Genomic DNA, 115,343 nt, shown 5'->3' on the forward strand with positions numbered 1-115,343 from the left:
TCATCGGCAGGTAGCTGATCACCTCGTCGATGAGCTGCTGGTTGGTCCACTGCCACTTCGGATGGGTCTTGGGCATGTAGTACGGCGCATACACGATGTGCTCGCCCGGCCCCTTGCCCGGATTGAGGTTGCTGTACTCGATCAGGCCCGGAATGGTGATGCGGTCGTCGCTGATGTTCATCCAGAAGTTTTCGCTGACCGGCTGCGACAGCTTCAGGATCACGCAGGCCACCGGGATGTTCTCGATCGCAGCGACCTGGGCGGCGAACGCCTTGGGCAGACCGGGCACCAGCTTGGGTACGTACTGGATGGGTGCGGTGGATACCACGGTGTCGTAGGCGGTGTGCCCACCCGGCGTGCGGATGCCGGAGACCTTGCCGGCTTCGGAGGTGACCTCATCGATGGGCTGGCCGAGCAGAATGTTGCCGCCCAGGCGCTTGACCTCGGTCGCCATGCGCTCCAGCAGCACGGACGAGCCACCTTCCAGGTAGCCCATGCTTTCGTTGAACAGATTGCGTCGTGACAGCGCCACGCGCTTGATGCGGGTGCCGATCCACGATGCCGATAGATCGTTCTGGTACTCGAAGAACTTCAGTGCGAACGCCTTCTCCCACATCACCTTGTAGGCCTTCGGGCCGATCCAGCGGGTGATCCAGTCGCGGGCGTTCTCCTTGTCCAGCGCAGTCCAGTCCTTGATGCCCTTGGTGTGCATCACGTGCAGGGCATAGCGGACCTTGTCGATCAAGCCCAGATGCGGGAAGCCGAGCAGCGCGAACGGCGTGCCCCACTTGTGCAGCTTGCCTTCGTAGTAATAGCCCATCTTGGTGTCTGTCCAATGCAGGCGATCGGACAGCTTCATCTCATCGAGCAGCTTGAACAGTGGGTAGTCGGTCTTGCAGATGAAGTGGTAGTAGCGTTCGATGCGCAGGCCGTCGAAGTCGAAATCAGCCGACATCCCGCCAATGCGATCGTCGCGCTCGTAGATGTCTACCTGGTGGCCCTGCTTGAGCAGCTCAAGGGCCGCCATGAGGCCCATGGGGCCGCTGCCGATGATGGCGAAATTGCGCATTGGAATGTTTTCCGATTGTCTGTTGGGTCAACGCTGCAGCACGATGTGGCTGTAGCGCGGATCGGTATAGCTTTCGCGGATGGCAACTTCGAATGGGGTCTGGCGAACGCCGAACACGGCCTCGGTATCGACGCCCTTGAAGTCGTCTCCGGCGCTGAGCGCCTTCAACTGATCCGCGGTGAACGGCGGCTTGTTGCTGAACAGTGAGTAGGTGCGGAGCAGGAATGCGAAGAAGCCGATCGGGATGTGGACGATCAGTGTCCGCAGGTTCTTGACCCGTTTGATGGTGCGGATGATGTCTACGTAGTCCACGCGGGTGTGGCCCACGATGTCGAACACCTGGCCGTCCGGTTCGGTCTCGATGCACTTGGCGATGCAGCGGCAGAAGTCGCGCTCGTACAACGGCTGGCGCATGAACCTGCCATCTCCGGGAATCGGGAACACCGGCGTGCGCGCCATGAAGCGCGACAGCCAGCCCAGGTGCTTGGGATCGAACCAGCCGAACATCAGCGTAGGGCGCAGCACGCAGTGACGCTGGCCGCTGGCCACCACCATTTCTTCCTGCTCACGCTTGGTATTGGTGTAATCGTCCTTGGCCACGGAGTTCACCACCGAGGAGCTGATGTGCACCATGTAAGGAACACCAGCAGCCTTGCACGCAGCCAGTACGTGGCCGGTTGCGGTCAGGTTGTTGCGCACGAACAGGTCCGTGGTCTTGCCCGTGATCTGTGCGTGCAGCTGCACGACCAGGCGCGCGCCTTCGAAGGCATGAGCCCAGTCACCGGGCTCGGCGAGGTCGGCCAGGATCGTCTGAACGTCGGGGTGCAGGCCGCGCAGGATCTCCAGGTTGTGGGCGTGCTTGTCGATCGCCACCAACCGGGTGTAGCCCTGCTGCTTCATCTCGACGATGAGGTTCTGCCCCACCAGGCCTGCGGCGCCGGTCAGGACGATCTTGTCTTTCTTGTCTGCCATGGACGGATTCGGATACTCGTGAAGGGAGTCAGCGCGGCTTGTAGGCCACAACCAGGGCCTGTTTGCCCAGGATGTGCCAAGCCAGAGGAATCTTCAGGTACAGCGAGACCAGCCAGGGCGCCTGTGGCAGGCGGCTCTTGGTGGTGTAGGGCAAGAACTTCGGAATGACGACCCGTGGCTCTAGACCTGCCATCAGCACGCCTTCGACCAGGCTGCGGTCGCTCAGCGCAGTGTGATGGTCAAAATAGTCCCAGTACTCGTCGTACAGGAAGCGGATGTTTGGCTGCAGAATGATCGCACGGCCACCCGGTCTGAGCATGCGTGCGCTCTCGCGCAGGGTCTGCAGCACCAGATCCTTGGTCGGCAGGTGTTCCAGGAAGTTGCTCATGAACACGGCATCGACGCTTGCATCGGGGATCGACGCGACGGCCGTGCAGCTCTCGTTGATGATGCGCACGTCATCAGCGGCGAACTGGCGGACATCGGGGTTCAGGTCCACTGCAATCTTGCCGGCGGCCGGAATGTTGTTGATGAATTCGCAGTAGCCGGCACCGATATCGACTACGGTGTCCGACGGATTCACGAAACGATTGAAATACTGGCCGCACAGCACCTGCCAGATCCGATTCTTGTTGGCGAGCTCTTCCTTCGGGAAGCGGTGTTGGTAGAGAACGTCTAGATCGCGATCGATATCGGGCATGCGGGAGTTCCTTTCTCTCGGTGGGTCGGTATTCGGATCAGAGTGCAATGCGGCGGAAAACGAACTCGGGAATGTTCTTGATGATCATCATGATCGCCCACCAGAACCCTGGCAGGTAGGCCACGGCCTTGCGCTTGCCGATGGCCTTGAGGATCCCGCCGGCTACCTTGTCCGGCGTCGCCCACAGGGCGCCCTTTTTGAACGCGGCGGTCATGGGAGTGTCGACGAAGCCTGGCTTGATCACCAGCACATTGACGCCCGCCGGGCGCAAGCGCTGGCCCAGGCCGCTGAGGTAGGCGGTCACCGCTGCCTTGGCGCTGCCGTACAGATAATTGCTGGCGCGGCCACGGTCGCCGGCAACCGAGGAGATGACCGCCAGGGTGGCGCCAGGCTGCAGGCGCTGCGCAAGCGCCGCTGACAGTGCGATGGTGGACGTGCCGTTGGTGGCGAACTCGCGCAGCGACAGCTCGACCGAGGCGTCACAGGCGGCCTGGTCGGGCAGGGTGCCGTGCGCGATGAGCACGGTGTCGATACCGCCCAGCGCGTTCCAGGCCGCATCGAGCAGCGCGCCGTGGGCGGTCACATCGTTGACGTCGAGCACGCCATACTCGGCGCGCTGCGCACCGCGCACCCGCAGATCGGCGGCGATGGTGTCCAATCGGCCGGCATTGCGACCGACCAGATAGATTGCAGCCGCGCGGGCGGCATACAGGCGGGCGACGGCCTCGGCGATGGCCGAGGTGGCACCGATGATCAGGATCTTCTGCATGCTTACTCCATCACCCGGCGCCAGAAGCCGGATGAGAATCGGGGGTCGATGTAGCGGGAAAAGGCTTCCCAGGCTGGGAAAGCCTGGCGGAACAGGGCGCCTGACATGCGCGCATCCTTGGCTGGATAGACTGCGCCGCCCGCCTCACTGACGATGTGGTCCAGGCGGTCGAGCATCTTCAACAGCTCCGGGCCGTCATTGGGGAAGTCCAACGCCAGGGTGGTGCCTGGGCGGGGGAAGGACAGCATGCCCGGGGAGGGGCGATCACCGAATTCCTTCAGCACCGCCAGGAACGAGCCGCGCCCGCTGCGGGCGATCTCGGCCAGCAGGGCTGCGGTCGCGTCGCGGGCATTTTCCGGAGGCAGCACGCACTGGTGCTGCAGGAAGCCGCGCGGGCCATACATGCGGTTCCAGTGGTTGATGCCGTCCAGCGGGTAGAAATAGCTCTGGTAGTGCGAGACCGCGCGCGCGCGACGTGCCGGCTGCCGCCAGTAATACAGCGTATTGAACGGGCGCAGCGTCAGTCGGTTGACCAGCGACACCGGCGGTACCACCGGCATGCTGCGGCGCGGGGCCGAGCTGGGTGTAGCGGCCTGTGCATTGCCCGGTGCATGGTCCCCGCGCAGGAAATGCCCGCGGCCCAGGTGCTTGCCACGGGCCAGGCAGTCGATCCAGGCCACGGTGTACTCGAAGCCCTCAGCGGATTCCCGCGACAGGCTGAAGAATTCATCGAGGTTGTCGAAGCGGATCGATTCGGTCTCGATCCAGGGGCCGGGGACGCGCCGCAGCTGCAGCTCGGCCCAAGTGATGAAGCCTGTCAGGCCGAGGCCGCCCACGGTCGCTTCAAACACTCCGCTGGAGTCGCCAGGTGCCAGCTCCAGTCGCGTGCCGTCACTGCGCAGCAGCTGCAGCCGGCGGACATGATGGCCGAATGTGCCAGCACGATGATGGTTCTTGCCATGCACATCGTTGCCAATCGCTCCGCCCACAGTGGCATAGCGCGTGCCGGGCGTGACCGGCAGGAACCAGCCGTTGGGCAGGGCGATGTCGATGACGTCGGCCAGGGTTACCCCGGCTTCGCAGCGGACGATGCCGGTTGTCGGGTCGAACGTCATGAAGCGATCCAGCGCCCGGCTGGCCAGCAGGGTCCCATCCGGATTCAGGCAGCTGTCGCCGTAACTGCGGCCATTGCCGTGCGGCAGCACGCTGCCGTCGTCAGGCAGCGGCAGGCCATTCTGGCGATCGAGCACGGGGACGACGCGCTGCTGTACGCGCGGATAACGCCCCCAGGATGCGCCGCTGACCAGGGTCATATCGCGATCAGGACGATCAGCACGCACAGCGCGATGACGATCTGGCTGCCACGATCCATCGCCGCGAACACGATCGGGTCGTCGTGCATGTCACCACGATGGGAAACGATCCACATGCGGCTGATCCAGTACAGCAGGATCGGGCACAGCAGCCACAGCAGCTTGGGTTTGCTGTACAGCTCCAGGCTCTCCGGGCTGTTGATGTACAGCGCGAAGACCAGCACGCCGATGTAGCCGGCGGCCGCGCCGAGCGACTGCACCAATGGCAGATCGGCCACCGAGTAGCCGCGGCCGATGGCCATTTCCTTGCCATTGGCCAGCGCCGATGCCAGTTCGGTGTAGCGCTTGAGCATGGCGAGGCTGAGGAACACGAACATGGAGAATGCCAGCAGCCAGAACGAGAGCTCCGAGCCGATCGCCGCCGCGCCACCTATGATGCGCACGGTGTACAACGCGGCCAGCATCACCACGTCGATCATCACGATGCGCTTGAGCTTGAGCGAGTAGCTCAGGGTCATCACGTAGTAGCAGATCAGCACCAGTGCGAACTCCGCACTGCACACAAAGGCCAGCGCGAAGCCTGCCAGCGTGATCAAGGGCGCCAGCAGCAGGCCGTGCAGCAGGGGCAGCGTGCCCGCCGCGAACGGACGTTTGCGCTTGCGTGGATGCATGCGGTCCGGGGTGAGGTCGAGCAGGTCGTTGAGCAGATAGACACCTGACGCACACAGGCCGAAAGCCAGGAAGGCAACGCCGGCATCGGCGATGGAGGCTGGGTCCAGGAAGCGGTGCGCGGTCAGCAGCGGCACCAGCACCAGCAGGTTCTTCAGCCACTGGTAGACGCGCAGGGCCTTGATCCAGGTGAGCAGGTTGCCATTCTGCGCGGGCAGATGGGCCAGGACCTCGGTCTGCCGGGCCGCGTCCCGGGCCAGGGATACGCCGTTGTTGACCACGATCGCCCCCCCGGCGTGCGCCCAGACCTTGAGGTCGACCCGGCCGTTGCCCATGTAGTCGAAGCCGCGCTCGCCGAACCGTTCGGCCAGCGCCTGCCCCTTGTTGCTGCCGGACAGGTTGGTATGGCCGTCACTGGCCATGACTTCCTCGAACAGCCCCAGATGATCGGCGATGGGCTGTACCAGCAGCCGGTCCGACGCCGTGCACAGCACGCGCGGGCGCTGCGTGGTGGTGCGCAGGATCTCCAGCACGCGCTCGTCGTAGGGCAGCGTCTCAGCAGGCAGCTGCACCCGCGACGCCAGCTGGCGCTTCACGTAGGCCTTGCCGCGCAGCAGCCAGAAAGGAACCAGGAACAGGTAGAGCGGGTTGTGGGCAAGCAGCGCCAACAACGATTCGTACAGAATGTCCGAGCGGAGTAGGGTGCCGTCGAGGTCGACGCAGAGGGCGCGGGATGTGGTCACGTTCTGCATGTTTCCGCTTCAGCGAATCCAGTGGTGTCCATGGCGGTGAGCTTCAGTTTTCTTCAGATCGTCGATTATAGCGGGTAGCCTTGGTGGTCCCGCCTGACGTCCAGGAAGGGGCTGGCCGACGGGCGCCTCCGCGATGAGGAATGCCCACTGGCCCGGCCGGACCTGAGGCTCATGGCTTCGCATCGGTCAGAAGGCGCTTGAGGTCGAGGGGGCACCCCGGCGTACGCCGGGGGGCCGCCGATGGGTACTCGATGATGATGCAGGGGTGGGTTGTCCCATCTGGCTTCCGGGCCTCCCAGAAGCTGATACCCCCGCCCTCCCTTATTTCAAGAGAAAGGGGGCCTGTTGTATCCGGGGGCACGTCCATGTAGGCGTATGCGTTGTCCTCGATGTCCGGAAGCGCCAGCGTAGCCACGATCGACTGGGTCCCATCCGTACGGGGCACCGTCAGTACGGCTAGACCGGGGTTGCTGCGCGCGTAAGTTGCCAGTCGCAGGCCAATCCGTCGAGGCGCCTCATGGGGGGTGTCGGGGGCGCTGGCGGTGGCGATGGCGAAGCGATCCCCCTTGGAAACCGGGGGGCTCACGGAAAGATTATCGTCTGCCTGGGCAAGGACGCCGATTCCTGCCGCTACGTCCTTGCGGACGTAGTACTGCGTGTGAGGCAGGCGAATGTAATCGCGTGCCATCGCGTCGATGACGCATCCGCCGTAGCTCGCCCAGTCGTACTTTTCCCATACCTTCCATTCATCGAGCATGACAAGCTTGGGCCGGACCTTCTCGATGTCCATGCACGGATCGATGCGTATCCCAAGTACCGGGTGGTCCAGATACTGCCGCTGCCACGGAAGATAGAAGTAGTAGCCGGAGGCGGGCAGTCGGTCCGCCGCCACGTACTGGTAGTTCTGGAAGGAGTAAGCCAGGATCCTGTCGCCCGGGTCGGTGAGCTTTCGGGCGAGCTGGGCAAATTCGGTTGTTTCCGGAATCCTGCGATCGACCAGCAACTGGTCTTCCTTGGCGCCGCCAACAACGAGTCGCGCGGCCAGGATGCAGCACAGCACGAGCAGCAGACTGCGCTGGCGGGGGAGCCCGGCCGGGATCAGGTGCAGGAGCAGCAGCGGCATGGTGAGCGCGGCGTAGATATAGCTGAGGCCATGGATATCAAGCCCACGGATGAGCATCGAGCCCATTCCCAGTGCGATCAGGATCGCACGCCACGGGAACGCTGGTTGCTTGGCTGCCGCAGCCGTAAGAGCCGCCACGATGAGGCCCAACAGAAGTATCCCCGCCAGATCCGACGTTGCGCCGTGGAACGCATTGCCAATCAGCGCGAAAAGGCCATGTCCCTTGTTGTACTGAGGAAGGAGTATTGAGTTCAGGTAAATGTGGAAGGCGAGGTACCCCTTGATGGAGCCGGACCAGGCCAGAAAGGCGATATTGAACACCATGGCCGCGCCTGTCCCGCAAAGTACTTTCCGCCAGTTGTCCTTGTGCGTGGATGCGACAAGGAATGCCACTGCGGCCGGAATGTAGGTGATGGCAAGGAACGGTGTCGAGGCAACCAGCGCACTTCCGACAAGGGTTCTGGCCGTCCCGGGCTGCAGGCTTCCTGCCAGCTGCGGGAGCAGCCATGACGAGAAGGCCACGCTCAGCATGATTCCACAGAGCACCTGGTAGGAATAGGTGTGCCCGAACCCCGCAGGGAGCACTCCGGCATAGATGGCGGCAACCAGCAGCGTGTAAGTCACGCGCACGATTGCATGTGTGTTGCGGATAAGCGGAGAGAACAGCAATGCGGCAAGGGAAACGAGCTGCAACAGGGCAATCAAAGCGCGATGCGCGGCGATTGAATGGCCGCCAGCCCATTCAACCAACATGCCGGGGAGGAACGTCAGAGGGCCATGATGGTTGAATATCTCCCGATAGAGGCTGCTGCCGGCAACCATCATCTTCGCAGCAACGATGGTCTCGGTTTCGTCCGCAAATTCGGTGTAGTTGAGCAGTCTGAACTGGTAGGCCACCAGCGCTGCCATCGCGAGAGTAAAAACAACCCATGCAGCGATGGTCGCGGGATCGGCAAAACGGCCCCGAATTGCACGAATGATCATGGCTGGCGCTCGGTCGGTGGGTTGTAGCGACCGCAGATCGCCGCTAGCAGTACGCGCATGATCTGCAGATTTCCTCTGAAACTGCTGATCTTGGTGGGAACCTCTCCCTCGGGATAGCGTCTCGTCGTGGGCAGCTCCTGACAACGAAAACCCAGGCGAGGCGCGCGGTACGAGAGATAGGCCAGCAGCTCGTAACCCTGGAAGACATCGCGGAACGGGTTGATGCGGGGATCCATGAGCAGTGCCCTGCTGTAGGCACGAAAGCCTTGTGTGGTATCTGTCCATCCGAAGCCGGAGAACAGACTCAGCAGTGGAGCATGGATCAAACGGATGGCAAAGTGGCGTGCAACCGGAGTATTCACCGCAACCCCGCCGGCGATGAAACGCGAAGCCTGTACGAAGTCGACTCCCCGCTTCAGGGAATCAATGAAGGAGGCGATGGGGGCGGGGTCATCCTTGTTGTTGCCGTCGATGGTAACGATGCCCTGGTACCCGGCGTCGAGGCAGAACGCGTAGGCGCAACGCAACTGGGCGCCGAGCTTGCCTGGACCGGTCTTGACCAGCAATGCAGTCACGCCATGGTCGCGCAGGAACTGCTCGGCCAGTGATCCGTCTGAGCTTCCGCCATCGACCACAATGACGTCCGCGATATCCGCAATGCCCATTTCATCCATGCCCGACAGCAGCGCACGGATGCGCTCTCCTTCGTTTATCACCGGAATCACGACGGCATGATCGTGGCGCTTGCTGCGCAGCAGCGTCTCCGTGAAGGTAGGCACCTGCCGGTGCTCGCTGTGTCCCGCAGGGCACGGGGGTGTGATGGGAGTGGTCATTGCGGAAGTCACTGTCGACGTTTCAGGGGGCGTGAACGGTAATCAGAACGACACCGGAGAGTATCAGTGCGATGCCTGCCACGGTGGTCCAAGGCATAGGCTCCCGGAATGCGATCACCGAAACGCAAGCGACCAGGGCAATGGCGCCTGCCGTGGAGATCGGATGGGCAACATTGAGCGGAAGGCGTGCCAATGACATGGAGTACAGCATGAAGGCGCCGCCGTAGAGGGCCAGGCCGGTCCAGAAGGGCCAGTTGCGCAGTGCCCCCATTGGGTCGGCAAGCGAGGGGAACTGCCGTGGCGCACTGACGGCAACCTTGATGAGGGCACTTGCACCCGCATTGCAGAGAATGCCGATGAACAGGATCAGCCACTTGTTCATGACAAGGCTCCGCGGTCCTGTGACCGATAGTGGCCAAGCGCGAATTCCAGAGACGCCCTGATTTCACGTTCACCGCCATCCGGGCGCAGCATCTCGATTGTCAGTGGAACATCGCCCAGATGCCGGCGTAACAGCGTGGCCATCGATGCATGATCGCTATCCCGCGTACCCAGAGGGGCCAGCCCTGGCTCGCTCAGGTGGACATGACCGATGATGTCGGCGTGCCGCCGCAGTAGTTCTGCAGGGTCTTCCTTGTTGATGAATATCGAGCCGGTGTCGAACTGCATCCTGACGTATGGGTGGCCTGTCAGGCGTACGACGTCGGCCGTGGATTCCGTGTGGGTCATGAAGTTGGCGCCATAGCATTCAGGATTGGGCTCAAGGCAGAGCGTGATGCCCTCCAGACGGGCAGATTCACCCAGGCGATGGAAGAACTCAGCACCTGCTTCATTTGCTCGCCTCAGGGGCAGGGATCCTCTGTCGCGATTGCGTGGCGAGCCAAAAACAGCGCGTGTTGCGCCCAGGCCGGATCCAATCCGGAACACGTGGCGAAGATGCTCAAGCATGTGCAGCTGGACATCGGCTGAAGCAAAGATATTCAAGCCTTCCGTGCCGAACAGCAGCGACTGCATCCCGATAATGTCGACGCCGATTGCTTCCCACGAGCGTCGGATCCTGGCAATTGCCGTGTCGCTGGCTTCTGCAGGTGCGGGAAAGTATTTGCTTGGAGCAACATCGATGTAGCGAATGCCGAGTTCGACAAGAAGTTGTCCGATCGCATCGTCCTCATCCGCGTTCCACGCAATATTGGAGATCGAGATGCTCATCAGGCGAGCCCCGAATCTGTTGGCTCAGTCTGATGATAAGCGCGGATGGCAGTCAGTACCGCGCGCCGGTCGTACTGATACCCAGGGCTTCCCCCTGCGCCAGCTGCGTGGCGACTGAGCATGTTGTAGCTTGCAGGAGCGTCGGAGATCGCGTTGTCGAACGGCAGATCGAACCCTTGCAGGGCCACTTCGCTGACACTGAGCGGGGCGCCAGTCAGATGCAGGAGATCGATGTCTTCTCGCCGAGCCGCCTGGATATCTGCATTGAGGTTGACCATCGGATAGAACTGGAACCGCCCACGGCTGTCGATGGCATGCACGTTGTTGTTGTTGTGCAGATCGAAAATGACGTTCTTGCGCAGGCCCGGGCCCACCAATCCGGGGAGACGGACGATCATCCTGGATCGAAACCGCGATTCCACGAACTCTTCAAGGCGCCGCCGGTGCAGCCCATACGGATGCAGTCCGTTGGTCGCAACCGGGGTAGATTCGTCGACGTCGGTCGGGTTGGCGAACACGTCCACTGTGCTGATCAGGACAAAGTGATCACAGACAATGGAATCGAGCGCTTTGATGAGTGCCTGGACGTTCTTCCAGTCGGCTTCCGGTTCGCGATTGGCGATCCATTTCTGCGCAGGTGCAGCCGAACAGACCACTGTGTCATAGGCCTGGGCGGCAACATCCGAGATGTTGCTTCTGTTGAACAGATGCTCGAACCGCGTCTGTCGCTTCAGGGTGGAGCCCACGAAGCCGGTGTGGCCAATGAGCGCGTGAGGCATGGAGTGCTCCTGGTGCCCGGATGACCGGACGGCTGTGCGATTCGGATGCGGTTGGCGGGAAGGGGCGAGCGGGTTGTGCTGTCCCTTGCTAGGGCGACGTATGGAAGGAAATCATATCCAGATGGCCGATTACGTCGTAGATGTTGTCAATCTTTCCGCCAAGTATCGTCGAGTACCCTGGCAGCTGGGGATATGACTCGAACAGGATCGGGCGACCATCGTCGCCTTCGTTCTTCACCAGGACCGTTTTGATTTCGAACAATGACTGCTGATACACGGCCTTCGAAATGCTCGGGAGATAGCGGGCGGCATCCCGGAGCATGTAATTGAATCGGCTTGAGCGTGCTTGGGATTCAAGCTCGGCGTAGGGATTGCGCGCCGGCGTGTCGATCCATGCCGTATGGGGCGTGTAGCGAACATGGGATAGTGTGCTGGAACGGCGCGCGGGGAAGGGCATGACGGAGAAGAACGGCCCGTCCATCACCGTGATGCCCAGCCCCTCCAGGGCGGGGGGGAGCTTGATCAACACCATCTCGGTGATTTCATGCTTGAGTGAGGCGTGGCTGTGTCCATGTGGGCCACTGATCAGGTTGAGCCCTGCATAGGTGCAGTTGAAGACCTGCCCAGCCACCATGGACGTTGTGGTTCTCCCGTCAACGCTGCGCATGCACACACGTACCGCGTCATTCTCCCTCTGCACGGCAGTCGCTTCGTGTCCCATGCTCAGGTGCACGCCGGCCCCCGCCAGTCTGGTTTCGAGCAACTGGCGAAGGCGCTCGGAGTCGAAGCTGTACTCCTGCGCGATGAAGGCTCGTTCGATCAGGTGCGGGTTGAACAACTTCGCCAGTGACGCGGGTGCCAGTTCCAGAGGTGCGTCAATCGTGCGACAGAAACGCACGAACTGGGCTGCGGTGACCTTTGAGTTGCGCCGAGCGATGGCATAAACCTTCAGGAAGTCGGAATGTACCGCCGAATCCCACTCCCGCATGAAACGGGGAAGGTTGACCCTGCTGCGATAGGCCGTGGTGAAGCTGCGCGGATAGTGGTAGCCGTTATGGACGCGCGCCTGGTTCGAAAACGAGGCGCGCTGCATCAATCGGGATTCACGTTCGATCAGAATGACCCTGGCCATCCCCCTCTCGCTGGCGAGATAGCTGGCGACCACGGCGCCATAGAAGCCTCCACCAATGACGATCGCATCGGCGTCCAGGGGCATGGTCTCAGGCACGCTTGGGCGGTCCAGCCAGGCTGGCAGCGCGTTCCACGTTCACGCGCTCAAGCCGTTCAAGGCGTGCGCTGGTGAACTCCTGGGCGACATGGAAAGACGGACCCTCGTTACTGAGGGTGGCCATGTGCAGGATGTACTCGCCCAGCACCAGCAGTACAAGGGAGATCAATAGGAACATCCCGGATTGCTGCAACGAAAGGCTGACCCAGCCCGGTTCGACGTCCGTCTTGAAGATTGCGATGGCCAGGACATAGAAGGAATAGAACAGGTTGGCCAGTGCGCCGAAGGTCGACAGCATGGTCACCAGTCGCATGGGGAGCCGGGTGCTCGACACCAGCAGGCGCATGCCTCGGTCGATGCTCTGTCCGAGCTTCTTTTCCGGGGCTGTTTTCGGCTCGTAACGGTAGGTCACGTTGGTCCGGGTAAAGCCTGCAGTAACCGGTAGCAGGCGATAGATGGCGGCTGGCCGCGGATGTTGCAGGATGTAGTTGACGACCTTCTTGCTCATCACCCTGTACGGTGGGGCCTCCGCGCCGGGGTCAACGCCATTGAGCCAACGGAACGCCCGGTTGAATACGGCATTGGCCAGCCGGTACGCGAGGCCCAGACGTGGGCGTGCCTGGTTGTTGGCGAACACCACGTCCGTCCCTGTGACTGCGGCCTCCAGCAACTTCGGGAGGACCGAAATATCGTCGGTCAGGGGGTCGAGAACGGCGATGAAATCGCCGAGCGCGCTTTCGATGCCTGCCCAGGCTGCCGTTTCCCAGGCAACGGTCTGGGTCAGTGCGTAGACCTGCAGATTGGGTAGGCCACCCTCGCGGGTGAGCTCTCGCAGCCGAGCCACACTCTCGTCGGTGGACCCATTGTCCACCACGACGAGTTCATAGTCGGTGGCCAGTGCGCCGAGGCTGGCTACGGTTTCCGTGAGCAATGACGCCATGTCTGCGCCGTGATTCCGCATCACGTACACGACGGAGATGAAGGCTGAAACGGATGCGGTCACGCCATCTCCTTGTGGGCGCAAATGTGGCTAATTGCATTGTAATTTGGCGATTATAGCCCTATCAGTGCACGCATCAGGGGGCATGCCGCTCAAGTGACAGCGGGCTTGCGCGCTTCCAGTACAACAGCCGCAACCATTCCCACCGCTACCGCCAGCCACAGGCTGGCCAGGCGTATCCCGATGGCCGCCGCCAGGGCCGTATCCAGGTCCGCACCGGATGCTGCCAGCATGAGCACGATCGCCGCTTCGGTGGTGCCCACGCCGCCGGGAACGAAGGAGAGGGCGCCAATCAGCATCGCCAGCGGGTAGATGGCCAATGCGTACTGCCAAGGCAGAACGATCCCCAGCGCGTGGCATAACCAGGCGAAGGCCGCCGAGGTGAGCAGCCAGGCCGCCAGGCCACAGGCGATGCTGGCTGCCGTCAGCCCCGGGCGCAACAACGGACGCAGCGAGGTTGTGCCATCAACCAGAAATCGCGCCAACCGGCGCAGCGGCCGGCCGGGGAGCCAAGCGACCAGCGCGATGGCTGCACGCTGCAGCGTGGCAATGCAGGCAACCATGCACAGGGCCAGCACCAGGCACAGCACGACGGTGGCGAGCACGCCAAAGAGGGGAATCAGGTGCGCCGCTCCCAAGCTCAGTGCGGTGATCACCAATAGATCCAGCGCGCGTTCGTAGATGAAGGTGGTCAGCGTGACCTGCGCGGGGACGCCCAGGCGAGAGAAATAGCGGATACGCAGCAGCTCGCCGGCCTTGCCGGGAGAGGCAGTGAATGCGAACCCGGCGAGATAGGCGAGCATGCCGGCGCGCCAGCCCGTAGGCTGGCCTTGCGATCGCAACAGCATGTGCCACCGCAGGTGGCGGAACCCATAACTGGCCAGGACCAGGGCAACGCAGCCACACAGGGGGAGTGCCAGCGCCTGCAGGCGGGTCAGGATCTGCTTGTCCCGGTCGATATACCACAGCCCCAGCAGGTAGATGCCGGCTACCAGGGTCAGCCAGGCCAGGGCCCGTCCGCGGCGGATCGGCCTGGCGGCGGTGGTGGAAAGCGTTTCGGACACGGGTGCGGCACCTTCTGCAGCGCCGGCAGGAAGGTCACGGCCGGACGGGGCGCGATCCTACCATCGCTGCTGCCAGCACCGTGCACGCTGGCAGCGGCGCCGATCTACTCGGTGTCTCCAATAACCAGATCCATGGCCTTGTAGCGGGCGATCAGCTCGGTACCCGCTTCGAAAGCGGCAACGTCGGCCTCGGGAACATTCGGGCGGGCGTAGACCAGGCCGTTGCGCGTGAGGTAGTACTCGTCCTTGCCCATGCTGGAGATCCGATCCAGCGCGCATTCCTCGAAGAACGTGCAGCCAAGAAACAGGGTATTGGCATTGCGGATGCCGAGCAGGCTCAACAGGGTGGGGGCGAAATCCAGTGAGTTCTTGTAGTCGGCGTTGATCTGGCGGTGTTCGACACCCTTCCAGTAGATCAACAGCGGAATCGGATCGATGAAGTAGCCGCCGACGTCCGGGTCGGCCTGCTGTGCCGGTGGGTCGGGAAAGGTCGAGTGATCGGCAGTGATTACCAGCACCGTGTTCTCGTGCAGGCGGCTGGCCATGAACCGCTGCAGGAAGACACCGATGTTGTGGTCGTAGGTATGGAATCGATTCAGTACCTGGTTTCGGCCATCACCGTACATCTGCTCGCCGTCCAGGAAGGCGTGCGTCTGGAAGTTGTAGGCTGCGGCGAAGAACGGCCTGTCACGGGGCTGTGCCTCCAGCTCATCCAGCATCGCGGTGAACAATTGCGGATCGGACAGGTATTTCGGGCGTTCTTCGTCGGGTGTGGTCCGCAGGTGCTTGTCGAACAGGTAGTCCCTGCCCAGCGTTGCGTCGAAGCCGAGCGTCTCGATCATGTTGTTGAGGAATGCCTGCTGCGACAGGAAGAACAGGCTGTGGTACCGATGCGAGTGCAGTACGTCGGGCAGGCTGGCGCGCGATATCGCGGTGATGTCGCGGGAGACATCACGCTGGCCAATTCCGCTGCCATCCTCATAGAAGCCATCGATTTCCTGGTGGCCGGACGTCAACTGACCGCGCAGGCCGCGGAAGGTGGCTGCCGTATGGTTGTAGTAGTTGCGCACCATCAATGACCCGCCGGCAAATCGATCCAGGTTCGGCATCAGGTCGGCGTAGGCTCCGCCATAGCTGCCCATCCAGCGTGCCGACATGCCTTCAGTGAACAGGACGATGACATTGGGGTGCTGTGGCAGACCGGCCGTCATCTCCTCGGGAAAGCCCTGATCGTAGACGGTGCGCCGGGAAAACTGCGCCCGCACAGCCGTGAGTTCGCTGCTGCTGAGTCGTGTCTGCGAGCTCATTCCCGCGTACATCATCATGGAATGAGCCAGTGAGGAGACCGGCGCTTCGCCGCGCGCAACGGCAATGCCGCGTGCCAGCGGCTGCTTGTGGATCATACCGGCGTAGGCGACAGCCAGGATGCCGACGCAGGCGAACGCGCTACGGAGGGAGTAGCGTGATCTGGTACCGCGGTATCCATAAGCGTGCGTCGCGAATGCGACGAGGTAGATGCCCAGCAAAGCGTAAATACCATTGAAGGCGATCAGGCCCGCAACCTCTCGATTGGCAAGCGCGATGGGCGGAATCAGGCCGCCAGAGATCCAGATCGAGTACATCTGGGCGATGTAGGCCGAGCCCAGCGCAACTGGAATCAATAGCGCAGCAGCCCTCGCGGCGCGTTTTCGAACATCCAGCGCAAGCTGCGTGATCAGTTCAATCAGTGCCAGCTCCAATGCGAACGTGGCCGCGATGTAGAGCAGATCCGGCAGAGCGAGAAAGGGGCGCATCCGAGCCAGGAGGACGCAGGAAAGCACAGCAGCAACGCAGGTTCCCCATGCGGGGAAACGCGGTTGGAAGGAAGAAAAAGTAACGCTCATCAGCTGTAAGGAAGAATCGCCGTGAATCCTTCCGCAGGCCTCTCTTGGAAAGGAAACGGAGACCAGGATTGCCTGCAGCGGTGATGCCCTCGGTGCTGATCAGGTATCCATGGCGGGCCGGATCATAGGGCTTTCTTCACATTATTTACACATCGATGTCCATGCGACCACGCTGCGAACAGGCGCCTGCCTGAAGCATCCCGATACACGCTGATTCGAAGCTGCGATGGTGCTTGCCGAGTCTGGCGAATGCAGTCTGAAAATGTGATCTGCTCGAGTATTCGGGAATAAAAAAGGCCGGAATCGACTGATTCCGGCCCTCTTTAATGGAACACTGTATTTCGACTTACAACGCCTTTTCCAGCTCCGGCAGGATCGCAAACAGATCCCCGACCAGGCCGATATCGGCAATTTCAAAGATCGGCGAATCCGCATCCTTGTTGATCGCCACGATCGTGCCGGCATCCTTGATGCCGGTCAGGTGCTGGATGGCGCCGCTGATGCCGACGGCCACATACAGCTCCGGCGAGATGATCTTGCCGGTCTGGCCGACCTGCAGGTCGCTCGGCACATAGCCGGCATCCACCGCAGCGCGCGAGGCACCCACGGCGGCGCCGAGCTTGTCAGCCAGCTGGAAGATCACCTTGAAGTTCTCTTCCGAACCCACGCCACGGCCACCGGAGACCACGCGCTTGGCGCTCTGCAGGTCCGGGCGGTCGCTGGCACCGGCGGCCAGGCCGACGAAGCGGGTGTGGCTCGGCAGGGCCGCATCGACGCCGGCGGCTTCAATGGCAGCGCTGCCGCTTTCGGCCGCTTCCGGCCACGATGCGGCACGCACGGTGGCGACCACGATCTGGTCGGACGGCACTTCGACGGTGATGATCGCGTTGCCGGCGTAGATCGGGCGCTTGAAGGTGTGGCTGCCTTCGACGGCCATCAGGTCGGAGACCTGGTTGACGCCGAGCAGGGCGGCCACGCACGGCATCAGGTCCTTGCCGAAGGTGGTCGACGGGCCGAACACGTGGGTGTAGCCCTTGGCCAGCTGCGCGATCTGCGGGGCCAGTACCTGGGCCAGCGCCTGCGCGTTGGCGGCATTGGCCACGGTCAGGACCTTGGCGACGCCGGCGATCTTGGCCGCTTCAGCCGCAACGGCGGTCGGGTCGGCGGCCAGCACCAGCACGTCGATGCTGGCGCCGGAAATGGCGGCGGCCGCGCTGACGGTCTTGGCGGTAGCGGCGTTGAGCTTGCCGTCGTGGTGCTCGGCGATGACGAGAATCCTGCTCATTACAGCAACCCCTTCTGCTTGAGTGCGGCAACCAGTTCGGCCGCGTCCTTGACCATCACGCCCTTGCTGCGCTTGGACGGTGCGGCGTACTGGGTGGTCTTGAAGGTGTCGGCGGCGTCCACGCCGAGGTCGGCCAGCTGCAGGGTTTCCAGCGGCTTGGCCTTGGCCTTCATGATGTCGGGCAGCTTGATGAAGCGCGGCTCGTTCAGGCGCAGGTCGGTGGTGACCACGGCCGGCAGGTCGACTTCCAGCGTTTCCAGGCCGGCATCGACTTCACGGGTTACCGTGGCCTTGCCGTCGGCAATGTCGAGCTTGCTGGCGAAGGTGGCCTGCGGACGCCCCCAGAGCGTGGCCAGCATCTGGCCGGTCTGGTTGGCGTCGTCGTCGATGGCCTGCTTGCCCAGGATCACCAGGTCCGGCTGTTCCTTCTCAACCAGCTTGAGCAGGGTGCGGGCGGCGGTCAGCGGCTGGATAGCCTGGTCGGTAACGACGTGAATGGCACGGTTTGCGCCCATGGCCAGGCCATTGCGCAGGTGCGCCTGGGCGTCGGCCGGGGCGATGGTGGCCACCACGACTTCGCTGGCGATGCCCTTGTCGCGCAGGCGCAGGGCCTCTTCCAGGGCGATTTCATCGAAGGGATTGGGAGACAGCTTGACGCCATCGGTGACCACGCCGGAGCCGTCCGGCTTGACCTGAATGCGGACGTTGTAGTCCACCACGCGCTTGTACGCGACGAGGATTTTCATCTGGTACGAGATCCTTGTAGTGCCGGTCGCTGGCCGGCTCGCATTTGCTGGAGAACGTCCGGTCCTGCAACAGCAACCGGTTCGGGGGTGGGACCCCGATTCTAGCTGGCTTGGGGCAACCATGCGAATGCGTATGGTCTACTTGTTTCCTGGTGCGATGCAGCAATCCAGTGGGCGCCAGTTCACCTGTGTGATCGCCCGCTACAGGAACTGCGTTGTATCCTTTCAAGTTGCATTGTCGGGGCCACGAGGGCCCTGTCCCGCGAATCATCATCAGGAGAACAGGTAGTGCCCACATGGCTTGTCACCGGCGGCGCCGGATTCATTGGCGGTAACTTCGTTCTCGAGGCCGTCGCACGCGGCGTCAAGGTCATCAACCTCGATGTGCTGACCTACGCCGGCAACCTGAAGACCCTGTCCAGCCTGGACGGCAATCCCAACCACGTGTTCGTCCAGGGTGACATCGGCGACAGCGCGCTGGTTTCACGCCTGCTGGCCGAGCACCAGCCCGATGCGGTGCTGAACTTCGCGGCCGAAAGCCACGTCGACCGTTCCATCGACGGCCCGGGCGCGTTCATCCAGACCAATGTCGTCGGCACTCTCGGCCTGCTCGAGGCTGTGCGCGATTACTGGAAGGCGCTGCCGGCCGATCAGGGCGTGGCCTTCCGCTTCCTGCATGTCTCCACCGACGAGGTGTACGGCACCCTGGGGGAGACCGGCAAGTTCAGCGAAACCACCCCGTATGCCCCGAACTCGCCGTACTCGGCGTCCAAGGCCGCCTCGGACCATCTGGTGCGTGCGTTCCACCATACCTACGGGCTGCCGGTGCTGACCACCAACTGCTCCAACAACTACGGTCCGTACCACTTCCCGGAGAAGCTGATCCCGCTGGTGATCGCCAAGGCGCTGGCCGGTGAGCCGCTGCCGGTGTACGGCGATGGCAAGCAGGTGCGTGATTGGCTGTTCGTGTCCGACCACTGCGAAGCGATCCGTACCGTGCTGACCAAGGGCCAGGTGGGCGAGACCTACAACGTCGGCGGCAACTCCGAAAAGCAGAACATCGAAGTGGTGCAGGCGATCTGCGCGCTGCTGGACCAGCGCCGCCCGCGTGCGGACGGCCAGCCGCGCAGCAGCCAGATCACCTACGTTGCCGACCGCCCGGGCCATGACCGCCGTTACGCGATCGATGCCTCGAAGCTGAAGAACGACCTGGGCTGGGAACCGGCCTACACCTTTGAACAGGGCATCGGCTTCACCGTCGACTGGTACCTGGACAACCAGGAATGGGTGAACGGCGTGCTCGACGGCAGCTACCGCCTGCAGCGCATCGGCACCGCGGCCTGAACCAAGGACACGACATGACCCAACGCAAGGGCATCATTCTCGCCGGCGGCTCCGGCACCCGGCTGTACCCGATCACCAAGGGCGTCAGCAAGCAGCTGCTGCCGGTGTATGACAAGCCGATGATCTATTACCCGCTCAGCGTGCTGATGCTGGCGGGCATCCGTGAAGTGCTGATCATCAATACCCCGCACGAACAGACCTTGTTCCAGCAGTTGCTGGGCGATGGCTCACAGTGGGGCATGGACATCCAGTACGCCGTGCAGCCGAGCCCTGATGGCCTGGCCCAGGCGTACCTGATCGGCCGCGATTTCGTGGCCGGCAAGCCGAGCTGCCTGGTGCTGGGTGACAACATCTTCCACGGCCATGGCCTGCGCGAGGTGCTGCGCAATGCCGATCAGCGCGACCACGGCGCGACGGTGTTCGGCTACTGGGTCAATGATCCGGAGCGTTACGGCGTTGCCGAGTTCGACAAGTCCGGAAAGGTGGTCGATCTGGTGGAGAAGCCGGAGAACCCGCGTTCCAACTATGCCGTGACCGGCCTGTATTTCTACGACGGCAATGCCAGCCACCATGCGGCCGAGCTGAAGCCGTCGCCGCGCGGCGAGCTGGAGATCACTGATCTGAACCAGCGCTACCTGCGTGAAGGCAACCTGCATCTGGAGGCGCTCGGCCGCGGCTACGCGTGGCTGGATACGGGTACCCACCAGTCGCTGCTGGAAGCGTCCAACTTCATCGAGACGATCCAGACCCGCCAGGGCCTGCAGGTCTGCTGCCCCGAGGAAATCGCCTTCGGCCAAGGCTGGATCAGCGCCGAGCAGTTGGAAGCGCTGGCTGCACCGCTGATCAAGAATGGCTACGGCCAGTACCTGCACAAGCTCGCCCTGCGTGGAGTCGTTCCGTGAAAGTGATTGAAACCAAGTTGCCCGGCTGCGTAGTGATCGAGCCGGCCGTGTTCGGCGATGCCCGTGGTTATTTCTTCGAAACCTGGAATGCCGAGCGCTTCGCAGCGCTGGGCCTGCCGGATCGCTTCGTGCAGAGCAATGTTTCCACCTCGGCGCAGGGCGTGCTGCGCGGCCTGCATTACCAGTGGCCGCGCCCGCAGGGCAAGCTGGTCAGCGTGCTGGAAGGCGAGGTCTACGACGTGGCTGTGGACATCCGCCGCGGTTCGCCGACCTTCGGTCAGTGGGAAGCGGTGGTGCTGAGCGCGGAAAACAAGAAGCAGTTCTGGATTCCGGAAGGTTTCGCGCATGGTTTCGCGGTGCTGTCCGAACGCGCGGTGTTCAGTTACCTGTGCACCGAGGTCTACCTCAAGGACTTCGATGCCGGCGTGCGCTGGAATGACGCCGATATCGGCGTGGACTGGCCGGTCAGTGCACCGACGCTGTCGGCCAAGGACGAGAACGCTCCCTTCCTGAAGGACATTGCTGAAGACCGCCTGCCGGTCTACGTGCCATGACCGTTCTGGTGTTCGGCGGCAACGGCCAGGTCGGCCAGGAGCTGCTGCGCGCGCTGGCACCGCTGGGCAAGGTGGTTGCGACCACCCGCAGCGGCGTCCTGCCCGATGGCAGCGCCTGCGAAACCGCCGATTTCGGCCAGCCTGACAGCCTGCCGGCGCTGCTTGACCGGCTGCAACCGTCGATCGTGGTCAATGCGGCCGCCTACACCGCCGTCGACCGTGCCGAACAGGAGGTCGACGCCGCCTTTGCGGCCAACGCGCAGGCGCCGGGCGTGATCGCGCGCTGGTGTGCGGCGCATGGGGTGCCGTTCGTGCATTACTCCACCGACTATGTGTTCGATGGTCAGGGCACGGCCCCGTACCGCGAGGATGAACCGACCGCGCCGCTGGGGGTCTATGGCACCAGCAAGCGTGATGGCGAAGACGCCGTGCGCGCTGCCGGCGGCCGTCATCTGATCTTCCGCACTGCATGGGTGTATGCCTCGCACGGCGCAAACTTCCTGCGCACGATGCTGCGGGTGGGCGCTGAGCGCGATCAGCTGCGTGTGGTGGCCGACCAGATCGGCACGCCGACGCCGGCGGCAATGATCGCGGATGTCACCGTGCAGGCGCTGCAGCATCCGGGCGCGCTGTCGGGAACGTGGCATCTGACGGCGTCGGGCCAGACCAGCTGGCATGGTTTTGCCGAAGCGATTTTCGCCGAAGCACTGGCGACGGGCGTGCTGGCCAAGGTGCCGGCCGTCGAGGCGATTCCCAGCTCCGAATATCCGACGCCGGCCAAGCGCCCGGCCTGGTCGGTGCTGGACAACCGTCGGTTGCAGCAGGATTTCGGCATCACGCTGCCGGCGTGGCAGGACGGCCTGTCGCGCGTGATCGGCGAGGTTGCTGCGGCCGGCGGCTGAGACAGTGCAGGCAACGGGGCGCGTCAGCGAACAGGTTTCGCGGCGCGCCTTTTTCTTTGACAGCTCCTGCAAATGGCTCCACCATCGCGCGGCGCATTCATCGACGAGAAGGAATTCATGAGCAGAGTGTCCGCTGCGCCCGCCGCAAGGAATGGACTGTCCCCGCTGGCTGTGGCCGCAGGTGTCGCAGCGATCGCGCTGCTGGTGCGCCTGCTTTACGTACAGTTCTTCAGCACCCCGATGCCCTTCTGGGACCAGTGGGATGGGGAAGGCGCCACTGCGCTGCAGCCCTGGTTGAACGGGACGCTGCAGTGGAGCACGTTGCTGACCCCGCACAACGAGCATCGCATCCTGCCGACCCGCCTGGTGGCGCTGCTGTCCTATCTGTTTACCGGACAATGGAACAACGTCTACGAAGCTCGCATCAGCGCTGTCGTGTTCTGCTTCATTCCTGCGATGCTGGTCTGGTACGCGCTGCGCGATGCTGCAACTGCCCGGGGGCGCACATTGCTGGTCGCCTTCGCGCTGCTGATGTCGATACTACCGTTCTCCTGGCAGAACTTCCTGGTCGGGTTCCAGAGCCAGTTCTACTTTCTGATCCTGTCCAGCGTCGTCGCTGTAGGACTGGTTGCGCGCCATCATCAGAGCATTCCCGCGTTGCTGGCGGCCATCGCGCTGAGTGTTTTGGCAGCCACCACTATGGCATCGGGCATGCTGACCAGTATTGCTGTCGGCATCACCTGCGTGGTCGCCTGCATGTGCCTGCCTGGCAGGCGTGCCCCCGCACTGTGCGCGACGGTGGTACTGGCCGTGCTGGCCGTCTTCGCTTACCGCGCGATCCCGGTCATCGACAGCCATGGCATGCTGCGTGCCCAGTCACTGGGAGAGCTGCTGCTGGCGGCGACCTACACGCTGGCATGGCCGGTGCGCTCGAACTGGGGAGTCGTCGTTGTCTGGTTACCCAGCGCGTTGATGATCACCCGGATGCTGCTGCGACGACAGGCGAGCAGGACCGATGTGGTGATGGCAGGCCTGTGCATCTGGACGGCACTGCAGGGTCTGGCAATTGCCTACGGCCGTGGTCACGAGACGCACGTACCCGCGTCGCGCTATACCGAATTGTTCGTTCCTGGCCTGTTTGGTACTGCTTGGTTTGCCTTGCAGTTGTGGGGCCTGTTGCCGCCATCGCGGATGCGGGCCGCCGCACGTACTGCAGTGGTGCTCTTCTCGCTGGTTGTGGTGGTTGCGCCGCTCACCCAGGTGGGCAAGGATTTTCGCAGGATCCGCACGTTCGCTGCCGATTGCCGTCTGCAGCAGGAGAATGCCATTCGCTATCTGGTTACAGGTGATCCCGCCGCGTTGGACGTAGGCGAGTTCGAACTGCCCTATCCGGATGCGGCCAAGCTGAAGGCTCAGCTGGATGATCCCAGGCTTCGCAAGATCCTGCCAGTGAAGCTCGATGCTCCAGGAACCGTCACGCATTGACGAGACAGGCGGGTCGTCGATGTCGGTCGCCCGCCGGCCTGTTCCGTGCTGTCAACTGCGCCCGTACGTATCCTCGAACCGCACGATGTCATCCTCGCCGAGGTAACTGCCGGACTGCACCTCGATCAGTTCCAGCGGCAGCTTGCCGGGGTTGCGCAGGCGATGGGTCACCCCCAGCGGGATGTAGGTGCTCTGGTTTTCGCTCAGCAGGATCACCTCGTCGCCACGGGTGACTTCGGCGGTGCCGCTGACCACGATCCAGTGCTCGGCACGGTGGTGGTGCATCTGCAGGCTCAGCGTACCGCCGGGCTTGACCGTGATCCGCTTGACCTGGAAACGCTCGCCGTTGTCGATTGAATCGTAGGCTCCCCACGGGCGGTAGACCTTGCGGTGCCAGGTCGCTTCGCTGCGGCCGTCAGCCTTCAGCTTCGCCACCACCGTCTTGACCTCCTGCATGCGGTCGGCCTTGCCGACCAGCACCGCGTCGTCGGTCTCGACCACGATCACATCATCCAGCCCGACCATCGCCACCAGGCGTTGGCCGTAGGCATAGGTGTTGCGGCAGTCGATGGCGATCACATCACCCTGGTGCGCATTGCCATCGCCGTCCTGCTGCGATACATCGCGCAGTGCGGTCCAGGAGCCGACATCGTTCCAGCCGGCATCCAACGGCACCACCACTGCATCGGCGGTCTTTTCCATCACGGCGTAATCGATCGAATCGGACGGCACGGCAGTGAATGCGTCCTTGTCCAACCGGGTGAAATCGGCATCGCGGCGTGCGCTCTGCCATGCGTCGCGGCAGGCCGACAACATGGCCGGCTGCAGGCGTTCCAGCTCCTGCAGGTAACGCGAGGCCTTGAACAGGAACATGCCGCTGTTCCAGTAGTACTGGCCGCTGGCCACGTAGCCGGTGGCGGTGTCCAGATCGGGCTTTTCGACGAAACGTTCAACCGCGCGCACGCCTTGGCCGTCGGCGGCCTTGATGTAGCCGTAGCCGGTCTCCGGGCCGGTCGGCACGATACCGAAAGTGACCAGCTTCCCGGCTTCAGCGGCGCCGGCAGCAGCCTGCACCGCAGCGCGGAACGCGGCTTCGTCGGTAATCACGTGGTCGGAGGGCAGTACCAGCAGCAGTGCATCGTTGCCATCGCGGGTCGCCTCAAGCGCGGCCACGGCAATGGCCGGGGCGGTGTTGCGGCCGACCGGCTCAAGGATGATCGCGGCCGGCTCGGCGCCGACCTGCTGCAGTTGTTCGGCTGCAACGAAGCGATGTTCCTCATTGGCAATGACCAGCGGGCCACGGCTGGCAATGGGCGCCACGCGCCGCCAGGTCGCCTGCAGCATCGTCAGCTCACCGGCCAAGGGCAGGAACTGCTTGGGATACGCTTCGCGCGAGAGCGGCCACAGACGGGTGCCGGAACCACCGGAGAGGATCACGGGCTGGACGGTGTTCATCGGAACATCTCCGCTCAGGCCTTCAACAGCGTGGCGATTTCATCGGTGCGTGCCTGCATCAGCGCCGCATCCCCACGCGATTCCACGTTCAAGCGCAGCAGCGGCTCGGTGTTGGAACTGCGCAGGTTGAAGCGCCAGTCGCCGAAGTCGGCACTGATGCCATCGGTATGGTCCAGCGCCGGCGACTGCGCGGCGAAGTGTTCCATCACGCGGGCCACGGACGCCTTCGCATCGCTGACCTTGAAGTTGATTTCGCCGCTGCACGGATAGGCGGCCATGCGGTCTTCAACCCAGTCGGCCAGCGAACGGCCGCTTTCGGAAATGAGCTGGGCGATCAGCAGCCAGGGGATCATGCCCGAGTCGGCATAGGCGAATTCGCGGAAGTAGTGATGGGCACTCATTTCGCCGCCATACACCGCGTCCTCTGCGCGCATCTTCTCCTTGATGAAGGCATGGCCGCTCTTGCACAGCACCGGCACACCACCCGCCTGTTCGACCATCTCCACGGTATTCCAGACCAGGCGTGGGTCATGCACGATCTTGCCACCCGGGTTACGGTCCAGCGCCGCCTTGGCCAGCAGGCCGACGAGGTAATAGCCCTCGATGAAGCGCCCGTTGTGGTCGAAGAAGAAGCAGCGGTCGAAATCGCCATCCCAGGCAATGCCGAAGTCGGCGCCGTGCTCGCGGACCGCCTCGGCCGTGGCAGCGCGGTTCTCCTGCAGCAGCGGATTGGGAATGCCGTTGGGGAAGCTGCCATCGGGTTCGTGGCAGATGCGGATGAACTCGAACGGCAGGTGCGGTGCGAGCAGGTCGACGATGGCGCCGGCGCCCCCATTGCCTGCGTTGACCACCAGCTTGAGGGGCTTGAGCTTGGTGCTGTCCACATAGGACAGCAGATGCTGGATGTAGGCGCTCTTGTCGTGCTCGCTGCGTTGGCCTGCGGTCGGCGGCTGCGGTATTGCGCTGTCGGCCGCCACGGCATCGGAGATCGCGAACAGGCCGGTATCGGAACTGATCGGCCGGGCGTTCTCCTTGACCAGCTTCATGCCGTTGTAGTCCATCGGGTTGTGGCTGGCGGTAACCATCACACCGCCCGCTGCACCGCGATGGTCGGTCTGGAAATAGACTTCCTCGGTGCCGCACAGGCCGATGTCGATCACTTCCCGGCCCGCGCCGCGCAGGCCGGCTGCCAGGGCATCCTGCAGCGCCGGACTGGTCAGGCGGACGTCGTGCCCCACCACCACTGGCCCGGGTGACAACTGATCGGCCAAGGCCACGCCGATCCGCCGGGCGAGGTCTTCGTTCAGTTCTTCCGGCACACGGCCGCGGATGTCATAAGCCTTGAAGGCGGGCAGGGGCATCGCTGGAATCCTTTGTCAGATCAGTTGGCTAGTGTAATCCCAGCCTTGTATGGGAATCGTTTCCATAGACCCAACGCTGCCTGACCGCCGAGTGGTCACGTGTGGGTGGCCCTGCGTCTGCCTGCCGCGCGTTTGGCCGGCGCGCCGGGCAGGGGAGACAGCAGGGCCTCAAGGTCGGCTGCGTCGAAACGTGGGCCTGTGCCGCCATTGCCCTCCAGGATCGCGTCGGCCAGGTCGGCCTTGCGCTGCTGCAGCTCGGCGATCCGTTCCTCGACGCTGCCGGCGGTGATCAGCTTGTAGACGAACACCGGCTGGTCCTGGCCGATGCGATGGGCACGGTCGGTGGCCTGGTTCTCGGCGGCCGGATTCCACCAGGGATCGAAGTGGATGACGGTGTCGGCAGCGGTCAGGTTCAGGCCCACGCCACCGGCCTTCAGGCTGATCAGGAACACGGGAACCTCGCCCTGCATGAAGCGCTGCACGGGCGTGACCCGGTCCTGGGTATCGCCGGTGAGCTGCACGTAGGGCAGGCTGAGTTCCCGCAGGGCCTGGCCGATCAACGCCAGCATGCCGGTGAACTGCGAGAACAGCAGGATGCGCCGCCCTTCCTCGACCATGGCAGGCAACATCTCGCGCAGCAAGTCCAGCTTGGCCGAACCGGCAGCGCGCGCGGGTGTCTCGCCTGGCAGCAGGCGCGGATCGCAGCAGACCTGGCGCAGCTTCAGCAACGCGTCCAGTACCACGATGTGATTGCGCGCCAGCCCGCTGCCGTTGATCGCATCGCGGACCTGCTTTTCCATCGCCACGCGCACGGCTTCGTACAGATCGCGCTGGGCGCCTTCCATTGCCACGGTGCGGGTGATGACCGTCTTCGGTGGAAGCTCGGAAGCGACCTGGTCCTTGCGCCGGCGCAGGATGAAAGGTCGCAGCCGCTGGGCCAGCAGCTGAGCACGCCGCTGGTCGCTGCCGCGTTCGATGGGATGGCGCCAGTGCTGGTTGAACTGTTTTTCGCTGCCGAGCAGGCCGGGCAGCAGGAAGTCGAACTGCGTCCACAGCTCGCCCAGATGGTTCTCCAGCGGGGTGCCGGTCAGGCACAGGCGATGACGCGCCTGCAGCGTGCGCAGCGTGGCCGCCGCGCGCGATCTGGGATTCTTCACCTGCTGTGCCTCATCCAGGATCAGCAGATGGTAGGAATGCGCCTGCAGCGCCGGTTCGTCGCGCCACAGCAGGGGATAGGTGGTGAGTATCAGATCATGGGCGGCAATGGCGTCGAACTGCGTGTCACGTGCGGGGCCGTGCAGGGTCAGTACACGCAGATCCGGGGTGAAGCGCGCCGCTTCGCTCTGCCAGTTGTGCAGCAATGAGGTTGGCACGACCACGAGCGCCGGCTTGTCCAGTCGGCCACTCTGCTTTTCAAGCAGCAGATGGGCCAAGGTCTGCAGTGTCTTGCCCAGGCCCATGTCATCAGCCAGCACGCCGCCCAGGCCCTGCTGGCGCAGGTACTGCAGCCATGACAGGCCTTCAAGCTGGTAGCTGCGCAGCGTCGCGCGCAACCCCTGGGGCGCTGGGACAGCGCTCATCGCCGGGGCGTCCAGCAGGCGCTGCACGCGTGCACGGGTATCGTTGCTGCTGTGCAGCCGTAACTGCGCAGCGTCCTGCAGGGCCTGCAGGCGTCCGCGATCATGCGCCTGCAGGCGCAGCGGTTGCCCACGGTCGCCGAACAGGTCCGCAAGCAGCGCGATCACCGGCTTCAGCCGCGCTGCCCGCAGGGCCAGACGTTCATTGTCTGCCGTCGTCAGCAATACGTTCTCGTCATCGCCAATCGCGTCCAGCTGGCCGCGCAGCCAGCGCGGATCGGACTGCAGTACGCCCTGCAGCAGCGGAACCAGCGCAATGCTGCGGCCATCGACATCGATGGTCAGGGCCAGGTCGAGCTCGTTGCCGTCGGCGGACACCGACCGGACATCCAGGTCGATGTCCTCCACCCGGGTGATGCGGTGGCGGAAGGCGTCGTCAGTCTCGATCTTCCAGCCCAGCGCTTCCAGCCGCAGCACGTCCTCCAGCAGGAAGCGGGTCCAGTCGAAACTGCGCAGCTCGAACAACGGGCCGCCGCCGTCCAGCACGATGCGCGGTTGCCGCTCGCGGTGCAGGTGGACGCTGTGCAGTTCAGCCTCGCGCCGAGCCTCCCCGGCCAGGTCACGTGGCAGCAGGTAGAGCTGGCCCTCGGCGTCGTGCACGAACAGCGAGGGGTCGTCGAGAAAACGCACGTGTTCGTCGTACTCGAACGCGACGGTGGCGACGTCGAGCCATTGCGAGGGGTCACGTTCGGTGAGCCAGGCAGGTCGGTATTCCATGCTGTGCAGATGCAGGATCGGTGTCATCGCCTGGATCTGCAGGGTAGGCAGTATCGGATCGGCGGCCGCACGCAGCGAACCCGGTTCACCCTCCAGTGAGTTCTGCAGTGCGGCCAGCAACACCGCGGCGACATGCTCGCAGTGCGTGCCAGCCGGGCAGGTGCAGCGACTCTGCAGGGGGCTGTGCGGGGTGCGGGCGCTGGCATCCAGGTCGATCGCCACCTGCCAGCCCTCGACCTGGGCGGTCAGCAGCGGTGACCGGTAGCGCAGCTCGCGCACTGCCGACACCTGGTGGTTGCCCTTTTCCAGCGTCCCGGCATCCAGCCAGCGGGACAGTTCCCCTCCGGTGAATACTTCGGCCATGCGTCGTCCTGTCCTCTCCATCTACAGCACGCGTTGCCAAGGGCACCGCAAGCGGGAAAGGGAACATTCTACGGATTGGCAGCCCGGCATGCCGGTTCATGCTGCGGCGCATCCCAGCCGGTAACGGGTGTGCCGCTAGAATGGCGGCATTCTCACCGGGTAGGGCAGTAGAGATGCAGCAATCAACTTCCAGCGGCACGCGCAGCAAGCGTTTCGCCTCTGCGGCGCAGGCCCTGCAGGGTGTGGTCGCCGATGGCCAGACCCTGGCCGTGGGGGGCTTCGGCCTGTGCGGCATTCCCGAGGCACTGATCGCCGCGTTGCGCGACAGTGGCGCCAAGGGCCTGACCGTGATCTCCAACAACGCCGGCGTCGATGGCTTCGGCCTGGGCCAGCTGCTGGAAACCCGGCAGATCAGCAAAATGATTTCGTCGTACGTGGGCGAGAACAAGGAATTCGAACGGCAGTTCCTGGCCGGCGAGCTGGAGCTGGAATTCAATCCGCAGGGCACCCTGGCCGAGCGCCTGCGTGCCGGCGGTGCGGGTATCCCGGCGTTCTTCACCGCCACCGGTTACGGCACCGTGGTCGCCGAGGGCAAGGAAACCCGCGAGTTCGATGGCAAGCACTATGTGATGGAAACCGCGCTGCGCGCCGACGTTGCCCTGGTCAAGGCCTGGAAGGCCGACGAGGCCGGCAACCTGGTGTTCCGCAAGACCGCGCGCAACTTCAACCCGGCCTGTGCAATGGCCGGCAAGGTCTGCATCGTGGAAGTGGAGGAGGTGGTGCCGGTCGGCAGCATCGATCCGGACCAGGTGCACCTGCCGGGCATCTACGTGCACCGCATCGTGCACAACCCCACCCCTGAAAAACGTATCGAACAGCGCACCATCCGTGCGGAGGGCAACTGACATGGCATGGACCCGCGATGAGATGGCCGCGCGCGCTGCGCGTGAACTGACCGATGGCGCCTACGTGAACCTGGGCATCGGCCTGCCGACGCTGGTGGCCAACCACATTCCCGAAGGCGTGGACGTGTGGCTGCAGTCGGAAAACGGCCTGCTGGGCATCGGTCCGTTCCCCACCGAGGCCGAGGTGGACGCAGACCTGATCAATGCCGGCAAGCAGACCGTCACCGCACGTGCGGGCGCCAGCTACTTCGGCAGCCATGACAGCTTTGCGATGATCCGCGGTGGCCACGTCAACCTCGCCATCCTCGGTGCGATGCAGGTGACCGACAAGGGCGACCTGGCCAACTGGATGGTGCCCGGAAAGATGGTCAAGGGCATGGGCGGTGCGATGGACCTGGTGGCCGGCGTGCAGCGCGTGGTGGTGCTGATGGAGCACACCGCCAGGAACGGCGAACACAAGATCCTGGCCGAATGCACGCTGCCGCTGACCGGTGTGGGCGTGGTCGACCGCATCATCACCGACCTGGCGGTATTCGATGTGACCGATGACGGCCTGGTGCTGGTGGAGACTGCAGCGGGTGTGGGTGATGATGAGTTGAAGGAAAAGACCGGCGTCGCGTTCGTGCGCGCCTGAGTCGTATCGTTCTCAGCGCCTACGGGCGAAGGGGTATTCCGTAGGCGCTGGAACGACCGCCGCCCCTGCCACCTGGGAGGTGTCACCGATTCGATATCCGGCCGCGATGACCACCGAGCCTGTGGCGCGCTCAATGGCATGTGCCAACGTGCCATCGATCTGACCGGCCTCGGGTTCGAAGGCGCTCGGCAGCAGGTGCGCGTCCAGCAGCGGGCGCAGCGCTTCCAGCCGGGCCCAGAACATGCTGCCGGAGGCGAACTGCGCGTCTGCCTTCAGACTGTCCAGCCCCAACTGCGCCCATAGGCGCTCCATTCTTGCGCTGTTGCCGCCCAGGTAGTCCGCCACCGGCAGCAGGTGGCCTGCAGGTGCCAGCAGTCCGATATCCGGATGGCCCTGCAGGTGGGCGAGATTCGCTGCAGCGCGTGAGGGACCAAGGAGGGCTTCCACCATGTCACGACGCCATTGGTCGCCGTTGTCACGGTGGGTCGAACGTTTGGTGTGCAGTTTCAGTACCAGCGATTCGTTCTCCTGCAGCAGGCGATCTGCCGCATGCAGGAACGGCAGGATGTCGCGACCTTGGTTGTCATGGCACCACACCTCCGCCTCCACCCCGTTGGCCAGGGCGATTGCCTGGACCTCCTGGTTCCGTTCGTGGCTGGTGGTGATGACAACACGTGCCTGCAACCGGCTGTCGAGCACCGCCTGCAGCAATTCCTGCAGCGTCTCCACATACCAGGCATGGATGACGATGCAGGGGCGTGCAGGTGGCGCGACCGGCGGCTGCAGGGCGCGACGGGTGGCATGTAGCCAGGCGTGTCCCAGTCGAGCATCGGGTTCCAGTACTGCGCTCTCGGCCCATTCGTTCCATGCGTTCACGAAGACCAGGCGCTGTGCGAGCGGCGTCTCGCGCAATCGTTCATGCACGGTGTCCCGCAGCCAGTCACCGTAGCCACGCGGCGAGGCATGCAGCAGTACGCGCCCTCGGCCTGGGCGCCGGGCTTCATTGTCCCAGCCCGGATTGACGCCCGGATACAACGGATACGCCGGCAGCGGCGCGCGACGCATCTGCGCGGCCAGTTCGCGCCAGTCGCGCACATCGCCTTCGTAACCGGGATTGAGCAGGAACTGCGTCGTGTTCAATTGTCGTGGTGCCGCGATGTTCGGCGGAAACTCGACCGCGGCGTCAAAGCCGATGTCGCGTGGGTCAGGCCGTTCGAAGCTCTGCACATAGGCCAGGTGAATCTCGCCGATGCCGTTGTCTCGGCACCACCTGCGCCAGCGCGTCGCAGTGGCCTTCGGGTCCGGCAGCAACTGCGGGCGATACAGCAGCAGGACAGGTCGCCCATCGACCTTCAATGCACGGGCATCGCGAAGGTAATCGGCAACATGGGCGATGAAGGCGAGGTCGTCTTCTTCGCTGTGCTGTTGGCCTATCAGCACGTCCTGGTTGCGCCCATCCCAGCGCCGGGTCCAGTTCTCGTTGGCCCAGCAGAGGCAGAATGGAAGGCTGATCGTGCTGTCAGCCAACCACTGACGCAATGGCTGCTCCATCAGTGTGCGGCCACTGAACCAGTAGAAATAGAAGCAGAACGCACCAATGCCATGGTCGGCGGCCAAGCGTGCCTGCGATCGCATGACGTCAGGCACGCGCAGGTCGTAGAAACCCAGATCGCCAGGCAGGCGAGGCTGGACGTGGCCTTCGAACTGGGGCAACGCACGACAGACGTTGCGCCATTCGGTGAAGCCCTTGCCCCACCAGGTATCGTTCTCGGTGAACGGATGGAACTGCGGCAGGTAGAAGGCGACCAGGGTTGCCGGCAACGTTGCGGGCAAAGGGGCATCCTGGGCTGGTACGTAGCCGATCGCGCGTTCATCGGCACGCTGCAGTGCGCGAGCGCCGTCGGTGGGTGCGCCAGTACGGCCACGCGGTGGCGCCGGACTCCAGCTGCCGATACTGTCTAGCCCTTTGTTGCGCAGGCGGTCACGCAGCGAAGCGGGCAACGGTACCGCGCGGAACAGGGCGCGCAAAACCGAAAAAGTCAGTTGCCGGGCACCGGATGCGGCATTGCTCATGGAAGAGACCTGGGACAGTGGGCGCAGAGCATCATTCGGGACCAGCAACGGGATGAGGGCCATTTTCCGGTAATCGGAGCTGCAACGGCAAATCGATCGGATGCTACCGTGACGCCATGCTGTTTTCCCCCGACCTGCCCGATGCGGACGTGCGCCACCTGCCGGGCTGGTTGCCGGCGGCTGCGGCTGATGCCCTGCAGCAAGCGCTGCAAGCCGAAATCCCCTGGGAAACCCACCGCATCCGCATGTTCGGCAACTGGGTGGATTCACCGCGGTTGAGCTGCTGGATCGGTGATCCGCAGGCGCGTTACCGCTATTCAGGCGCCGAGTTCATCCCGCATCCGTGGCCACCGTTGCTGCAGGAACTGCGCATCCGTCTGCAAGAACAGAGCGTCGGTCGATTCAACAGCGTACTGCTCAACCGCTATCGCGGCGGCACCGACTACATGGGCTGGCACAGCGATGACGAGCCCGAGCTGGGGCCGGCGCCGCTGATCGCTTCGTTGAGCCTCGGCGCAGCGCGGCGGTTCCTGCTGCGCGGCCGCGATGACACCACGCGCAAGGCGGAATTCCTGCTCGGTCATGGCGACCTGCTGCTGATGGGCGGCGCCACCCAGCGCCACTACCAGCACGCGCTGCCGAAGATGGCGCGGGTGCAGGGCGAACGCATCAACCTGACGTTCCGCTGGATCCATCCGCGTTGACCGGGGTTCGCCGGGCATGGCCCGGCGCTACCAGGAACAGGTGGCGGTAGCGCCGGGCCATGCCCGGCGTGCGAAACGGGCAACCTCAGCGCTTCAGCGCCTGCTTGTCATTCTGCCCGCTGGTCAGCGTCCAGCCCACCACGTCCTGCGCTACCTGCTGCAGGCCACGCTCGAACGCCGCTGCCACTGACGACACATCGGTGCTGCCCACCGGCTGCAACTGGCGGAAGGTGCGGTCGGCGACCACGCGCTGGTTGGTGACGTCGATCAGCTTGGCGTTGATCTCGATGACGACCGTCGGCGTTGCCTGGCCCTGGTAATCCGATTCGAAGCGACGGATGTCGGTGGACAGCTTGTAGTCGGCGCGGATGCCGGCGGCAACGCGGGCCACGCCGTGGATGCGGCCGGAATCCTCGAAGCCGCGCAGCAGGGTGTCTTCGATCATGTCGGTGGCCGGCTGCGCCCAGCTGGCGCCCTTGTAGATCTCCAGCTCCGAGGGCGTCGGCCGCACGTTGATGCGCGGGCTGTCGACCATGCGCGCGGCGCTGGGCTTGGCCAGCACCAGCTGCCAGTCGGCCTGCGGCCAGCTGGGGTCGACCTTGACCTGCACAGCCGGCGAATACAGGGTGACGGGATTTTTGTCGCCGCTGCCGAGGATCGAGCAGCCACCCAGCAGGGTGGCCAGCGACGCTGCCAGCAACAGGCGCGGAAGGGTGGTCGGGCTCATTTGGGTTCGAACTCCTTCGGGGCGTCGCGGCCGAGCAGGTACCGCGCGGGGTTGTTCTCGAGGCGGTCGCTGACCCGGCGCAGGTCGCGGATCAGGCCACGCAGTTCACCCAGGGTCGGGCCGAGCTGGCCCAGGCCGTCATTGGCGAAGCTGTTGATGGCGGCGCGGTTCTCGCCAAGGATCGAATCGGCATTGCCGGCCGCCGAATCAAGCTTGGCCAAGGTGGCGTCGAGCTTGTCGATGATGCCCGGCAGCTGCTGCACCAGGTTCTTGTCCAGGCGCTCGATGGTGCCGTTGGTGGTCTTCAGGGTGGCGTCCAGGCTGCGCGCGGCATCGCGCGCGCTGAGCAGCAGCGACTGCGTGCCCTGGTCGCGGTCGGCCAGGCCGCCACTGATGGTTTCCAGGTTGGCCAGGGTGGCGTTGATCGAGGCGACGTTGCGGTCGCTGAGGATCTGGTCCATGCGCTCGACGATGCGGTTGGCCACGTCGGTGATGTTCTGCAGCGCCGACGGCGTGGTCGGGATGATCGGTGCCGGATCCTTGTTGACCGTGGTCAGCGCCGGCGACTGCGGCGTGCCGCCGCTGAGCTGGATGATCGACGGGCCGGTCAGGCTGGTGATCGCCAGCTTGGCGCGGGTATCGGTCTTGACCGGCGTGGTCGAGTTCAGGCGGATGCGTGCGACCACCTGGCGCGGGTCATCCGGTACCAGGTTCAGTTCGGTGATCGAGCCCACCGCGATGCCGTTGTACTGCACCGGGCTGCCGACCGACAGGCCGGTCACCGCTTCGCGGAACACCACCCGGTATTCCTGCCAGGTGCGGTCGGAGGAGTACTTGGCGGCCCACAGGCCGAAGGCCAGCAGGGCAAGGCCGGTGATCAGGGTGAACGCGCCGATCAGCACGTAGTTGGCTTTTGTTTCCATGGCTCAGGCACTCTCGATCTGTTCGCCACGCGCAGCGCGCGCGCGGGGTCCGTGGAAGTATTCCTGGATCCACGGATGATCCAGTCTCTCGATTTCCGGCAGCGGCGCATTGGCCACCACCTTGCGGTCGGCGATGACCGCCACCCGGTCGCAGATCGCATACAGCGTGTCCAGGTCGTGGGTGATCAGGAACACGGTCAGCCCCAGCGCTTCCTGCAGGGTCTTGATCAGGCGGTCGAACGCCGCCGCACCGATCGGGTCCAGGCCGGCGGTGGGCTCATCCAGGAACAGCAGGGGTGGATCCAGCGCCAGCGCACGTGCCAGGCCGGCGCGCTTGCGCATGCCGCCGGACAGCTGCGAGGGCAGCTTGTTGATGGCATCGGCGGGCAGGCCGGCCAGTTTCACCTTCAGCAGTGCCAGCTCGTAATGCCAGCGCTCGGGCAGTTCGCGGTGGTGTTCCTTCAGTGGCACCTGCACGTTCTCGCCGACGGTCAGCGACGAGAACAGGGCGCCGTCCTGGAACAGCACGCCGGTGTTGCGCTCGATATGCAGGCGGCTCTCGGGATCGTCGGCGCGCGCATCGCGGCCGAGCACCTCGATCTGCCCTTCATCCGGCACGCGCAGCCCGAGGATCGAGCGCATCAGCACCGATTTGCCGGTACCCGAGCCGCCCACCACGCCAAGGATCTCGCCACGGCGCACGTCCAGGTCCAGCCCTTCATGCACGGTCTGGCTGCCAAAGCGGTTGACCAGCCCGCGCACGCGTATGGCCAGGTCGTGGCCGTCGTCGTCCTGCATGGGCACGTCTTCGTGGGTCGGATGCGTAGTCATGTCACCAGTCCATGTGCATGAACCACAACGCCGCGAAGGCGTCGATGATGATCACCAGCGAGATCGTCTGCACCACGCTGGAGGTGGTGCGTTCGCCGACCGACTGCGCGGTGCCTTCCACCTTCAGGCCTTCCAGGCAGCCGATCAGGCCGATCACCAGCGCGAACACCGGCGCCTTGGACAGGCCCACCAGCATGTGCCGCACTTCCATCGTTTCGTGCATGCGCGCGATGTACATCTGCGGCGGGATGTCCAGGTCGAACGCGCCGACGGTGATGCCGCCGGCCAGGCCAGCGACCATCGCGATGAAGGTCAGCAGCGGCAGGGTCAACAGCAGCGCGACCAGGCGCGGCAGTACCAGCAGGTCGATGGGATCGAGGCCCAGGGTGCGCATCGCATCGATTTCCTCGCGTGCCTTCATCGCACCGATCTGCGCGGTGAAGGCACTGGCGGTGCGGCCGGCCAGCACGATCGCGGTCAGCAGCACGGCGAATTCGCGCAGGAAGGCGATGTTCACCAGTTCGACCACATAGATCTCCGCACCGAAGTCGCGCAGGATGGTCGAACCGAGGAAGGCGATCACCGCGCCGACCAGATAGGACAGCAGCGCCACCAGCGGCACCGCATCCAACCCGACCTGTTCCATCTGGTGCACGGTCGCGGTCAGGCGGAAACGTCGAGGTTCCTTGACCAGGCGCGCACCCTTGACCAGGTTCTCGCCGAGGAAGCTGCACAGTGCCTTGATGTTGTGGCCGGTGGCATGGACGCTGACACCCAGCCGCTCCAGTGCCGCCAGTACGCCGAAGTCACGCTTCGGCTTCGGGCGGTCGTCGGCTACTTCCTCAATGGTGCACACCAGCGCCTGGTGGTCCGGGCGGAACTGCAACGCGTCTTCGCTGAGGTCAGCGCGATGGGCGACGCGCAGCACCTGCAGCACGCCGGCCGAGTCGAGCAGCTCGATGCCGGTGGCGTCGATGCCGGTCAGCTTGTCCGGAACGCCACGCAGCACTTCGGCCGCGGCCAGCGCGGTCTTCAGGGTCCAGTGGCCGGACAGCCGGATCAATCCCGGGTCCTGAGCGTCCTGTTCGAGCTGGGGGGCGTGGGTCGGGGTCATGGGGGCCATTCGGGTCGCAGCATAACCGTTCTGAATTGCACGTCGCGTCGAACCAGGATGAATTTCTCCAGCAGAGCCTGACGTAGGTAATACTACGGCGCATGTCCGCAGACGCTCACACGATCCCCACGCCCCAGGCCACCTACGCGCAGCGCGTGGCCTTCGTTTCCGAGATCGCCGGCCGCCTGCACAGCTACGGCACAACCGCCCAGCGCCTGGAAGCGGCGGTGGTTGCCTTGGCCCGGCAGCTCGATCTGGATTGTGAACCGTGGTCGAACCCCACCGGCATCATCCTCAGTTTCAGCGATCCGGCGCAGGCCATCGGCTCCAGCGACATCACCCGGGTGATCCGGCTGGCGCCCGGCGAGAACGACCTGCACAAGCTCAGCGTGGCTGACGGGATCGCCGAAGAAGTGGCCAATGGCCGCATGAGCATTGCCCAGGGCCACACCGCGCTGCGCCAGCTGGACAAGGATCCGGGCCGGCGCGGCAAGCTGCGCACCATCCTGTCCTTCACCCTCGGTGCGGCCGGCGTGGCGGGCATGTGGAAGCTGCCGTGGCTGGACATCGCCACCGCCGGCGTCATCGGCCTGTTGATCGGCCTGCTCGGCATGGTCACCGACAAGCGCCCGGCCAGCCGGGAAGCGGCCGAAGCGCTGGCGGCGCTGCTGGCCGGCCTGGTCGCCACCGTGGTTGCCACGTTCGTGGGTGCCCTGAATCTCAACACGGTGATCATCGCCTCGCTGGTGGTGCTGCTGCCGGGCATGTCACTGACCAATGCGGTCAATGAACTGGCCAGCCAGCACTGGGTGTCCGGCACCGCGCGCTTTGCCGGCGCGTTGACCACGATCATGAAGCTCAGTGTCGGCGCGATGATCGCGGTGACCCTGGCCGATGTGCTGGGGCTGGACCCGATGATCCGTGCCTCGCGGCCACAGGGGCCGTGGGTGGAGTGGGGCTCGCTGCTGACGGCGGCGTTCGCCTTCGCGATGTTGTTCAAGGCCAACCGCCGCGACTATCCGTGGGTGATCGCCGCCTCGGTGGCCGGCTACGCGATCTCCAAATTTGGTGGTCATGCCTGGGGTACGCCGGCCGGCATCTTCCTGTCGGCGATGCTGCTGACCGCCGGCGGCAACCTGTTCGGGCGCGTGGTCGGCCGCCCCGGTGCGATCATCCGCCTGCCGGGCATCATCATGATGGTGCCCGGCAGCACCAGCCTGCGCGGCGTGCTGACCCTGGTCCAGCAACAGGACGTGGGCGCCGGCCAGAGCGTGTTCCTGACCGTGTTGAACGTGGTGATGGCGCTGGTCGCCGGCCTGCTGTTCGGCAACCTGCTGATGCCGGCGCGCAAGACGCTGTGACCAGGCAGTAGCGCCGGGCCATGCCCGGCGGATCGGGAAACCAACCGCTGCGCTCGCCGGGCATGGCCCGGCGCTACCCCAAAAAAAACGCCGGCTTGTGCCGGCGTTTTTTATTCCTGCTGCAGACGGCCTCAGGCCTTCTTGATCAGGAAATCTTCCGGCTTCTTGCTGCCCTTGGCGGTCAGCTCGGCCATCCAGCGCGGCTGCTTGCCACGACCGGTCCAGGTTTCCTTCGGGTTGGCCGGGTTGCGGTACTTCGGCGCAACCTTGCCCAGCTTGCGGCCGGCAGCCTTGGACGGGGCCTTGGTGGTCTTGGCGACCTTGCGCGCGCGCGGTGCGGGTTCACCACCGAACAGTTCCTCGATGGTGTAACCCTCGGTCTTGGCCAGCTTGCTCAGCTGGGCACGAACCTTGGTGATCGGGCGACGCTTGGCGACGATGGTCTGCTGCTTCTTGGCTGTGCGGATCAATGCGCCCAGCTCACGTGCAGACAGGCCGGTCAGGTCGATGCTCATCAACGATTACTCCAGAAACTAATTTAGGGACAGGGACGAGCCGGTCCGTGGCGTCGCAGGACAGAGTAATGATGAATTAATCCCAGCACAAACAGTTGCGGTCACCGTCTGTCGGCTGGCTGGCCCGGTTGCGACCATTTTGACCGGATTATGTCCGTTGCGGTTTTCCCGGGTCGGCCAGCCGCTAAAAAAAGACCGGGGTATACCCCGGTCTTTTCCGATCAGCCCTGCAGGCGCTGCAGCAGGGTGGCCTTGTCCAGGCTCTCCGCTTCGGCCGCCCGACGCGAGCGGTACTCGAAGGTGCCTGCGGCCAGGCCGCGCTCGCTGACCACCACGCGGTGCGGGATGCCGATCAGTTCCATGTCGGCAAACATCGCGCCCGGGCGCAGGCCGCGGTCGTCCAGTGCGGCATCCAGGCCGGCATCACGCAGCTCCTGCAGCAGAGCTGCAGCTGCATCGGCCACGCCTGCGTCGCCCTTCGGATTGATCACGCAGACCACCACCTGCCACGGCGCCATCGCGTCGGGCCAGATGATGCCGGCGTCATCGTGGTTCTGCTCGATGGCTGCGGCGACCACACGCGAAATACCGATGCCGTAGCAGCCCATCGTCATTACCGCGGCCTTGCCATTCTCGTCCAGCACGGTGGCATCGAGCGCCTTCGCATAGGTGCGGCCCAGCTGGAACACGTGGCCGACTTCGATGCCGCGGGCGATTTTCAGTTCGCCGCCGTCCAGCGCACGATCACCGGCGCGCACGTTGCGGATATCGGCCACTTCCGGTTCGGCCAGGTCGCGGCCCCAGTTGACGCCGGCCAGATGGAAACCGGCCTCATTGGCACCGACGACGAAGTCGGACATCGCCGCCACTTCGCGATCGGCGACCACGCGGATCGGCTTGGCCGGGGCGACCGGACCAAGGAAGCCCGGCACGCTGCCGAGGTATTCGGCGATCTCTGCTTCGCTGGCAAAACGCTGCTCGTCCAGGCCAGCAACCTTGCCCAGTTTGATTTCGTTGACCTCGTGGTCGCCACGCACCAGCGCCAGCACGAACTGCTGTGCCTCGCCTTCGCCGGCGATCAGCGCCACCGACTTCACCGTACGCTGCAGATCGATGCCCAGCAGCGCGGCGACGTCTTCGCAGGTCTTCTGGGTCGGGGTCTCGACCTTGCGCAGCGCTTCGCTGGCCGCAGCACGCGCGGCCGGATCGGCGGCGATGGCCGCTTCCATGTTGGCCGCGTAGTCCGAACCGGTGGAGAACACCAGCGCGTCCTCACCGGAGTCGGCGATCACGTGGAATTCCTGCGAGGCGTCACCGCCGATCGCGCCGGAATCGGCCTGCACCATGCGGAAGTCCAGGCCCAGGCGGGTGAAGATGCGGCTGTAGGCCACCTTCATGTTTTCGTACTCACGCACGAGGTCTTCGTCGTGCAGGTGGAACGAGTAGGCGTCCTTCATCAGGAACTCGCGCGCGCGCATGACACCGAAGCGCGGACGGATCTCGTCGCGGAACTTGGTCTGGATCTGGTAGAAGTTCACCGGCAGCTGCTTGTAGCTGGACAGTTCGCTGCGCGCGAAATCGCAGGCCGCTTCTTCGGCGGTGGGGCTGTAGCAGAAGGTCTGTTCCTTGCGGTCCTTGATCTTCAGCAGCTGCGGGCCGAATTTCTGCCAGCGGCCGGTCTGCTCCCACAGTTCCTTCGGCTGGATGGTCGGGATCTGGAATTCCACGGCACCGGCGCGGTCCATTTCCTCGCGGACGATGCGTTCGACCTTGCGCAGCACGCGCAGGCCCAGCGGCGACCAGGTGTACAGGCCGGATGCGAGCTTGCGGATCATGCCCGCGCGCAGCATCAGCCGGTGGCTGGTCAGCTCGGCGTCGCTGGGGGTTTCCTTGGTGGTGTGCAGGTGGAACTGGGAGAGGCGCATCGTCGGCTTCGGATTACGGCAGAGATACCTATTCTGCCAGCCCGGCCGGGGGAGGGGTATCGGCCGGGCGGCGCCCGGCACCCGCAGAGGCAACGGCTGGAGCAACGGCAACGGCAACAGCGGGGTTGCTGTGGGATGGCGGGGTGGGTCCGGTTGCGGGGGACGCCGTAAACCCATCCGTGGGGGCTTGGCCGCGGCATCCATGCCGCGGACACCCCCGCAACCGGACCCACCCCGCCTTCGACAGATCTCCGCAATCTGTCGGGATGGCATGGCCTGCTCTTGGTGGGTGTCGACCTTGGTCGACAGTAGATCCACGCCATGCGTGGATGTTTTTCGTCCCGATTTCGAAATATTCGATTTCGATGGAGATGCATCCACGCATGGCGTGGATCAACCTACCGTCACCGGGAAACTGTCGAAGGCGGGGCGGTGTGGGTGGGCAGGACCGTTGGCGCCATGGATGGCGCCATCGAGCCCCCAGGGATGGGTTTACGGCGTGTCCTGCCCACCCACACCGCCCCGCCAAATCAAAGGAAAACCCAGGGCCGGCTGTTGCCGTTGCAGTTGAGGTTGCCGGCCAGCGGCCGGCACTACCGCGGGTGCCGGGCGCCGCCCGGCCGATCCCCCCTCATCCCGCCGGAGGGCAGTACGCCTTGATCGCCGCCTCGGCCAGGCCTTTCTGGGTGCCGCGTTGTTCGGCGGTGAGCGCGGCATCGGCCTTGCCGTCGCCATCGGTGTCCTGCATCACCGGGCCGCCACCCTCAAGCAGCGCCAGGTTGGCCCGAGCGGTAGTGCACTCCTTGGGCACCGGCACTGCACTGGCCGCCTCCACTTCTTCCGCCATCGGCGTCCTGGCCTGGGCACGGGTCTCATACTTTGCCCCGGCCGGCGGCGTTTCCGAATACTGGGTCACGCCCTTGGCATCCTTCCACTTGTAGACAGGGCCGGCCAGCGCAGTGGTACTGGCCAACAGCAGCAGGCAACCCAGGCAGGACAGGGCACGCATGGCAAACTCCGCAGAATGGGCGTAGAACGCCGATTGCAGCATTGGCGCCGAGCGCTGGCAAGTCGATTAAACTGGATTCCATGGACCCGATCACACCGCCGCCGCGCTCGCGCACGATTTACCTGCTGCCCAACCTGTTCACCACGGCTGGGCTGTTCTCTGGCTTCTACGCCATCATCGCCGCGGCCAACGGGGATTTCGTCAACGCCAGCATCGCCGTGTTCGTGGCGGCGGTGATGGATGGCCTCGATGGCCGTGTCGCGCGCCTGACCGGCACCAGCAGCGAGTTCGGCGTGCAGTACGACTCGCTGGCCGATCTGGTCAGCTTCGGCATGGCACCGGCCCTGGTGATGTATCACTGGTCCCTGTCGGAACTGAAATACGACGGTGAGCTGGTCGGTCGCCTGGGCTGGGCGGTGGCGTTCCTGTACGCCGCCTGCGCGGCGCTGCGCCTGGCGCGCTTCAATACCCAAGTGGCCGTTGTCGACAAGCGCTGGTTCGTTGGCCTGGCCAGCCCGGCTGCCGCCGGCCTGATGATGTCCTTCGTCTGGGCCTTCGCCGATGGCACGCTGGGCTGGAACGGCAACGAGCTGCGCTTCGTGGCGTTGGCGGTGACCCTGGTCGCCGCACTGTTGATGGTCAGCCGCATCCGCTTCTGGAGCTTCAAGGGCGGCGCGGCCAAGCAGGGCGCGCGCTCGGACCGTGTCCCGTTCCTGGTGCTGGCACTGGTGCCGATCGCCATCGCCATCGCGGTGATCGACCTGCCCCGCGTGCTGTTCGTCGTCGGCATCCTGTACGCCCTGTCAGGCCCGGTGATGTGGGGCGTGCAGCGCCTGCGCAAGAAGCCCGAGGCGGCGTGAGCCAGGACCTGCCCGTGTTGTGGTCCCCGGCCCAGCAGGCGTGGCTGCAGGCCATGGGCTACACCGTCTATCACGACGGCCAGTTGGCCGCCGAAATGGACGCGGCACTGCAGCTGAGCGTGGCTGAAGCCGCAGCATCGGCACCCGTGCCGGTCGAGGCGACGCGCACGGCTCCACCTTCGATGCAGCACGCACCCAGCCAGCGCGGCGCGGCGCCGGAACCTCGGCCCGAGCGCGCGCCACCACGCACTGCCGTGCCGGTGGCGGCGCCGGACACCGTACCGGCTGCGGCCCGTCCGCTGCCCACCGGCAACGCGCGCCAGCCGCTGGTGCGCCTGCCTGACCGCCTGCAGATCGCGCTGTTGCGTGCCTCGGGCTGCAATCCCAACGACCCCGCCACGCAGACGCTGATGGACAGCTGGCCGCTGGAGCAACTGCGTCGCGACCCCGCAGCCAAGCGCGCGTTGTGGCCGCAGCTGCGCGCGCTGCGCAAGGGCGGAACCGCATGAGCGCGGTCAGCCAGCCCGGACCGGTGGCGTTGCGTGCGCTGCGCGAGAGCGATCTCAACGCGGTGATGGCCATCGAAGTGCGTGGCTACCCCTATCCCTGGACCCGCGGCATTTTCCTGGATTGCCTGCGTGCCGGTTACCCCGGCCTGGCCATGGAGCGCGATGGCCTGTTGATCGGCTATGGCGTGCTCAGCCTCGCTGCCGATGAAGCCCATGTGCTGAACATCTGCATCGATCCGCTGGTGCAGTCGCGTGGGCTCGGCCGCCAGTTGCTGCGTGCGCTGGTCCGCCTGGCCGGTGATCGAGGCGCGCAGCGGGTGTTCCTGGAAGTGCGTCCGTCCAACGCCCCGGCGCTGGCGCTGTATCACAGCGAAGGCTTCAACGAGATCGGCCGGCGCCCTCGCTACTACCCTGCTGCGCAGGGGCGCGAAGATGCGCTGGTGATGGCGATCGAGCTGGTGGACGGCGAGCTGGAGACAATGCCGCCGCTGTAATGGGCGTCGCGTGGCCGCTGCGCTCGCCCGGCATGGCCCGGCGCTACCGATGCGTTGTTTACGCCAGCCGCAGCGCCAGCACGCCAGCCACGATCAATGCTGCCGCCACCCAGCGTGCACGCGGTACCCGCTCGCGCAGCAGGAACACCGAGATCAGCAGCGCGAACAGGATCGACGATTCGCGCAGCGCCGACACCATTGCCACCGGCACCTGGGTCATCGCCCACAGCGCCATCGCATACGAGGCAGTGGTACCGATGCCGCCGGCCACGCCCAGCGGCCAGTGCCGGCGCGCATACGCCAGCAGCTTGCCGCGCTGCCGATGCAGCGCCCACAACGGCAACGGAATGCCCGACAGCAGGAACAGCCACAACGTGTAGCTCAGCGCATTGCCGGACAGTCGCGCGCCCTGCGCATCGACCAGGGTGTAGGTGGCGATCATCGCCGCCGTCAGCAACGGCAGCCGCAGCTGGCCGCCACGTGCGCCGCGGGCCATGCACAGGATGCCGCCACTCACCAGGAGGACACCGAGCCAGGCCGACGGCGGCAGGCGTTCGCCGAGCACGGCGCCGGCCAGCGCAACGAGGATGGGCGCGCAACCACGCATCATCGGATACGCCAGGCTCATGTCGACCTGTTGGTAGCAGCGTGCGACCAATGCGTAGTAGGTCACCTGCAGCAGCGCCGAGACGGCCAGCCACGGCCAGCTTGCGGCGGTGGGCATGGGCAGCAGGGGCAGGGCGATGGCCGACAGCAGTGCAGCGCTGCCGGTGACCAGCACCGTGCCGAGAAACTTGTCCGGCCCGCGTTTGACGATCGCGTTCCAGCTGGCGTGCAGTGCGGCGGCGGCGAGGACCAGCAGGAAGATGGAAAGCGGCATCAAGCGATGATGCCACGCGTGGCAAAAGGAAACGCCGGGCATTGCCCGGCGTCGACCTCGAGAATGTGCCAACCAGGGTTGGTGCTTTGGTAGGTGCCAACCTTGGTTGGCACATCACAGCGGTGCGGACCAAGGTCCGCACCCACCCGGGAGGCGTTACAGCTTCGCGCGCTGTTCGCGCAGGCCGGCCAGCTGGTTGTTCCAGTCGACCAGGCGCACGCGTTCCTGCTCGATCACCGCCGGCGGAACCTTGTCGGAGAACTTGGCCAGCTTGGTCTCGCTCTTCTCCTGTTCGCCTTCCACGCGCTTGATCTCCTTGTCCAGGCGCGCGCGCTCGGCATCGAGATCAACCAGGCCTTCCAGCGGCACCAGCAGCTTCAGCTCACCGACGATCGCGGCGGCGGCCGGCGGCGCACTCTGTGCATCGGCCAGCCACTGGATGCTGTCCAGCTTCAGCAGGAACGACAGCGAGGCACTGAAGCGCTCGATGCGCGCGCGATCCTGGCTCTGCCCGGCATGTTCCTGGCCGGCCAGCAGGCGCAGCGGCACCAGCCTGGACGGGGCGACGTTCAGCTCGCTGCGCACGCGGCGCACCGCACTGATCGCCGCCTTCAACCATTCCACGTCGGCCTCGGCCTGGGTGAAATCGCCCTCGAATTCGGCGGCGGTCGGGTACGGCCGCAGCGACAGCGTGGTTTCGGCCAGGCCCAGGCGCGGTGCCAGCTGCTGCCACAGCTGTTCGGTGATGAACGGAGTAAGCGGGTGCAGCAGGCGCAGCAGCGCTTCCAGCACGTACAGCAGGGTGTGGCGGGTGCTGTCGGCGTCGGCGGCATCGGCGCCGTTCAATGCCGGCTTGCTCAGCTCCAGGAACCAGTCGCAGAACGCGTTCCACGCGAACTCGTACAGGCACTGCGCCAGCAGGTCGAAGCGATAGGCGGCGAAATGGCCCTGCGCCTCGGCGGTGGTAGCGGCCAGGCGCGAGAGGATCCAGCGCTCGGCATCGGTCCGCGGCGTCGGCGCACCGGTGAACGCTGCACCTTCGGTGTTCATCAGGGTGAAGCGGCTGGCATTCCACAGCTTGTTGCAGAAATTCTTGTAGCCCTCGGCGCGGTTCATGTCGAACTTGATGTCGCGGCCATGGGTGGCCAGCGCGGCGATGGTGAAACGCAGCGCATCGGCACCATGGGCGGCGATGCCGTCCGGGAACTCCTTGCGCGTGGCCTTCTCGATCTTCTCGACCATGCGCGGCTGCATCAGCCCGCCGGTGCGCTTGGCCACCAGGTCATCGATGGTGATGCCGTCGATGATGTCCAGCGGGTCGAGCACGTTGCCCTTGCTCTTGGACATCTTCTGGCCCTGGCCGTCGCGGATCAGGCCGGTGAAGTAGACGTCCTTGAACGGGATCTTCCCGGTCAGGTTGTCGGTGGCCATGATCATGCGCGCCACCCAGAAGAAGATGATGTCGAAGCCGGTGATGAGCACCGACGACGGCAGGTAGCGGTCGAAACCGCGCTCGGCCATCGCTTGCTCGTTCGGCCAGCCCAGGGTGGAGAACGGCCACAGCTGCGAGGAGAACCAGGTCTCAAGCACGTCGCTTTCCTGGCTCAGCACGACGTCGCTGCCGAGATTGTTTTTCGCCCGCACTTCGTCTTCGCTGCGGCCCACGTAGCAGCTGCCGGTGGCGGCGTCGAACCACGCCGGAATGCGGTGGCCCCACCACAGCTGGCGGCTGATGCACCAATCCTGGATGTTGGTCATCCAGTGGCGGTAGGTGTTGATCCAGTTCGGCGGCACGAAGGAGATGCTGCCCGGCTTTCCATCGGTACCTTCGACCAGCTCCAGGCCACGCTTGGCCAGTTCGTCCATCTTCACGAACCACTGGTCGGTCAGGTACGGCTCGATCACCTGGCCGGTACGGTCGCCGCGCGGCACCTGCAGCTTGTGTGCCTTGGTCTCGACCAGGATGCCCAGGTCTTCCAGTTCAGCCAGCACGGCCTTGCGCGCGTCGTAACGGTCCAGCCCCTGGAAACGTTCCGGCGCGTTGTCGTTGATCGCGGCCACCGGCGTGAACAGGTTGATCATCGGCAGGCTGTGGCGCACGCCCACCTGGTAATCGTTGAAGTCATGCGCCGGGGTGACCTTGACCACGCCGGTACCGAACGCACGGTCCACGTAGTCATCAGCGATCACCGGCACGCGGCGGCCGGTCAGCGGCAGCACCACGCTCTTGCCGATCAGGTGCAGGTAACGCTCGTCTTCCGGATGCACCATCACCGCGGTGTCGCCCAGCAGGGTTTCCGGGCGGGTGGTGGCGACCACCAGGTAATCGCGGGTTTCGCGCAGGGTTTCGACGCCGTCGGCATCGCGCTCGACGTGCTCGTAGCTCAGGCCTTCATCCAGCTGGTAGGCGATCGACCACAGGAAGCCATCTTCCTCGGCGCTCTCCACTTCCAGGTCCGAGATCGCCGTCTTCAGCACCGGATCCCAGTTGACCAGGCGCTGGCCGCGGTAGATCAGGCCCTGTTCGTGCCAGCGCACGAAGGCTTCGATCACCGCTTCGGACGGCTGCGGGTCCATGGTGAAGGTGCTGCGCGACCAGTCGGCCGAGGTGCCCAGGCGGCGCATCTGCCGTTCGATGATGTCACCGGACTGCTGCTTCCACTCCCACACCTTGCCGATGAAGCCCTCGCGGCCCAGCGAATCGCGGGTCTCGCCGTTGCCTTCCAGCGCAAGGTTGCGGCTGACCACCATCTCGGTGGCGATGCCGGCGTGGTCGGTACCGACCTGCCACAACGTGTCGTAGCCGCGCATGCGGTGGTAGCGCACCAGCGCATCCATCAGGGTCTGCTGGAAGGCATGGCCCATGTGCAGGGTGCCGGTCACGTTCGGCGGCGGCAGCAGGATGGTGTACGGCTCGCCCTTGCCGGACGGCTTGAAATGGCCGGCCTTCTCCCAGGCCTCGTAGAGGTCGGTCTCGAAGGACTTCGGGTCGTAGCTGGAGGCGAGTTGGGTCATGCGGGGGAACCAGTCATCAAGGCGGGAAGGGAGATCAGCGCGACCCGAGGGTGCGCCGGATCTTCTGGTCGGTGTGGTACTGGCTGACCGAATAGGCAGCCCAGATCGCGGCGGGCAGCCAGCCGATCAGGGTGATCTGCAGGATCAGGCAGACGATGCCGGCAAACGGCCGGCCGATGGTGAAAAAGGACAGCCAGGGAAGAATCAGGGCGATCAGCAGGCGCATCAAGGGGTCCTCGCAGGGCTTACATGTCGTGCTTGTTCAGGTCGTAGCCGGCGGTCTTGTACTGGCGCCAGCGCTCGCGCAGTGGTTCGCGCGCTTCCGGATCGGCCGGGACCACTTCCAGCACGCGCTCGCACTGGCCCAGCCAGGGTTCGTCGCGCAGGTTGATCACCAGCGGCCGCACGGGGGCCTCGCCACCGGGCGGGGCGATCAGTACCAGGGCTTCTTCCTCGTCCACGTCCTCACCCACGATCTGGTGCGGAATGTAGGCATCGTCGTCGAATGACCAGAGAAGTTCGTCAAGTTCTTCGGCCTGGGCCTGGTCGCGGGCGAGGACCAGGGTGAACAACCCGGCGTCGTTGGCCTTGCGCGCCAGCTCGCAGACCAGGCGCAACGGCTCGGTCAGGAAACGGGGCTTGGCGATCAGGTAGAAGTCGGCGCGGGGCATGGCGGCATCCAGGTGAGGCAGGTGCCGATCCATGCCGGGTGGCGGCTGGACCGGCGAGGCCCCGGCCGGCGGTTGCCGGCCAGGGTCAGGTACAGCGTCAGGCGCGGGCGACCTGGTCCAGCAACCACTGGCTCAGCAGGCCGACCGGACGGCCGGTGGCCATGCCACGCTTGCCTTCATCGCTGGCCACGCCGGCGATGTCCAGATGGGCCCAGCGCTGGCCTTCGGCGAAGCGCGACAGGAAGCAGCCGGCGGTAATGGCACCGGCCCAGCGGCCGCCGATGTTGTAGACGTCGGCGAAGCTGGAATCCAGCATCGGCTGGTACTCGTCCCACAGCGGCAGGCGCCAGGCGCGGTCGAAGACCTGCTCGCCAGCGGCCAGCAGCTCGTTGGCCAGGTCGTCGTGCTTGCTCATCAGGCCTGCGGTCTGGTGGCCGAGGGCGACCATGCAGGCACCGGTCAGGGTGGCCACATCGACCAGCGCCTGCGGTTCGAAGCGCTGCGCGTAGGTCAGTGCGTCGCACAGGATCAGGCGGCCTTCGGCGTCGGTGTTGCCCACTTCGATGGTCTTGCCCGACATCGAGGTGATGACGTCGGACGGACGGTAGGCATTGCCGTCGATGGCGTTTTCCACCGCCGGGACCACCACCACAAGATTCAACGGCAGCTTGGCCTTGACCGCAGCGACGAAGGTGCCGATGACGTTGGCGCCACCGCACATGTCGTACTTCATCTCTTCGATGCCGCCCTGGGTCTTCAGGTTGACGCCACCGGTATCGAAGGTGATGCCCTTGCCGACCAGCACGTAGGGCTTGGCGGCGCCGCCATTGCTCCACTTCAGCACGACCAGGCGCGGGCGGTTGGCCGAGCCACGGGCCACGGCCAGCAGCGAGCCCATGCCCAGCGCTTCCATCTGGGTCTCGTCGAGGATCTCGGCTTCGGCACCGTCATGCTCGCCGGCGAATTTCACGCCCACTTCAGCCAGATAGGCCGGGGTGCAGTAGTTCGGCGGCAGGTTGCCCAGCTCGCGGGCGAACTCGACACCGGCGGCGATGGCCTGGCCCTGGGCCAGGGCCTGCGCGTCATCACCGGCGATGGCCAGCTGGGCCAGGCCGGCATCGTCGGCCTTCTTCTTGCCCAGGGTGGCGGTGTAGCGGTAGGCAGCGTGGTCGGCGGCGATCACTGCCTGGCGGATCGCCCAGGCCGCGTCGCGGTCCTTCACTGCCACTTCGGACAGGGTGAACAGTGCGCTGCGGGCAGCGCCGGCCTTCAGCGCGCGCACGGCATCGCCGACCGCCTTCAGGTACTGCGGCACGCCGAAGCGGGCGGCATCGCCGAGGCCGACCACCAGCACGCGCGGGGCGGTCACGCCCGGCAGGTCGTGCAGCAGGGTGGTGGCGCCGGTCTTGCCGGACAGGTCGCCGCGCTGGGCCAGGGCGGCCAGGCGGCCACCGCTTGCAGCATCCAGTGCCTGCGCGGACGCAGTCAGGGTATGGTCGGCATAGGCGCCGACGACGAGGCAGTCAACGGCGGCCGAAGCCGCAGCGAGGTGGTTCAGGGTGAATTCGAGAGCCATTGAGCAGATTCCATTGGCAAGTCCGTACAATCGCGGACCGTTTACGCCCAGACGCTAGACTGGGCGGCACCGCGAACGAACCTGAGAGTTTAAACCACCGCCCCATGTTGAAGCTCGACCGCTATCTATTGGGCGATTTCGTCCAGAGTTTCCTGGCTACCCTGATCGTCCTGCTGGTGGTCAGCGTGGGCGGCGTGCTGGTGGACATCCTCGGCAACATCGCCGACGGGCGGCTGCCGGCCAAGCTGCTGTTCTCGCAGCTGGGCCTGCAGTTCATCGTCTACATGCCGCTGATCCTGCCGCTGGCACTGATGCTGGGCCTGCTGCTGGCCATTGCCCGCCTCTACCGCGACTCGGAAATGGCGGTCATCACCGCCATCGGTGTCGGCCCCCGGCGCCTGCTCAAGCCCCTGCTGATGCTGGTGCTGCCGGTGATCGCGGTGGTCGGTGCCTGTTCGCTGTGGCTCGGCCCCTGGGCCGGGCGCACCGCCGAACAGATGGTCCAGGACGCCAACCGCAGCGTGCTGATGGCCGGCCTGGAGCCGGGCCGGTTCACCCCGCTGCCCAATGGCGGGGTGGTCTATGTCGCCTCGATCTCGCCCGATGGCAGCCAGCTGGGCCGGGTGTTCCTGCAGCGGCAGAAGGAGGATCGCCTTGAAGTGGTGTCCGCCGCCAGCGGCCGCATGTACTTCGAAGGCGCCCGCCAGCGTTTCCTCGAGCTGGATGATGGCCACCAGCTGGAAGGGCCGGCGGCTGGCGCACTGGACTACCGCCTGGCGACCTTCGCCCGCAACGACGTGGCGCTGCCCGACGGCAGTGAGGCCCGCAAGAGTGATGACCCCGAACTGATGCCGACCACCGCGCTGTTCGGTGACAAGCGCCCCGAGGCCCAGGCACAGCTGCACCGTCGCCTGGCGCCGCCGCTGATCGCACTGGCCTTTGCCCTGCTGACCGTGCCGCTGGGACGCAGTTCGCCGCGCCAGCAGCGCTATGGGCGGATGATGCTGGCCCTGATGGCCTACATGGTCGGTACCAACCTGATGTTCATCGGCAGTGGCTGGATCGCCAATGGCCAGATTCCGCCGGCGCTTGGCCTGTGGTGGCTGACCCTGCCGCTGCTGGCACTGGCGATCTGGATGTACGCGCGTGACGGCCGCATGGCCCGCCCGAAGGGAGCCCGCGCATGATGCTGCGACCGATGCGTTTCGATCTGTACCTGGGCCGGGCAGTGCTGGGTACCGTGCTGTTGACCTGGGCGGTGCTGGTGGGCCTGGACGTGCTGATGGCCTTCTCCGGTGAGTTCAAGGACATCGGCAAGAACGGCTATTCGTTGGGCCACGCTGCCGCCTGGGTGCTGTACACCGTGCCGCGCCGGGCCTACACGATGTTCCCGACCGCGGCGGTGATCGGCGCGCTGATGGGCCTGGGCCAGCTGGCCGCGACCTCGGAGCTGACGGCGCTGCGCGCGCTGGGCCTGTCGCGCAAGCGCCTGAGCGTGTCGGTGGCGATCGCCCTGTCGCTGCTGACCGGGCTGATGGTGATCAGCGCCGAGACCCTGGGGCCGTGGGGCCAGAACCGCGCCGATTCGCTGAAGATGAGTGCCAAGTGGGGCACCGACATGGCGGTGGCGCGTTACTCCGGCCTGTGGGCGCGTGAGGGTGACACCTTCCTCAACGCACAGAGTGGCGAGGAGCAGCTGGTCGGCGACAAGGGCACCCGGCTGATTCTGCGTGACGTGCGCCTGTACAAGATCGACGAAGAGGGTCGGATCGGTACGCTGACCCATGCGGCCACCGCCGAGCATGACAAGGATGGCTGGGTGTTGACCGGCGTGCGCCGTGACACCTTCGGCGAGCGCTCGGCAACGCGCCAGGAAGCGGCCCGTGAGCCGTGGAATTCCAAGCTGGATGCCGGCGCCCTGGCCACCGGCATCGCCAAGCCGCGCAACCTCAGCGTGTCCGAGCTGAGCACCAGCATCGCCTACCGCGAGCGCAACGGGCTGGATGCACGCGACTACGAGGATGTGTACTGGAGCCGCTGGTTCTATCCGTTGAATGTGCTGGCGCTGTGCCTGGCGGCGGTGCCGTTCGCGTTCGGTTCGCTGCGCAGTGGCGGCATGGGCAAGCGCTTGTTCCTGGGCATCCTGTTCGCGCTGGCGTTCTGGCTGCTGCAGCTGTTCTTCGGCCGCATGGCCGGTGCGCTCAAGTTCGACTACCGCATTGCCTATGCGCTGCCGCCGATCGTGATGCTGGCGGTGTCCGGGTTGTTGTTCCGGCGCAAATCGGGCTGATTCCGGTAGCGCCGGGCCATGCCCGGCGAAGGTGTGCGATATCCCGCGTCCGCCGGGCATGGCCCGGCGCTGCCAGGACAGGTCAGCGCTTCGGCATCCGCAGCAGCTGCGTGGCACTCGCGCGGTCGTGCCAGGTCAGCCGCTGGCGATCCACCAAGGCCCACCAGAAGCCCAATCCGCCCAGCAGCAACGACAGCGTGGCCACCGCGAAGCGCAGCCACAGCTGGCCGCGTCGCAACGGCGTGCCATCGCGTGATTCCAGCTTCAAGCGCCACGGGCGCATGCCCAGCGTCTGCCCACCGCGCCGCCAGCTGGCGGTGGCATACCACCCGGTCATGGCCCAGCACACCGCCCACAACAGCCATTGCCAGGCACTGAAAGGCGCGATGTTGTCGCGCTGCGCATGGCCGCTGAACGTATAGGCCAGGGTGAAGGCCGTGCCGGCCAGCATCCACAAGGCCAGCACCGGCAGCGCGTCATAGATCATCGCCAGCAGGCGCCACAGCAGCAGCGCGCGCGGGCGGGGCGTATCAGCGGCGACGTGGGCCGCATCGGTGGCGGGGCTCGACATGTGCCGAGCATACGCAATGCTGGCCGTGCCCGCAGTTGGCCTCGTATCCTGCGTGCATGGCCGTCACTTCCACCCCCGCCGAACGTCGTCAGCTGGTCCAGCAATTGCCCGAGCTGCGCGGCGAGGACAGCCAGCGCATCCAGCGTTTCCTCGATGCGATCTGGGCCGAGCACGGTCTGGCCCGCGCCACCCTGGACAGCTATCGCCGCGACCTTGAAGGCCTAGCGCGCTGGTGTGACGGGCGCGACGGTGGTCTGGCCGGTGTTGAACGCGCCGGTCTGTTCGATTACCTGGCCTGGCGCACCCGCCACAACTGGTCGCCGCGCAGCAACGCGCGGTTGCTGTCGGCGCTGCGCGCGTTCTTTGCCGATGCCGTGCGGCGTGGCGAACGCAGCGAGGATCCCAGCGCACTGCTGGACCCGCCGAAGCTGCCACGGCTGCTGCCCAAGGCACTGGCAGAGAGCCAGATCGACGCGCTGCTGGCGGCACCGGATATCGACAGTCCGCTCGGCCTGCGCGACCGCGCCATGCTGGAGCTGATGTATGCCGCCGGGCTGCGGGTGAGCGAGCTGGTGCTGTTGCCCGGCACGGCGGTGAACCTGCGCCAGGGCGTGCTGCGGGTGACCGGCAAGGGCAGCAAGGAACGCCTGGTGCCGCTGGGCGAGGAGTCGCAGTACTGGCTGGAACGCTACCTGCAGCAGTCGCGACCGCAGCTGGTGGGGAAGGGCAAGGTGCAGGCGCTGGCCGACGGGCAGACGCCGCTGTTCATCGAACCGGCGCTGCATGGCTTGACCCGCCAGGCGTTCTGGCACCTGGTCAAGCGCTATGCGGCGGTGGCCGGTATCGACCCGGCGCGGATCAGTCCGCATGGCCTGCGGCACAGTTTCGCCACCCACCTGCTGAACCGTGGCGCCGACCTGCGCGCGCTGCAGATGCTGCTGGGCCACAGCTCGCTGTCCACCACGCAGATCTACACGCTGGTCGCACGCGAACACCTGCAGAAACTGCACGCCCGCCATCATCCACGCGGCTGAACCCCTGCCGGGCCTGTGCGCGGCATCGCGGACCGCTCAGGATGGCTGTGTCAGAATCCGGGGTCTTCTTTCTGCTGCGGACTGCTCCATGCTCCGATTCGCCATCGCCGCCGTGTTCGGCGCGCTCAGCCTGAGTGCCTGCGCCCAGCCCGCCCCGTCCGCCGCAAAGGCCCCTGCTGCAGCGGCAGCCAAGGCCGGCCCTGCCGCCACGGCCAATGCTCCGGCCGAGCAGGCCGTGCGCAAGGCGCTGACCGAGCTCAACCCCGGCTTCCAGGTGGACTACATCGGTGCCGCGCCCTTCCCGGGCTTCCGTGAAGTGGTGGTCTCCGGCCAGCTGCTGTACGTCTCCGACGACGGCCGCTACCTGTTCCAGTCGCAGCCCTACGACACCCGCGCCAAGAGCCCGGCCAACAGCGAAGGCCTGCTGGGCTACCGTCGCGACCTGCTGGCCAAGGCCAACCATGGTGACCGCATCGTGTTCGCCGCGCCGAACGCGAAGTACACCATCAGCGTGTTCACCGACATCGAATGCGGCTACTGCCGCAAGCTGCACCAGGACATCGCCGAGCTCAACCGCAACGGCATCACCGTCGAATACCTGGCCTTCCCGCGCATGGGGCTGGGCAGCAAGGATTACACCGACATGATCTCGGTCTGGTGCGCGGCCGATCGCCGCCAGGCGCTGACCAATGCCAAGCGTGGTGGCACGGTGGCAGCGAAGAACTGCACCAACCCGGTGGCGATGCAGTACGCCCTGGGCCAGCAGTTGGGCGTGAATGGCACGCCGGCGATCTTCGCGCCCGATGGCACCCAGCTCGGCGGCTACCTGCCGCCGGCGCAGTTGCGTGCTGCGCTGGAGAAGCTGTCGGCCAAGCGCTGATTGAAACGCCGCCGGGCATGGCCCGGCGCTACCGTGGATGGGCGGGTAGCGACGGGCCATGCCCGGCGGATGCATCAGACAGAAAGCCGGGGACGCAGTGCGGCCCCGGCTCTTTTTTTTACTTCAACCCATCACTGACCGCCTTGGTCAGCGTGCCCTGCGCATCGTCGCCGCTGAACTCCCAGACGAACGCACCGCCCAGTCCCTGAGTCTTCACGTAGCCCATCTTGCGGGTGATGTTGGCCGGGGTATCGAAGCTCCACAGTGTGCTGCCGTTGTAGATCCAGGTGGCACCGGCGGTGTTGTCGGTGTAGCTCGGCCACGCCAGGTTCTTCAGCACCTTCCAGTCTTCAATGCCAGCCTCGTAGGTACCCGGTGCCGCACCGGTGGCGCTCTGGTACAGGCCGTTGTTGGCGTTGGTCACCCCGGTCCAGCCGCGCCCGTAGTAACCGATGCCCAGGTTGAGCTTGGCGGCGGGAACACCACGGCTGATGAAGGCCTCGATGGCGTCGTTGCTGTTGTACAGCTTCTGGTCGCCGGTGGACGGATCATTCGGCGAATCGAACAGCGCCGACTGGTGATTGGTCTTCGCATCCCACGCGCCGTGGAAGTCGTAGGTCATCACGTTGATGTAGTCCAGGTACGGGTGGTACGCGGCCGGATCGGTGACGCGGATCTTGTCGATGCCGGCGCCGACCGCCACCGTCAGCAGCAGGCCCGGGCGCACCGCATCGAGCTGGCGGCGGAATTCGGCCATCAGCGCGGTGAAGTTGGCGTTGTCCTCGGGCGTGCCGCAGGCGATACCGCAGGCCACCGGGTATTCCCAGTCGATGTCGATGCCATCGAACACCCCCAGCGCCGCACCGGGGCCACCGGCACCATCGGTCACCGGCAGATTGCCCTTGATGTAGGCGTCGATGCACGAAGCGACGAAGGCCTGGCGGTTGGCCGGTTGCGCCGCGCTGGAGAAGCCGCGCGACCAGGTCCAGCCACCCAGCGAGATCAGCACCTTCATGCCCGGGTACTTGGCCTTGAGCTGCTTGAGCTGGTTCCAGTTGCCGCGCAGCGGCTGGTCCCAGGTATCGGCGCTGCCGCTCACGCTTTCGCCGGCACCGAAGGCCTTGGTGTAGTCGGCGAAGGCATCGCCACCGGCTCCGCTGTTCGGATCCGACGCCTGGGTGACGCCCACTTCGCAGCGGTTGTTGCGCACGTTGCCGAAGGCGTAATTGATGTGGGTCAGGCGCGCGGCCGAACCGCTGCTGTCGATGTTCTTGACCCGGTAGTTGCGGCCGTAGATGCCCCACTGGGTGAAGTAACCGATGACCCGCTTGCCGGTGGTGCCACCGTCGCCGGCCAGGGTGCTGGCGGTCACTGCCGTGCCCTGTGCCGACGCATTGCCGGCGTTGTCGCGGGCACGCACGCGATAGCTGTAGCTGGTGGACGCAGTCAGGCCGCCATCGACATAGCTGGCGCTGGACGGCGAGCCGACCAGGCTGCCATTGCGGTACACGTCGTAGCCGGCCACGCCGCTGCCACCGGTGTTGTCGGTGGAGGGGCTCCAGCTCAGGGCGATGCTGTTGGCGGTGCGGGTGCCCACGGCCAGGCCGCCGGGCACGCTGGGCGCGGTGGTATCGCCACTGGCCGCGTTGACGGTGATGGTGATGGTCGCGGTGCTGGCGGTGGCGTTGTTGTTGTCGGTGGCGACCGCGCGCAGGGTGTGGCTGCCGGCGCTGGCGTTGGCCCAGCTGGCGCTGTACGGCGCGCTGGTGTCGATGCCCAGCGAATTGCCATCGCGGAAGAACTCGACCTTGCTGACGCTGCCGTCCGCATCACTGGCGTTGGCGGTCACGTTGACCGTGCTGCCGGCGCTGAAGGTGGCGCCGTTGGCCGGCGAGGTCAGGCTGACCACCGGCGGCTGGTTGGCCCCGCCGCCGTCGCAGGCGCCGAGGTTGGTGTAGTAGGGCGCCCCGGCCGGATGGTCTGGCGGCGCATTCCAGATGTCCTGGTTCGCCCGGTAGAGGACCCCTCCCTTCTGCAGGGTGTCGCCACTGCGGTAGATCTTGGCCTGGTCCCATTCGGCCACGCCGGCACAACTGGCGGCCTGGGCCAGGCCGGGCAGGGCGACCGCCCCGGCCAGGGCCAGCAACCAGGCCAGACGGCGCGGGCGACAGCGATGAAGGGAAGGGTGGGCACTGCGTACATCGGCACTCTGCACAAGCGGGTCGTACATGGTGTGTCTCCGATCGATGGTTGGCGCGCGGGCCAAGACGGCGCCGCACGTAACGCAGGGTCCGGACGTCGCCCGGGAAGGCGACGGAGGGGGCGGACGGAGGTACCTGGTGGCCGGGGAGAGAGTCCGGCGCCAGGTGGGGACAACGTTGTCATCAATTGCGTGGTCAATCCGTGAGCGAGTGCATGGTTCGGGGATTTGGCGGAGAGTGGCGCTGGCGCGCGGTCGGCAGCCATCGGCGGAGCCCCCTCGTGGCTGGGGTTGGTCGTTTACAGCGGATTTCTGGGGGTGGGCCGGGCGGGTGGGTTGCGCAGGGGACGCCGTGAATACGTCCCTGTAGGCTCGGGCGCGCCATCCATGGCGCTTACGCCCCTGCGCAACCCACCCGCCCGGCCACGGACAATTTCCTGCGGGCGCCAGCCACGAAAGACAGAACAGAAAATCAAGATCAAACGCCGATCGCTTCGCTCTCAGGCGTTTGATTTCCGCATTTCCCTGGTGGCCGGCCAGCGGCCGGCACGACCGGGAGCATCCACGCATGGCGTGGATCTACCGTGTCGACCAAGGTCGACACCTACCAACAGCAGCAGGGAACTGTCGAAGGCGGGGTGGGTCCGGTTGCGGGGGTGTCCGCGGCATGGATGCCGCGGCCAAGCCCCCAGGGATGGGTTTACGGCGTCCCCCGCAACCGGACCCACCCCGCCATCCCACGGAATGCCAGCTTCTGCTGTTGCTGTTGAGGGTGCCGGCCAGCGGCCGGCACTACCGCTTCGGCGGGTGCCGGGCGCCGCCCGGCCGAAGCCTATCCCCGCTTCCGGTACAATGTCGGGCCCGTTTCCCAACTACGGTTCCCCGGACATGATGGTCCTCGAGGGCGCGCCCGCCCTGTCGCCGTTCCGCCGCGAACGTCTTGAATCCCGCCTGCAGTCCATCGCTCCCTCCCTGCGCATCAGCGGTGCCTGGCACGTCTACTTCGTGCAGGCCGAGGGCACTGCCGCCCCCGACGTCGATACCCTGTGCCGCATCCTGGAAGCCCGCCCGCAGTCCGAGGCGGTTGCTGACGGTGCGGTCAGCCGCATCGTGGTGCCGCGCCTGGGCACGCTGTCGCCGTGGTCGAGCAAGGCCAGCGAGCTGGTCCGCGGTGCCGGCCAGCCGGTGAGCCGGGTCGAGCGTGGCCTGCGCATCGACGTGCAGGGCTGGCCGACAGACGCTGCCGCCCAGCAGGCGCTGGTCAAGGTGCTGCACGACCCGATGACGCAGTCGGTGCTGGAGCGCGTCGATCAGGGCCAGTCCCTGTTCTCGACCCCGGCCCGTGGCGAGCTGGAGCGCGTGCCGGTGGACCAGCTGGAGGCCGCCAACCAGCGCCTCGGCCTGGCCATGGCGCAGGACGAGATCGACTACCTGCGCGAGCGCTTCACCGCGCTGGGCCGCTCGCCGTCGGACGTGGAACTGATGATGTTCGCGCAGGCCAATTCCGAGCACTGCCGGCACAAGATCTTCAACGCCAGCTGGACCATCGACGGCCAGGAGCAGGACCGCTCGCTGTTCCGGATGATCAAGAACACCCACCAGCAGACCCCGCAGCACACGCTCAGCGCGTACAGCGACAACGCAGCGGTGATCGAAGGCCATCCGGCCTCGCGCTATCGCCCGGACCCGGCCAGCGGCGAGTACCGCCGCGAACCGCAGGTGCCCAGCGCGTTCCAGATCAAGGTGGAAACGCACAATCACCCGACCGCGATCGCGCCGTTCCCGGGCGCGTCGACCGGCGCTGGTGGTGAAATCCGCGACGAAGGTGCGACTGGTCGTGGCGGCAAGCCGAAGGCCGGCCTGAGCGGATTCTCGGTCTCGCACCTGCGCATTCCCGAGCTGCCGCAGCCGTGGGAAGCGCCGCGTGCGCTGAACCCGCGCATGGCCCCGGCGCTGGAGATCATGACCGACGGCCCGCTCGGCGGCGCCGCGTTCAACAACGAATTCGGCCGCCCGGCGCTGCTCGGCTACTTCCGCAGTTTCGAACTGCCGGAAGGCGCCGACCTGGTGCGCGCCTACGACAAGCCGATCATGCTGGCCGGTGGCCTCGGCGCCATCGATCGCGTGCAGGTCGACAAGATCCTGCTGCAGGACGGCGATGCCGTGATCGTGCTCGGCGGCCCGGCGATGCTGATCGGCCTCGGCGGCGGTGCCGCCAGTTCGGTCGCTTCCGGTGAGAGCGCCGAGGACCTGGACTTCGCCAGCGTGCAGCGCGACAACCCGGAAATGGAGCGTCGCTGCCAGGAGGTCATCGACCGCTGCGTGGCGATGGGCGCTGACAATCCGATCAAGTTCTTCCATGACGTCGGTGCCGGTGGCCTGTCCAACGCCATTCCCGAACTGCTGCACGATTCCGGCGTGGGCGGCATCATCGACCTGGGCAAGGTGCCCACCGACGATCCGTCGCTGTCGCCGATGCAGCTGTGGTGCAACGAGTCGCAGGAGCGCTACGTGCTCGGCGTGGCGCAGGAGCGCCTGGCCGAATTCGCCGCGCTGTGCGCTCGTGAGCGCTGCCCGTTCGCTGCGGTCGGTGTCGCCACCGCAGCCGAACACCTGGTGGTGGCCTATGGTGCCGTGCCGGGCAACATCCCGGCCGACGCGCCCATCGACCTGCCGATGGACGTACTGTTCGGCAAGCCGCCGAAGATGCACCGCGATACCGCGCACCCGCCGGCACCGCGCTGGCCGGCATTGAAGACCGGTGGCCTGGATCTGCAGGAAGCCGGTCTGCGCGTGCTCGCACACCCGACCGTGGCCTCCAAGAACTTCCTGGTCACCATCGGCGACCGCAGCGTGGGCGGCCTGACCGCGCGCGAGCAGATGGTCGGCCCGTGGCAGCTGCCGGTGGCCGACGTGGCGATCACCCTGGCCGATTTCGACGGCGTGGCCGGCGAGGCGATGGCACTGGGCGAACGCACGCCGCTGGCGCTGCTGGACGCGGCGGCCTCGGCCCGCATGGCCGTTGGCGAAGCACTGACCAACCTGTGCGCGGCCCCGGTCGATGCGCTGGATGAAGTCAAGTTGTCGGCGAACTGGATGGCTGCTGCCGGCCACCCGGGCGAAGACGCGCTGCTGTACGACGCGGTGAAGGCGGTGGGCATGGAACTGTGCCCGCAGCTGGACATCAGCATCCCGGTGGGCAAGGACTCGCTGTCGATGCAGGCGCAGTGGCACGACCAGGGGCAGGCGCACAAGAGCGTGTCGCCGGTGTCGCTGGTCATCACCGCGTTCGCGCCGGTGTCCGATGCGCGCCAGCAGTTGACCCCGCTGCTGGACCGCGATATCGACAGCGAGCTGTGGTTGATTGGCCTCGGTGCCGGCAAGCAGCGCCTGGGCGGTTCGATCCTGGCCCAGGTGCATGCCGACCACGGCGACCTGCCGGCCTTCGCCGGTGCCGCCCCGGACCTGGACGACCCGCAGCGCCTGCGTGGCTTCTTCGAGCTGATCCGCGATGCACGCCAGGCCGGCCTGCTGCGCGCGTACCACGACCGCAGCGACGGTGGTGCGTTCGCCGCGCTGTGCGAAATGGCCTTCACCTCGCGCCTGGGCCTGGACATCACCCTCGATGCCTGGGGCGATGACCCGTTCCGCAGCCTCTTCAATGAAGAGCTGGGCGCCGTTGTGCAGATCGCCCGCGAAGACCGCGCCGCGTTCGCCGACCTGGTCGAGCGCCATGCGCTGACCGAGTGCGCACAGCGCATCGCCAAGCCGACCACTGCGCCGGTGGTGCGGGTGTCGCTGGGTGGTGATTCGCTGGCCGAATGGCGCTGGGAAGCGCTGTTCGATGCCTGGTGGTCGGTCACCCACGCCATGCAGAAGCGCCGCGACAATCCGGCCAACGCCGATGCCGAGCGCGAGATCGCCCGCGCCTTTACCGCGCCGGGCCTGAAGCCGAAGTTGAGCTTCGATCCCAATGAGGATGTTGCCGCACCGTTCGTGCAGACCGGGGCGCGTCCGCGCGTTGCGATCCTGCGCGAACAGGGCGTCAACGGCCAGATCGAAATGGCCAACGCCTTCGAACGTGCCGGCTTCCGCGCGTTCGACGTGCACATGAGCGACCTCATCGAAGGCCGCGTGGCGCTGCAGGACTTCACCGGCCTGGTTGCCTGCGGCGGCTTCAGCTACGGCGACGTGCTCGGTGCCGGCCGCGGCTGGGCGACCTCGATCCTCGAGCGTACCGCGCTGCGCGATGCCTTCGCCGCGTTCTTCGCGCGCGAGGACAGCTTCGCCCTGGGCGTGTGCAACGGCTGCCAGATGATGAGCCAGCTGAAGGACATCATCCCCGGTGCCGAACACTGGCCGCAGTTCCGCCGCAACGCCAGCGAGCAGTTCGAAGCCCGCACCGCGCTGCTGGAAGTGGTGGAGTCGCCGTCGATCCTGCTGCGTGGCATGGCCGGGTCGCGCCTGCCGGTGGCGGTGGCACATGGCGAAGGACAAGCGGTGTTCGACAACGCCGTCGACCAGGCCACAGCCCGTGTCGCACTGCGCTACATCGATGGCAACGGCAACGTCGCCAGCCAGTACCCGCTGAACCCGAACGGCTCGCCCGACGGCATCACCGGCCTGACCAGCACCGACGGCCGGGTGACCATCATGATGCCGCACCCGGAGCGCACCCCGCGCGCGCTCAACCTGAGCTGGGCCCCGTCCGAGTGGCAGGGCGATTCACCGTGGATGCGCATGTTCCGCAACGCACGGGTGTGGTGCGGTTGATCGCACGCGCATTGCGCAGCTGACGATGCCATCGCGTATGGAGAACCCGCCGGGAAACCGGCGGGTTTTTCTTTGTCCATACGGAAACTCCTGAACTGGCCATCAGTTACATGCGTTTTCATAAGTGAGGATTTCCTCACGTGCGCCTAACAAAATGCGTACATAAACAAGTGAAACAGTGAACTGCTTCACGGCAATGGGTTTTGCTGCGTCAAACTCTTGACGATCCGCAAAGATGCCGTTAACACTTGACCCCCGTTTCAAATCTGTTCATCCCGCAGTAACCGCACGGCGCATGCGCTCGGTTTTCTGTCCCTGCGCGCCGTTCGGCAATACCCGCAGTAAATCACGCGAATAAACGCCCCCAGGGGACGTTGGGCCACGAAGGCTCGGCGGTGGCGTTGCTTTGCCCAAAACCAGTCCAATCAGGAGCCGTACCGATGAATCGGATTTATCGCAAGGTCTGGAACAAAGCATTGGGTCAGTTGGTGGTGGCCTCGGAACTGGCCTCTTCCAGCTCATCAGGCGGGGTCGTCGACCAGCGTCGCGGTGCGACCGATGCCGCGCCGGCACGACTGGCTGCAGCGCTGGCCTTGGCAATGGGACTGGGCATGACCGGCATCGCTGCGGCGCAGTCGGTCGAGATTGGGGGCAGCGCGAACTGCGTGGTGCTCAACAGCAAGGTGCTGGACAAGTGCGTGGTCGATGGCAGTGCCAGCGCCAAGGGCAGCAACGCGGTGGCGATTGGTGCGGGTACCAGCGCCACCGGCGCCAACAGCGTGGCGCTGGGCGCCGGTTCCAAGGCAACGCGCGCCAACACCGTTTCTGTCGGTGATGCCGGCAAGGAACGGCAGGTGACCAATGTCGCCGCCGGTACCGCCGCCACCGATGCGGTGAACAAGGCACAGCTGGATGCACAGGCGCGCGCCACGCAGGCCGCGCTTGCGCAGGCGGCGGCCGAGGGCAGCCGCTATTTCAAGGCCGATGGCGCTGGCGATGACAGCGACGCGGCAAAGATCGAAGGCCAGGGCGCCATCGCGGTCGGTAGTGGCAGCCAGTCGCTGGCCAACGCCACCACCGCGGTCGGCACCCAGGCGATTGCCGCAGGACTTGGTGCCAGTGCTTTCGGCCAGAACGCGCTCGCCTTTGGTGATGCCAGCGTAGTGGTCGGGCAGAGTGCGGCCGCCTTCGGCCTTGGCGATACGGCGGTAGGCGCAAGTGCCGTGGCCGCCAGCGAGAACGGCGCAGCCACCGCGTTGGGTGCACTGTCCGAAGCCAGCGCCGATGGCGCTACCGCGGTCGGCGCGGGTGCCGTGGCGATGGGCCCCGGCAGCACCTCGCTGGGCCGCGGTGCGACCGCCGCCAACGAAGCGTCGATTGCCGTCGGTGCGTTCAGCACGGCGGTGGGCGAATACAGCACCGCGCTGGGTTCCAATTCGGCGGCCGTGGCTACCGGCAGCGTGGCGCTGGGCGCCGGCTCGCTGGCCGACCGCGTCGATACCGTGTCGGTGGGTGCGGTCGACTACGGCCTGACCCGGCAGATCACCAGTGTTGCCGCCGGTACCGAAGACACCGATGCGGTCAACGTCGCTCAATTGAACGACGTGGCAGCGGTAGCCGATACCACCGCCAAGCGATTCCAGGCCACCGGCAGCAACAACAGCGATGCCGGTGCGTTGGCCGAGGGAGATGACGCGCTCGCCGCTGGCGAAGCCGCCAATGCGATCGGCAACGGCACGACCGCCGTCGGTGCAGGTGCGACCGCGGTCGCGCAGAACGCCACTGCGGTCGGCAACAACGCGCTTGCATCTGGCCAGAACAGCGCGGCCTTCGGCAACAACGCGCAGGCAGTCGGCCCGGGCAGCGTCGCCGTCGGCGGTGCTGCGGTGGATGCCGATGGCAATCCGCTGATCACCAGTGGTGGCCTGCCGGTAGAGACCGGCGCCACCAGTGCCGGGGTCGGTGGTACCGCCGTCGGCGCCAGCGCCGATGCCGGTGGTTTCGCAGCGTCGGCATATGGCGTGGGAGCCTATGCGGCAGGTGCGCAGTCGTCGGCGTTCGGTGCTGTTTCCAATGCCATCGGCGACTATTCCACCGCCGTCGGTACGCAGAGCAACGCTACCGGCACCAGCAGCGTGGCCATCGGTGGCCCGGCCGATCTGATCCCGGGCCTGGGCTTCTTCGTGCAGACCCAGGCCAGTGGCGAAGCGGCCACCGCCGTCGGTGCCGGTGCCATCGCCAGCGGCGACCAGGCCGTGGCCAATGGCAGCCTGACCGAGGCCTCCGGTGCCGAGTCGGTCGCAGTGGGCTACTTCGCCTATGCACCGGGCGAGAACGCCAGTGCGCTGGGCGCGCAGACCTGGGCCAGTGGCACGCAGAGCACCGCCGTCGGCTACTACGCCACTGCGCGTGGTGCCAACAGCGTTGCACTGGGCGCCAATTCCGAAGCGGTGCGCGCCAACAGCGTGGCCGTGGGCAGTGCCGGCAACGAGCGGCAGATCACCAGCGTGGCTGCCGGCAGCGAAGCTACCGACGCCGTGAACAAGGCACAGCTGGACGCCGTGGCCAGCACCGCCGACACCACCGCGCGCTTCTTCCAGGCGCAGCCGGAAAGCGGCAGCGATGCTGGCGCCTATGCAGAGGGCGAGGGTGCGGTAGCGGCGGGTTCGGCCAGCAACGCCATCGGTGCCGGCGCGCTGGCACAGGGCGCGGGCGCTGCGGCCATCGGCGCCGACAGCGTGGCACTGGGTCGCAATACCTTCGCCGACGGTGACGGTGCGGTAGCCGTGGGTGGCCTCGGCCAGGCCTACGACGAATACAACCAGCCGCTGCTGGATGAGCAGGGCAACCCGGTGCAGATCGGCACCACCGCCTCGGCCGGTTCCACCGCCGTCGGCAATGCCGCGCAGGCGACCGGTGCCAGCAGCAGCGCCTTCGGCAATGCGGCACAGGCCACCGGCGACAACAGTTTCGCGGCAGGCGGCAAGTCGCGCGCTACCGGCGGCTATGCCGTCGCCGTCGGCGACAGCGCCTTCGCCAAGGCCGATGACAGCACCGCCGTGGGTGGCTACAGCACTGCCAGCGAGGAAGGCGCCACCGCCTTCGGTGCCGGCGCGTGGGCCACCGGCCGCAATGCCTCGGCGTTTGGTCCGGCGGCATGGGCCAGCGCCAACGGTGCCACCTCCATCGGCTACAACAGCTGGGCCAACGGCACCAGTTCCACCGCCGTCGGCCGCGGCGCCTTCAGCTACGGCGACAACAGTGTTGCGCTGGGCTTCCAGGCACTGGGCAACAGCATCAACAGCATCGCCATCGGCACCAACACGGTGGCCGGCGGTGAAAGTGCGATCGCCTTGGGCGCGGGCAGCACGGCCAGTGGTAACAACGCGGTTGCACTGGGTGCCGGTTCGGTGGCCAGCCGCGACCGCAGCGTGTCAGTGGGCAGCGCGGGCAATGAGCGGCAGATCACCAGTGTGGCGGCCGGTACCCAGGCCACCGATGCGGTGAACAAGTCGCAGCTCGACGCGGTTGCAGCCAGTGCCGCGACCACCGGCAAGTACTTCCAGGCCAGCGGCAGTGCCGACAGCGACGCCGGTGCCTACGTGGAAGGTGACAACGCGCTGGCCGCGGGTGAATCGGCCAATGCCATCGGCAACGGCGCAACCGCCCTCGGCAGTGGCGCCAATGCACTGGCCGGCAACGCACAGGCCATCGGCTTCAATGCCCTGGCCAGCGCGGCCAATGCCAGCGCCATCGGTGCCAACGCACAGGCGACCGGCGAATACGCCACTGCTCATGGTGCCGAGAGCGAAGCCAGCGGCGAACAGAGTGCGGCCTTCGGCGCGGCCGCGGTGGCCAGCGGCGCTGGCAGCACCGCCAGCGGCGTGCTGTCCGAAGCCAGCGGCGAAGAAGCCGTGGCGGTGGGCTACTTCAGCAACGCCAGCGGTGAGGCCGCCACTGCGGTCGGCAGTGAAAGCGTGGCCAGTGGCACCGCTTCGGCAGCATTCGGCATTGGTGCCGAAGCGACCGGTGGCTACAGCACCGCCATCGGCGGTTACGCCAACGCCTCGGCATTCAACGCCACTGCCTTCGGCAACTTTGCCAACGCCTCCGGTTCCAACAGCGTCGCGCTTGGTGGCGATTCGGAAGCGTCCGGTGCCTACAGCACCGCCACCGGCCAGGGCAGCCTGGCTACCGGCACCAATGCCGTGGCCGTCGGTGGATCGTTGTTCGGCCTGCTGGCGACCGAAGCATCCGGCGACTATTCCACCGCGGTCGGTGGCGGCGCCTATGCGCCGGGCATCAACAGCACCGCGCTGGGCAATGCGGCTGAATCGCGCGGTGCCAACAGCGTGGCGCTGGGTGCCGATTCGATTGCCGACCGCGACAACACCGTGTCGGTCGGTGGCGGCGGCAACACCCGCCAGATCACCAACGTGGCCGCCGGTACCCAGGGTACCGATGCGGTGAACAAGGACCAGCTGGACGCGGTGGCCGCCGAAGGCGCAAAGACCAGCAAGTACTTCCAGGCCAGCGGCAGCGCCGACAGCGATGCCGGTGCCTACGTGGAAGGTGACAGCGCGCTGGCCGCCGGTGAGGCCGCCAATGCGATCGGCACCGGCGCCACCGCACTCGGCAGTGGTGCAACAGCGGTAGCGGCAAACGCTACGGCGGTAGGCTTCAACAGCCTGGCCAGCGGCGGCAGTGCGGCTGCGGTGGGCAACAACGCACAGGCGACGGGCGAAGACAGTGCGGCGCTCGGCAGCGGCGCGGTGGCCAGCGAAACCAGCACCACCGCAACCGGTGCAGGCGCGCAGGCGACGGCGGTGTACAGCACGGCCAACGGTGCCGAGGCGGTCGCCAGCGGTGCGCAGTCGCTGGCCAGTGGCTTCCGTTCGGCAGCCTCTGCAGACGGCACCACCGCAGTCGGCGGCTACAGCGAAGCCAGCGGTCGCCTCGGCTCGGCGCTGGGCTATGGCACCGTGGCCAGTGGTGCCAACAGCACCGCTGCCGGCGTGTTCGCTGCGGCGTCGGGCGCCAGCTCGGTGGCGATGGGTGATTCCAGCGAAGCCAGCGGCGATGAGAGCGTGGCCATTGGTGGCAGCACCTTCTTCGGCCTGGTGCCATCACGTGCCAGTGGCTACGGCGCAGCGGCGTTCGGTGCCGGTGCGTGGGCCACCGAGGACTACGCCACTGCAATCGGCTGGAATTCGTGGGCCGATGGCGCCGAGTCGACGGCACTGGGTGCCAGCGCTACCGCCAACGGTGCCAACAGCGTCGCCCTGGGCGCAGGCTCCAAGGCCGACCGTGACAACACGGTGGCCGTCGGCAGCGCCGGCAGCGAACGCCAGGTGACCCACGTGGCGGCTGGCACCGAAGGCACCGATGCGGTCAACAAGAACCAGCTCGATGCTGTCGCCGCAACGGCGGACAAGACCAGCAAGTACTTCCAGGCCAGCGGCAGCGCCGACAGCGATGCCGGTGCCTATGTGGAAGGCGACAACGCACTGGCTGCCGGTGAAGCGGCCAATGCGATCGGCAATGGCGCCACCGCGCTCGGCAGTGGTGCCACGGCCGTGGCCGCCAACGCGACCGCCGTGGGCATCAACTCACTGGCCACGGGCAGCAATGCGGCTGCGGTAGGCAGCAACGCGCAGGCCACCGGTGAAGACAGTGCCGCACTCGGCAACGGCGCGGTAGCCAGTGGCATCAGCGCCACCGCTACCGGCACCGCTGCACAGGCCAGCGGCGTCTACAGCACCGCCAACGGTGCGGAGGCCGTCGCCAGCGGTGCGCAGTCGCTGGCCAGCGGTTTCCGCAGTGCCGCTTCGGCCGATGGCACCACCGCCATCGGTGGCTACAGCGAAGCCAGCGGCCGCCTCGGCACTGCACTGGGCTACGGCTCGGCGGCGACCGGTGCCAACACCACGGCTGTCGGCTTCGGAGCGGCGGCAGCAGGCAGCGGCGCCGTCGCCGTCGGTCAGTCCAGCGAAGCCAGTGGCGCAGAGAGTGTCGCCATCGGCGGCAGCACCTTCTTCGGCCTGATCCCGTCGCGTGCCAGCGGTACCGGTGCGGCGGCCTTCGGTGCCGGTGCCTGGGCGACCGATGACTACGCCACCGCGATCGGCTGGAATGCATGGGCCGATGCGGCTGACAGCACCGCCCTGGGTGCCAGCGCGACCGCCAACGGTGTCAACAGTGTCGCCCTTGGTGCGGGCTCGAAGGCCGACCGTGACAACACGGTGGCCGTCGGCAGCGCGGGCGGTGAACGCCAGGTCACCCATGTTGCCGCCGGCACCGAGGCCACCGATGCAGTGAACAAGGGCCAGCTGGATGCCGTGGCCAGTGTCGCCGACAAGACCAGCAAGCACTTCCAGGCCAGCGGCAGTGCCGACAGCGACGCCGGTGCCTACGTCGAAGGTGACAATGCGCTGGCGGCCGGTGAAGCGGCCAATGCGATCGGCAATGGCGCCAGTGCGCTCGGCAGTGGTGCCACCGCGGTCGCGGCCAACGCCACCGCCGTCGGCTTCAATGCGCTGGCCAGTGGTGAAGACGGTGTGGCGATCGGCAGCAGCGCCAGCAGCACGGCCGGTGGCGCGATTTCCATCGGCGTGGAAAGCAGCAGCGCAGGCCCGGCCAGTGTGGCCCTCGGTGCGCAGTCCCAGGCGCAGGGCATCGGTGCGGTCGCCGTCGGCGGCATCGCCCAGGCCAACGGGCTGGCCGCAACGGCCGTCGGTTATGGCGCAACCGCTGATGGTCGCGAAGCCACCGCCGTCGGCAACTTCGCGTCGGCCAACGGCTGGCAGTCCACCGCCTACGGCGCCGGTGCCACGTCCGCCTTCTTCGGCACCGCGCTGGGCAGTGGCGCGCAGGCCGCCGAAGTGTCCACAGCCGTGGGCCAGGGCACCGTCGCGCAGATCGCCGGTGCTGGTTTCGGCGTGCAGGCGCGCGCCGGCCAGTTCGGTACCGCACTGGGCAACAATGCCACCACCGGGCTCAATGGCGTGGCGGTCGGCTTCAACGCGCTGGCCGGACAGGACGCCAACAGCGTTGGCACGGGCCAGCACACCACCGCGATCGGCAGCGAGGCATGGGCCACCGAGGACGGTGCCACCGTGGTCGGCTACAACAGCTATGCGCAGGCCACCAATGCCACCGTGCTGGGCAGCAATACCTGGACCACCAAGGACGCCGACAACAGCGTGGCGCTCGGTGCAGGTTCGCTGGCCGACCGTGCCAATGCGGTATCGGTGGGTGCGGCGCAGGAGTGGGTCGATGCTGCCGGGGTCAGCCACAGCGCGATCAACCGCCAGGTGACCAACGTGGCCGCCGGTACCCAGGCCAACGATGCGGTGAACAAGGGCCAGCTGGATGCGGTGGCCTCCACCGCCGACGCCACCAGCAGGCACTTCCGTGCCAACGGCAGCGGCACCGCCACTGCCAGCGGTACCAACGCAGTGGCGGTGGGCTCCAGTGCCACTGCCAGTGGCAACCGCAGCAATGCACTGGGCAGCAACGCCAGCGCCGTCGGCAACGCATCACTGGCCGTAGGCGCCAATGCCGCCGTTACCGGCAGCAACTCAGTGGCACTCGGTGCCGGCGCGCGTGCGGTGGATGCAAACGTGGTGTCGGTCGGCGGCGGCAACGGCACGGATGGTCCTGCTACGCGCCGCATCGTCAACGTTGCCGATGGCCGCATCGCCGCCGGCAGCAGCGACGCCGTGACCGGTTCACAGCTCAACGTCACCAACCAGCGCGTGGGTGCGGTGGAAACCCGGGTCGGTGATTTCGACTCGCGCATCGCCACCGTTGAAACCAGCGCGGCCAGCTCGGTCGGCTACGACGATGCCAGCCGTGACCGCCTGACCCTGGCCGGTATCCAGGGCACCACCATCGACAACGTCGGCGCCGGCAGCATCGCCTCCGGCAGCCGCCAGGCGATCAACGGTGGGCAGCTGTTCCAGTCGCTCAGCGATGCCGCCAGCTTCCTCGGCGGCGGTGCCAGCGTCGGCATGCAGGGCGTGTTCGTCGCGCCGAACTATGTGATCCAGGGGTCCACCTACAGCAACGTCGGCGACGCGCTGGGCGCACTGGACCGAAAGGTCAGCGAGATCGATCGTCGCACCGCCAGCGGCACGCGTTCCGGCGCGGCCAGCCTGCGTTCGATGGCCGCCCCGCTGGACGCAGACGCGTCCAACGTGGCCACGGCGTCGGCTGCCACCGACGCGAGCCTGGCTGATGGCGGATCGGCAACGGCCCGTGTGCAGGGCACGCCGACCGCCGCCAGCGCAGGCAGTGCTCAGCCAGCACTGGTCGCAGGCGGTGGCGTCAACGCCGTCGCGATGGGCGATGGCGCTGTCGCCAGTGGCGCATCGTCCACCGCTGTCGGCCAGGGCGCGAGTGCAACGGCGGCCAATGCGGTGGCGCTGGGCCAGGGCTCGGTTGCCGATCGCGCCAACACCGTCTCGGTCGGCAGTGAGGGCAACGAACGCCAGGTCACCAACGTGGCGGCCGGCACCACCGCAACCGATGCGGTCAACAAGGGCCAGCTGGATCGTGGCATCACCACCGCCAACAGCTATACCGACAGCCGCGTGCAGGCAGTCACCGACAGCTTCGATGTGTTCAAGGGCGAAGTTGATGGACGCCTGCGTCACATGGATCGCCGCATCGACCGCCAGGGCGCGATGAGCGCAGCGATGCTCAACATGGCCACCAGTGCCGCCGGCATCCGCACCCAGAACCGGGTCGGCGTCGGCATCGGTTTCCAGGGAGGCGAGTCGGCCATGTCGCTGGGCTACCAGCGTGCGATCAGCGATCGCGCCACGGTCACCGTCGGTGGTGCCTTCAGCAGTGATGACAGCTCGGTCGGCGTCGGTGCCGGCTTCGGCTGGTAAGTGCGCAACAACGTGCCGATGGGCAACCCATCGGCACGTCGAGCAGTGAGCGCCAAAGGGGCGTGGCATGGCAACCCTGGTGGGCCAGCCAGGGCAGTCGCAGGGAGTGATGGCCGTAGTGAGCTCCGTCCGTGCAACGGGCGGAGAAGGAAAGCTCAACCATGACCTTGAAGAGGATTTCGAACGTGACCAAGAAGCAGACCCTTCGCATCAATGTGCTGGCTGCCGCCGTGTTGTCGCTGACTGTCGGCGTCGGTGCGGCGCATGCGGCCAAGCCGGGCGTGGCCAAGGAACCGGCGCGCGTGGCCAGCACTGCCCAGCAGAGCGTGGACGGCATCATCGTGAAGTACCGCAACGGCACCGCGGCCGCCAGCGATCGTTCGACCAAGCTCTCGGTCGTGCAGTCGGCACTGTCGCGTGCCATCGTCAGCAGCGGCACCACCAGCCGTGCTGCGGCACTTTCCCCGCTGGTGGAGCGCAAGCTCGGTACCGGTGGCGACCTGATCCGCCTGAAGTCCCGGCTGGGCTCGGCCGACATGCAGAAGGTACTGGCTGAACTGAATGCCGATCCGTCGGTGCAGTACGCGGTGGCCAACGTGCGCCTGCAGCGCTCGGACCTGCGTGCCACCAATGCGCAGCCGGCACTGGTGCCCAACGATCCCAACTACGCGCAGTACCAGTGGAACTTCTTCAACGCCACCGGTGGTGTGAATGCACCGGCCGCGTGGGATCTCTCGCAGGGCGAGGGCATCGTGGTCGCCGTGCTCGATACCGGCATCCTGCCGGGCGTGCCGGATTTCGGCAGCAACCTGCTGGAAGGCTACGATTTCATCAGTGACAAGGAATCCTCGCGCCGCCCGAACGATGGCCGCGCACCGGGTGCCACCGACTACGGCGACTGGGTGGAAACGGCCAACGAGTGCTACACCGGTTCCGAACCGGAAGGCAGTTCCTGGCACGGCACGCACGTGGCCGGCACCATTGCCGAGGTGACCAACAACGGCAGTGCCTTGGCAGGCCTGGCCTACAAGGCCAAGGTGTTGCCGGTGCGCGTGCTGGGCAAGTGCGGCGGCACCCTGGCCGACATCAGCGACGCCATCACCTGGGCGTCGGGCGGCACCGTGCCGGGCATTCCGGCCAACACCAATCCGGCGGAAATCATCAACATGAGCCTGGGTGGTGGTGGCGCCTGCGATGCCGCCTACCAGGACGCGATCAACGGCGCCGTGTCGCGCGGCACCCTGGTGGTGGTCGCGGCCGGCAATGAAACCGACAACGCATCCAAGTACCGTCCGGCCAGCTGCAACAACGTGGTGGCGGTGGGTGCGACCCGTGTCACCGGTGGCATCACCTATTACTCCAACTACGGCACCGCGGTCGACCTGTCGGCCCCGGGCGGTGGCGGCAGTGTCGACGGCAACCCGAACGGCTACATCTGGCAGGTCGGTTCCAGTTCGGAAACCACCCCGGACGCCGGTGAGTGGGTGTTGATGGGCAAGGGCGGTACCTCGATGTCCTCGCCGCACGTTGCCGCGGTGGCTGCCATGGTGCAGAGCGCGCTGATCGCCAAGGGCAAGGAGCCGCTGGCGCCGGCCGCGCTGGAAACCCTGCTCAAGCAGTCGGCGCGCAAGTTCCCGGTGACCATCCCGGCGGCCACCCCGATCGGTACCGGCATCCTCGATGCCAAGGCCGCACTGGATGCTGCGCTGAAGGAGCCGTGCACCGAGAACTGCGAGCCGGAAGGCATTCCGCTGACCAACAAGGTGACCGTGGGCGGGCTGGCCGGTGCGGCCGCCAGCGAAACCGTCTATACCTTCGAAGCGGCCGCCGGCAAGACGCTGAGCGTGCTGACCTACGGCGGCAGCGGCAACGTGTCGGTGTACCTGGCGCAGGGCCGCGTGCCCACCGCGACCGACAACGATGCCAAGTCGACCCGCCCGGGCAATACCGAAACCGTGCGCGTGGCCAAGCCGGTGGCCGGTACCTACTATATCAAGGTGGTGGGTGAGGCCGCTTACAGCGGGGTGAGCATCCTGGCGACCCAGTAATAACCGACTGTCGTAAATGAACAAGCGGGGCCCGTCACCTGTGTGACGGGCCTCGTCTTTCTACGAAAGAAGAACCGGAGAGGGTGGAAACCACGGCTTAACTGCTAAAGTCGGGACGATCGACAGGAGAGTCATGTGAACGCGCTCGCTGCCACTGCCACCGACGACACTGAAGGCCGCATCCTCGATGCGCTGCTGGCACGTGGTCGGCTCAAGGAAGGAGATCTGGCACGTGCGCGGCCGCTGCATGCCGAGTCCGGTGGCAGCCTGCTTGGCCTGCTGGTACGGCTTGGGCTGGTGTCCGAACGTGACCAGGCGCAGGCCAGCGCCGATGTGCTGGGCCTGCCGCTGCTGGAAGGACGGCAGCTGCCTGAATCGCCACCGCAGGCGCTGGCCGAAGGCCTGCCGCTGTCGCTGCGCTTCCTCAAGCAATTCCACGTGTGCCCGCTGGCGCTGGATGAACACGGCGTGCAGCTGTGGTTGGCCGACGCCCACGATCCTTACCCGCAGCAGGCCGTGCAGTTGGCACTGGGTGTACCGGTCACGCCGCTGCTGGGCATGCGCGCGGAGATCGATGATCTGGTCGAGCGCTGGTTCGGCCAGGGCCGCAGTGCGATGGGCGCGATCGTGGAAACCGCCGATGGCGAGGGCGGCGCAGTGGACGATATCGAGCACCTGCGCGATCTCGCTTCCGAAGCGCCGGTGATCCGCCTGGTCAACCTGGTGATCCAGCGCGCGGTCGAACTGCGCGCGTCGGACATCCACGTAGAGCCGTTCGAAAACAGGTTGAAGGTGCGTTACCGCGTCGATGGCGTGCTGGTCGAAGGCGAGAGCCCGCCGGCCAACCTGACCGCCGCGGTGATCAGCCGCATCAAGATCATGGCCCGGCTCAACATCGCCGAGCGCCGCCTGCCGCAGGATGGCCGCATCATGCTGCGCGTGCAGGGCAAGGAACTGGACCTGCGTGTCAGCACGGTGCCCACCGCGCACGGCGAAAGCGTGGTGATGCGCCTGCTTGATCGCGAGACGGTGGTGTTCGACTTCCATCGGCTGGGCTTCACCGATGCCTTCCTGCCGCAGTTCCGCAAGGTGCTTGAACAGCCGCACGGCATCCTGCTGGTGACCGGCCCCACCGGGTCGGGCAAGACCACCACGCTGTACACCGCGCTGAGCCAGCTCAACACCGCCGACGTCAAGATCATCACCGTTGAAGATCCGGTCGAGTACCAGATCGAAGGCATCAACCAGATCCAGGCCAAGCCACAGATCGGGCTGGATTTCGCCAATGCGCTGCGCAGCATCGTGCGCCAGGATCCGGACATCATCATGATCGGCGAAATGCGCGACCTGGAAACCGCGCGCATCGCGATCCAGTCGGCGTTGACCGGCCACCTGGTGCTGTCCACGCTGCACACCAACAATGCCGCAGGCGGCATCACCCGCCTGCTCGACATGGGCGTGGAAGATTATCTGCTCACCTCCACCATCAACGGCATCCTGGCCCAGCGCCTGGTGCGCCGGCTGGAGCCGACCCACGCCGAACGCTACGAAGCCTCGCCGGAAGAGATCGAACGCTTCGACCTGCGCCGCCTGCAACCGGATGGAACGATCTACCTGTATCGCCCGAAGCCTTCGGCGCTGGCGCCGACCGGCTACCTGGGGCGCACCACCATCATGGAATTCCTGGTGATGAACGACGCGCTGCGCCGTGCGGTGATGCGTCGCGATGGCATGGGCGAGATCGAGCGCATCGCCCGCGAAGCCGGCATGCGCACCATGTACGAGGACGGCCTGAGCAAGGCCCTGAGCGGGCAGACGACCCTCGAGGAAGTCCTGCGCGTGACCGAGGAAGGCTGATGCGCGTGCAGGGACGACGCTGACATGCCGAACTACCGTTACAAGGCACTGAACCCACACGGTGAAGTGTTCGACGGACAGATGGAAGCGGCCAGCGAGGCCGAGCTGGTCGCGCGTCTGCAGGACCAGGGCCATCTGCCGATGGAAACGCAGCTGGCCGACGGGGGGGCGGTTGGCGGCAGCAGCCTGCGCGGCCTGTTCCGCCAGCGTCCGCTGCAGGGCGCGGCATTGCTGCAGTTCACCCAGCAGCTGGCCACCCTGCTCGGTGCCGGGCAGCCGCTGGACCGCGCGCTGTCGATCCTGCTCAGCCTGCCCGAAGACGAGCGCTCGCGCCGCGCGATCACTGACATCCGCGACGTGGTGCGTGGTGGCGCGCCGCTGTCGACTGCGCTGGAACGCCAGCACGGCCTGTTCTCGCGTCTATACGTGAACATGGTGCGCGCCGGCGAAGCCGGTGGCAGCCTGCACGACACGCTGCAACGCCTGGCCGACTACCTCGAACGCAGCCGTGCGCTGCAGGGCAAGGTGATCAACGCGCTGGTCTACCCGGCGATCCTGCTGGTGGTGGTGGGCGGTGCGCTGCTGTTCCTGCTGGGCTACGTGGTGCCGCAGTTCGCACAGATGTACGAAAGCCTGGACGTGGCGCTGCCATGGTTCACCAACCTGGTGCTGCAGCTGGGCCTGTTCGTGCGCGACTGGTGGGTGCTGTTGCTGGTGGTGCCGGGCGTGCTGCTGCTGTTGTTCGAACGCAAGGTGCGGCAGCCCGCGTTCCGTCTGGCGCTGGATGGCTGGCTGCTGCAGCGCCGGGGCATCGGCCGCCTGCTGGGCGAGCTGGAAACCGCGCGGCTGGCGCGCACCCTGGGGACACTGCTGCGCAACGGCGTGCCGCTGCTGGGGGCGCTGGGCATCGCCCGCAACGTGCTCGGCAACCGCGCCCTTGCCGCAGACCTGGAAACCGCCGCCGACGAGGTCAAGAACGGCACCGGCCTGTCGCTGGCGTTGTCGCGCGGCAAGCGTTTTCCCCGGCTGGCGCTGCAGATGATCCAGGTCGGCGAGGAGTCCGGCGCGCTCGATACCATGCTGCTGAAAGCTGCTGATACCTTCGAACAGGACAGCGCCCGCCGCATCGACCGCCTGCTGGCGGCGATGGTGCCGGCGATCACCCTGGTGCTGGCCTCGGTGGTCGGCGCGGTGATCGTAGCCGTGCTGGTGCCGTTGTACGACCTTACCAACGCCATCGGCTGACGATGGCCTCCTTCGCAACCCCGACATCCCGTACCTGAAAGGACCGACCATGATTGCTTCCCGTCGACCGATCCGCCTTTCCTTCACCGCCGCACGCCACCAGTCGGGCATGAGCCTGCTGGAGATCATCATCGTCATCGTGCTGATCGGCGCGGTGCTGACCCTGGTCGCCAGCCGCGTGCTCGGCGGCGCCGATCGTGGCAAGGCCAACATCGCCAAGGCGCAGGTGCAGACCGTTGCCTCCAAGGTCGACAACTACCAGATCGACACCGGCAAGCTGCCCGCCTCGCTCAACGACCTGGTGACCGCACCGGCCGGCGTCGGTGGCTGGCTGGGCCCGTATGCCAAGCCTGCCGACCTCAATGATCCGTGGGGCCACGCGCTGGAGTACCGCGCACCGGGCGAGGGCCAGGCGTATGAACTGATCAGCCTGGGCAAGGACGGCAAGGCTGGCGGCAGCAGCGTCGACGCTGATATCCGCTACCAGCCGTAAGCACGCATGCTGCTTTTCCTGCCGCGCCGGGTGTCACGCCCGCGCCTGCACGGCAGGCGCGCGGCGGGCCTGTCGCTGCTGGAAATGCTGCTGGTGATCGCGTTGATCGCGGCCATCGGCCTGATCACCGCCGCTGGCATGTCGCGCGGCTTTGCCGGCATGCAGCTGCGCAGTGCCGGCAAGGACATCGCCAACCAGCTGCGCATGGTGCGCGCGCAGGCCATTGCCCGCGGCGAACCGCAGCGCTTCGTGATCGAACCGGCGCAGCATCGTTGGCAGGGCGCCAGCCAGCGCCACGGTGAAGTGCCGGCCAAGCTGAAGGTGCAGTTCGAAGGTGCCGCGCAGTTGGCCACCGCGCCCGGCCAAGGCGTGATCGAATTCCATCCCGACGGCGGCTCCAGTGGCGGCCGCATCCGCCTGCAGCTGGAGAGCGCCGAGTGGCGCATCGATGTCGGCTGGTTGACCGGTGAAGTCCGTTCCGGACCGTGGCGGGCGCAATGAGGTCGCGCGCCCGTGGTTTTACCCTGCTGGAAGTGATCGTTGCCTTCGCCTTGCTCGGGCTGGCGCTGACGCTGTTGCTGGGCAGCCTGTCCGGCGGCGCGCGGCAGGTGCGCGACGCCGAGCTGCGCACGCGCGCGGTGCTGCACGCGCAGTCGTTGCTGGCCGCCGCCGGGGTGGAAGCACCGCTGCAGGCCGGCAGCCAGCAGGGCGAGTGGGAGCAGGGGCGTTATCACTGGCAGCTGCAGGTGCAGCCCTGGGCCGAGCCGCGCAGTGGTGCGCTGCCCGCAGCGCAGTCGCCGGGCGCACCCTGGCTGGCGGAACTGCAGCTGCAGGTGCGTTGGGGCGACAGTGAACGCGAGCAGTTGCGCTGGCGCAGCCTGCGTCTGTTGCCGCCCGCGCTGGAGAATGCGCGATGAGGCGCCGCGCACACGGCTTCACCCTGGTCGAAGTGATGCTGGCCACGGTGCTGCTGGCAGGCGGCCTGGCGCTGGCGTTCGCCAGCGTGCGCTCGGCGATGGCGATCAGCCAGCGCGGCGAGCAGATTGCCGCGCAGAGCGAACGCATGCGCGCAGTGCAGGCCCTGCTGCGGCGGCAGCTCGCCAGTGCCCTGCGCAGCCCGCTGGAAGTGCCCGATCCCACCCGCGAACCGGTGTTCTTCCAGGGTGACGATCAGGGCATGCAGTTCGTTGCCGACCTGCCGGGCTATCTCGGTCGTGGCGGCCCTTACCTGCATGCGCTGCAGGTGGATGGCGCAGCCGGCCACCGCCGCTTGCTGCTGGGGCTGGTGCTGCTGCAGGAAGGCGAGCGCATCGAAGAGAACCCGCCGCGCCCGCCCGAAGTGCTGGCGGAGGAGTTGAAGGACGTAAGGCTGCGCTACCGCGGTGTCGACGCCAGCAACGGGCAGCTGACCGAATGGTTGCCACGCTGGGAGGACACCCGACGCCTGCCATTGCTGGTGGAAGTACAGATCGTGCCGGCCAGGGGCACGCCGTGGCCGCCGCTGGTGGTGTCACTGCGGGCCGGTGGCAGCGGAGGTGCGCGATGAAGCGTCCACGTGGTGCCGCGCTGGTCCTGGTGCTGTGGTTGATCGCGCTGATGACCGCGCTGGTCGGCGCCTTTGCGCTCAGCGCACGGGTCGAACACCTGCAGCAGCGGGTGCTCGGTGACGACGCACGCGGCCAGGAGCGCGCCCGCGCCGGCCTGGAATACGCGTTGCTGCGGCTGCAGCCGGACCCGCAGCGTCCGCCGTGGCAGGCTGATGGCCGCGCCTATCGCTGGCAGTTCGACGACGCCCGCATCGAGATCCGGGTGCTGGACGAGAACGGCAAGATCAACCTCAACCTGGCCGATGCGGCCCTGCTGTCCGCATTCATGCAGGCACTGGGCGAGCCGGCAGAGAGCGCCAGGCAGCTGGCCGGTGCGATCATCGACTGGCGCGACGAAGACAGCCTGCTGCAGCCCGGTGGCGGTGCCGAGGCGCCGGAGTACGCCGCCGCAGGCCTGCCCTATGGCCCGCGCAACAAGCGCTTTGAAACCCTGGGCGAACTGCAGCGGGTGCTGGGGATGCGCGGGTCGCTGTATGCCGCGATGCTGCCGCACCTGACGCTCTACAGCAGGCAGGCGCGCCCGGATCCACGTTTCGCCAGTGGACCGGTGTTGACGGCATTGGGCCTGGATGCGGAACAACTGCTGGCGCAACGCGCCCAGCAGGAGCGTGACGGAGATAACGCTGCGGGTGCATCAGCGCTTGCCAGCGGCAGTGGCACCTATAGTATCGAGTCCCGCGCCACTGACGGCAGCGGACGCCTGTCGGTGCTGCAGGCGGTGGTACGCAACGGATCGGGCGGGGTGCCCGGCCGGACCTACACAGTGCTTCGCTGGGAGCAGGGAATGGCAGCAAGATGACGGCGTGGCAGGACAGTCTGCGGCAGGTGCAGGGCCAGATCGGCCCCGGTGCCGGCCGTTTCCTGCGCTGGTGGCGGCAGTCGTTGCTGGCCTGGGTGCCGATGCGTTGGCAATGGGCGCTGGGCTGGTCGCAGACCCGCCTGCTGCTGCAGTGCGAGGACGGGCAACTACAGGTCTGGCGTGAAACCGGCGACGGTCTCGAGCCCGTGGCCCGCCTGCCGTGGCCGCTGCAACCGGCGGACCTGGACCGCGTGCTGGAGCCGCGCCTGCGCAGCCTGCCACGGGTGTGGCTGCTGCCGGCCGGGCAGGTCCTGCGGCGCAATCTGCGTCTGCCTGCCGCAGCCGCTGACCGCCTGCGTGCGGTGGTCGGCTACGAGATCGACCGGCAGACACCGTTCGAAGCCAGCCAGGTCAGCTATGACATCCGTGAGCTGGGCAGTGCCGGCGAAGGCCTGCTGCAGGTGGAGCTGGTGGCCTGGCCGCTGCGCCAGCTGGATGACTGGCGCGCGCAGATCGGAGCGTGGGCCGACGTGCTGGCCGGTGTCGATGCGATCGATGCCCAGGGCCGCGCGCTGCAGGTCAACCTGCTGCCGCCCGCGCAGCGTCAGCAGCGACCGGACCCGATGCGGCGCTGGAATCTGCTGCTTGCCATGGCTGCGCTGGTGATGCTGGTGCTGGCGGCGATGCAGTTGCTGGACAACCGTCGTGACGCCGTCGATGCGCTGCGCGCAGACGTCGAGCGCAGCGCCCGCAGTGCGCGTGGCGTGGCCAGCGAACGCAGCCAGCTGCAGGCGCTGCTGGATGGAGCGGCGTTCCTGGAAACACAGCGCAACCAGCGCGCCAGTACCGTCGAAGTCTGGAACGAGCTGACCCGACGCCTGCCCGATGGCACCTACCTGGAAAAACTGGCGATCGAGAACAACAGCCTGCAGTTGATCGGCCTCAGCAGCGAAGCATCGCAGCTGGTCACGCTGCTGCAGGACGCGCCGCAGTGGCGCAAGGTCAACCTTACCGGCGTGCTGCAGGCTGACGGTGCCGCCAGTGGCCGCGACCGCTTCACCCTGACCGCCGAGCTGCACCCATTGCCTTCGGCGGCAGCGGCGCCGGCACCCGCCCCGACTGCAACCACGGAGGCGGCCAATGCCGATGCCAAGCGCACGCCGTGACCGCTGGCTGGCACTGGCACTGCTGTTGGCAGTGCTGGGCCTGGCCTACCTGCTGCTGGTGCACCCGTGGTTCACCCAGCCGCTGCTGGCGATCGATGCCGATGCCGCCGCCCTGCGCGAGCGCCAGCAGCGCGTGCAGGCGCAGCTGCAGCAGCAGCCGCAGATCGAACAGCGGCTGCGCGCAACCCGCGACGCCCTGCAGCAGCGCCCGGGGTTCCTGCAGGAAGCCACCGCCGAGGCCGCCGCGGCCGCGCTCGGCGCACGCCTGCAGGATGCGGTGGCGATGGCCAGTCCGGGCAACCGCAGCTGCACCATCAGCAACCGCACGCCGTTGAGCGACAACCGTCGCGATGCTGCGTTCGTGCGCGTGGCCATGCAGGTGCGCCTGCGCTGTGGCGTTGCCGAATTGGCCACCGTGCTGCACAGCCTGGAGACCGGCAGCCCGCGCCTGTTCGTGGACAACCTCAACCTGATCGCACAGCGCTTCCAGCAATCGCCCAACGAATCCGGCCTCGGCCTGGATGTGTCCTTCGAGCTGGCCGGCTACCTGTTGCCGGCGGCTGCTGCCGATCCCTCGACAGCACCCGTGGCCACGCCGCCTTCAGCGGCGCCGGCGGTGTCGCCGCCGGCACCTGTGCCGTCACCGGCGGAGCAGCCTGCCACCGATGCGCAGGAGGTGGCCGATGAAGCTTGAGCAGATCAGCCTGCGCACCGGGCTGTTGCTGGCGCTGGCCGGATGGGCCGCAGCGATCTGGCTGGCCACCGGCCTCGGTCTTGGCAGCCAGCTGCCCACGGTCAGTGCGGAGGGCGACGCCCAGGCCGCGCTGCCGGCGCTGCCCGTGCTGGCGCCCGAACGCATGGCCGGCGCAGACAGCTACAGCATGATCAGCGAACGGCCCCTGTTCGCCGAAGACCGCAAGCCGCGCCCGTACCTGCTGGGGGGCAGTGAAGCCGCCGCCAGTCCGGCACTGCGCCTGACCGGCGTGCTGATGACCGGCGACTTCAGCATGGCCACCTTCACCACCGAGCAGGGCCGGTCGCTGCGCCTGCGCCTCAACGGCGATGCAGTCGATGGCTGGCAGCTGGTGGCATTGGAACCGCGCCAGGCCACGGTGATCGGCTCCAGTGGCAGCCAGGTGCTGGAACTGGCCGTGTTCAATGGCCAGGGCGGTGAAGCGCCGACCGCGCTGCGCGGAGCCACTGGCACACCGCCTGTGCCTGGCGCGGTGGTTCCGCCGCCGCCACCGCAGCCAACGCCCAGCCAGACCCTGCCCACCCCCCGTGCCGCCGATGGCAACGTGGCTCCCGCCTCGCCTGCACCGGCCGCGGCCGCCGCACCCCCTGCAAACACCAACGGTCCCAGCGAAGCGCAGATGCAGGCCATCCGCGAACGCATCCAGGCCCGCCGCCGTCAGCTGCAGCAACAGCAGCAACAACCGTCGCCGCCCCCGGGCGATGGCACCAACCGATAGAGTGAATGCATGAATCTGCGTTTTCTTCCCTGGTCCTTCGCCCTGACGCTGCTGGTCGGCTGCAGCACCGTGTCGGCCCCGCATGTGCAACGCAACGGCAACCTGCAGCCCTCGGCCAGTGCCGGCCAGGCTGCCGTCGATGCGCAGACCGAAGCGGCCGATCAAGCCCAGGGGGCGCCGCAGGCGGTGATCCGCCGTGGCACCGGCACCATGATCAACCGCGAAGCCGCGCGCAAGCCGTCGCCCGCGCTGCATGCGGCCAGCTCCGGTGAGGCGACCTTCAACTTTGAAGGCGAGTCGGTGCACGCGGTGGTCAAGGCCATCCTCGGGGACATGCTCGGCCAGAACTACGTGATCGCCCCGGGGGTGCAGGGCACGGTGACGCTGGCCACGCCCAAGCCGGTATCGCCGGCACAGGCACTGAACCTGCTGGAGATGGTGCTGGGCTGGAACAACGCCCGCATGGTCTACAGCGGTGGCCGCTACAACATCGTCGCCGCCGACCAGGCACTGGCCGGCACCGTGGCGCCGAGCACTGCGCCGGCCTCCAGCGCACGCGGTTTTGAAGTGCGCGTGGTGCCGCTGCAGTTCATTTCCGCCACCGAGATGAAGAAGGTGCTGGAGCCCTATGCGCGGCCCAATGCCATCGTCAACGTCGACAGCGGCCGCAACGTGATCACCCTCGGCGGTACGCGTGCGGAACTGGAGAACTACCTGCATACCGTCGAGATCTTCGACGTCGACTGGCTTTCGGGCATGTCGGTGGGTGTATTCCCGATCCAGTCCGGCAAGGCCGAGCAGGTCGCGGCGGATCTGGAGAAGGTATTCGGCGAAGAGAGCAAGACGCCCAGCGCCGGCATGTTCCGTTTCCTGCCGCTGGAAAACGCCAATGCAGTGCTGGTGATCACCCCGCAGGTGCGCTACCTGGACCAGATCCAGCAGTGGCTGGACCGCATCGATACCGCCGGCGGCAGCGCGCGCCTGTTCTCGCATGAACTGCGATACATCAAGGCACGCGACCTGGCCGAACGCCTCAGCGAAGCCTTTGCCAGCAGCGGCAACCGCGGCGGCTCCGGCTCGGCATCGCTGGCGCCGGGTGCCATTCCCTCGCAGCTGGGCAGCGAGGGCGACCGCGGTATGGACGCGGGCAACAGCAGCAGTTTCAACAACCAGGTCGGTGGCGGCAGCAGCAGTGGTAGTGGCAGCAGCGCCGGCAGCCTGAACCTGCCGCAGCGCCAGTCGGGCAACGTCAGCATCAGCCTGGAAGTGGAAGGCGATCGTGTCGGCGTGTCGGCGGTGGAGGAAACCAACACGCTGCTGGTGCGTTCGACACCGCAGGCCTGGCGCTCGATCCGCGAGGTGATCGAAAAGCTGGACGTGATGCCGCTGCAGGTACACATCGAAGCGCAGGTGGCCGAAGTCGGGCTGACCGGCGACCTGAAGTACGGCGTCAACTGGTTCTTCGACAATGCCGTGGCGGGGCGCGCGCTGACCGGCGCGCTGTCCGGGTTGACCCTGCCAGCAGCGGCCGGCGGCTCCTGGAACACCTTCGCCGGTGCGGTGACCGGTACCGATGGCGCCGGCTGGGCGTTCACCGGGCACAACGGTGCAGCCGTGGTCAGTGCGCTGGACAAGGTCACCGACGTGCGCCTGCTGCAGACGCCCTCGGTGTTCGTGCGCAACAACGCCGAAGCCACCCTCAACGTCGGCGACAAGGTGCCGATCAACACCACCACGGTCAACACCGGCATCGGCACCAGCAGCTACAGCTCGGTGCAGTACATCGACACCGGCGTGATCCTCAAGGTGCGCCCGCGCGTCACCCGTGACGGTACGGTGTTCCTGGATATCGTGCAGGAGATCAGCAGCGCATCGGACGTGCCGGAGAACTGCAATCCGCAGGAGCGCAACTGCAATCCGCGCATCTCCACCAAGAAGCTGGCCACCGAGGCGGCGGTGCAGAGCGGGGACACCATCATGCTGGCCGGCCTGATCACCGATTCGGCCACCGATGGCAGCAGCGGCATTCCCGGCCTGAGCCGGATTCCGGTACTGGGCGCGCTGTTCGGCCAGAAGAGCCGCACCAGCCGTCGTTCGGAAGTGATCGTGCTGCTGACCCCGACCATCGTCCGCAACGGCCAGGAAGCCCGCACCCTGACCGATGAGTACAGCCAGCGCTTCCGCGCGATGGAACCGCTGAACCAGCCGCGCGCAAAGAAGTAAGGGGGGCGGCAGGGCTGCGCGCCCTGCACCTGCCGAAGCAACAGCAACAGCGACAGCGACGGCGGGTATTCCGTGGGATGGCGGGGCGGTGTCGGATTGCGGGGACGCCGCAAGTACGTCCCTGTAGGCTTGGCAGCCGCATCCATGCGGCTGACACCCCGCAATCCGACACCGCCCCGCCTTCGACAGTTTCCCGGTGGCCAGTAGATCCACGCCATGCGTGGATGAATCTCTGTCAGATTTCGAAGAATGGGGGCAGATCGGTTTTCCAAGGGGAAACGGATCTGACCCCATTCTTTTCGTTCCCGATACCTGCATGTGCCGGCCAGCGGCCGGCACTACCAGGAACAGGCCAGACAGGTCGCGGAAATCTGTCGAAGGCGGGGTGGGTCCGGTGGCGGGGGTGTCCGCGGCATGGATGCCGCGGCCAAGCCTCCAGGGATGGATTCACGGCGTCCCCCGCCACCGGACCCACCCCGCCATTCCCAGGAAGCCAGCTTTTGCCGTTGCCGTTGCTGTTGCCGTTGCTGCGGCCTCTGCGGGTGCCGGGTGCAACCCGGCCGACACCCACCCGATGCTACGCTGTGGCCACCGACAACCACGGAGGCGGGATGGGGGCGATCGTGTTGTTGCCGCTGGGCGTGGACGACGCGGTACTTGACCGCTGCCTGGCCGCGCTTGATGCCGGTACCGCAGCGGGAACATCGATCTGGCTGGCCGATGACGCACAGGCCGGGCCACGTGCACAGGCGGTGGTCGAACACTGGCTGGCACATACGCCGTTGCAGGCCGAATACACCCGCCGCGCGCGGCCGCTGGGCGAGGTTGCCCACCTGGACGAAATGCTGCGTGCCTGCGATGGCCTGGACGTGGCGGTGCTGGCCCCGGACAGCGTACCTGCGCCGGGATGGCTGCAGCAGCTGCAGGCCACGTTTGCACGCGACGCGGCCATTGCCACGGCCACGCCGTGGTGCAACGTGGGCGAAACCGCGGCGTGGCCGCGCTTGGGCGAGCTCAACCCCGAACCGGGCGACCCGGCGCTGTTGGCACATGTCTGCGCCGCACTGCCGAGCCTGCATCCTGAACTCCCTTCGGCGGTCACCCACGCCGTGCTGGTGCGCGCCAATGCTCGGCGGCGCGCCGGCGGCCTGGATGCAGAAAGCTACCTGGGCTGGAACGCGGCGCTGGTCGATCTGAGCCTGCGCATGGCTGGTCTCGGTTGGCGCAACGTGTTGTGCGAAAACGCCTTCGTCAGCCGTGCCAGTGAAGCACCCAGCCGCGACGGCGATCTGGAAGCACTGGCCGCGCGCTGGCCGGGCTGGGTACCGCGGCTGGCTGACTTCCTGATGCACGACCCGCTGCACACGCTGCGCCAGAACCTGCAGCACGGCCTGCAGCAGGCGATAATGCCGCGCGGGCAGGGCGACCTGTTCGTCCCGCCATCACCGTTGGAGCCGCCTGTTTGAATTCCGCCATTGCCGCCATCGTCGTCACCTACCAAAGCGGCAGCACCATTGATGCGTGCCTGTCGCGGCTGCGCCAGGCGCAGGACGTGGCCGAGATCCGGGTGGTCGACAATGGATCGCTGGATGACACCCTGGAAGTCGTGCAGCGCCACGCCAGCCACGATCCGCGTGTACGTTTCATCGCCAACCCGGACAACCCCGGTTTTGCCGCGGCCAACAACCAGGGCGTTGCCGATTCACGCAGCCCGTGGCTGGCCTTCATCAACCCCGACCTGATGGTCGAAGTCGATACGCTCGCCGCATTGCGTGACTGCGCCAATGCGGTGGGCGACAGTCTGCTGGGGGTGGAGCAGGTGGACGAGCAGGGCCAGGCCGATGAAGCGGTACGGCGCCGTGATCCGGACTTCCTTGCCATGCTGCGCTCACCCGGTCGTGGCGCGCGGTTGGCCATTGCCCGCGACCCGGCGCAGCCATTGCAGCAGGTGCCGGCGTTGTCCGGTGCGCTGCTGCTGATGCCGCGCGCCCTGTTTGATCGCATCGGCGGCTGGGATGCCGGCTACCGGCTGCACGCCGAAGACCTGGACTTGTGCCGCCGCGTGCGTGAGGCCGGTGGCGTGGTTGCCATCGCCAACGACCTGAAGGTGACCCACGTGCGGGGGGTGTCCAGCCGCTCGCGCCCGTTCTTCGTTGAATGGCACAAGCATCGCGGGCTATGGCGCTATTTCAGCAAATTCGAAGCGCCGCAGCGGTCGTTGCCGGTGCGGGTGGCGGTGTGGGGGGCGATCTGGGCCCATGCACTGGTGCAGGTGCCGAGGTTGCTGCGCAGGTCGCTGTAGCGCGCTGCCACAGGATCATCCACGCATGGCGTGGATCGACTGCAGAGCGCGTGAGGGCGCCACCTCCACCACGGACCCCGGTTCACCCGAACGGGCGCATAATTCCCCCATGCCTATCATCCAGTCCCTGCTCGACACCGACCTGTACAAGTTCACCATGATGCAGGCGGTGCTGCACCAGCACCCCGGCGCGCAGGTTCAATACCGTTTCAAATGCCGCACCCCCGGTATCGAGCTGGCCCGCTACATCGACCAGATCGATGAGGAGATCGACCACCTGTGCAGCCTGCGCTTCAGCAATGAAGAGCTGGATTACATGCGTGGCCTGCGCTTTGTGAAGCCCGATTTCGCCGACTTCCTCGGCCTGTTCCACCTGGACCGCAAATACATCCAGCTGCGCGCGTCGAAGACGGTGCCCGGCGAGATCGAACTGGACATCACCGGTCCGTGGCTGCACACGATCCTGTTCGAAGTGCCGCTGCTGGCGATCATCAACGAAGTCTGGTTCCGCAACACCACCACGGCGGATTTCGCCGAAGGCGAACGCCGCCTGCAGGCCAAGGCCGCGCTGCTGCGCGATACCCCTGGCTTCGAGCAGTGCCGCATCGCCGACTATGGCAGCCGCCGCCGCTACTCGCGCGATTGGCATGCCCGCCTGCTGCCGCTGCTGCGCGATGCGCTGGGCCCGCAGCTGGTCGGCACCAGCAACGTGCACTTCGCGCGCCTGTACGGCATGACGCCGCACGGCACCATGGCCCACGAGTACCTGCAGGCGTTCCAGGCACTGGGCCCGCGCCTGCGCGATTCGCAGGTGGCGGCGCTGGAGTCGTGGGCGCGCGAGTACCGCGGCGACCTTGGCATCGCCCTGTCCGACGTGGTCGGGCTGGATGCGTTCCTGCGCGACTTCGACATGTATTTCTGCAAGCTGTTCGACGGCGTGCGCCATGATTCCGGCGACCCGTTCGACTGGGGCGACCGCATGCTGGCCCACTTCCAGCTGCGCCGCGTCGACCCGCGCAGCAAGGTGCTGGTGTTCAGCGATGGGCTCGACATCACCAAGGTGATGCGCCTGTACGACTACTTCCGTGGCCGCTGCCAGGTGGCGTTCGGCGTGGGCACCCACCTGACCAACGATCTGGGGCCGACCCCACTGAACATCGTCATCAAGATGGTCCGCTGCAACGGCCAGCCGGTGGCCAAGCTCAGTGACTCGCCGGGCAAGAGCATGTGCGACGACCCGGGCTACCTGTCCTACCTGCGGCAAGTGTTCGAACTGCCGGATCCGGCCCAGGCCTGATCGCGGTCGGTCCGGGGCCGCACCGCGGCCCGTGGCTGCCTGCATGTGGTGCTTGCCGTACATCGCGGGTGGCAGTAATTGACCGTGCCTTGATGCCGCAAGCATCAGGATCGACGGTATGATGCGCCCACAACCACACGAATGTGACGTGCGTCATCAAATGAGTTCCCTTCGCTGCAGTATCCACCCTGCAAGTCTGCCAATGGACCCACCGATGGCCGCTGAAAGGAACAACGCGTGACGGCGCCCCATCTTGCCATTGCCGGCATGCCGGCCGAATTCGTCGAAATGCGCGGTGGCAGCGTGTACTGGGTCGTTGCTGCTGGCAGCGCGCCGGCCGATCTGCTCGGCGCCAGTGCGTTGATCGGCGCGGGCGATCTTGATGACGTAGTGCTGGCAACGCTGGGGCGCGGCGTCGAGCCGATGTTGTCTCTGCTGACGCCCGAACAGGGCCCTGCACGGGTGCACATGTTCCAGTGCTCGCACCAGGGCATGCAGTTGGCCCTGCGCGGCCTCGCCGAGGACTTGCCTCGCGCTTCAGGCGCCACAACGCGCATGTGCATCGTGCAGTTCCCCGTGGCTGCACTGGACGGTTGGGACGACGTGCGTTTGTCGCGCTGGTGCCAGCGCCTGCAGCAGTGGGCGCAGAACGCCGCGCAGGTCCTGCTGCTGCTCTGCCATGGCGAGGTGGCCACGCTCGCTCCGCGTCTGTTGCCCTTGAACCGGAGCTGCGCCGGTGTCGCCCAGTTGCATCCACACCGTGGTGCACTGCAGCTGTTGCTGCATTACTGGACCAACAGCCACGGCGTCGTCGCACAACGTGCCTTCACCGTTGAACAAGTCGAGCAGCGTCTGCAGCGCTTGGTCGACCCCGAGGTTGAAGCGCCGTCAGTGGCGGGCGAGGGCGGCAGCGACCGCGACCTGTTCCTGGCCCAGGCCGATGTACTGGAAGGTGCCCCGCCGTTGTCGTCGGCCTGGCGCCTGTATGAAGGCTGGGCTGGCCTGATGCCTGCCGCGCTGCAGGCACGCGAAGCCACGGTGGTGGTCGCCATCAGCGAAAACGCACAGGTCGACGCCCTGGCGCGATTGCTGCATCGCCTGCGGCGTGAGCGCGGCGATGCTGTGAAGCTGGTGGTACGTGAACTGCAACCCTGCCTGCGCTACGCCGATGAGCGGCTGTTGCTGCAGTGCGGCGGCAGCCTCGTGGTGCCTGCCCACACCCCTTTGCCGCGCCTGTTGACCCTGCTCGATACCGTGCAGCGGCAGCGTTGGCAGGGCCAGTTGGCTGACGATCCGGAACCGTTGATCCGTGCGCACCGGCCGCCGTCGATCAGTGGCCAGGTCAGTGCGTCGCGCTTCCGCCAGATCGCCAGTGAACGCATCGACCAGGACGGCAGCGCAGTGGAGAGTGCAGTGCTGGCATTGCAGCCGGTGGCTGGCCTGCGTGCCGAGCAGACGCTGCAGCAGCTGCGCATCCGCCGCCAGGGCGACCTGGCCTGCGTGTACCGCGGGCAGGTGCGCCTGTTCCTGTTCGGCTGTCGCCGCGATGCCATCGAACAGGCGCTGGGCAACCTGTTCCGGCTGCCCTGGCGCGAGCTGTTCGACGGTTACCAGCGGCTTGCCGAATACGATATCGCGGCGATGAACGCCAGCGGCAGCGATCCGGAGACGGAGCTGCTGCCGCAGCCTGCGGAACCCGCGCCGGTCGCAGTTGCGACGGTTGTAGCAGTGCCATTTGCAACGCCAACACCGTTGCGGCTGGGAGACGACACATGACCACCGACCAGCAGCTGTGGACGTTGATCGTCGCCTGCGCGGTATTGATGATTCCGTTCGGCGCGATGCTGGGCGTGCTGTGGCGAGGCCTGCGCCGACGCGTCGGCGGGTGGTTGCCGCCACGTCACCTGCGCCGGGCGGGCGTGCGCCAGCGCGCACCGCGGAGGCCGGCATGAGTCCGCAGGCATTGCCCGCATCGCCGTTCGCCTGGGCCGACCTGCGCGGCTGGAACCTGTACTTCCTGTCCAAGGTGGTGCTGGCCTGGATGGGTGCGCTGGACCTGAAGATCCTGCCCAACCTGCTGTTCCTCGGCGCGCTGCTGGTGCCGCTGCGCTGGCGCTGGGCGCGTATCGCGCGGACGGTGGTGGCTGTCCCCGTTGGCGTGGCGCTGTATTACCAGGACACCTGGTGGCCGCCGTTCCAGCGATTGCTGGCGCAGCCGGGCGTGCTCGACTTTTCTGCCGACTATTGGCTGGAACTGGCCCAGCGCTTCATCAACTGGCAGATGGTGGCGGTGCTGGCCCTGCTGCTGGTGGCCTATTACCTGCTGAAACCGTGGCTGCGCATCACCACCCTCAGCGTGGTGGGCATGCTCGGCATGGCGGTGGTTGCGCTGCCGCTGCCGGCAGACCTGGTCGCGCGACAGGGCCAGGCCGTGGCCGCTACCGGCAATACGGGCTCCGGTCGTGCGCCGCTGGCACCGGCCAGCAACGACAACCTCAACGCCTGGCTGGCAAGCTTCTACCAGCAGCAGTCAAGTTTGAAGACGGCCTTCCCGGCGCCGGCCAGCGGCGCGCCCTTCGACGTCATCATCCTCAACATCTGCTCGCTGGCCTGGAGCGACCTGGACGAAGTGGGGCTGCGCCAGAACAACCTGCTCGACCGCATGGACGTGGTCTTCGACGATTTCAATTCGGCAACCGCCTACAGCGGGCCGGCGGCCATCCGCCTGCTGCGCGCCAGCTGCGGGCAGACTTCGCACACCGCGCTGTTCGACCCGGTACCGGCCGAGTGCCAGCTGTTCTCCAACCTGCAGCGCCTCGGTTTCCAGAGCGAGCTGGCCATGAATCATGATGGCCATTTCGACGATTTCATCGGCGAGCTCTCCAAGTACGGCGGCCTGCAGGCCAAACCGATGGACATCAATCCACTGCCGCGCGCACTGGTGGCGTTCGACAAGTCACCGTTGCGTCGCGATGGCGACGTGCTGAACAGCTGGTTCAAGCAACGCCAGGCCGAATCCACCCAGCAGGTCGCGCTGTTCTACAACACGATCTCGCTGCACGACGGCAACCGCATCGTCGGCGCCGATGGTCGTGCCAACGCTGCCGACTACAAGGCGCGTGCGCAGATGGTGCTCGGTGACATGGCCGGCTTCGTCGACGCGGTGGAGAAGAGTGGGCGCCGCGCCATGATCGTGGTGGTACCCGAACACGGTGCCGCACTGCACGGCGATCGCATGCAGATCCCGGGCATGCGTGAAATTCCCAGCCCGTCGATCACCCACGTGCCGGTAGGCGTGAAGCTGGTCGGTATGGGGGCACCTGCTGCCGGCGGCCCGCGCCACATTCCCGAACCGAGCAGCTACCTGGCCATCTCCGAGCTGGTGGCACGGGTCTACGCGCTCAACGCGCAGTCGCCGCCGGCCGACCGTGACTGGGACAGCCTGCTGAAGGGGTTGCCGCGAACGCCATCGGTTTCCGAGAACGAAGGCGCCAAGGTCATCGACTACGACGGCAAGCCGTGGCTGCAGCTGCAGGGCAGCCAGACCTGGAGCCCTTACCCCGAGGACAAACGCTGATGGCTGCCGACATTCTTGCGGTGCCCACCACCCTGTCGGTCGAGGAAGACGACATCGACCTGCTGCGGCGCAGCCTGAACATGCCGGAGATGCCCTACGTGGACTTTTCGGCGCAGCGCGAGCGCGAGCAGGCGCTGGCGCGCTGGCCGCTGCTGGCGGAACTGGAGCAGCAGCGATGAACACGCTGTTGTCCCTGCAGGGCGTGCATGGCGGCACCGGGGTAACCACCGTGCTGGCAGCGCTGGGCCAGGCCCTGCATGCGCAGGGCCAGCGCGTGCTGCTGGTCGAATGCAGCCCGGACCAGATGCTTGGCCTGCACCTGGGCCTGCCCGCAAAGGAAGCGGGTGGCTGGGCGCGTGCCCAGCTTGACGGAGGCGACTGGCGCGCGGCGGCCTTCGCCTGCGCGCCTGGCCTGGCCGTGCTTCCCTATGGCCGCGTCGATGACGCTGAGGCACTGCAGGTAGAGCAGTGGCTGCAGGCGGCGCCGGCCACCTGGGCCGATCGCATGCCGCTGTTGGCGCCGCAGTTCGACTGGGTGATGTTCGACCTGCCGCAGCGGCTGCCTGCACACGTGGCTGCGATCAACCAGCATGCCGCTTGCACCTTGCCGCTCCGCCTGGCCTGTGTCGATCCGGCCAACCATGTGGCGCTGCAACGGCACAGTGCCGACGCGCGCCGTGTGCTGGCCAATCGCTACGATCCTGCTGTGCCGGTACAGCGCGACCTGATGCAGTTGTGGCTGCACTCGCATGCTGCGCGCCTGTTGCCGCAACCGCTGCATGAGGATGCGCGGGTACCGGCGGCGTTGGCCAGCAAGCAGCCGTTGGGCCGCTACGCGGCCGATTCGCTGGCCGCCGCTGATATCGATGGCCTCGCGCTGTGGTGCCTGGCCGAGTCTGCCCGGCGGCAGGCGGAGGGCGCGCACGGATGAGCGCGCGGGTGTACTACCTGCATTGGAGCCGCCTGCGTGATCGGGTACATGCGCCGTGGGCGACTTGCCTGGTGCTGTGGCTGCTGCAGGCCATCGGCTGGGCGTTCCTGCGCTTGGAAGCTCCGGCATGGCAGGCATTGGCGCCGCGCCTGCGCGGTGCCTTCCCGCAGTTGCAGGGTGACCGTCGCTGGCGCCCCGGCGATCCGATTCGCTTGCTGATCCAGGCGCTCTGGTTGTCGATCGTGCGCTTGGTGCCGCGCCCTTCGCAGCGCCGGCAACGCTTGGCGCGCGCGCGCCGGCAACGCATCGCCGAGCTGCGCGGTGCCGCCGGGCGTGGTCACCTGCGCTACGTGCGCGCAATGCGCGATGCACCCAACGAGGTCTGGAACAGCCGCTTCATGGCCTGGGCAAGCCAGCGCCTGCAGGGGCTGTCGCCGCGAACGCGCAATCTGCTGACGTTCCTGATCGGCCTGGTCACGCTGGGCCTGGCCGTGCTGTGCATCACCCAGCCGTTCACCTACTTCGCGCAGTTCGTGTTCGTGCTGCTGCTGTGGGTCATCGCCCTGCTGGTGCGGCGCATGCAGGGGCGCTACGCCACCCTGGTGCTGGTGGTGCTGTCGATCACCGTGTCCTGCCGCTACCTGTGGTGGCGCTATACGGCCACGTTGAACTGGAACAGCACCTTCGACCTGATCTGCGGGCTGGTGCTGTTGGCTGCGGAAACCTACTCGTGGCTGGTGCTGATGCTGGGGTATGTGCAGGTGGCCTGGCCGCTGCGCCGTCGCCCGGCGCCGCTGCCCGCCGATGTCCAGCAGTGGCCGACGGTGGATGTGCTCATTCCCACGTACAACGAAGACCTGGCCCTGGTGCGGCACACCGTGTACGCGGCGATGGGCCTGGACTGGCCGGCCGACAAGCTGCGCATCCACATTCTCGACGACGGCAGGCGCGAAGAGTTCCGCGCTTTCGCCGAACGTACCGGAGTGAACTACATCACCCGCACCGACAACCGACACGCCAAGGCGGGCAACCTCAATCACGCCCTGACCTTGATCGATGGCGAACTGGTGGCCATCTTCGACAGCGATCATCTGCCGGTGCGGTCGTTCCTGCAGGTCTCCTGCGGCTGGTTCCTGCGCGACCCGAAGCTGGCGCTGGTACAGACGCCGCACCACTTCTTCTCGGCCGATCCGTTCGAGCGCAACCTGCAGGTATTCCGCAGCGACCCCAACGAGGGCGAGTTGTTCTACGGTCTTGTGCAGGATGGCAACGACCTGTGGAACGCGGCCTTCTTCTGTGGCTCCTGCGCGGTGCTGCGGCGCGAGGCGATCGATGCCATTGGCGGCTTTGCCACCGAGACCGTCACCGAGGATGCGCATACTGCGCTGCGCCTGCATCGCAACGGTTGGAACTCGGCGTACCTGCGTATCCCGCAGGCGGCTGGCCTGGCCACCGACAGCCTGGGAGCGCATGTCAACCAGCGCATCCGCTGGGCGCGCGGCATGGTGCAGATCTTCCGCATCGACAATCCCCTGATCGGCAAGGGCCTGAGCCTGTTCCAGCGCTTCTGCTACGCCAACGCGATGCTGCACTTCCTCGCCGGCATTCCACGTCTGGTGTTCCTCACCGCGCCGCTGGCGTTCCTGCTGCTGCACGTTTACATCATCTATGCGCCAGCACTGGCCATCCTGTTGTTCGTGGTGCCGCACATGGCCCACGCCAGCCTTACCAACGCACGCATCCAGGGCAAGTATCGGCGGCCCTTCTGGGGCGAGGTCTACGAGACCGTGCTGGCCTGGTACATCGCACGGCCGACCACCATTGCGTTGTTCAGCCCGGGGCGCGGCAAGTTCAACGTCACTGACAAGGGCGGCACCCAGGCCGGTGACCGTTTCGACTGGCGTGTGGCACGGCCATACCTGGTGCTGGCGCTGTTGAACGTGCTGGGCCTGTGCTTTGCGGTCTGGCGCTTCATGCACGGCCCGGCTGATGAACGCGGCACCGTGGTCGTCAGCTCGCTGTGGGTGCTGTACAACCTGCTGATCATCGGTGGCGCGCTGGCCGTGGCCGCCGAGGTGCAGCAGGTGCGCCGCACCCATCGCGTGACGACACGCTTGCCGATGGCCCTGCAGGTTCCCGATGGTCGCCGCCTGCGTGGCGTCATGCAGGATTACTCCAACGACGGTGTCGGCATCGAGCTGGGCGACGACCCGCAGCTGCTTGAGGGGCAACCGGTGCAGGTGCTGCTGGGCCGGGGCCGCCGCGAGTTTGCGTTCCCCGCACGGGTGCAGCGCAGCGTCGGCCATCGCCTCGGCCTGCTGTTGACGTTCGAGAATGAACGCCAGCGCGTGGAATTTGCCCAGTGCACCTTCGCCCGCGCCGATGCGTGGCTCGACTGGCACGCCGGCTACCAGCCCAAGAGCCTGCCACGCAGCCTGTGGAGCGTGCTGGTGCTGGGTTGGCGCGGTTACCGGCGGATGGGCGACTTCACTCCGTTCGACCTTGACCGTCCCGCGCACTGGAACCGTCGCCTGCTGCGCTGGCTGGCCAGTTTCGCCCCGCAACGTCCGCTTCCATCCCACCCGGCTGACCCAGCCGCTGATCCAGGGCTTCGTCCATGAGCATTCCGTCCTCTCTGCGCTGGCTGCTGCTGCCTCTGCTGGCCTTGCCTGTGGCCTCGGGCAACAGTGCGCCGGCCCCGGCACGCATGCCGGCCACCGGTTCCACCCCGGACGCACCGGCTGCCCAGGTCGCCGTACCGACCCCGGTGGCGGCTGCAGCGGTTCCTGCGCAGCGCAGTGAAGCTGCACTGCCGCAGACCTGGGCAGGCAGTGCCTGGCCTTGGCAACGCGAAAGTACCTTCGCCCAGTTGGGTCGTCGCCAGGACACGCTGTTGTCGGGCGTGCGCAACGCGACCACCTTCGAATTCCAGGTGCGCCGCGACCGGCTCGCGCGCGAGGCCGAACTGGACCTGAGCTTCACACCGTCGCCGTCGCTGCTGCCGACCCTGTCGCACCTGCGGGTCTATCTCAACGATGCGTTGATGGGCGTGGTGCCGATCAGCAACGACCAGCTTGGCCGCCCGGTGCAGGCCAAGCTGCCGCTGGATGCGCGCCTGATCGCAGACTTCAACCAGGTGCGGCTGGAATTTGTCGGCCATTACACCGACATCTGCGAAGAACCCACCCACAGTTCGCTGTGGGTGAACCTGTCCAGCAACAGCACGCTGCGCCTGGGCGGACAGCTGCTGGCGATGCAGGATGACCTGGCCAACTTCCCGCTGCCGTTCTTCGATCCACGCGACACCGCGCGCCTGGAGCTGCCGGTGGTGTTCGGTGCCGCACCGACGTTGGCCCAGCAACGCGCCGGTGCCGTGATGGCCTCTTACTTCGGCAGCCTGGCCGGCTGGTGGCGGCAGGCGCGTTTCCCGGTCAGCTTCGGCCAACTGCCGGCGCAGGGGCATGCCGTGGTGCTGGCAGTCAATGGCAAGTTCCCGCCGGTGATCGCCAACCATGCACCGGTGAAGGGCCCGGTGGTCGAGCTGATGGCGCTGCCGGAGGATCCGCAGCGCAAGCTGCTGCTGGTGCTGGGCCGCAACGATGACGATCTGCAGAAGGCGGTGGCGGCGATGGCGGCGGGCAACGCGTTGTTCCGTGGCCGCCAGGTCAGCATCGACGAGGTCAAGCCGTTGGCCCCGCGCAAGCCGTACGATGCACCTAACTGGGTGCGCACCGACCGGGCCGTACGCTTGGCCGAACTGCTCGACTACCCGCAGCAGCTGCATGCAAACGGCGTGTCGCCGCAGCCGATCACGGTCAACCTCAACCTGCCGCCGGATCTTTTCATCTGGCGCAACCAGGGCATTCCGCTGAACCTGCGTTACCGCTACACGCCGCCGTTCGGCAGCGATGAATCGCGATTGGGCGTAGCAATCAACGACCAGTTCATTTCCAGCTTCCCTCTGGTGCGCCGCAACGGCAAGCAGGGTCTGGAGGAAATCCGCCTGCCGGTGCTGGCCGGCGACGCCGGTGCCGACGACGGCCGCCTGCTGATTCCCTCGCTCAAGCTGGGCGACCGCAACCAGCTGCGCTTTGATTTCAACTTTGCCAGCGTGATGGGCAGTGCCCAGCGCGACCACTGCCAGACCGTGCTGCCGCCGAACCTGCAGGCGGCGATCGAAGAAGATTCGACCATCGACTTCTCCGGTTTCCACCACTACATGGGCCTGCCGGACCTGTCCGCATTCGCGCTCAGCGGTTTCCCCTTCAGCCGCATGGCCGATCTGTCCGAGACGGTGGTGCTGGTGCCGGCAACGGCGAGCGAGTCGCAGGTCAGCCTGCTGTTGAACCTGGTGGGCGGCCTGGGCGTACAGACGGGGTACCCGGCCTATGGCCTGCGCCTGTCCGACGACTGGAAGCAGGCCAGCGCACTGGATGCCGACCTGCTGATGCTGGGTGCAATGCCGGCAGAGCTGCGCGGCAGCGATCAGTTGTCGCTGCTGATCGATGACCAGCGTACGCGCCTGCTCAATGGCCAGTCACCGTCGCCGCAGCTGGCGATGGAACAGGCCCGTCGCGGCAGCCGTGCCGGTGATCCGGCAGTTACCCAGGTGGCGGTCACCGCCGAAGCGCCCTTCGCGGCGATCATCGGCCTGCAGTCGCCGCATCACGCGCAGCGCAGCATCGTCTCGCTGGCGGCCAGCAATGCCGCCGACTACGGCCTGCTCGACGAAGCCCTCAGCGATACCGGCAAGCGCCAGGCGATCGCCGGTTCGGTGGCGATCCTGCGCAGTTCGGGCATCCACAGCCAGTTCGTCGGCGACCATTACTACGTTGGCGCGCTGCCGTGGTGGCTGCTGCTCTGGTACCACCTGGCCGACCATCCGGCACTGCTGGCGGTGCTGGCTACGGTGGTGGTGCTGATGGTGGCATTCCTGTTCTGGCGTGTGCTGCGCTGGGTGGCAGCCAAGCGGCTGGATCCGGGGCACTGATTGATGGTGCGTACGCCGCCGTCGCTGGTCGCCGCCTCCGGCCTGGTCCTGATCGGGCTGGCGGGCCCGTGCGCGGCGCAGGCGCTGCCAGCCACGCCCGGCGGCACTGTCGCCGAGCAGCGGCAATGGCTGCTGCAGCAGGTGCGCATCGGCGAGGCCAGCGGCCGTCAGGGGCTGATCGAAGATGCCCTGGCCCGGCTGCGCATGCTGGCACCGGACGACCGCAGCACCCTGGTGGCGATCCTGGAAGTGCAGCTGTCGCAGCAGAAGATGGAAGATGCCGATGCGACCCTGCAACGGCTGCGCCAGCTCGGCGCCGGCAGCCGCGAACTGGCCGCCGGTGAGCGCCTGTGGCGCGCCTATCGCGGCGACCTGCAGCAGGAACTGCAGCAGGCACGGCTGTTCGCCGCCGGTGGGCGCAGCGATGAAGCGTTGCTGATTTACCGCCGTCTGTTCAACGACGATCCACCGGGGCTGCAGCTGGGCCTGGAGTACTGGCGCCTGCGCGGCACGCAGGCCAGCGGGCGCGATGCCGCAATCCGCGAACTGACCGCGCTGGACCGCAGTTACCCCGGCAACACCACCCTGTTGCAGACACTGTCGCAGCTGTTGTTCGCAGCCGGGCGTGATGCCGATGCGCTGGCGGCGCTGCAGCGCATGGGGCGCAATCCGGAAGCGCGCGCGCTGGCGGCCGATGCCGAATGGGGCTACCTGCAGGACCAGCCTGCCGACGAGCGCAACGTGCGCCGCCTGCAGGAATTCATCACCCGCAACCCCACCTTCAGCGACATTGCGCTGGTGCGCCAACGCTATGCCGAACAGCACAAGCGGGTAAGCGATCCCTCCTGGCGCGCAGGCCTGCGTGGCCAGCAACTGCTCGACGCCGGTCGCAATGCAGAGGCCGAGCGCGCATTCCTGCAATCGCTGCGCGGCTATCCGCGCGAAGCGGAGTTCCTCGGTGGGCTGGGCATGGCCCTGATGCGGCAGGGGCGCCGCGAGCAGGCCATCGCCTATTTCCAGCGTGCCGTGCAGGCCACACCCGCGGGTGATACCAGCGACAGATGGCGCGACCTGATCACCAGCACCCGCTATTGGCTGCTGCTGGACCAGGCCGACACCGCGCTGGCCGCTGCCAGGCTCGATGATGCTCAGGCACTGTATTCGCAGGCGCGCCGGCAGCAGCCGCGCGAGATAAACGCCATCCTCGGCCTGGTCGATGTCGCGGTGGCGCGTGGCGACGATGAGGCCGCCGAGCGGCAGCTGCAGGCCGCGCGACGGATCGCCCCGCGCGATGCCAATGTGATCCGCAAGCTGGTGCAGCTGTATGGCCGTACCGACCCGCAGCGTCTGGAATCCTTCATCAACGCCTTGCCTGCAGCGCAGCGCACCCTGTACGCCGAAGACCTGCGCCAGCTGCAGATCAGCCGGCTGCGTGAGCGTCGTGAGCAGGCGTTGGCCGCTGGTGATGCCGATGCGGCCATCACGTTGGGGCGTGAGCTGCGCCGCGAACTGCCCGGCGATGCCTGGCTGGCGTATGCGCTGGGCAATGAACTGCGGACGGCCGGCAAGCTGGATGAAGCAGATGCGGTGGTTGCCGATATGGCCACGCGCAATGCCGGCATCGAAGCGCGTTACGCGCAGGCGCTGTACCTGTCCGGCTCCGATCGCCTGCCACAGGCGCTGGCCGTGCTTGAAGGCGTGCCGCGCGCGCAGTGGGACGATGACATGCGCGCCTTGTCAGAACGCCTGCAGCGCCAGCAGCTGATCGATCATCTGTGGGAGCTGCGCGCGCAAGGCCGGGAAGCAGAAGCCGTTGCCCTGCTGCAGCAACAGCCGCCCAGCGCGGACAACCAGCTGATCCTGGCCGAGTGGGCGCGCCTGCGTGATGATCATGCACAGGCGCTGCACTACTACCAGCAGGTGCTGGCGGTGCAACCGGACAATCTCGATGCGCAGTTGGGCCAGCTGCAGGCCTGGATCGGCACCGGCGACCTGGCCAGTGCCCGTCGGCAGATGCGCGACGCGCCCCCCGTGGTGGCCGATGATGCGATCGGCCAGCAACGCCAGTTGGCGACCATCTGGACCGACCTGCATGAAGACGCCAAGGCGCTGCAGATCCTGCGCGCGCTGCTTGCCCGCAAGAGCGGACCGGACGCCCAGTCCTGGCGCGATGCGGCGCGTCTTGTACGGCGCGAAGATCCGCAGCAGGCGCTGGACATGTACGCACGGGCGATGGCCGACAATGGCTTGATCGCACCGTCGCAGGCGCAGCCACGTGACAACCGCGCGTTGACCCTGGCCAGCCGCGAAACCGCCAGCGACGACTGGTTGCGGCGCAGCCTGCGCAGCGACGTGGAAACCCTGTACCAGCAGGAAAATCCGACGCTGACCGTGATGCAGGATTCCGGCCGTCGCAGCGACGGCACGCCTGGCATCTCGAAACTTGCACGCGATACCCGCATCGCCCATCTTGACGCACCGTTCGCCGGTGGCCTTGGCTGGGCGCGCATTGAACAGGTGCATTTCGATGCAGGCCGTTTCCAGACCGATGCCGACGGCGCCTACAGCGACGATTTCGGCAGCTGCGACCTGGGCCTGCTGCAGGCCGACGGCACGCGGATGCAGGCGCCGGGCTGCACCCGCTACGTACACCAGCGGCGCAGTTCGGGTGCCGGCTTTGCCGTGGGCTGGCGCACCCTGGATGATCGCTGGAATTTTGATATCGGCCATTCGCCGTCCAACTACGTGGTGGGCAACTGGCTGGGCGGCGTCACTCTCAATGGTGACCTCGGCCGGCTGGGCTGGGGAGCGACCGTATCGCGGCGGCCGATGACCAATTCGCTGCTGTCGCAGGCTGGTGCGATCGATCCACGCAGTGGTATTGCCTGGGGTGGTGTCACCGCCAATGGCGTGACCGTCAGCCTCGGCTATGACGAAGGTGGACGCAACGGCGTGTGGTCGAACTGGAGCTGGCACCAGCTGACCGGCCACAACGTGGTGGACAACACCCGCGCGCGGGCGATGGTTGGCTGGTACCACAAGCTGATCCAACGCCCGGACATGCGCCTGGATGTGGGAACCACCGCGATGTACTGGCGCTACCAGAAGGACCTGGGCGGCTATTCGCTGGGTCAGGGCGGCTACTACAGCCCGCAGCGCTATGCGTCGCTGAGCCTTCCGGTGGGCTTCGCCTGGCGCAACGACGACTGGTCGGTGCGCGTTGATGGTTCGGTCAGCGTCTCCAACGCACGCACCCGCTCGATCAGCCGCTTCCCCGACGAGGCCCTCATCCAGCGCGTGATCGCACAGCTGGAACCGCAGTACGGTCCGCTGCAACTGGACCCGGATGGCCTGTACACCACCGATGGCAGCAGTACCGGTACGGGCTATCGCCTGTACGCGGCAGTTGAGCGGCGTCTGGGTGATCACGTCGTGCTGGGTGCGGCCGGTACCCTGCAGCGCAGCCGCGATTTTTCGCCGAACACGTTCCAGTTGTACCTGCGCTATTCCTTCAAACCGTGGCAGGGCAACCTGCCGTTGCCCGTCTCTCCGCTGGTGCCGTATGGCGAATTCCGCTGACCTGCAACGCCGCCGTCTGCTGCAGGCGACAGTCCTGCTGCCGCTGCTGGGCAGCGCCGGCGTTCGCGCGGCCACCACAGCATCGCGTTGGCCGGCCTGGCAGGTGCTGCAGGACAGCAGCCTGAGCCGCGATGGGCGCATGATCGACCGCAGCCAGGACGATCAACGCAGCACATCGGAGGGCCAGTCCTATGCACTGTTCTTCGCGCTGGTCGACAACGATCCTGCACTGTTCGACCGCATCCTGGCCTGGACGCAGGACAATCTCGCAGGCGGTGACATGGCCGCGCGCCTGCCAGGCTGGTTGTGGGGGCAGGGCAAGGAAGGCTGGCGCCTGCTGGACGACAATCCTGCATCCGATTCGGACCTGTGGCTCGCCTACGCACTGCTGGAAGCTGCACGCCTGTGGCGCCGCCCCGCGCTGCAGGCCATCGCCGAAGGCATGCTGGCACAGGTGCGCGCGCGCGAAATCGTGCAGATACCCACGCTGGGGCCGATGCTGCTGCCGGGGCCGCAGGGATTCATCGAAGACGGCGCCACCCGGGTCAATCCGAGCTACCTGCCGCTGCCGTTGCTGCGGCGATTCGCAGCGGTTGATCGCAGCGGCCCCTGGCAGGCGCTGGCCGACAACACCGTGGCCCTGCTGCAGCAGACCAGTCCGCATGGGTTCGCGCCGGACTGGGCCGCGTGGAAGGACGGCAGCTTCATCGTCGATCCGGTGAAAGGGGCTGTGGGTGGCTACGACGCCATCCGCTGTTACACCTGGGCCGGCATGACTGCGCCGCGCGATCCCTTGTTCCGTCGCCAGCTCACCACTCTGTCCGGCCCTCTGCAGCGCCTGCGCAGCGGTGCGCCGATGTGGGAGAAAATCGACACGCGTACCGGCAAAGGGCAGGGCGAGGGCAACTACGGTTTCCGTGCCGCACTGCTGCCCTACCTGCTGGCACAGGGTGAAACATCCCGCGCCGCGGTGCTGCTTGAAAGCCTGCCCAGCGCCGAACAGCAGCGTGCTGGCGAGCCCGCGTACTATTCGCAGATGCTCACCCTGTTCGGTCGCGGCTGGGCGGAAGGCCGCTGGCGCTTCGCTGCCGACGGACGCCTGCAACCGCGCTGGTGATGCAACGGCCGGGCGATGCCCGGCGGGTCCATCAACAGGTGATCACTCCAGCGCGTAACGCAGCACGAACAGCACCGCCACCAGCCACACCGCCGGATGCACCTCGCGCCAGCGGCCGGTGCCGGCCTTCAGCGCGGCGTAGGCAATGAAGCCGAAGGCCAGGCCGTTGGCGATGGAATAGGTGAACGGCATCGCCAGCGCACACAGCGCGGCGGGTACGGATTCGGTCAGGTCGCTCCAGTCCACTTCCACCAGTTCGCGCAGCATCAGTCCGGCTACGAATAGCAGGGCCGGCGCGGTGGCATAGCCGGGCACCATCGCCGCCAGCGGCGAGAACAACAGCGCGGCCAGGAACAACGCAGCGACCACCAGTGCGGTCAAACCGGTACGGCCACCCACCTGCACGCCAGAGGCGCTTTCGGCGAAGGCGGTGGTGCTGCTGGTGCCCAGCAGCGAGCCGGCCACAATCGCCGTGCTGTCGGCCAGCAGCGCGCGGCCGAACCGCTTCTGCGCGCCCGGCAGTTTCAGCAGGCCGGCACGGCCGACCACGCCATACAGCGTGCCGGTGGCATCGAACACTTCCACCAGCACGAACACCAGCACCACCTGCAGCAGCACGGCGATCGGCGCGCCGCCGTTGTGGTGCAGCAGGCCAGGCAGGTCCAGCTGCAGGAAGGTCGGCGCCAGGCTCGGCGGCAACGACACCAGCCCGTGGTACTGCAGATCGCCCAACGCCCAGCCGGCCGCGGTCACCGCCAGGATGCCGATCAGGATCGCACCGCGCACACGCCGCGCTTCCAGGATCGCGATCAGCAGGAAGCCGCCCAGTGCCAGCAGCGGCGGCGCGGTATTGAGCGGGCCCAGCGCCACCAGCGTGTCCTCGTTGCCGATGATCACGCCGGATTTCTGCAGCGCGATGATGGCCAGGAACAGGCCGATGCCGGCCACGATCGCCGACCGCAACGACGCCGGAATGCCCGACACCAGCCACGCGCGCACGCCGGTCAGCGACAGCACCAGGAACACCAGGCCGGAAATGAACACCGCCGCCAGCGCCTGCTGCCAGGGCAGCCCGGCAGCGCCGACCACGGTGAAGGCGAAGAACGCATTCAAGCCCATGCCCGGGGCCATGCCCACCGGGAAGTTGGCCGCCAGCGCCATCACCACCGAGCCCAGCGCCGCGGCCAGGCAGGTGGCCACGAACACCGCCCCAGCATCCATGCCGGTGGTGCCCAGGATCTCGGGATTGACGAAGACGATGTAAGACATCGTCAGGAAGGTGGTGACACCGGCCAGCAGTTCGGTGCGCACGGTGGTGCCGTGCTGCTGCAGCTGGAACAGGCGTTCGAACAGGGACATCGCAGATCTCTCGTACCTGCACGCCCTGCCGCCCGAAGGACCGGCGGGTGCGTCGCCAGGCGGTTAGAAGTGGTAGTTCAACTTCAGCGTAACGCTGCTGTAGTTGGTATGGAAGCTGCGTCGCGCCGCAGCCGGGTAGTTGGGATCTTCCAGATAAACCGGGCTGGAGCCCAGATGGGTGTAACGGTACTCCGCACCCGCCGAAAGCTGGTCGCTGAAGCGGTACAGCACGCCCGCGCCGACGTTCGCGCCGGTGGATACATGGGACGCGCGGGTTTCGAATTCGGCCACGCGGCAGCCATTGGTGGCCTCCACCAGCGACTTGTCGCAGCCCAGCGAAAACTCCTGGCGGGCCACGCTCACGCCGGCGCTGACGTACGGCAGCCACTGGCCCGCCGCGTAACCCAGCGTCAGGTTGACTGCGCCCGAACGGGTCACCGCATCCTTGCCGTAGTAAGGGCTGTACTGGTGGTTATCGCGGTCCTTCCACTCCTGGTTGACGCTGCCGAAGGAAAGGGTGCCTTCGATCCCGGCAACCACATTGTTGTCGAACTGCCAGTTGCGGCCGGCCTGCAGCCCGCCAGCGAAGCCACGGATGCTTTTTTCAGAGGCATTGGCGTTGCTGCGGTCCTGGCTGTGGCCTTCGCCATGGCTGGCATGGGCACCCAGGTAGATGCCTTCCCAGTTCGCCGGCGCGGCCGCGGCAGTGCCCGACAGCAGCAGCGCTGCCGTGGTGGAGATCAGTGCTTTCATGGTGTTTTCCTACGAGGGGGATGAATCGGGTGCGTAGGAAAACCGAAGCATTGGGCCGGGAACATACAACGAGTTGCAAAGTACGGAGGATGCCGTGTGCGACAAGGAATCAACACTGCTTTACACGGGCAGCCTTCAGCCGGGTCGCGTTGAAGTGCGTCGCGAAGAGGTCAAAAGCGTCAACAAAAATCGATTGCGGCCCATGAAAGGCGAAAGGCCGCGCGAGCGCGGCCTTTCGTTCTTGCTTACTTCAGCGCCTTGAAGCGCAGGCGCTTCGGCGCAGCGTCGTCGCCCATGCGGCGGCGCTTGTCTTCTTCGTACTCGCGGTAGTTGCCCTGGAAGAACTCCACGTGCGAATCGCCTTCGAACGCCAGGATGTGGGTCGCGATGCGATCCAGGAACCAGCGGTCATGCGAAATGACGAAGGTGTTGCCCGGGAACTCCAGCAGCGCATCTTCCAGCGCACGCAGGGTTTCGATGTCCAGATCGTTGGACGGTTCGTCGAGCAGCAGCACGTTGCCACCCTGCAGCAGGGTCTTGGCCATGTGCAGGCGGCCACGCTCACCACCGGACAGCGAGCCGACCATCTTCTGCTGGTCCTGGCCCTTGAAGTTGAAGCGGCCGATGTAGGCGCGCGACTGGATCTCGATGCCGTTGATGTTGAGGATGTCCAGGCCGCCCGCGATTTCCTGGAACACGCTGTGGTTGCCTTCCAGCGCGTCGCGGCTCTGGTCCACGTAGGACAGCTGCACGGTCGGGCCGACCACGATCTCGCCGGTGTCCGGCTTTTCCTGGCCGGTGATCATCTTGAACAGGGTCGACTTACCGGCACCGTTGGGGCCGATGATGCCGACGATGGCGCCCGAGGGCACCAGGAAGTTCAGGTTGTCGAACAGCAGGCGGTCGCCGAACTTCTTGGAGACGTTCTTGAATTCCATCACCGCCTGGCCCAGGCGCTCGCCCGGCGGGATGAAGATTTCATTGGTCTCGTTGCGCTTCTGGTAATCGACCGACTGCAGCTCTTCCAGGCGGGCCAGACGGGCCTTGCCCTTGGTGCGGCCGCCCTTGGCGTTCTGGCGCGACCACTCCAGTTCCTTCTGGATCGCCTTCTGGCGAGCCTTTTCCTGGTTGTCTTCCTGCTTCAGGCGCTCATCCTTCTGGGTCAGCCAGTCGGTGTAGTTGCCCTTCCACGGAATGCCGCGGCCACGGTCCAGTTCCAGGATCCACTCGGCGGCGTTGTCCAGGAAGTAGCGATCATGGGTGACCGCCACGACGGTGCCGGTGTAGCGCGCCAGGAACTGTTCCAGCCATTCCACCGACTCGGCGTCGAGGTGGTTGGTCGGTTCGTCGAGCAGCAGCATGTCCGGCTTCTGCAGCAGCAGGCGGCACAGCGCCACGCGGCGCTTTTCACCACCGGACAGCTTGCCGACGATGGCATCCCACGGCGGCAGGCGCAGCGCATCGGCAGCCACGTCCAGCTGGTTTTCCAGCGTGTGCGCATCGCCGGCGGCGAGGATCGCCTCCAGGCGCTCCTGTTCCTTGGCCAGCGCGTCGAAATCGGCGCCTTCTTCGGCATAGGCGGCGTAGACCGCGTCCAGCGCAGCCTGTGCCTGCAGCACTTCGCCCACGCCTTCTTCAACCGCTTCACGCACGGTCTTGGTCGGGTCCAGCTCCGGTTCCTGCGCCAGGTAGCCAACCTTGATGCCGGCCTGCGGACGGGCTTCGCCCTCGAAATCGGTGTCCACGCCGGCCATGATCTTCAGCACGGTGGACTTGCCGGCGCCGTTCAGGCCCAGCAGGCCGATCTTCGCGCCCGGGAAGAAGGACAGCGAGATGTCCTTGATGATCTGCCGCTTGGGCGGGACCACCTTGGACACGCGGTTCATGGTGTAGATGTATTGCGAGGACATGAGGTCTCCGTAGGCGCGACCCTGCGCCCGGTCCGTCACGGGGAACTTCCCGTTGCGGCAGCGGGCACAGACTGAATGGAATACCCCCAATTATAGCCGGAACCGCTTACGCCCCGCGCCGTCCGCAGCGCCCGGGGCTGGCCGAGGACTGAATGGGCCGTCACAGTCCCGCAGCGGGAAGCGTTTCCAGCCGGAAACCGTTCAGATCGAATGCGCAATATGGGCTCACCACCCACCCAGCAGAGGTCTCCCATGCACATCCATCGACTCATGGCCGGCGCCGTGGCCTCTGTACTGGCGCTGGGCGCCATCGCCCCGGCCTTCGCCGACAACGACCACCGTGGTCGCGACCACGACCGCCGTGAATGGCGCGAAGATCGCCGCGAGTGGCGCCACGACCGTCGCGACTGGGAACGCGACCGCCGCGAAGCGCGCCGTGACTACCGCCACGACCGCCGCTACGACCATGGCTACTACCGCCCGGCACCGCCGCCGCCGCGCGTGGTCTACAGCCCGGGCTACCGGCCCGGCTATGGCTATGGCTGGCAGCGCGGCCACCGCTACCGCGATTACTACCGCGGCCCGATCTACGTGGTCAACGACTACCCGCGCTACCAGCTGCGCCGCCCGCCGTACGGCCACCACTGGATCCGCGATGACCGCGGCAACATGCTGCTGGTCGCCGTGGCAACCGGCATCATCGCCGACTACATCATCAACAACCGTTGATGCAGCGCCGGGGTCGGATCCCTTTCCAACGGAAAGGGCTCCGACCCGATCGGAAAAAAAGAAGGGCGCCGCAAGGCGCCCTTCTTCATTCAACCGGCCAACCTCCCGGTCAGAACGCCACCGACCAGTCCAGCTGCGCCCCCACATCGCGCTGGCCATCGCCACGGCGGCCCTGCATCTGCAGCGCCACGCGGCTGTTGTCGGTCGGGCTCACCGCCACGCCGAACTGGGCCAGCGCGCTGCGGCGGGCCAGCGGAGCACCGCTGATCGCAAAACCCTGCGTGCCTTCCACGAAGCGTGCATCGACCTGCGGCAGGCGATCGCCGCCCGCCACCTGCCAGCCCACGCGCGCGGTCAGCGCCGCACGATCACGCTGGCCACCGCTGATGTCCCAGTCCGCGCGCAGCGCAGCCAGGCCGGTGCGGTAACGTGCGCTGCCGCCGTTCCACTGCAGGGCACTGTGACCGCCGTGTTCCTGGCTGCCGTCGCTTTCCAGGCGCACCTGGGCCACTTCGATTTCCGGGGTCAGCTGCAGGCGCGCGCCGCCGAAGGTCCAGCCGGCACGCAGGAATGCGGTCGTGCCGGTGGCGTCCTCGCGGGCGGACAGGCCTTCGTCCAGGCGGGTGCCGACCTTTGCGGTGCGCGTGCTGTCGGTGCGGTAGTCGGCACGGCTGACACCGGCACGCAGGCTCAGGCCCTGCCAGCGGTACTGGCCGTACACGCCGTACTCGGTGCTGTCGGTTTCGCTGCGTGCATCGCGCTGGGCCAGGCGGCTGACCAGCTGCTGCTGGCCGGCGGCCACGCCCACTTCCAGCGATTCACCCAGGCGCCAGCCGGCACCGGCCATGACGCCGTGCTGCGACGAACGCAAGCCGGTGTTGTCCGCGCCGGCATCGGTGCGGCGCTGGCCGGCGTTGCCGCCGATCCAGGCGTGCACACCCGGGGCGATCTCGGCACCCATCGTGGCACCGTCCAGATGGCGGTCGATGCCCTCGTGCAGGAAGCGGTTCTGCAGCAGTGCGCCGCGGTGCGCGGCATGGATCTCACCGCTCAGGCTGTCGAAGGCCGGCACCACCTCGGCCAGGTCCAGCCGTACCACCGCCTCATACACGGCGTTGCCATTGCCCAGCGCTTCCACCGCGCCGGCCACCGCCTTCTGGTTGGGGTTCACCACCACATCGGGGAAGGCCAGATCGATATCCGGCATGGCGATATCGTTGCGGGCCAGGGTCAGGTAGACGTTGCTGGCGTCGTAGTCCAGCGTGGGGGTCAGGAAGGCCAGCGTACTGCTCACGCCGGAGAACGTGCCCTGCACGCCCTGCGCCGCGCTCAGGATGGTGTAGCGGGTGCGTGGCTGCCAGTCACCCTCGCTGGCGATGGCCACCGTGTTGCCACCCTGCAGCGTTGCGCCGCCGCCCACCTGCACGCGGTCGCCGGCGCCATCGGCGCCCAGATCCACCAGGTAGCGCGAGCCGTTCTCCATCAGCAGGCTGCCGGTCATCGACAGCATGCCGAAGGCCGTGGCCGAACCCGGTGCCAGGGTGGCGCCGTCGCGGATGACGACGTTGCCCAGCTGGCCGTCACCGCTCAGCTCGGTGCCAGTGCCCAGGTCGGCCAGGCCGCCCAGGCGGCCATGCACGTCAAGCGCGCCGGCCTGCACGCGCGTGGTACCGGTGAAGCCGCTGCTGTCGCCCGACAGGCTCAGCAGGCCCGCATCCAGCTTGACCACATCGCCCGCGCCGGACAGCACGTTGTTGAACAGGGTCTGGCCATTGCGCTGCAGCTGCAGTGTCGCGCCCGATGCCACGTCCACCGCGCCACGGATCGCACCGTTGCCAGCCAGCACAAGGGTGCCCTGTTCAATGCGGGTACCGCCGCTGTAGCTGTTGTTGGCATGGGTGGTCAGCGTGCCGCTGCCGGTCTTGCGCAGTGCGCCGGTGCCGGTCAGGCGGCCGCTGAACATCGCATCGACCTGGTCGGTGTCCACCGTGGCGACACCGTCCAGCGCCATTTCAACGTTGCTGGTGAAGGCCTTGCTGGTCAGGTGCAGGGTGCCATCGGCAATCAGCACGTTGGCCGTGCCGGCGCCCTGGTAGATCAGGCCGCCGGCCAGGTTCAACGTGCCCTGCGGACCAATGGTCAGCGAGCCACGGCTGCCGCTGGCGCCGGCCAGGCCCAGCGCGTCGTTGACCGTCAGCGCACCGCCGTCATACACCGACACGCTGCCGTTGCCCTGATTGCCGACGGTCAGGCGGCCCATGCTGGCCGAACTGCCAGCGTCGGCCACGCGGAAGCTGCCTTCGCCCTGCGTGCTCTCACCCACGCCCACGTTGCCTGCGGTCAGTGCGGCGCCGTCGAAGACATTCAGTTCGGCCACCGCGTTCTGGCCCACGGCGATGAAGCCGGTGGTGGCGGTGGTGCCCGCGCCGGTCAGCACCAGCACGCCATCGGGCACGCCCGGAGTGTGCCGCTGCTGGCCCAGCAGGGTGCTGCCCTGCACGGTCAGCGTGGCGCCGTCGGCGACGGTCATCGTGCCGGTGCCGGAAACGCCGATCAGCAGGTCACTGCTGTTCAACCAGCTCGAATCCTTGCCGGTCACCGTGGCTTCGCCGCGGGCCACGCTGCTGTAGCTGCCCAGACGGGCGACGCCGGTCTGGAAGCTGCCGCCGTTACGCACGTTCACCGTGCCCATGCCCTGCGCGCCCACGTGGATCTGGTCGGTGGCAAAGCGCGAATCCTTGTCGGACACGGTCAGCACGCCACTGCTGCCCATTTCCGAGGCCACCCACGTGCCCTGGGCGTTGATCACCTGGCCGCCATCAAGCACGTCCAGGAAGCCGCTGCCTTCATGGCCGACGCCGATGCTGTTGTTGCCGATCCACTGCGAACCGGCGCCGGTCACGGTGACCTTGCCGGTCGAGCCGGCCAGCGTCGCAATGAAGATGGCAGTGCTTTCCAGCACGCCGCCGTTCTGGATGAACAGCTCGCCGCTGCCGCCATGGCCGATGTCCACGCGCCACGAATCAGCCCTGATCGCATCCACCACGACCGGGGTCACGCTGTCGATGTAGGCGTGGTTCTCGACAGTCAGGTTCGGATCGCCGTTGCTCCACGCACCCGGCACATACCAGTTGCCATCGAGCTGGCTCGGATCGCGCACGGTGACCGTCGCAGCAATCGCCGTGGTGGGGCCGCTCATGGCCAGGCCGATCGCCAGGGCCAGCAGGCTGGTGGAAAGAGTACGGGAGGCGCCGGAAGTGCGACGCGGTGCCAGCGTCATTGCCGGCGAAGCTTGGTGCGAATGGGTCACGCGGATTTTCCCCTGTATGGACAGGGCGTATCGGCCGCGCAGGGGAGGGCTTTAGGTTTCTGAATATAAACAATTCAGAGTTGCAAGGAAGCGGGTCACACTTCCGGATATTCCGGGAATGGAGTCGCTGCCCAACACCGCTGCGGATTACACACGCAGGCGCGCCAGCACATCATGCCACAGCGCAATGCCCAAGCCCCTTCCGCTGCGGTCGCCCGGGCCCTTCAGCCCGCTTACAATCGCAGGCCCCGCTGTTCCCTCCCTGCCTGGAGTAACCGATGTTCCCGCGTGACGTCCGCATCGAAACCTACGATCCCGAACTGGCCAAGGCCATCGCCGCCGAAACCCAGCGCCAGGAAGACCACGTCGAGCTGATCGCCAGCGAGAACTACACCAGCCCGGCGGTGATGGAAGCCCAGGGCAGCCAGCTGACCAACAAGTACGCCGAAGGCTACCCGGGCAAGCGCTACTACGGTGGCTGCGAATACGTGGACATCGCCGAACAGCTGGCGATCGACCGCCTCAAGCAGCTGTTCGATGCGGACTACGCCAACGTGCAGCCGCACAGCGGTTCGCAGGCCAACCAGGCCGTGTACTTCGCGCTGCTGCAGCCGGGCGATACCATCCTCGGCATGAGCCTGGCCCACGGCGGCCACCTCACCCACGGCGCCAAGGTCAACGCCTCGGGCAAGCTGTTCAACGCCGTGCAATACGGCGTCAACGACCAGGGCCTGATCGATTACGACGAAGTCGAGCGCCTGGCCCTGGAGCACAAGCCGAAGATGGTCGTGGCCGGCTTCTCGGCCTACTCGCAGGTGATCGACTGGGCGCGCTTCCGCGCCATCGCCGACAAGGTCGGTGCCTACCTGTTCGTCGACATGGCCCACGTCGCCGGCCTGGTTGCTGCTGGCGTCTACCCGAGCCCGCTGGAACATGCGCACGTGGTCACCTCGACCACCCACAAGACCCTGCGCGGCCCGCGCGGCGGCATCATCGTCGCCAAGGGCGCCGACGAAGACCTGGTCAAGAAGCTGCAGTCGATCGTGTTCCCGGGCATCCAGGGCGGTCCGCTGATGCACGTCATCGCCGGCAAGGCCGTGGCCTTCAAGGAAGCGCTGGAGCCGGGCTTCAAGGCCTACCAGCAGCAGGTGGTGAAGAACGCGCAGGCGATGGCCAACACGCTCATCGAACGCGGCTACAAGATTGTCTCCGGCGGCACCCAGAACCACCTGATGCTGGTCGACATGATCGGCAAGGACGTGTCCGGCAAGGACGCGGAAGCCGCACTCGGCAAGGCCCATATCACCGTCAACAAGAACTCGGTGCCGAACGACCCGCGTTCGCCGTTCGTGACCTCGGGCCTGCGCCTGGGCACCCCGGCGGTGACCACCCGCGGTTACCTGGAACAGGACTGCGTGGACCTGGCCAACTGGATCGCCGACGTGCTCGACGCCCCGGCCGATGAGGCCGTGATCGCCCGCGTGCGTGATGCGGTCAGCGCGCAGTGCCGCAAGTACCCGGTCTACGGTTGATCGGGCACTGGGGTCGGAGCCCTTCCCTGCGGGAAGGGTTCTGACCCCGGCACCGGAGTACCCGCGCATGGATGAGCGCCGCCTCAGGTATCTCTATGCAGCCTTGGCTGTGCCGTTGGGCGCACCCAGCGTGCTGTTTGGTGGGGCGATGGCGGTACTGGCCATGGCCGGAAGCGTGCTTTCACTTGCCGACGGCACCGTCAACCTGCCCGGGCAGGCATTGATGCTGCTGTGGGGCCTGGCCGGACTCGCCGGTTGCATCGCTTGGCTGGACCTCAGTTGCGGATATTTGTTTGCAGGGCGCAGCGCACTGCATGCGCGCAGCCGGGCGCAGTGGGGCGCGCTGCTGCTTGGCATGCTGGCGGCGCTGCCGCTGTTGGGTATAGGGCTGTGGCTGGGCATCACCCACGGCAGCGAAGGCTTCGGTCTGCTGCTGATGGGACCGTCGTTGCTGGTTCCGGCCGGCATGCTCTGGTGGCTGCGACCACGCACGTGAAGCAAGCAGCCAGCAAGGAGATTCGAACGCATGGATGAGCGCCTGCACAAACGCCTGTACATCGCCCAATGCCTGCTGCTGGGGTTGCCTGCACTGGTGGCCGGTGGCGTCGTCGCCGGCTTCGGCATCTACACCTTCCTGACCCGCCACGGCCTGATGCGCGGCGACGAAGGCGCGGTGCTGTTGCTGTGGGCGCTGGCGGGTGTGATCGGCTTGCTGGCCTGGTTGTGGCTCAGCATCCGCTACCTGCGGCGCGGGCGCGATGGCCTGCGGCGCACCGCCCGTATTCCCTGGATCGGCTTGGCGCTGGGCGCCATGGCCGCGCTGGCGGTGATCGGCGTGGGGCTTTTCAGCTTGTTTGCCGGCAGCCCCTGGCAGGTACTGGGCTATCTGGTACTGGGCGTGCCGCTGCTGGTGCCGGCTGCGCATCTGGTGTGGTTGCGCTGGCGGCCTGTTCGCCTCCCGGGCACCTGACTTTTCAGACAAATTGCATGGTAGTGGGGAAGCATCATGCCTAACCTCCCAGCGGTCTTCATGATTGAGATATCCCATGAAACCATTGGTTCGCCTCACGCACGTCAGGCTGCGGTGGCATCTGTTGCTGGTTTCCATTCCTTTCGCATTGGTCGGCCTGGTGGCCGCATGCGCGCTTTTCATGGTGTGGCTCATCAGACCGCAGCCATCCGAGGCATTCCTGATGGCTGCCGCAAACTGGGCAGTCATGTCAGTCTGGAGCGCGTATGCAGCTGTGATGCTGGCCAATACCTGGCGGACTGCCGGTGCGGCCGGGCTGCATTTGCAGGCAAGCTGGCTGGAGGCTCTGCCCATTGTCTCTGGTTTCCAAGCCGGTGCCGCCGTGGCAATGCTGTTCACGGCCATTGGTTGGGAGCCAGCAGCGCTGATCTATGCTCCTTTCCTGATAATTTTCGGCGCTCCATGGGCCAGTTTGAGCTGGCATTTACGGCGGCTGGGCAGGCAACGGCAATCAGGCGGCCAAAGGGGAAGCGTGCCATCGGGTAGGGCGTACTGAAGTCTGTCTTACGTCATCTGAAGGGGTGGGTGTCCTGAAGGTGCTGGTTCTGCTCTGGGGAGCCCGGCACGGTAGCGCCCATGTGTTCTTCGTGGCGAGGACGGTCTGGCTGCTGCTCTCCGCCGTCGTGCCTGCCTGCGTCATTCTGATGTACGCGCTGTGCTTGAAGGCCCGGCCAGCGGGTCCGCCAGGCGGGCCTGGTCTACTGAAAATGCTGGTGGTGCGATCGGCCGCCTAAGGCGTGCCACTGGTGGTCATGGTCGACGCATTCCTTGGTTGCGCCAGTTCTTCATGCTGCTGGCCGCGCCATTTGGAGGCACCCTGCCTGAGCCTGGCCAGCCATATGTTGTGGAAAGCGACGTGCACCACCCCGCCTGAACAATCTGTGGATTTGCTGGTTTTCCCCTTCTCAGGTACCTTTGCGACGCTACCACGACCGTGGCAGCAGGTATTTCCCTGAGCCAGGCGTTCAATGCATTGCCCCTTCTGCCAGCATGCCGATACACGGGTCATCGACTCGCGCGTCTCCGAAGACGGCGCGACGATTCGCCGTCGGCGTGAGTGCGAGGCGTGCAACGAACGCTTCAGTACGCTTGAAACCGTTGAACTGAAGCTGCCGGCCATCGTCAAGAGCGATGGCACCCGCGAAGCATTCGATGCCCGCAAGGTCCGCGCCGGCTTTGATCGCGCGCTGCAGAAGCGTGCGGTGCCGGAAGAGAAGATCGAAGCGGCGGTACGCGCGGTGGTGCACCAGCTGCGCATCAGCGGCGAACGCGAAGTGCCGTCGATCAAAGTGGGCGAGTTCGTGATGAACGAACTGCGCAAGCTTGACCATGTCGGTTATGTGCGTTTCGCTTCGGTCTATCGCAGCTTCGAGGACGTGGCCGATTTCCGCGAAGAAATCGAGAAGCTCGAACGCGACCTGCCTTCCAGCACCGAGCAACTGCAACTGCTGGGCGATGTGATTGCCCTCACCAAGAAAAAGAAGGGCTGACGGCCTTTGCATCGGTAGCTGCCAACCTTGGTTGGCGCCGTACCGCCCATCCACGCATGGCGTGGATCTACTGGGTCTTGGTTGGCGCCGTACTGCCCATCCACGCATGGCGTGGATCTACTGGGCCCTTGGCTGGCATCGTGCTGACGGCGGTACCATGGCGACATGAGCATATCGTTCACCGTCCTTGACCACCTGCACATGGCCGCCGCATTGCGGCTTGCCGAACGCGGTGCCTATACCACCCGTCCCAATCCGATGGTCGGCTGCGTGATCGCCCATGGCGAGCGCGTGGTCGGCCAGGGCTGGCACCAGCGCGCTGGCGGCCCGCATGCCGAAGTATTCGCCTTGCGCGAGGCCGGCACCGAAGCGCGTGGTGCCACCGCCTACGTCACCCTGGAACCCTGCGCGCATTACGGCCGTACCCCGCCGTGCGCACTGGCGCTGATCGAAGCCGGCGTGTCGCGCGTGGTCGCGGCAATGCGCGACCCGTTCCCGAAAGTCGATGGCGGTGGCTTCGACCTGCTGCGTGACGCTGGCATCGAGGTCGCCGAGGGCTTGATGGCGGCACAGGCGCGGGAACTCAACAAGGGCTTCCTGTCGCGCGTGGAGCGCGGCCGTCCGTGGCTGCGGGTGAAGCTGGCCGCCAGCCTCGATGGCCGTACCGCGATGGCCGACGGCAGCTCGAAGTGGATCACCGGCCCCGCCGCTCGCGAAGATGTGCAGCACTGGCGCGCGCGCGCTGGCGCGATCCTCACCGGCGCCGACACCGTCATCGCCGACGACCCGATGCTGACCGTGCGCCTGGCTGACACTGAAGTCATGCCGCCCCTGCGCGTCGTCCTCGATTCCCGCCTGCGCTCGCTGGAATGCAGCCGTGTGCGCGAGGGTGGGGCGCCCACGCTGTACCTGCACGATGCAATGATCAGCCCGCCCGACGCCGCCGACGCGGCCTTTGCCAGCGTAGCCGTCCGCCACGGTCGCCTTGATCTGGGCGCGGTGTTGGCACTGCTGGCCGAGCGCGGCATCAACGAGGTGCACACCGAAGCCGGTGCAACGCTGGCCGGCGCGCTGGTGCGTGGTGGCTGGGTCGACGAACTGCTGATGTACCAGGCGCCAACACTGCTGGGCGACAGCGGCCGCCCGTTGCTGGCCGACCTCGGCATCGACGTGATGGACCAACAGCGCCGCCTGCGCGTGGTCGACCAGCGCCAGGTGGGTGAGGATCTGCGGTTGCTGCTGCGGGTGTAAGGCGAGACGTTCATCCACGCATGACGTGGATCTACCTTGCCCTGGTAGATGCCGACCTTGGTCGGCGCATTTGCTTCAAGTGCCCGGACACTCTGCCAGCGGAATCTGCACAGTTCAGAGGTATCCTCATCCACCCCGCGTGCGTCCCATACATCCAGCGGTAGCAGCCCCGCCAGCACCTGCAGGGTGTATGCCTGCTCGGGCGAGGGAGCAGCAGCAGATGTGTTCCACCACAGAACGCCCAGCAGGAAGCACAGGTGTCTCATCGGCGCTGCCAATCGACCGCTCGTTGCTCCTGCCGCCATCAGTGCGTCTGCTTGGATGATTCGTTGTCACGTTTGGCTCCGCGGATCACGTTGAAGCGAAACACCGCCTCGACGGCACCGCCCTCATCGCGACCGTTACGGTGTGCGGGCAGGTAACACCACTCCTGTGCGGCGTCCATCGCGGCAGCTTCCAGCAGGGCATTGCCACTGGACTGCACCACACGAACATCCAGAAGGCGGCCACCCGTGTCTACTTGCATCTGCAGGCGCACCATGCCGCTTTCGCGAGCCCTAACGGGAAAAACAACCTGGCGCGCAGCGCGGGTGGTGGGCTCGATCGAGACGCTGTCGCCGCGCTCGGTGAATACACTGCAATCGGCGCGTGCGGTGAAGGTCCGGGTCGGCGTTGAGGCAAAGCGCTGCAGGCAAGTCACAACGTCGTCGTCTTCCCTGCAACCTGGCTTCTCGGTCTGCAGGCGACTCTGGGTCTGCTCGGGCCCGACTCCGCCGGCGGGTGGCGGTGCGCATGCGCCCAGTCCGG

At 66.5% G+C, this 115,343-nt stretch carries 88 protein-coding genes and 1 pseudogene (2 of these 89 cut by a window edge); 49 read left to right on the forward strand and 40 right to left on the reverse strand.

Annotation, left to right across the window (positions count from 1 at the left end; translation table 11 throughout):
* The 17 genes from CLM74_RS02705 to CLM74_RS02785 all read right to left on the reverse strand — a co-directional run.
* Nucleotides 1-1,069, reverse strand: partial view of an NAD(P)/FAD-dependent oxidoreductase gene (locus CLM74_RS02705; protein WP_105163384.1) — the 5' portion only. Its footprint begins 239 nt before the window's first position; only the first 1,069 of its 1,308 coding nucleotides appear in the window; its start codon is at nucleotides 1,067-1,069; the stop codon falls past the left edge of the window.
* A gap of 27 nt (nucleotides 1,070-1,096) precedes the next feature.
* The gene (locus tag CLM74_RS02710) at nucleotides 1,097-2,041 is read right to left on the reverse strand and encodes an NAD-dependent epimerase/dehydratase family protein (protein WP_105163385.1); all 945 of its coding nucleotides are present in this window, start codon (nucleotides 2,039-2,041) and stop codon (nucleotides 1,097-1,099) included.
* A 28-nt stretch (nucleotides 2,042-2,069) separates the two neighbouring features.
* A complete protein-coding gene (locus CLM74_RS02715; RefSeq protein WP_105163386.1) occupies nucleotides 2,070-2,741 on the reverse strand; it encodes a class I SAM-dependent methyltransferase in 672 nt (223 codons plus the stop codon).
* A 37-nt stretch (nucleotides 2,742-2,778) separates the two neighbouring features.
* Nucleotides 2,779-3,510 (reverse strand): SDR family oxidoreductase, encoded by a 732-nt coding sequence (locus tag CLM74_RS02720; protein WP_105163387.1) that lies wholly within the window; start codon nucleotides 3,508-3,510, stop codon nucleotides 2,779-2,781.
* A 2-nt stretch (nucleotides 3,511-3,512) separates the two neighbouring features.
* Complete coding sequence (locus CLM74_RS02725) at nucleotides 3,513-4,817, reverse strand: FAD-binding oxidoreductase (RefSeq protein ID WP_199776091.1); 1,305 nt, start codon at nucleotides 4,815-4,817, stop codon at nucleotides 3,513-3,515.
* A 2-nt stretch (nucleotides 4,818-4,819) separates the two neighbouring features.
* The gene (locus tag CLM74_RS02730; RefSeq protein ID WP_105163389.1) at nucleotides 4,820-6,244 is read right to left on the reverse strand and encodes a UbiA family prenyltransferase; all 1,425 of its coding nucleotides are present in this window, start codon (nucleotides 6,242-6,244) and stop codon (nucleotides 4,820-4,822) included.
* Nucleotides 6,245-6,413: 169 nt separating this feature from the next.
* Nucleotides 6,414-8,351, reverse strand: a complete 1,938-nt coding sequence (locus tag CLM74_RS02735) for a hypothetical protein (RefSeq protein ID WP_105163390.1) — start codon at nucleotides 8,349-8,351, stop codon at nucleotides 6,414-6,416.
* Nucleotides 8,348-9,184, reverse strand: a complete 837-nt coding sequence (locus CLM74_RS02740) for a glycosyltransferase family 2 protein (RefSeq protein WP_105163391.1) — start codon at nucleotides 9,182-9,184, stop codon at nucleotides 8,348-8,350. The genes CLM74_RS02735 and CLM74_RS02740 overlap by 4 nt, the downstream gene beginning before the upstream one ends.
* A gap of 22 nt (nucleotides 9,185-9,206) precedes the next feature.
* Entirely contained in the window at nucleotides 9,207-9,566 is a 360-nt protein-coding gene (locus CLM74_RS02745; protein ID WP_105163392.1) for an SMR family transporter, read from the reverse strand.
* Nucleotides 9,563-10,393, reverse strand: a complete 831-nt coding sequence (locus CLM74_RS02750; RefSeq protein WP_105163393.1) for a sugar phosphate isomerase/epimerase — start codon at nucleotides 10,391-10,393, stop codon at nucleotides 9,563-9,565. Before CLM74_RS02750 ends, CLM74_RS02745 begins: the two co-directional genes overlap by 4 nt.
* The gene (locus CLM74_RS02755; protein WP_105163394.1) at nucleotides 10,393-11,172 is read right to left on the reverse strand and encodes an NAD-dependent epimerase/dehydratase family protein; all 780 of its coding nucleotides are present in this window, start codon (nucleotides 11,170-11,172) and stop codon (nucleotides 10,393-10,395) included. The genes CLM74_RS02750 and CLM74_RS02755 overlap by 1 nt, the downstream gene beginning before the upstream one ends.
* A gap of 88 nt (nucleotides 11,173-11,260) precedes the next feature.
* Nucleotides 11,261-12,400: an FAD-dependent oxidoreductase gene (locus CLM74_RS02760; protein WP_199776070.1), complete on the reverse strand. Its 1,140-nt coding sequence runs from the start codon at nucleotides 12,398-12,400 to the stop codon at nucleotides 11,261-11,263.
* A complete protein-coding gene (locus tag CLM74_RS02765; RefSeq protein ID WP_105163395.1) occupies nucleotides 12,393-13,403 on the reverse strand; it encodes a glycosyltransferase in 1,011 nt (336 codons plus the stop codon). Before CLM74_RS02765 ends, CLM74_RS02760 begins: the two co-directional genes overlap by 8 nt.
* A gap of 89 nt (nucleotides 13,404-13,492) precedes the next feature.
* Nucleotides 13,493-14,464, reverse strand: coding sequence for a lysylphosphatidylglycerol synthase transmembrane domain-containing protein (locus CLM74_RS02770; protein WP_105163396.1), 972 nt, complete (start codon nucleotides 14,462-14,464; stop codon nucleotides 13,493-13,495).
* Nucleotides 14,465-14,568: 104 nt separating this feature from the next.
* Complete coding sequence (locus CLM74_RS02775) at nucleotides 14,569-16,257, reverse strand: sulfatase-like hydrolase/transferase (protein ID WP_234003412.1); 1,689 nt, start codon at nucleotides 16,255-16,257, stop codon at nucleotides 14,569-14,571.
* A 436-nt stretch (nucleotides 16,258-16,693) separates the two neighbouring features.
* Entirely contained in the window at nucleotides 16,694-17,632 is a 939-nt protein-coding gene (locus tag CLM74_RS02780) for an electron transfer flavoprotein subunit alpha/FixB family protein (RefSeq protein WP_105163398.1), read from the reverse strand.
* The gene (locus tag CLM74_RS02785) at nucleotides 17,632-18,378 is read right to left on the reverse strand and encodes an electron transfer flavoprotein subunit beta/FixA family protein (protein WP_099841867.1); all 747 of its coding nucleotides are present in this window, start codon (nucleotides 18,376-18,378) and stop codon (nucleotides 17,632-17,634) included. The genes CLM74_RS02780 and CLM74_RS02785 overlap by 1 nt, the downstream gene beginning before the upstream one ends.
* 288 nt (nucleotides 18,379-18,666) lie before the next feature.
* Here CLM74_RS02785 and rfbB point away from each other — a divergent pair, with 288 nt between their 5' ends.
* The 5 genes from rfbB to CLM74_RS02810 all read left to right on the forward strand — a co-directional run bounded on the left by rfbB (nucleotide 18,667) and on the right by CLM74_RS02810 (nucleotide 23,565).
* Nucleotides 18,667-19,722: a dTDP-glucose 4,6-dehydratase gene (rfbB, locus tag CLM74_RS02790; protein ID WP_105163399.1), complete on the forward strand. Its 1,056-nt coding sequence runs from the start codon at nucleotides 18,667-18,669 to the stop codon at nucleotides 19,720-19,722.
* 14 nt (nucleotides 19,723-19,736) lie between these two features.
* On the forward strand, nucleotides 19,737-20,624 hold the full coding sequence (rfbA, locus tag CLM74_RS02795; RefSeq protein WP_105163400.1) for a glucose-1-phosphate thymidylyltransferase RfbA: 888 nt from the start codon (nucleotides 19,737-19,739) through the stop codon (nucleotides 20,622-20,624).
* Nucleotides 20,621-21,178, forward strand: coding sequence for a dTDP-4-dehydrorhamnose 3,5-epimerase (gene rfbC, locus CLM74_RS02800; protein ID WP_025878479.1), 558 nt, complete (start codon nucleotides 20,621-20,623; stop codon nucleotides 21,176-21,178). Before rfbA ends, rfbC begins: the two co-directional genes overlap by 4 nt.
* Nucleotides 21,175-22,080: a dTDP-4-dehydrorhamnose reductase gene (rfbD, locus tag CLM74_RS02805; protein ID WP_105163401.1), complete on the forward strand. Its 906-nt coding sequence runs from the start codon at nucleotides 21,175-21,177 to the stop codon at nucleotides 22,078-22,080. Before rfbC ends, rfbD begins: the two co-directional genes overlap by 4 nt.
* 117 nt (nucleotides 22,081-22,197) lie before the next feature.
* Nucleotides 22,198-23,565: a hypothetical protein gene (locus CLM74_RS02810; RefSeq protein ID WP_158684097.1), complete on the forward strand. Its 1,368-nt coding sequence runs from the start codon at nucleotides 22,198-22,200 to the stop codon at nucleotides 23,563-23,565.
* Nucleotides 23,566-23,616: 51 nt separating this feature from the next.
* Here the strand turns inward: CLM74_RS02810 and CLM74_RS02815 are convergent, their stop codons facing one another.
* The 3 genes from CLM74_RS02815 to CLM74_RS02825 all read right to left on the reverse strand — a co-directional run bounded on the left by CLM74_RS02815 (nucleotide 23,617) and on the right by CLM74_RS02825 (nucleotide 29,098).
* The gene (locus CLM74_RS02815) at nucleotides 23,617-25,020 is read right to left on the reverse strand and encodes a mannose-1-phosphate guanylyltransferase/mannose-6-phosphate isomerase (RefSeq protein WP_025878481.1); all 1,404 of its coding nucleotides are present in this window, start codon (nucleotides 25,018-25,020) and stop codon (nucleotides 23,617-23,619) included.
* Between the two features lie 14 nt (nucleotides 25,021-25,034).
* Nucleotides 25,035-26,381, reverse strand: coding sequence for a phosphomannomutase (locus CLM74_RS02820; protein WP_105163403.1), 1,347 nt, complete (start codon nucleotides 26,379-26,381; stop codon nucleotides 25,035-25,037).
* A 95-nt stretch (nucleotides 26,382-26,476) separates the two neighbouring features.
* Nucleotides 26,477-29,098: a DEAD/DEAH box helicase gene (locus tag CLM74_RS02825; protein WP_105163404.1), complete on the reverse strand. Its 2,622-nt coding sequence runs from the start codon at nucleotides 29,096-29,098 to the stop codon at nucleotides 26,477-26,479.
* A 173-nt stretch (nucleotides 29,099-29,271) separates the two neighbouring features.
* Between CLM74_RS02825 and CLM74_RS02830 the strand changes: the two genes are divergently transcribed.
* Nucleotides 29,272-30,003: a CoA transferase subunit A gene (locus tag CLM74_RS02830; RefSeq protein ID WP_025878484.1), complete on the forward strand. Its 732-nt coding sequence runs from the start codon at nucleotides 29,272-29,274 to the stop codon at nucleotides 30,001-30,003.
* A 1-nt stretch (nucleotide 30,004) separates the two neighbouring features.
* Nucleotides 30,005-30,637, forward strand: coding sequence for a CoA transferase subunit B (locus CLM74_RS02835; protein ID WP_105163405.1), 633 nt, complete (start codon nucleotides 30,005-30,007; stop codon nucleotides 30,635-30,637).
* Between the two features lie 12 nt (nucleotides 30,638-30,649).
* Here the strand turns inward: CLM74_RS02835 and CLM74_RS02840 are convergent, their stop codons facing one another.
* A complete protein-coding gene (locus CLM74_RS02840; RefSeq protein ID WP_105163406.1) occupies nucleotides 30,650-32,710 on the reverse strand; it encodes a glycoside hydrolase family 99-like domain-containing protein in 2,061 nt (686 codons plus the stop codon).
* A 116-nt stretch (nucleotides 32,711-32,826) separates the two neighbouring features.
* On the opposite strand from CLM74_RS02840, the gene CLM74_RS02845 reads away from it, so the two are divergent.
* Entirely contained in the window at nucleotides 32,827-33,414 is a 588-nt protein-coding gene (locus CLM74_RS02845; protein ID WP_105163407.1) for an alpha-ketoglutarate-dependent dioxygenase AlkB, read from the forward strand.
* Nucleotides 33,415-33,499: 85 nt separating this feature from the next.
* Here the strand turns inward: CLM74_RS02845 and CLM74_RS02850 are convergent, their stop codons facing one another.
* From CLM74_RS02850 to CLM74_RS02865, 4 genes are read right to left on the reverse strand one after another with little or no spacing between them, the layout of a single operon-like run.
* Nucleotides 33,500-34,141 (reverse strand): ABC-type transport auxiliary lipoprotein family protein, encoded by a 642-nt coding sequence (locus tag CLM74_RS02850; protein WP_105163408.1) that lies wholly within the window; start codon nucleotides 34,139-34,141, stop codon nucleotides 33,500-33,502.
* On the reverse strand, nucleotides 34,138-35,064 hold the full coding sequence (locus CLM74_RS02855) for an MlaD family protein (RefSeq protein ID WP_025878489.1): 927 nt from the start codon (nucleotides 35,062-35,064) through the stop codon (nucleotides 34,138-34,140). Before CLM74_RS02855 ends, CLM74_RS02850 begins: the two co-directional genes overlap by 4 nt.
* A gap of 3 nt (nucleotides 35,065-35,067) precedes the next feature.
* A complete protein-coding gene (locus tag CLM74_RS02860) occupies nucleotides 35,068-35,895 on the reverse strand; it encodes an ABC transporter ATP-binding protein (protein ID WP_099841875.1) in 828 nt (275 codons plus the stop codon).
* Nucleotide 35,896: 1 nt separating this feature from the next.
* Complete coding sequence (locus CLM74_RS02865) at nucleotides 35,897-37,018, reverse strand: ABC transporter permease (RefSeq protein WP_177177018.1); 1,122 nt, start codon at nucleotides 37,016-37,018, stop codon at nucleotides 35,897-35,899.
* Nucleotides 37,019-37,110: 92 nt separating this feature from the next.
* Between CLM74_RS02865 and CLM74_RS02870 the strand changes: the two genes are divergently transcribed.
* Nucleotides 37,111-38,370 (forward strand): threonine/serine exporter family protein, encoded by a 1,260-nt coding sequence (locus CLM74_RS02870; RefSeq protein ID WP_025878492.1) that lies wholly within the window; start codon nucleotides 37,111-37,113, stop codon nucleotides 38,368-38,370.
* A gap of 137 nt (nucleotides 38,371-38,507) precedes the next feature.
* Here the strand turns inward: CLM74_RS02870 and CLM74_RS02875 are convergent.
* The 3 genes and pseudogenes from CLM74_RS02875 to CLM74_RS02895 all read right to left on the reverse strand — a co-directional run.
* Nucleotides 38,508-38,885, reverse strand: a pseudogene (locus CLM74_RS02875) (H-NS histone family protein); the annotation flags it as partial.
* A gap of 221 nt (nucleotides 38,886-39,106) precedes the next feature.
* A complete protein-coding gene (locus CLM74_RS02880) occupies nucleotides 39,107-40,810 on the reverse strand; it encodes a proline--tRNA ligase (protein ID WP_025878494.1) in 1,704 nt (567 codons plus the stop codon).
* 631 nt (nucleotides 40,811-41,441) lie between these two features.
* Entirely contained in the window at nucleotides 41,442-41,819 is a 378-nt protein-coding gene (locus CLM74_RS02895; protein WP_105164925.1) for a DUF4124 domain-containing protein, read from the reverse strand.
* Nucleotides 41,820-41,899: 80 nt separating this feature from the next.
* Here CLM74_RS02895 and pssA point away from each other — a divergent pair, with 80 nt between their 5' ends.
* Genes pssA through rimI form a run of 3 tightly spaced genes read left to right on the forward strand, consistent with a single transcriptional unit; the run spans nucleotide 41,900 to nucleotide 43,682 of the window.
* Nucleotides 41,900-42,679 (forward strand): CDP-diacylglycerol--serine O-phosphatidyltransferase, encoded by a 780-nt coding sequence (pssA, locus tag CLM74_RS02900; RefSeq protein WP_025879365.1) that lies wholly within the window; start codon nucleotides 41,900-41,902, stop codon nucleotides 42,677-42,679.
* Complete coding sequence (locus tag CLM74_RS02905) at nucleotides 42,676-43,188, forward strand: hypothetical protein (RefSeq protein WP_105163411.1); 513 nt, start codon at nucleotides 42,676-42,678, stop codon at nucleotides 43,186-43,188. Before pssA ends, CLM74_RS02905 begins: the two co-directional genes overlap by 4 nt.
* The gene (gene rimI / locus CLM74_RS02910) at nucleotides 43,185-43,682 is read left to right on the forward strand and encodes a ribosomal protein S18-alanine N-acetyltransferase (RefSeq protein ID WP_105163412.1); all 498 of its coding nucleotides are present in this window, start codon (nucleotides 43,185-43,187) and stop codon (nucleotides 43,680-43,682) included. The genes CLM74_RS02905 and rimI overlap by 4 nt, the downstream gene beginning before the upstream one ends.
* A 58-nt stretch (nucleotides 43,683-43,740) precedes the next feature.
* Here rimI and CLM74_RS02915 read toward each other — a convergent pair whose 3' ends face one another.
* The 5 genes from CLM74_RS02915 to CLM74_RS02935 form a co-directional block, all read right to left on the reverse strand.
* Nucleotides 43,741-44,562, reverse strand: a complete 822-nt coding sequence (locus CLM74_RS02915; RefSeq protein WP_105163413.1) for an EamA family transporter — start codon at nucleotides 44,560-44,562, stop codon at nucleotides 43,741-43,743.
* Between the two features lie 156 nt (nucleotides 44,563-44,718).
* Entirely contained in the window at nucleotides 44,719-47,577 is a 2,859-nt protein-coding gene (locus CLM74_RS02920; protein ID WP_105163414.1) for a valine--tRNA ligase, read from the reverse strand.
* 34 nt (nucleotides 47,578-47,611) lie between these two features.
* Nucleotides 47,612-47,803: a YqaE/Pmp3 family membrane protein gene (locus tag CLM74_RS02925; protein WP_025879360.1), complete on the reverse strand. Its 192-nt coding sequence runs from the start codon at nucleotides 47,801-47,803 to the stop codon at nucleotides 47,612-47,614.
* Between the two features lie 19 nt (nucleotides 47,804-47,822).
* Nucleotides 47,823-48,248, reverse strand: a complete 426-nt coding sequence (locus CLM74_RS02930; RefSeq protein ID WP_025879359.1) for a DNA polymerase III subunit chi — start codon at nucleotides 48,246-48,248, stop codon at nucleotides 47,823-47,825.
* A 97-nt stretch (nucleotides 48,249-48,345) separates the two neighbouring features.
* Nucleotides 48,346-49,824: a leucyl aminopeptidase gene (locus tag CLM74_RS02935; RefSeq protein WP_105163415.1), complete on the reverse strand. Its 1,479-nt coding sequence runs from the start codon at nucleotides 49,822-49,824 to the stop codon at nucleotides 48,346-48,348.
* A 104-nt stretch (nucleotides 49,825-49,928) separates the two neighbouring features.
* Between CLM74_RS02935 and lptF the strand changes: the two genes are divergently transcribed.
* Both lptF and lptG read left to right on the forward strand, forming a co-directional pair.
* Nucleotides 49,929-51,011, forward strand: coding sequence for an LPS export ABC transporter permease LptF (gene lptF, locus CLM74_RS02940; RefSeq protein WP_032977254.1), 1,083 nt, complete (start codon nucleotides 49,929-49,931; stop codon nucleotides 51,009-51,011).
* The gene (gene lptG, locus CLM74_RS02945) at nucleotides 51,008-52,114 is read left to right on the forward strand and encodes an LPS export ABC transporter permease LptG (protein WP_025879356.1); all 1,107 of its coding nucleotides are present in this window, start codon (nucleotides 51,008-51,010) and stop codon (nucleotides 52,112-52,114) included. The genes lptF and lptG overlap by 4 nt, the downstream gene beginning before the upstream one ends.
* An 82-nt stretch (nucleotides 52,115-52,196) precedes the next feature.
* On the opposite strand, the gene CLM74_RS02950 is transcribed toward lptG, so the two are convergent.
* A complete protein-coding gene (locus CLM74_RS02950; RefSeq protein WP_025879355.1) occupies nucleotides 52,197-52,685 on the reverse strand; it encodes an RDD family protein in 489 nt (162 codons plus the stop codon).
* A gap of 56 nt (nucleotides 52,686-52,741) precedes the next feature.
* Between CLM74_RS02950 and xerD the strand changes: the two genes are divergently transcribed.
* Together xerD and CLM74_RS02960 are read left to right on the forward strand one after the other, a co-directional pair.
* The gene (gene xerD / locus CLM74_RS02955) at nucleotides 52,742-53,719 is read left to right on the forward strand and encodes a site-specific tyrosine recombinase XerD (protein WP_105163416.1); all 978 of its coding nucleotides are present in this window, start codon (nucleotides 52,742-52,744) and stop codon (nucleotides 53,717-53,719) included.
* A gap of 88 nt (nucleotides 53,720-53,807) precedes the next feature.
* Nucleotides 53,808-54,599, forward strand: a complete 792-nt coding sequence (locus CLM74_RS02960) for a thioredoxin fold domain-containing protein (RefSeq protein WP_105163417.1) — start codon at nucleotides 53,808-53,810, stop codon at nucleotides 54,597-54,599.
* Between the two features lie 118 nt (nucleotides 54,600-54,717).
* Here the strand turns inward: CLM74_RS02960 and CLM74_RS02965 are convergent, their stop codons facing one another.
* Nucleotides 54,718-56,829 carry a glycosyl hydrolase family 18 protein gene (locus CLM74_RS02965; protein ID WP_105163418.1) on the reverse strand — a complete coding sequence of 704 codons (2,112 nt, stop codon included), beginning with the start codon at nucleotides 56,827-56,829 and terminating at the stop codon, nucleotides 54,718-54,720.
* An 858-nt stretch (nucleotides 56,830-57,687) separates the two neighbouring features.
* On the opposite strand from CLM74_RS02965, the gene purL reads away from it, so the two are divergent.
* The 26 genes from purL (at nucleotide 57,688) to bcsZ (ending at nucleotide 101,172) form a co-directional block, all read left to right on the forward strand.
* Nucleotides 57,688-61,572: a phosphoribosylformylglycinamidine synthase gene (purL, locus tag CLM74_RS02970; RefSeq protein WP_199776071.1), complete on the forward strand. Its 3,885-nt coding sequence runs from the start codon at nucleotides 57,688-57,690 to the stop codon at nucleotides 61,570-61,572.
* A gap of 440 nt (nucleotides 61,573-62,012) precedes the next feature.
* Nucleotides 62,013-70,469: an ESPR-type extended signal peptide-containing protein gene (locus CLM74_RS02975; protein WP_105163420.1), complete on the forward strand. Its 8,457-nt coding sequence runs from the start codon at nucleotides 62,013-62,015 to the stop codon at nucleotides 70,467-70,469.
* A gap of 161 nt (nucleotides 70,470-70,630) precedes the next feature.
* Entirely contained in the window at nucleotides 70,631-72,517 is a 1,887-nt protein-coding gene (locus tag CLM74_RS02980) for a S8 family peptidase (RefSeq protein WP_032977158.1), read from the forward strand.
* 135 nt (nucleotides 72,518-72,652) lie between these two features.
* Entirely contained in the window at nucleotides 72,653-74,374 is a 1,722-nt protein-coding gene (gene gspE / locus CLM74_RS02985; protein ID WP_059065971.1) for a type II secretion system ATPase GspE, read from the forward strand.
* A 24-nt stretch (nucleotides 74,375-74,398) separates the two neighbouring features.
* On the forward strand, nucleotides 74,399-75,619 hold the full coding sequence (locus CLM74_RS02990; protein ID WP_025876710.1) for a type II secretion system F family protein: 1,221 nt from the start codon (nucleotides 74,399-74,401) through the stop codon (nucleotides 75,617-75,619).
* A gap of 49 nt (nucleotides 75,620-75,668) precedes the next feature.
* Nucleotides 75,669-76,112, forward strand: a complete 444-nt coding sequence (gene gspG / locus CLM74_RS02995) for a type II secretion system major pseudopilin GspG (RefSeq protein WP_032951922.1) — start codon at nucleotides 75,669-75,671, stop codon at nucleotides 76,110-76,112.
* Between the two features lie 6 nt (nucleotides 76,113-76,118).
* The gene (locus CLM74_RS03000) at nucleotides 76,119-76,613 is read left to right on the forward strand and encodes a GspH/FimT family pseudopilin (RefSeq protein ID WP_025876706.1); all 495 of its coding nucleotides are present in this window, start codon (nucleotides 76,119-76,121) and stop codon (nucleotides 76,611-76,613) included.
* Nucleotides 76,610-77,029 (forward strand): prepilin-type N-terminal cleavage/methylation domain-containing protein, encoded by a 420-nt coding sequence (locus CLM74_RS03005; RefSeq protein ID WP_025876704.1) that lies wholly within the window; start codon nucleotides 76,610-76,612, stop codon nucleotides 77,027-77,029. Before CLM74_RS03000 ends, CLM74_RS03005 begins: the two co-directional genes overlap by 4 nt.
* A complete protein-coding gene (locus tag CLM74_RS03010; RefSeq protein ID WP_105163421.1) occupies nucleotides 77,026-77,658 on the forward strand; it encodes a type II secretion system protein J in 633 nt (210 codons plus the stop codon). The genes CLM74_RS03005 and CLM74_RS03010 overlap by 4 nt, the downstream gene beginning before the upstream one ends.
* Complete coding sequence (locus tag CLM74_RS03015; protein ID WP_025876700.1) at nucleotides 77,655-78,518, forward strand: type II secretion system protein GspK; 864 nt, start codon at nucleotides 77,655-77,657, stop codon at nucleotides 78,516-78,518. Before CLM74_RS03010 ends, CLM74_RS03015 begins: the two co-directional genes overlap by 4 nt.
* Nucleotides 78,515-79,684 carry a PilN domain-containing protein gene (locus CLM74_RS03020; protein ID WP_105163422.1) on the forward strand — a complete coding sequence of 390 codons (1,170 nt, stop codon included), beginning with the start codon at nucleotides 78,515-78,517 and terminating at the stop codon, nucleotides 79,682-79,684. The genes CLM74_RS03015 and CLM74_RS03020 overlap by 4 nt, the downstream gene beginning before the upstream one ends.
* Nucleotides 79,665-80,378 (forward strand): type II secretion system protein GspM, encoded by a 714-nt coding sequence (gspM, locus tag CLM74_RS03025; protein ID WP_234003461.1) that lies wholly within the window; start codon nucleotides 79,665-79,667, stop codon nucleotides 80,376-80,378. The genes CLM74_RS03020 and gspM overlap by 20 nt, the downstream gene beginning before the upstream one ends.
* The gene (locus CLM74_RS03030; protein WP_105163424.1) at nucleotides 80,368-81,156 is read left to right on the forward strand and encodes a general secretion pathway protein GspN; all 789 of its coding nucleotides are present in this window, start codon (nucleotides 80,368-80,370) and stop codon (nucleotides 81,154-81,156) included. Before gspM ends, CLM74_RS03030 begins: the two co-directional genes overlap by 11 nt.
* A gap of 9 nt (nucleotides 81,157-81,165) precedes the next feature.
* Nucleotides 81,166-83,379: a type II secretion system secretin GspD gene (gene gspD / locus CLM74_RS03035; protein WP_032977175.1), complete on the forward strand. Its 2,214-nt coding sequence runs from the start codon at nucleotides 81,166-81,168 to the stop codon at nucleotides 83,377-83,379.
* A 611-nt stretch (nucleotides 83,380-83,990) separates the two neighbouring features.
* Complete coding sequence (locus CLM74_RS03040; protein WP_105163425.1) at nucleotides 83,991-84,845, forward strand: glycosyltransferase; 855 nt, start codon at nucleotides 83,991-83,993, stop codon at nucleotides 84,843-84,845.
* Nucleotides 84,842-85,681 (forward strand): glycosyltransferase family 2 protein, encoded by an 840-nt coding sequence (locus CLM74_RS03045; protein ID WP_025876688.1) that lies wholly within the window; start codon nucleotides 84,842-84,844, stop codon nucleotides 85,679-85,681. Before CLM74_RS03040 ends, CLM74_RS03045 begins: the two co-directional genes overlap by 4 nt.
* Before the next feature lie 109 nt (nucleotides 85,682-85,790).
* Entirely contained in the window at nucleotides 85,791-86,978 is a 1,188-nt protein-coding gene (gene pncB / locus CLM74_RS03050) for a nicotinate phosphoribosyltransferase (protein ID WP_033830318.1), read from the forward strand.
* 237 nt (nucleotides 86,979-87,215) lie between these two features.
* On the forward strand, nucleotides 87,216-88,754 hold the full coding sequence (locus tag CLM74_RS03055; protein WP_105163426.1) for a BcsE family c-di-GMP-binding protein: 1,539 nt from the start codon (nucleotides 87,216-87,218) through the stop codon (nucleotides 88,752-88,754).
* A complete protein-coding gene (bcsF, locus tag CLM74_RS03060; protein WP_025876682.1) occupies nucleotides 88,751-88,930 on the forward strand; it encodes a cellulose biosynthesis protein BcsF in 180 nt (59 codons plus the stop codon). The genes CLM74_RS03055 and bcsF overlap by 4 nt, the downstream gene beginning before the upstream one ends.
* Nucleotides 88,927-90,555, forward strand: a complete 1,629-nt coding sequence (bcsG, locus tag CLM74_RS03065; protein ID WP_105163427.1) for a cellulose biosynthesis protein BcsG — start codon at nucleotides 88,927-88,929, stop codon at nucleotides 90,553-90,555. Before bcsF ends, bcsG begins: the two co-directional genes overlap by 4 nt.
* Nucleotides 90,555-90,734, forward strand: a complete 180-nt coding sequence (bcsR, locus tag CLM74_RS03070; protein WP_025876678.1) for a cellulose biosynthesis protein BcsR — start codon at nucleotides 90,555-90,557, stop codon at nucleotides 90,732-90,734. Before bcsG ends, bcsR begins: the two co-directional genes overlap by 1 nt.
* The gene (gene bcsQ / locus CLM74_RS03075; protein ID WP_033830323.1) at nucleotides 90,731-91,486 is read left to right on the forward strand and encodes a cellulose biosynthesis protein BcsQ; all 756 of its coding nucleotides are present in this window, start codon (nucleotides 90,731-90,733) and stop codon (nucleotides 91,484-91,486) included. Before bcsR ends, bcsQ begins: the two co-directional genes overlap by 4 nt.
* Nucleotides 91,483-94,107 carry a UDP-forming cellulose synthase catalytic subunit gene (bcsA, locus tag CLM74_RS03080; RefSeq protein ID WP_025876674.1) on the forward strand — a complete coding sequence of 875 codons (2,625 nt, stop codon included), beginning with the start codon at nucleotides 91,483-91,485 and terminating at the stop codon, nucleotides 94,105-94,107. Before bcsQ ends, bcsA begins: the two co-directional genes overlap by 4 nt.
* A complete protein-coding gene (gene bcsB, locus CLM74_RS03085) occupies nucleotides 94,104-96,476 on the forward strand; it encodes a cellulose biosynthesis cyclic di-GMP-binding regulatory protein BcsB (RefSeq protein ID WP_105163428.1) in 2,373 nt (790 codons plus the stop codon). The genes bcsA and bcsB overlap by 4 nt, the downstream gene beginning before the upstream one ends.
* Nucleotides 96,477-96,479: 3 nt before the next feature.
* Complete coding sequence (gene bcsC / locus CLM74_RS03090) at nucleotides 96,480-100,055, forward strand: cellulose synthase complex outer membrane protein BcsC (protein WP_105164926.1); 3,576 nt, start codon at nucleotides 96,480-96,482, stop codon at nucleotides 100,053-100,055.
* Nucleotides 100,039-101,172 (forward strand): cellulose synthase complex periplasmic endoglucanase BcsZ, encoded by a 1,134-nt coding sequence (gene bcsZ, locus CLM74_RS03095; RefSeq protein ID WP_105163429.1) that lies wholly within the window; start codon nucleotides 100,039-100,041, stop codon nucleotides 101,170-101,172. Before bcsC ends, bcsZ begins: the two co-directional genes overlap by 17 nt.
* A 42-nt stretch (nucleotides 101,173-101,214) precedes the next feature.
* On the opposite strand, the gene CLM74_RS03100 is transcribed toward bcsZ, so the two are convergent.
* The 3 genes from CLM74_RS03100 to ettA all read right to left on the reverse strand — a co-directional run bounded on the left by CLM74_RS03100 (nucleotide 101,215) and on the right by ettA (nucleotide 105,194).
* Complete coding sequence (locus CLM74_RS03100) at nucleotides 101,215-102,531, reverse strand: NCS2 family permease (RefSeq protein WP_025876668.1); 1,317 nt, start codon at nucleotides 102,529-102,531, stop codon at nucleotides 101,215-101,217.
* A 63-nt stretch (nucleotides 102,532-102,594) separates the two neighbouring features.
* On the reverse strand, nucleotides 102,595-103,284 hold the full coding sequence (locus CLM74_RS03105) for an outer membrane beta-barrel protein (RefSeq protein WP_105163430.1): 690 nt from the start codon (nucleotides 103,282-103,284) through the stop codon (nucleotides 102,595-102,597).
* A 245-nt stretch (nucleotides 103,285-103,529) separates the two neighbouring features.
* Nucleotides 103,530-105,194, reverse strand: coding sequence for an energy-dependent translational throttle protein EttA (gene ettA / locus CLM74_RS03110; RefSeq protein ID WP_025876664.1), 1,665 nt, complete (start codon nucleotides 105,192-105,194; stop codon nucleotides 103,530-103,532).
* Nucleotides 105,195-105,446: 252 nt separating this feature from the next.
* Between ettA and CLM74_RS03115 the strand changes: the two genes are divergently transcribed.
* The gene (locus tag CLM74_RS03115) at nucleotides 105,447-105,923 is read left to right on the forward strand and encodes an RcnB family protein (protein WP_105163431.1); all 477 of its coding nucleotides are present in this window, start codon (nucleotides 105,447-105,449) and stop codon (nucleotides 105,921-105,923) included.
* A 109-nt stretch (nucleotides 105,924-106,032) separates the two neighbouring features.
* Here the strand turns inward: CLM74_RS03115 and CLM74_RS03120 are convergent, their stop codons facing one another.
* On the reverse strand, nucleotides 106,033-109,233 hold the full coding sequence (locus CLM74_RS03120) for an autotransporter domain-containing protein (RefSeq protein WP_134831991.1): 3,201 nt from the start codon (nucleotides 109,231-109,233) through the stop codon (nucleotides 106,033-106,035).
* 278 nt (nucleotides 109,234-109,511) lie between these two features.
* Here CLM74_RS03120 and glyA point away from each other — a divergent pair, with 278 nt between their 5' ends.
* From glyA to ribD, 6 genes are all read left to right on the forward strand, one after another.
* Entirely contained in the window at nucleotides 109,512-110,765 is a 1,254-nt protein-coding gene (glyA, locus tag CLM74_RS03125; protein WP_105163433.1) for a serine hydroxymethyltransferase, read from the forward strand.
* Between the two features lie 67 nt (nucleotides 110,766-110,832).
* Nucleotides 110,833-111,261, forward strand: coding sequence for a hypothetical protein (locus CLM74_RS03130; protein ID WP_080150027.1), 429 nt, complete (start codon nucleotides 110,833-110,835; stop codon nucleotides 111,259-111,261).
* Between the two features lie 30 nt (nucleotides 111,262-111,291).
* Nucleotides 111,292-111,735: a hypothetical protein gene (locus tag CLM74_RS03135; protein WP_105163434.1), complete on the forward strand. Its 444-nt coding sequence runs from the start codon at nucleotides 111,292-111,294 to the stop codon at nucleotides 111,733-111,735.
* 76 nt (nucleotides 111,736-111,811) lie between these two features.
* On the forward strand, nucleotides 111,812-112,291 hold the full coding sequence (locus tag CLM74_RS03140; protein ID WP_105163435.1) for a hypothetical protein: 480 nt from the start codon (nucleotides 111,812-111,814) through the stop codon (nucleotides 112,289-112,291).
* Nucleotides 112,292-112,763: 472 nt separating this feature from the next.
* Nucleotides 112,764-113,285 (forward strand): transcriptional regulator NrdR, encoded by a 522-nt coding sequence (gene nrdR, locus CLM74_RS03150; protein WP_025876654.1) that lies wholly within the window; start codon nucleotides 112,764-112,766, stop codon nucleotides 113,283-113,285.
* 165 nt (nucleotides 113,286-113,450) lie between these two features.
* Nucleotides 113,451-114,536 (forward strand): bifunctional diaminohydroxyphosphoribosylaminopyrimidine deaminase/5-amino-6-(5-phosphoribosylamino)uracil reductase RibD, encoded by a 1,086-nt coding sequence (gene ribD / locus CLM74_RS03155; RefSeq protein WP_105163437.1) that lies wholly within the window; start codon nucleotides 113,451-113,453, stop codon nucleotides 114,534-114,536.
* A 304-nt stretch (nucleotides 114,537-114,840) separates the two neighbouring features.
* On the opposite strand, the gene CLM74_RS21425 is transcribed toward ribD, so the two are convergent.
* Nucleotides 114,841-115,343, reverse strand: partial view of a TonB family protein gene (locus CLM74_RS21425; RefSeq protein WP_158684098.1) — the 3' portion only. The gene runs 37 nt beyond the window's last position; the window shows 503 of its 540 coding nt (coding positions 38-540); the start codon falls outside the window, past its right edge; its stop codon occupies nucleotides 114,841-114,843.

The sequence above is a fragment of the Stenotrophomonas sp. MYb57 genome, assembly GCF_002966815.1.
Lineage (GTDB): Bacteria > Pseudomonadota > Gammaproteobacteria > Xanthomonadales > Xanthomonadaceae > Stenotrophomonas > Stenotrophomonas indicatrix.

Coding starts and splice junctions, on each gene's coding strand:
- ettA (WP_025876664.1), bottom strand. CDS start 105,194: ATGTCCTCGCAATACATCTACACCATGAACCGCGTGTCCAAGGTGGTC.
- CLM74_RS02920 (WP_105163414.1), bottom strand. CDS start 47,577: ATGACCCAACTCGCCTCCAGCTACGACCCGAAGTCCTTCGAGACCGAC.
- CLM74_RS02860 (WP_099841875.1), bottom strand. CDS start 35,895: ATGACTACGCATCCGACCCACGAAGACGTGCCCATGCAGGACGACGAC.
- CLM74_RS02840 (WP_105163406.1), bottom strand. CDS start 32,710: ATGAGCAATGCCGCATCCGGTGCCCGGCAACTGACTTTTTCGGTTTTG.
- CLM74_RS02730 (WP_105163389.1), bottom strand. CDS start 6,244: ATGCAGAACGTGACCACATCCCGCGCCCTCTGCGTCGACCTCGACGGC.
- CLM74_RS02975 (WP_105163420.1), top strand. CDS start 62,013: ATGAATCGGATTTATCGCAAGGTCTGGAACAAAGCATTGGGTCAGTTG.
- bcsC (WP_105164926.1), top strand. CDS start 96,480: ATGGTGCGTACGCCGCCGTCGCTGGTCGCCGCCTCCGGCCTGGTCCTG.
- bcsF (WP_025876682.1), top strand. CDS start 88,751: ATGACCACCGACCAGCAGCTGTGGACGTTGATCGTCGCCTGCGCGGTA.
- CLM74_RS02870 (WP_025878492.1), top strand. CDS start 37,111: ATGTCCGCAGACGCTCACACGATCCCCACGCCCCAGGCCACCTACGCG.
- CLM74_RS03140 (WP_105163435.1), top strand. CDS start 111,812: ATGAAACCATTGGTTCGCCTCACGCACGTCAGGCTGCGGTGGCATCTG.
- CLM74_RS02845 (WP_105163407.1), top strand. CDS start 32,827: ATGCTGTTTTCCCCCGACCTGCCCGATGCGGACGTGCGCCACCTGCCG.
- bcsA (WP_025876674.1), top strand. CDS start 91,483: ATGAGCGCGCGGGTGTACTACCTGCATTGGAGCCGCCTGCGTGATCGG.
- gspG (WP_032951922.1), top strand. CDS start 75,669: ATGATTGCTTCCCGTCGACCGATCCGCCTTTCCTTCACCGCCGCACGC.
- xerD (WP_105163416.1), top strand. CDS start 52,742: ATGGCCGTCACTTCCACCCCCGCCGAACGTCGTCAGCTGGTCCAGCAA.
- CLM74_RS02820 (WP_105163403.1), bottom strand. CDS start 26,381: ATGCCCCTGCCCGCCTTCAAGGCTTATGACATCCGCGGCCGTGTGCCG.
- bcsB (WP_105163428.1), top strand. CDS start 94,104: ATGAGCATTCCGTCCTCTCTGCGCTGGCTGCTGCTGCCTCTGCTGGCC.
- CLM74_RS02855 (WP_025878489.1), bottom strand. CDS start 35,064: ATGGAAACAAAAGCCAACTACGTGCTGATCGGCGCGTTCACCCTGATC.
- CLM74_RS02780 (WP_105163398.1), bottom strand. CDS start 17,632: ATGAGCAGGATTCTCGTCATCGCCGAGCACCACGACGGCAAGCTCAAC.
- CLM74_RS02785 (WP_099841867.1), bottom strand. CDS start 18,378: ATGAAAATCCTCGTCGCGTACAAGCGCGTGGTGGACTACAACGTCCGC.
- CLM74_RS02835 (WP_105163405.1), top strand. CDS start 30,005: ATGGCATGGACCCGCGATGAGATGGCCGCGCGCGCTGCGCGTGAACTG.
- CLM74_RS03000 (WP_025876706.1), top strand. CDS start 76,119: ATGCTGCTTTTCCTGCCGCGCCGGGTGTCACGCCCGCGCCTGCACGGC.
- CLM74_RS02825 (WP_105163404.1), bottom strand. CDS start 29,098: ATGGCCGAAGTATTCACCGGAGGGGAACTGTCCCGCTGGCTGGATGCC.
- CLM74_RS03030 (WP_105163424.1), top strand. CDS start 80,368: ATGAAGCTTGAGCAGATCAGCCTGCGCACCGGGCTGTTGCTGGCGCTG.
- bcsG (WP_105163427.1), top strand. CDS start 88,927: ATGAGTCCGCAGGCATTGCCCGCATCGCCGTTCGCCTGGGCCGACCTG.
- bcsR (WP_025876678.1), top strand. CDS start 90,555: ATGGCTGCCGACATTCTTGCGGTGCCCACCACCCTGTCGGTCGAGGAA.
- rimI (WP_105163412.1), top strand. CDS start 43,185: ATGAGCGCGGTCAGCCAGCCCGGACCGGTGGCGTTGCGTGCGCTGCGC.
- CLM74_RS03040 (WP_105163425.1), top strand. CDS start 83,991: ATGGGGGCGATCGTGTTGTTGCCGCTGGGCGTGGACGACGCGGTACTT.
- CLM74_RS02735 (WP_105163390.1), bottom strand. CDS start 8,351: ATGATCATTCGTGCAATTCGGGGCCGTTTTGCCGATCCCGCGACCATC.
- CLM74_RS02990 (WP_025876710.1), top strand. CDS start 74,399: ATGCCGAACTACCGTTACAAGGCACTGAACCCACACGGTGAAGTGTTC.
- CLM74_RS03010 (WP_105163421.1), top strand. CDS start 77,026: ATGAGGCGCCGCGCACACGGCTTCACCCTGGTCGAAGTGATGCTGGCC.
- CLM74_RS02755 (WP_105163394.1), bottom strand. CDS start 11,172: ATGCCTCACGCGCTCATTGGCCACACCGGCTTCGTGGGCTCCACCCTG.
- CLM74_RS02710 (WP_105163385.1), bottom strand. CDS start 2,041: ATGGCAGACAAGAAAGACAAGATCGTCCTGACCGGCGCCGCAGGCCTG.
- pncB (WP_033830318.1), top strand. CDS start 85,791: ATGCCTATCATCCAGTCCCTGCTCGACACCGACCTGTACAAGTTCACC.
- CLM74_RS03100 (WP_025876668.1), bottom strand. CDS start 102,531: ATGTCCCTGTTCGAACGCCTGTTCCAGCTGCAGCAGCACGGCACCACC.
- CLM74_RS02960 (WP_105163417.1), top strand. CDS start 53,808: ATGCTCCGATTCGCCATCGCCGCCGTGTTCGGCGCGCTCAGCCTGAGT.
- CLM74_RS02965 (WP_105163418.1), bottom strand. CDS start 56,829: ATGTACGACCCGCTTGTGCAGAGTGCCGATGTACGCAGTGCCCACCCT.
- gspM (WP_234003461.1), top strand. CDS start 79,665: ATGCCAAGCGCACGCCGTGACCGCTGGCTGGCACTGGCACTGCTGTTG.
- CLM74_RS02950 (WP_025879355.1), bottom strand. CDS start 52,685: ATGTCGAGCCCCGCCACCGATGCGGCCCACGTCGCCGCTGATACGCCC.
- nrdR (WP_025876654.1), top strand. CDS start 112,764: ATGCATTGCCCCTTCTGCCAGCATGCCGATACACGGGTCATCGACTCG.
- bcsQ (WP_033830323.1), top strand. CDS start 90,731: ATGAACACGCTGTTGTCCCTGCAGGGCGTGCATGGCGGCACCGGGGTA.
- CLM74_RS02745 (WP_105163392.1), bottom strand. CDS start 9,566: ATGAACAAGTGGCTGATCCTGTTCATCGGCATTCTCTGCAATGCGGGT.
- CLM74_RS02775 (WP_234003412.1), bottom strand. CDS start 16,257: ATGCGCCCCTTTCTCGCTCTGCCGGATCTGCTCTACATCGCGGCCACG.
- CLM74_RS02715 (WP_105163386.1), bottom strand. CDS start 2,741: ATGCCCGATATCGATCGCGATCTAGACGTTCTCTACCAACACCGCTTC.
- lptG (WP_025879356.1), top strand. CDS start 51,008: ATGATGCTGCGACCGATGCGTTTCGATCTGTACCTGGGCCGGGCAGTG.
- lptF (WP_032977254.1), top strand. CDS start 49,929: ATGTTGAAGCTCGACCGCTATCTATTGGGCGATTTCGTCCAGAGTTTC.
- CLM74_RS02935 (WP_105163415.1), bottom strand. CDS start 49,824: ATGGCTCTCGAATTCACCCTGAACCACCTCGCTGCGGCTTCGGCCGCC.
- CLM74_RS02740 (WP_105163391.1), bottom strand. CDS start 9,184: ATGACCACTCCCATCACACCCCCGTGCCCTGCGGGACACAGCGAGCAC.
- CLM74_RS02810 (WP_158684097.1), top strand. CDS start 22,198: ATGAGCAGAGTGTCCGCTGCGCCCGCCGCAAGGAATGGACTGTCCCCG.
- CLM74_RS03015 (WP_025876700.1), top strand. CDS start 77,655: ATGAAGCGTCCACGTGGTGCCGCGCTGGTCCTGGTGCTGTGGTTGATC.
- CLM74_RS02880 (WP_025878494.1), bottom strand. CDS start 40,810: ATGCGCCTCTCCCAGTTCCACCTGCACACCACCAAGGAAACCCCCAGC.
- ribD (WP_105163437.1), top strand. CDS start 113,451: ATGAGCATATCGTTCACCGTCCTTGACCACCTGCACATGGCCGCCGCA.
- CLM74_RS02980 (WP_032977158.1), top strand. CDS start 70,631: ATGACCTTGAAGAGGATTTCGAACGTGACCAAGAAGCAGACCCTTCGC.
- bcsZ (WP_105163429.1), top strand. CDS start 100,039: ATGGCGAATTCCGCTGACCTGCAACGCCGCCGTCTGCTGCAGGCGACA.
- CLM74_RS02925 (WP_025879360.1), bottom strand. CDS start 47,803: ATGCGCCTGCTGATCGCCCTGATTCTTCCCTGGCTGTCCTTTTTCACC.
- CLM74_RS03115 (WP_105163431.1), top strand. CDS start 105,447: ATGCACATCCATCGACTCATGGCCGGCGCCGTGGCCTCTGTACTGGCG.
- rfbA (WP_105163400.1), top strand. CDS start 19,737: ATGACCCAACGCAAGGGCATCATTCTCGCCGGCGGCTCCGGCACCCGG.
- CLM74_RS02915 (WP_105163413.1), bottom strand. CDS start 44,562: ATGCCGCTTTCCATCTTCCTGCTGGTCCTCGCCGCCGCCGCACTGCAC.
- CLM74_RS02930 (WP_025879359.1), bottom strand. CDS start 48,248: ATGCCCCGCGCCGACTTCTACCTGATCGCCAAGCCCCGTTTCCTGACC.
- CLM74_RS02720 (WP_105163387.1), bottom strand. CDS start 3,510: ATGCAGAAGATCCTGATCATCGGTGCCACCTCGGCCATCGCCGAGGCC.
- glyA (WP_105163433.1), top strand. CDS start 109,512: ATGTTCCCGCGTGACGTCCGCATCGAAACCTACGATCCCGAACTGGCC.
- CLM74_RS03105 (WP_105163430.1), bottom strand. CDS start 103,284: ATGAAAGCACTGATCTCCACCACGGCAGCGCTGCTGCTGTCGGGCACT.
- CLM74_RS02895 (WP_105164925.1), bottom strand. CDS start 41,819: ATGCGTGCCCTGTCCTGCCTGGGTTGCCTGCTGCTGTTGGCCAGTACC.
- CLM74_RS02750 (WP_105163393.1), bottom strand. CDS start 10,393: ATGAGCATCTCGATCTCCAATATTGCGTGGAACGCGGATGAGGACGAT.
- CLM74_RS03130 (WP_080150027.1), top strand. CDS start 110,833: ATGGATGAGCGCCGCCTCAGGTATCTCTATGCAGCCTTGGCTGTGCCG.
- CLM74_RS02865 (WP_177177018.1), bottom strand. CDS start 37,018: ATGGCCCCCATGACCCCGACCCACGCCCCCCAGCTCGAACAGGACGCT.
- CLM74_RS03005 (WP_025876704.1), top strand. CDS start 76,610: ATGAGGTCGCGCGCCCGTGGTTTTACCCTGCTGGAAGTGATCGTTGCC.
- gspD (WP_032977175.1), top strand. CDS start 81,166: ATGAATCTGCGTTTTCTTCCCTGGTCCTTCGCCCTGACGCTGCTGGTC.
- CLM74_RS02830 (WP_025878484.1), top strand. CDS start 29,272: ATGCAGCAATCAACTTCCAGCGGCACGCGCAGCAAGCGTTTCGCCTCT.
- CLM74_RS03135 (WP_105163434.1), top strand. CDS start 111,292: ATGGATGAGCGCCTGCACAAACGCCTGTACATCGCCCAATGCCTGCTG.
- CLM74_RS03020 (WP_105163422.1), top strand. CDS start 78,515: ATGACGGCGTGGCAGGACAGTCTGCGGCAGGTGCAGGGCCAGATCGGC.
- rfbD (WP_105163401.1), top strand. CDS start 21,175: ATGACCGTTCTGGTGTTCGGCGGCAACGGCCAGGTCGGCCAGGAGCTG.
- pssA (WP_025879365.1), top strand. CDS start 41,900: ATGGACCCGATCACACCGCCGCCGCGCTCGCGCACGATTTACCTGCTG.
- purL (WP_199776071.1), top strand. CDS start 57,688: ATGATGGTCCTCGAGGGCGCGCCCGCCCTGTCGCCGTTCCGCCGCGAA.
- CLM74_RS02850 (WP_105163408.1), bottom strand. CDS start 34,141: ATGAGCCCGACCACCCTTCCGCGCCTGTTGCTGGCAGCGTCGCTGGCC.
- CLM74_RS02815 (WP_025878481.1), bottom strand. CDS start 25,020: ATGAACACCGTCCAGCCCGTGATCCTCTCCGGTGGTTCCGGCACCCGT.